At 52.5% G+C, this 114,926-nt stretch carries 112 protein-coding genes, 3 pseudogenes, 2 riboswitches and 1 other annotated feature (1 of these 118 running past the window's edge); of the genes and pseudogenes, 90 read left to right on the top strand and 25 right to left on the bottom strand.

The genetic code is table 11. The features are described from left to right. The 14 genes from pgsA to WBG83_RS11275 all read left to right on the top strand — a co-directional run. Nucleotides 1–17 carry the end of a CDP-diacylglycerol--glycerol-3-phosphate 3-phosphatidyltransferase gene (pgsA, locus tag WBG83_RS11340; protein WP_336745129.1) on the top strand. It extends 562 nt beyond the left edge of the window, so only the last 17 of its 579 coding nucleotides appear in the window; its start codon lies beyond the left edge, outside the window; it ends in the stop codon at nucleotides 15–17. Between the two features lie 40 nt (nucleotides 18–57). Next, the gene (locus WBG83_RS11335) at nucleotides 58–1,302 is read left to right on the top strand and encodes a competence/damage-inducible protein A (RefSeq protein ID WP_336745128.1); all 1,245 of its coding nucleotides are present in this window, start codon (nucleotides 58–60) and stop codon (nucleotides 1,300–1,302) included. Between the two features lie 269 nt (nucleotides 1,303–1,571). Further along, nucleotides 1,572–2,624 carry a recombinase RecA gene (gene recA / locus WBG83_RS11330; RefSeq protein WP_336745127.1) on the top strand — a complete coding sequence of 351 codons (1,053 nt, stop codon included), beginning with the start codon at nucleotides 1,572–1,574 and terminating at the stop codon, nucleotides 2,622–2,624. A 215-nt stretch (nucleotides 2,625–2,839) separates the two neighbouring features. After that, on the top strand, nucleotides 2,840–3,577 hold the full coding sequence (locus tag WBG83_RS11325) for a RecX family transcriptional regulator (protein WP_336745126.1): 738 nt from the start codon (nucleotides 2,840–2,842) through the stop codon (nucleotides 3,575–3,577). A 435-nt stretch (nucleotides 3,578–4,012) separates the two neighbouring features. After that, complete coding sequence (locus WBG83_RS11320; protein WP_336745125.1) at nucleotides 4,013–4,555, top strand: chromate transporter; 543 nt, start codon at nucleotides 4,013–4,015, stop codon at nucleotides 4,553–4,555. Further along, the gene (locus WBG83_RS11315) at nucleotides 4,548–5,759 is read left to right on the top strand and encodes an ROK family protein (RefSeq protein WP_336745124.1); all 1,212 of its coding nucleotides are present in this window, start codon (nucleotides 4,548–4,550) and stop codon (nucleotides 5,757–5,759) included. The genes WBG83_RS11320 and WBG83_RS11315 overlap by 8 nt, the downstream gene beginning before the upstream one ends. Nucleotides 5,760–5,910: 151 nt before the next feature. After that, nucleotides 5,911–7,452, top strand: coding sequence for a ribonuclease Y (rny, locus tag WBG83_RS11310; protein WP_336745123.1), 1,542 nt, complete (start codon nucleotides 5,911–5,913; stop codon nucleotides 7,450–7,452). A gap of 160 nt (nucleotides 7,453–7,612) precedes the next feature. Further along, the gene (locus WBG83_RS11305) at nucleotides 7,613–8,407 is read left to right on the top strand and encodes a TIGR00282 family metallophosphoesterase (protein ID WP_336745165.1); all 795 of its coding nucleotides are present in this window, start codon (nucleotides 7,613–7,615) and stop codon (nucleotides 8,405–8,407) included. A gap of 132 nt (nucleotides 8,408–8,539) precedes the next feature. Then, nucleotides 8,540–8,800: a stage V sporulation protein S gene (locus WBG83_RS11300; protein ID WP_006286829.1), complete on the top strand. Its 261-nt coding sequence runs from the start codon at nucleotides 8,540–8,542 to the stop codon at nucleotides 8,798–8,800. Nucleotides 8,801–9,360: 560 nt separating this feature from the next. Further along, a complete protein-coding gene (locus WBG83_RS11295; RefSeq protein WP_336745122.1) occupies nucleotides 9,361–11,109 on the top strand; it encodes a 2-oxoacid:acceptor oxidoreductase subunit alpha in 1,749 nt (582 codons plus the stop codon). Next, nucleotides 11,097–11,966: a 2-oxoacid:ferredoxin oxidoreductase subunit beta gene (locus WBG83_RS11290; RefSeq protein ID WP_336745121.1), complete on the top strand. Its 870-nt coding sequence runs from the start codon at nucleotides 11,097–11,099 to the stop codon at nucleotides 11,964–11,966. The genes WBG83_RS11295 and WBG83_RS11290 overlap by 13 nt, the downstream gene beginning before the upstream one ends. Nucleotides 11,967–12,091: 125 nt before the next feature. Next, nucleotides 12,092–12,664 (top strand): phosphate propanoyltransferase, encoded by a 573-nt coding sequence (gene pduL, locus WBG83_RS11285; protein WP_336745120.1) that lies wholly within the window; start codon nucleotides 12,092–12,094, stop codon nucleotides 12,662–12,664. An 85-nt stretch (nucleotides 12,665–12,749) separates the two neighbouring features. Then, nucleotides 12,750–14,237 carry a tRNA (N6-isopentenyl adenosine(37)-C2)-methylthiotransferase MiaB gene (gene miaB / locus WBG83_RS11280; protein WP_336745119.1) on the top strand — a complete coding sequence of 496 codons (1,488 nt, stop codon included), beginning with the start codon at nucleotides 12,750–12,752 and terminating at the stop codon, nucleotides 14,235–14,237. Between the two features lie 32 nt (nucleotides 14,238–14,269). Next, the gene (locus tag WBG83_RS11275) at nucleotides 14,270–14,749 is read left to right on the top strand and encodes a YlbF family regulator (protein WP_336745118.1); all 480 of its coding nucleotides are present in this window, start codon (nucleotides 14,270–14,272) and stop codon (nucleotides 14,747–14,749) included. An 88-nt stretch (nucleotides 14,750–14,837) separates the two neighbouring features. Here WBG83_RS11275 and WBG83_RS11270 read toward each other — a convergent pair whose 3' ends face one another. Then, nucleotides 14,838–15,707 (bottom strand): metallophosphoesterase, encoded by an 870-nt coding sequence (locus WBG83_RS11270; RefSeq protein WP_336745117.1) that lies wholly within the window; start codon nucleotides 15,705–15,707, stop codon nucleotides 14,838–14,840. Nucleotides 15,708–15,858: 151 nt separating this feature from the next. On the opposite strand from WBG83_RS11270, the gene WBG83_RS11265 reads away from it, so the two are divergent. From WBG83_RS11265 to WBG83_RS11240, 6 genes are all read left to right on the top strand, one after another. Then, on the top strand, nucleotides 15,859–16,380 hold the full coding sequence (locus WBG83_RS11265; RefSeq protein ID WP_336745116.1) for an ADP-heptose synthase: 522 nt from the start codon (nucleotides 15,859–15,861) through the stop codon (nucleotides 16,378–16,380). A 95-nt stretch (nucleotides 16,381–16,475) separates the two neighbouring features. Further along, nucleotides 16,476–18,074: a glycoside hydrolase family 28 protein gene (locus tag WBG83_RS11260; protein WP_336745115.1), complete on the top strand. Its 1,599-nt coding sequence runs from the start codon at nucleotides 16,476–16,478 to the stop codon at nucleotides 18,072–18,074. 117 nt (nucleotides 18,075–18,191) lie between these two features. Beyond that, complete coding sequence (locus WBG83_RS11255) at nucleotides 18,192–19,367, top strand: sn-glycerol-1-phosphate dehydrogenase (RefSeq protein WP_336745114.1); 1,176 nt, start codon at nucleotides 18,192–18,194, stop codon at nucleotides 19,365–19,367. Nucleotides 19,368–19,441: 74 nt separating this feature from the next. Then, nucleotides 19,442–19,590: riboswitch (cyclic di-AMP (ydaO/yuaA leader) on the top strand. Between the two features lie 2 nt (nucleotides 19,591–19,592). Next, nucleotides 19,593–20,414: a stalk domain-containing protein gene (locus WBG83_RS11250; RefSeq protein WP_336745113.1), complete on the top strand. Its 822-nt coding sequence runs from the start codon at nucleotides 19,593–19,595 to the stop codon at nucleotides 20,412–20,414. Between the two features lie 204 nt (nucleotides 20,415–20,618). Continuing rightward, nucleotides 20,619–21,332: a polysaccharide deacetylase family protein gene (locus WBG83_RS11245; RefSeq protein ID WP_336745112.1), complete on the top strand. Its 714-nt coding sequence runs from the start codon at nucleotides 20,619–20,621 to the stop codon at nucleotides 21,330–21,332. 117 nt (nucleotides 21,333–21,449) lie between these two features. Next, nucleotides 21,450–21,665, top strand: coding sequence for a hypothetical protein (locus WBG83_RS11240; protein WP_336745111.1), 216 nt, complete (start codon nucleotides 21,450–21,452; stop codon nucleotides 21,663–21,665). Between the two features lie 193 nt (nucleotides 21,666–21,858). Here WBG83_RS11240 and WBG83_RS11235 read toward each other — a convergent pair whose 3' ends face one another. Then, complete coding sequence (locus WBG83_RS11235) at nucleotides 21,859–23,388, bottom strand: glycoside hydrolase family 26 protein (RefSeq protein ID WP_336745110.1); 1,530 nt, start codon at nucleotides 23,386–23,388, stop codon at nucleotides 21,859–21,861. Further along, nucleotides 23,388–24,473 (bottom strand): tyrosine recombinase XerS, encoded by a 1,086-nt coding sequence (gene xerS, locus WBG83_RS11230; RefSeq protein ID WP_336745109.1) that lies wholly within the window; start codon nucleotides 24,471–24,473, stop codon nucleotides 23,388–23,390. Before xerS ends, WBG83_RS11235 begins: the two co-directional genes overlap by 1 nt. A gap of 185 nt (nucleotides 24,474–24,658) precedes the next feature. Here xerS and WBG83_RS11225 point away from each other — a divergent pair, with 185 nt between their 5' ends. The 9 genes from WBG83_RS11225 (at nucleotide 24,659) to WBG83_RS11185 (ending at nucleotide 30,038) form a co-directional block, all read left to right on the top strand. Next, complete coding sequence (locus WBG83_RS11225) at nucleotides 24,659–25,654, top strand: RluA family pseudouridine synthase (protein WP_336745108.1); 996 nt, start codon at nucleotides 24,659–24,661, stop codon at nucleotides 25,652–25,654. Between the two features lie 46 nt (nucleotides 25,655–25,700). After that, on the top strand, nucleotides 25,701–26,510 hold the full coding sequence (gene thiM / locus WBG83_RS11220; RefSeq protein WP_336745107.1) for a hydroxyethylthiazole kinase: 810 nt from the start codon (nucleotides 25,701–25,703) through the stop codon (nucleotides 26,508–26,510). A gap of 416 nt (nucleotides 26,511–26,926) precedes the next feature. Continuing rightward, nucleotides 26,927–27,160, top strand: coding sequence for a hypothetical protein (locus tag WBG83_RS11215; RefSeq protein WP_336745106.1), 234 nt, complete (start codon nucleotides 26,927–26,929; stop codon nucleotides 27,158–27,160). 104 nt (nucleotides 27,161–27,264) lie between these two features. After that, nucleotides 27,265–27,714 carry a DUF441 domain-containing protein gene (locus WBG83_RS11210; RefSeq protein WP_336745105.1) on the top strand — a complete coding sequence of 150 codons (450 nt, stop codon included), beginning with the start codon at nucleotides 27,265–27,267 and terminating at the stop codon, nucleotides 27,712–27,714. 107 nt (nucleotides 27,715–27,821) lie between these two features. Next, nucleotides 27,822–27,989: a hypothetical protein gene (locus WBG83_RS11205; protein ID WP_336745104.1), complete on the top strand. Its 168-nt coding sequence runs from the start codon at nucleotides 27,822–27,824 to the stop codon at nucleotides 27,987–27,989. Beyond that, the gene (locus tag WBG83_RS11200) at nucleotides 27,946–28,248 is read left to right on the top strand and encodes a hypothetical protein (protein ID WP_336745103.1); all 303 of its coding nucleotides are present in this window, start codon (nucleotides 27,946–27,948) and stop codon (nucleotides 28,246–28,248) included. Before WBG83_RS11205 ends, WBG83_RS11200 begins: the two co-directional genes overlap by 44 nt. A 40-nt stretch (nucleotides 28,249–28,288) precedes the next feature. Then, entirely contained in the window at nucleotides 28,289–28,948 is a 660-nt protein-coding gene (locus tag WBG83_RS11195; RefSeq protein ID WP_336745102.1) for an NUDIX hydrolase, read from the top strand. A 149-nt stretch (nucleotides 28,949–29,097) separates the two neighbouring features. Continuing rightward, nucleotides 29,098–29,295 carry a hypothetical protein gene (locus WBG83_RS11190; RefSeq protein WP_336745101.1) on the top strand — a complete coding sequence of 66 codons (198 nt, stop codon included), beginning with the start codon at nucleotides 29,098–29,100 and terminating at the stop codon, nucleotides 29,293–29,295. 254 nt (nucleotides 29,296–29,549) lie between these two features. After that, a complete protein-coding gene (locus WBG83_RS11185; protein WP_336745100.1) occupies nucleotides 29,550–30,038 on the top strand; it encodes a MerR family transcriptional regulator in 489 nt (162 codons plus the stop codon). A 68-nt stretch (nucleotides 30,039–30,106) separates the two neighbouring features. Here WBG83_RS11185 and WBG83_RS11180 read toward each other — a convergent pair whose 3' ends face one another. The 4 genes from WBG83_RS11180 to WBG83_RS11165 form a co-directional block, all read right to left on the bottom strand. After that, complete coding sequence (locus WBG83_RS11180) at nucleotides 30,107–30,448, bottom strand: hypothetical protein (RefSeq protein WP_336745099.1); 342 nt, start codon at nucleotides 30,446–30,448, stop codon at nucleotides 30,107–30,109. A gap of 70 nt (nucleotides 30,449–30,518) precedes the next feature. Then, nucleotides 30,519–32,123, bottom strand: coding sequence for an alkaline phosphatase family protein (locus WBG83_RS11175; protein ID WP_336745098.1), 1,605 nt, complete (start codon nucleotides 32,121–32,123; stop codon nucleotides 30,519–30,521). Between the two features lie 305 nt (nucleotides 32,124–32,428). After that, nucleotides 32,429–33,454, bottom strand: a complete 1,026-nt coding sequence (locus WBG83_RS11170; RefSeq protein ID WP_336745097.1) for a ParB/RepB/Spo0J family partition protein — start codon at nucleotides 33,452–33,454, stop codon at nucleotides 32,429–32,431. A gap of 176 nt (nucleotides 33,455–33,630) precedes the next feature. Then, on the bottom strand, nucleotides 33,631–35,202 hold the full coding sequence (locus WBG83_RS11165) for a helix-turn-helix domain-containing protein (protein WP_336745096.1): 1,572 nt from the start codon (nucleotides 35,200–35,202) through the stop codon (nucleotides 33,631–33,633). Between the two features lie 241 nt (nucleotides 35,203–35,443). On the opposite strand from WBG83_RS11165, the gene WBG83_RS11160 reads away from it, so the two are divergent. The 13 genes from WBG83_RS11160 (at nucleotide 35,444) to WBG83_RS11100 (ending at nucleotide 49,780) form a co-directional block, all read left to right on the top strand. Beyond that, nucleotides 35,444–36,439, top strand: coding sequence for an ABC transporter substrate-binding protein (locus WBG83_RS11160; protein WP_336745095.1), 996 nt, complete (start codon nucleotides 35,444–35,446; stop codon nucleotides 36,437–36,439). Between the two features lie 16 nt (nucleotides 36,440–36,455). Continuing rightward, the gene (locus WBG83_RS11155; RefSeq protein WP_336745094.1) at nucleotides 36,456–37,439 is read left to right on the top strand and encodes a FecCD family ABC transporter permease; all 984 of its coding nucleotides are present in this window, start codon (nucleotides 36,456–36,458) and stop codon (nucleotides 37,437–37,439) included. Between the two features lie 3 nt (nucleotides 37,440–37,442). Next, nucleotides 37,443–38,459 carry a FecCD family ABC transporter permease gene (locus tag WBG83_RS11150; RefSeq protein ID WP_336745093.1) on the top strand — a complete coding sequence of 339 codons (1,017 nt, stop codon included), beginning with the start codon at nucleotides 37,443–37,445 and terminating at the stop codon, nucleotides 38,457–38,459. An 18-nt stretch (nucleotides 38,460–38,477) separates the two neighbouring features. After that, complete coding sequence (locus WBG83_RS11145; protein ID WP_336745092.1) at nucleotides 38,478–39,044, top strand: nitroreductase family protein; 567 nt, start codon at nucleotides 38,478–38,480, stop codon at nucleotides 39,042–39,044. 455 nt (nucleotides 39,045–39,499) lie between these two features. Beyond that, nucleotides 39,500–40,525 (top strand): phosphotransferase enzyme family protein, encoded by a 1,026-nt coding sequence (locus WBG83_RS11140; RefSeq protein WP_336745091.1) that lies wholly within the window; start codon nucleotides 39,500–39,502, stop codon nucleotides 40,523–40,525. Continuing rightward, nucleotides 40,522–41,421, top strand: a complete 900-nt coding sequence (locus WBG83_RS11135) for a hypothetical protein (protein WP_336745090.1) — start codon at nucleotides 40,522–40,524, stop codon at nucleotides 41,419–41,421. The genes WBG83_RS11140 and WBG83_RS11135 overlap by 4 nt, the downstream gene beginning before the upstream one ends. Nucleotides 41,422–41,435: 14 nt before the next feature. Continuing rightward, nucleotides 41,436–43,436, top strand: coding sequence for a non-ribosomal peptide synthetase (locus WBG83_RS11130; protein ID WP_336745089.1), 2,001 nt, complete (start codon nucleotides 41,436–41,438; stop codon nucleotides 43,434–43,436). A 270-nt stretch (nucleotides 43,437–43,706) separates the two neighbouring features. Further along, nucleotides 43,707–44,636: a BclA C-terminal domain-containing protein gene (locus WBG83_RS11125; RefSeq protein ID WP_336745088.1), complete on the top strand. Its 930-nt coding sequence runs from the start codon at nucleotides 43,707–43,709 to the stop codon at nucleotides 44,634–44,636. Between the two features lie 89 nt (nucleotides 44,637–44,725). Beyond that, complete coding sequence (locus WBG83_RS11120) at nucleotides 44,726–45,742, top strand: NAD-dependent 4,6-dehydratase LegB (protein ID WP_336745087.1); 1,017 nt, start codon at nucleotides 44,726–44,728, stop codon at nucleotides 45,740–45,742. After that, nucleotides 45,739–46,920 carry a LegC family aminotransferase gene (locus tag WBG83_RS11115; protein WP_336745086.1) on the top strand — a complete coding sequence of 394 codons (1,182 nt, stop codon included), beginning with the start codon at nucleotides 45,739–45,741 and terminating at the stop codon, nucleotides 46,918–46,920. The genes WBG83_RS11120 and WBG83_RS11115 overlap by 4 nt, the downstream gene beginning before the upstream one ends. Next, nucleotides 46,913–48,073 (top strand): UDP-N-acetylglucosamine 2-epimerase, encoded by a 1,161-nt coding sequence (neuC, locus tag WBG83_RS11110; RefSeq protein WP_336745085.1) that lies wholly within the window; start codon nucleotides 46,913–46,915, stop codon nucleotides 48,071–48,073. The genes WBG83_RS11115 and neuC overlap by 8 nt, the downstream gene beginning before the upstream one ends. A 1-nt stretch (nucleotide 48,074) precedes the next feature. Further along, nucleotides 48,075–49,157, top strand: coding sequence for an N-acetylneuraminate synthase (gene neuB, locus WBG83_RS11105; protein ID WP_336745084.1), 1,083 nt, complete (start codon nucleotides 48,075–48,077; stop codon nucleotides 49,155–49,157). Further along, nucleotides 49,154–49,780, top strand: a complete 627-nt coding sequence (locus WBG83_RS11100) for a NeuD/PglB/VioB family sugar acetyltransferase (protein WP_336745083.1) — start codon at nucleotides 49,154–49,156, stop codon at nucleotides 49,778–49,780. The genes neuB and WBG83_RS11100 overlap by 4 nt, the downstream gene beginning before the upstream one ends. A 33-nt stretch (nucleotides 49,781–49,813) precedes the next feature. Here the strand turns inward: WBG83_RS11100 and WBG83_RS11095 are convergent, their stop codons facing one another. The 9 genes from WBG83_RS11095 to WBG83_RS11055 all read right to left on the bottom strand — a co-directional run bounded on the left by WBG83_RS11095 (nucleotide 49,814) and on the right by WBG83_RS11055 (nucleotide 56,816). Then, nucleotides 49,814–50,650: an SDR family oxidoreductase gene (locus WBG83_RS11095; RefSeq protein ID WP_336745082.1), complete on the bottom strand. Its 837-nt coding sequence runs from the start codon at nucleotides 50,648–50,650 to the stop codon at nucleotides 49,814–49,816. Then, complete coding sequence (locus WBG83_RS11090; protein WP_336745081.1) at nucleotides 50,647–51,351, bottom strand: acylneuraminate cytidylyltransferase family protein; 705 nt, start codon at nucleotides 51,349–51,351, stop codon at nucleotides 50,647–50,649. The genes WBG83_RS11095 and WBG83_RS11090 overlap by 4 nt, the downstream gene beginning before the upstream one ends. Further along, entirely contained in the window at nucleotides 51,348–52,253 is a 906-nt protein-coding gene (locus tag WBG83_RS11085) for a Gfo/Idh/MocA family protein (RefSeq protein ID WP_336745080.1), read from the bottom strand. Before WBG83_RS11085 ends, WBG83_RS11090 begins: the two co-directional genes overlap by 4 nt. Continuing rightward, a complete protein-coding gene (locus WBG83_RS11080) occupies nucleotides 52,250–53,299 on the bottom strand; it encodes a nucleotidyltransferase family protein (protein WP_336745079.1) in 1,050 nt (349 codons plus the stop codon). The genes WBG83_RS11085 and WBG83_RS11080 overlap by 4 nt, the downstream gene beginning before the upstream one ends. 114 nt (nucleotides 53,300–53,413) lie before the next feature. Beyond that, nucleotides 53,414–53,764 carry an S-Ena type endospore appendage gene (locus tag WBG83_RS22620; RefSeq protein ID WP_442955826.1) on the bottom strand — a complete coding sequence of 117 codons (351 nt, stop codon included), beginning with the start codon at nucleotides 53,762–53,764 and terminating at the stop codon, nucleotides 53,414–53,416. 108 nt (nucleotides 53,765–53,872) lie between these two features. Then, entirely contained in the window at nucleotides 53,873–55,783 is a 1,911-nt protein-coding gene (locus WBG83_RS11070; protein ID WP_336745077.1) for a motility associated factor glycosyltransferase family protein, read from the bottom strand. Nucleotides 55,784–55,805: 22 nt separating this feature from the next. Then, complete coding sequence (locus WBG83_RS11065; RefSeq protein WP_336745076.1) at nucleotides 55,806–56,093, bottom strand: hypothetical protein; 288 nt, start codon at nucleotides 56,091–56,093, stop codon at nucleotides 55,806–55,808. Beyond that, nucleotides 56,083–56,346, bottom strand: a complete 264-nt coding sequence (locus tag WBG83_RS11060) for a hypothetical protein (RefSeq protein WP_336745075.1) — start codon at nucleotides 56,344–56,346, stop codon at nucleotides 56,083–56,085. The genes WBG83_RS11065 and WBG83_RS11060 overlap by 11 nt, the downstream gene beginning before the upstream one ends. Next, nucleotides 56,343–56,816, bottom strand: a complete 474-nt coding sequence (locus WBG83_RS11055; protein ID WP_336745074.1) for an S-Ena type endospore appendage — start codon at nucleotides 56,814–56,816, stop codon at nucleotides 56,343–56,345. The genes WBG83_RS11060 and WBG83_RS11055 overlap by 4 nt, the downstream gene beginning before the upstream one ends. Before the next feature lie 298 nt (nucleotides 56,817–57,114). Between WBG83_RS11055 and WBG83_RS11050 the strand changes: the two genes are divergently transcribed. From WBG83_RS11050 to WBG83_RS10975, 16 genes and pseudogenes are all read left to right on the top strand, one after another. Next, entirely contained in the window at nucleotides 57,115–57,456 is a 342-nt protein-coding gene (locus WBG83_RS11050) for an S-Ena type endospore appendage (protein WP_336745073.1), read from the top strand. 154 nt (nucleotides 57,457–57,610) lie between these two features. Continuing rightward, entirely contained in the window at nucleotides 57,611–58,159 is a 549-nt protein-coding gene (locus WBG83_RS11045; RefSeq protein WP_336745072.1) for a GNAT family N-acetyltransferase, read from the top strand. 116 nt (nucleotides 58,160–58,275) lie between these two features. Next, nucleotides 58,276–59,343 (top strand): FUSC family protein, encoded by a 1,068-nt coding sequence (locus WBG83_RS11040; RefSeq protein WP_336745071.1) that lies wholly within the window; start codon nucleotides 58,276–58,278, stop codon nucleotides 59,341–59,343. 446 nt (nucleotides 59,344–59,789) lie between these two features. Next, nucleotides 59,790–60,176, top strand: a complete 387-nt coding sequence (locus WBG83_RS11035) for a hypothetical protein (RefSeq protein WP_336745070.1) — start codon at nucleotides 59,790–59,792, stop codon at nucleotides 60,174–60,176. A 19-nt stretch (nucleotides 60,177–60,195) separates the two neighbouring features. Next, nucleotides 60,196–60,801, top strand: coding sequence for a pentapeptide repeat-containing protein (locus WBG83_RS11030; RefSeq protein ID WP_336745069.1), 606 nt, complete (start codon nucleotides 60,196–60,198; stop codon nucleotides 60,799–60,801). 448 nt (nucleotides 60,802–61,249) lie between these two features. Next, nucleotides 61,250–62,176, top strand: coding sequence for a hypothetical protein (locus WBG83_RS11025; RefSeq protein ID WP_336745068.1), 927 nt, complete (start codon nucleotides 61,250–61,252; stop codon nucleotides 62,174–62,176). A 106-nt stretch (nucleotides 62,177–62,282) separates the two neighbouring features. Further along, the gene (locus WBG83_RS11020; protein WP_336745067.1) at nucleotides 62,283–63,017 is read left to right on the top strand and encodes an ABC transporter ATP-binding protein; all 735 of its coding nucleotides are present in this window, start codon (nucleotides 62,283–62,285) and stop codon (nucleotides 63,015–63,017) included. A gap of 1 nt (nucleotide 63,018) precedes the next feature. After that, on the top strand, nucleotides 63,019–63,765 hold the full coding sequence (locus tag WBG83_RS11015) for an ABC transporter permease (protein ID WP_336745066.1): 747 nt from the start codon (nucleotides 63,019–63,021) through the stop codon (nucleotides 63,763–63,765). Between the two features lie 112 nt (nucleotides 63,766–63,877). Then, nucleotides 63,878–65,356, top strand: a complete 1,479-nt coding sequence (locus WBG83_RS11010; RefSeq protein WP_336745065.1) for a sensor histidine kinase — start codon at nucleotides 63,878–63,880, stop codon at nucleotides 65,354–65,356. After that, nucleotides 65,356–66,042 (top strand): response regulator transcription factor, encoded by a 687-nt coding sequence (locus tag WBG83_RS11005; RefSeq protein WP_336745164.1) that lies wholly within the window; start codon nucleotides 65,356–65,358, stop codon nucleotides 66,040–66,042. The genes WBG83_RS11010 and WBG83_RS11005 overlap by 1 nt, the downstream gene beginning before the upstream one ends. A 163-nt stretch (nucleotides 66,043–66,205) precedes the next feature. After that, nucleotides 66,206–67,330 carry an MGDG synthase family glycosyltransferase gene (locus WBG83_RS11000; RefSeq protein ID WP_336745064.1) on the top strand — a complete coding sequence of 375 codons (1,125 nt, stop codon included), beginning with the start codon at nucleotides 66,206–66,208 and terminating at the stop codon, nucleotides 67,328–67,330. A gap of 131 nt (nucleotides 67,331–67,461) precedes the next feature. After that, complete coding sequence (locus tag WBG83_RS10995; protein WP_336745063.1) at nucleotides 67,462–68,064, top strand: TetR/AcrR family transcriptional regulator; 603 nt, start codon at nucleotides 67,462–67,464, stop codon at nucleotides 68,062–68,064. A 32-nt stretch (nucleotides 68,065–68,096) separates the two neighbouring features. Then, nucleotides 68,097–68,276, top strand: a pseudogene (locus tag WBG83_RS10990) (type I methionyl aminopeptidase); the annotation flags it as partial. A gap of 448 nt (nucleotides 68,277–68,724) precedes the next feature. Then, nucleotides 68,725–68,981 (top strand) — a binding site (T-box leader). Nucleotides 68,982–69,065: 84 nt separating this feature from the next. Continuing rightward, entirely contained in the window at nucleotides 69,066–72,146 is a 3,081-nt protein-coding gene (gene ileS / locus WBG83_RS10985) for an isoleucine--tRNA ligase (protein ID WP_336745062.1), read from the top strand. A 42-nt stretch (nucleotides 72,147–72,188) separates the two neighbouring features. Beyond that, nucleotides 72,189–72,626: an N-acetyltransferase gene (locus tag WBG83_RS10980; RefSeq protein ID WP_336745061.1), complete on the top strand. Its 438-nt coding sequence runs from the start codon at nucleotides 72,189–72,191 to the stop codon at nucleotides 72,624–72,626. Between the two features lie 139 nt (nucleotides 72,627–72,765). After that, nucleotides 72,766–73,221 carry a GNAT family N-acetyltransferase gene (locus WBG83_RS10975; RefSeq protein WP_336745163.1) on the top strand — a complete coding sequence of 152 codons (456 nt, stop codon included), beginning with the start codon at nucleotides 72,766–72,768 and terminating at the stop codon, nucleotides 73,219–73,221. Between the two features lie 50 nt (nucleotides 73,222–73,271). Here WBG83_RS10975 and WBG83_RS10970 read toward each other — a convergent pair whose 3' ends face one another. After that, nucleotides 73,272–73,583 carry a hypothetical protein gene (locus WBG83_RS10970; RefSeq protein WP_336745060.1) on the bottom strand — a complete coding sequence of 104 codons (312 nt, stop codon included), beginning with the start codon at nucleotides 73,581–73,583 and terminating at the stop codon, nucleotides 73,272–73,274. 177 nt (nucleotides 73,584–73,760) lie between these two features. Between WBG83_RS10970 and WBG83_RS10965 the strand changes: the two genes are divergently transcribed. Further along, a complete protein-coding gene (locus tag WBG83_RS10965; protein ID WP_336745059.1) occupies nucleotides 73,761–74,837 on the top strand; it encodes a lactonase family protein in 1,077 nt (358 codons plus the stop codon). 142 nt (nucleotides 74,838–74,979) lie between these two features. Here WBG83_RS10965 and WBG83_RS10960 read toward each other — a convergent pair whose 3' ends face one another. Next, nucleotides 74,980–75,153, bottom strand: coding sequence for a hypothetical protein (locus tag WBG83_RS10960; protein WP_336745058.1), 174 nt, complete (start codon nucleotides 75,151–75,153; stop codon nucleotides 74,980–74,982). 498 nt (nucleotides 75,154–75,651) lie between these two features. Between WBG83_RS10960 and cyoE the strand changes: the two genes are divergently transcribed. The 14 genes and pseudogenes from cyoE to WBG83_RS10895 all read left to right on the top strand — a co-directional run bounded on the left by cyoE (nucleotide 75,652) and on the right by WBG83_RS10895 (nucleotide 92,986). Further along, nucleotides 75,652–76,575 (top strand): heme o synthase, encoded by a 924-nt coding sequence (cyoE, locus tag WBG83_RS10955; protein WP_336745162.1) that lies wholly within the window; start codon nucleotides 75,652–75,654, stop codon nucleotides 76,573–76,575. Nucleotides 76,576–76,767: 192 nt separating this feature from the next. Then, complete coding sequence (locus WBG83_RS10950; RefSeq protein WP_336745057.1) at nucleotides 76,768–77,439, top strand: DUF1361 domain-containing protein; 672 nt, start codon at nucleotides 76,768–76,770, stop codon at nucleotides 77,437–77,439. A gap of 39 nt (nucleotides 77,440–77,478) precedes the next feature. Next, nucleotides 77,479–78,069 (top strand): hypothetical protein, encoded by a 591-nt coding sequence (locus WBG83_RS10945; protein ID WP_336745056.1) that lies wholly within the window; start codon nucleotides 77,479–77,481, stop codon nucleotides 78,067–78,069. Nucleotides 78,070–78,682: 613 nt separating this feature from the next. Next, complete coding sequence (locus WBG83_RS10940) at nucleotides 78,683–82,768, top strand: NEAT domain-containing protein (RefSeq protein ID WP_336745055.1); 4,086 nt, start codon at nucleotides 78,683–78,685, stop codon at nucleotides 82,766–82,768. 184 nt (nucleotides 82,769–82,952) lie between these two features. Further along, nucleotides 82,953–83,321 carry a DUF423 domain-containing protein gene (locus WBG83_RS10935; protein WP_336745054.1) on the top strand — a complete coding sequence of 123 codons (369 nt, stop codon included), beginning with the start codon at nucleotides 82,953–82,955 and terminating at the stop codon, nucleotides 83,319–83,321. Nucleotides 83,322–83,564: 243 nt separating this feature from the next. Further along, nucleotides 83,565–83,915, top strand: coding sequence for an Asp23/Gls24 family envelope stress response protein (locus WBG83_RS10930; RefSeq protein WP_336745053.1), 351 nt, complete (start codon nucleotides 83,565–83,567; stop codon nucleotides 83,913–83,915). A 61-nt stretch (nucleotides 83,916–83,976) separates the two neighbouring features. Then, nucleotides 83,977–84,684 carry a response regulator transcription factor gene (locus WBG83_RS10925; RefSeq protein WP_336745052.1) on the top strand — a complete coding sequence of 236 codons (708 nt, stop codon included), beginning with the start codon at nucleotides 83,977–83,979 and terminating at the stop codon, nucleotides 84,682–84,684. Further along, entirely contained in the window at nucleotides 84,662–86,113 is a 1,452-nt protein-coding gene (locus tag WBG83_RS10920; RefSeq protein ID WP_336745051.1) for a sensor histidine kinase, read from the top strand. Before WBG83_RS10925 ends, WBG83_RS10920 begins: the two co-directional genes overlap by 23 nt. A 548-nt stretch (nucleotides 86,114–86,661) precedes the next feature. Further along, nucleotides 86,662–87,726, top strand: coding sequence for a YheC/YheD family protein (locus WBG83_RS10915; protein ID WP_336745050.1), 1,065 nt, complete (start codon nucleotides 86,662–86,664; stop codon nucleotides 87,724–87,726). A gap of 151 nt (nucleotides 87,727–87,877) precedes the next feature. Then, nucleotides 87,878–88,026: riboswitch (FMN riboswitch) on the top strand. A gap of 128 nt (nucleotides 88,027–88,154) precedes the next feature. Then, nucleotides 88,155–89,090, top strand: a complete 936-nt coding sequence (locus WBG83_RS10910) for a DMT family transporter (protein WP_336745049.1) — start codon at nucleotides 88,155–88,157, stop codon at nucleotides 89,088–89,090. Between the two features lie 372 nt (nucleotides 89,091–89,462). Continuing rightward, a pseudogene (locus tag WBG83_RS22615) lies at nucleotides 89,463–89,633 on the top strand (monooxygenase family protein); the annotation flags it as partial. Between the two features lie 366 nt (nucleotides 89,634–89,999). Further along, nucleotides 90,000–90,332 carry a phasin family protein gene (locus WBG83_RS10905; RefSeq protein WP_336745048.1) on the top strand — a complete coding sequence of 111 codons (333 nt, stop codon included), beginning with the start codon at nucleotides 90,000–90,002 and terminating at the stop codon, nucleotides 90,330–90,332. 39 nt (nucleotides 90,333–90,371) lie between these two features. Further along, the gene (locus WBG83_RS10900; RefSeq protein ID WP_336745047.1) at nucleotides 90,372–92,045 is read left to right on the top strand and encodes an ABC1 kinase family protein; all 1,674 of its coding nucleotides are present in this window, start codon (nucleotides 90,372–90,374) and stop codon (nucleotides 92,043–92,045) included. 158 nt (nucleotides 92,046–92,203) lie between these two features. Continuing rightward, complete coding sequence (locus WBG83_RS10895) at nucleotides 92,204–92,986, top strand: phytoene/squalene synthase family protein (RefSeq protein WP_336745161.1); 783 nt, start codon at nucleotides 92,204–92,206, stop codon at nucleotides 92,984–92,986. A gap of 199 nt (nucleotides 92,987–93,185) precedes the next feature. Here the strand turns inward: WBG83_RS10895 and WBG83_RS10890 are convergent, their stop codons facing one another. Both WBG83_RS10890 and WBG83_RS10885 read right to left on the bottom strand, forming a co-directional pair. After that, nucleotides 93,186–93,836, bottom strand: a complete 651-nt coding sequence (locus tag WBG83_RS10890; protein WP_336745046.1) for an NAD(P)H-dependent flavin oxidoreductase — start codon at nucleotides 93,834–93,836, stop codon at nucleotides 93,186–93,188. Continuing rightward, a pseudogene (locus WBG83_RS10885) lies at nucleotides 93,788–94,292 on the bottom strand (LysR substrate-binding domain-containing protein); the annotation flags it as partial. The gene WBG83_RS10890 and the pseudogene WBG83_RS10885, both read right to left, overlap by 49 nt. 18 nt (nucleotides 94,293–94,310) lie before the next feature. Between WBG83_RS10885 and WBG83_RS10880 the strand changes: the two are divergent. Continuing rightward, the gene (locus tag WBG83_RS10880; RefSeq protein ID WP_336745160.1) at nucleotides 94,311–94,631 is read left to right on the top strand and encodes a DMT family transporter; all 321 of its coding nucleotides are present in this window, start codon (nucleotides 94,311–94,313) and stop codon (nucleotides 94,629–94,631) included. A 236-nt stretch (nucleotides 94,632–94,867) separates the two neighbouring features. After that, nucleotides 94,868–95,977: an MBL fold metallo-hydrolase gene (locus tag WBG83_RS10875; RefSeq protein WP_336745045.1), complete on the top strand. Its 1,110-nt coding sequence runs from the start codon at nucleotides 94,868–94,870 to the stop codon at nucleotides 95,975–95,977. Nucleotides 95,978–96,321: 344 nt separating this feature from the next. Here WBG83_RS10875 and fur read toward each other — a convergent pair whose 3' ends face one another. Continuing rightward, nucleotides 96,322–96,798 carry a ferric iron uptake transcriptional regulator gene (gene fur / locus WBG83_RS10870; RefSeq protein ID WP_336745044.1) on the bottom strand — a complete coding sequence of 159 codons (477 nt, stop codon included), beginning with the start codon at nucleotides 96,796–96,798 and terminating at the stop codon, nucleotides 96,322–96,324. A 487-nt stretch (nucleotides 96,799–97,285) separates the two neighbouring features. Beyond that, a complete protein-coding gene (gene larE / locus WBG83_RS10865; protein ID WP_336745043.1) occupies nucleotides 97,286–98,131 on the bottom strand; it encodes an ATP-dependent sacrificial sulfur transferase LarE in 846 nt (281 codons plus the stop codon). Between the two features lie 211 nt (nucleotides 98,132–98,342). Here larE and WBG83_RS10860 point away from each other — a divergent pair, with 211 nt between their 5' ends. Next, nucleotides 98,343–99,041 carry a GntR family transcriptional regulator gene (locus tag WBG83_RS10860; RefSeq protein WP_336745042.1) on the top strand — a complete coding sequence of 233 codons (699 nt, stop codon included), beginning with the start codon at nucleotides 98,343–98,345 and terminating at the stop codon, nucleotides 99,039–99,041. Nucleotides 99,042–99,364: 323 nt separating this feature from the next. On the opposite strand, the gene coaA is transcribed toward WBG83_RS10860, so the two are convergent. Next, on the bottom strand, nucleotides 99,365–100,291 hold the full coding sequence (gene coaA, locus WBG83_RS10855) for a type I pantothenate kinase (RefSeq protein ID WP_336745041.1): 927 nt from the start codon (nucleotides 100,289–100,291) through the stop codon (nucleotides 99,365–99,367). Nucleotides 100,292–100,704: 413 nt separating this feature from the next. On the opposite strand from coaA, the gene WBG83_RS10850 reads away from it, so the two are divergent. The 14 genes from WBG83_RS10850 to WBG83_RS10785 all read left to right on the top strand — a co-directional run bounded on the left by WBG83_RS10850 (nucleotide 100,705) and on the right by WBG83_RS10785 (nucleotide 114,104). After that, nucleotides 100,705–101,256 carry an NUDIX hydrolase gene (locus WBG83_RS10850; protein WP_336745040.1) on the top strand — a complete coding sequence of 184 codons (552 nt, stop codon included), beginning with the start codon at nucleotides 100,705–100,707 and terminating at the stop codon, nucleotides 101,254–101,256. A 115-nt stretch (nucleotides 101,257–101,371) separates the two neighbouring features. Then, nucleotides 101,372–101,587, top strand: a complete 216-nt coding sequence (locus WBG83_RS10845) for a hypothetical protein (RefSeq protein ID WP_336745039.1) — start codon at nucleotides 101,372–101,374, stop codon at nucleotides 101,585–101,587. Nucleotides 101,588–101,609: 22 nt separating this feature from the next. Further along, a complete protein-coding gene (locus tag WBG83_RS10840; RefSeq protein ID WP_336745038.1) occupies nucleotides 101,610–102,272 on the top strand; it encodes a DUF2306 domain-containing protein in 663 nt (220 codons plus the stop codon). A gap of 808 nt (nucleotides 102,273–103,080) precedes the next feature. After that, nucleotides 103,081–104,787, top strand: a complete 1,707-nt coding sequence (locus WBG83_RS10835) for a sensor histidine kinase (RefSeq protein WP_336745037.1) — start codon at nucleotides 103,081–103,083, stop codon at nucleotides 104,785–104,787. Nucleotides 104,788–105,353: 566 nt separating this feature from the next. Further along, a complete protein-coding gene (locus WBG83_RS10830) occupies nucleotides 105,354–108,305 on the top strand; it encodes a Na+/H+ antiporter subunit A (protein WP_336745036.1) in 2,952 nt (983 codons plus the stop codon). A gap of 2 nt (nucleotides 108,306–108,307) precedes the next feature. Next, nucleotides 108,308–108,646 (top strand): Na(+)/H(+) antiporter subunit C, encoded by a 339-nt coding sequence (locus WBG83_RS10825; RefSeq protein WP_336745035.1) that lies wholly within the window; start codon nucleotides 108,308–108,310, stop codon nucleotides 108,644–108,646. After that, the gene (locus WBG83_RS10820; RefSeq protein WP_336745034.1) at nucleotides 108,639–110,117 is read left to right on the top strand and encodes a Na+/H+ antiporter subunit D; all 1,479 of its coding nucleotides are present in this window, start codon (nucleotides 108,639–108,641) and stop codon (nucleotides 110,115–110,117) included. The genes WBG83_RS10825 and WBG83_RS10820 overlap by 8 nt, the downstream gene beginning before the upstream one ends. Nucleotides 110,118–110,123: 6 nt before the next feature. Then, complete coding sequence (locus WBG83_RS10815) at nucleotides 110,124–110,600, top strand: Na+/H+ antiporter subunit E (protein WP_336745033.1); 477 nt, start codon at nucleotides 110,124–110,126, stop codon at nucleotides 110,598–110,600. Further along, entirely contained in the window at nucleotides 110,600–110,893 is a 294-nt protein-coding gene (locus WBG83_RS10810; protein WP_336745032.1) for a Na(+)/H(+) antiporter subunit F1, read from the top strand. Before WBG83_RS10815 ends, WBG83_RS10810 begins: the two co-directional genes overlap by 1 nt. Then, nucleotides 110,868–111,263: a monovalent cation/H(+) antiporter subunit G gene (gene mnhG, locus WBG83_RS10805; protein ID WP_336745031.1), complete on the top strand. Its 396-nt coding sequence runs from the start codon at nucleotides 110,868–110,870 to the stop codon at nucleotides 111,261–111,263. The genes WBG83_RS10810 and mnhG overlap by 26 nt, the downstream gene beginning before the upstream one ends. Nucleotides 111,264–111,283: 20 nt before the next feature. Continuing rightward, nucleotides 111,284–111,562, top strand: coding sequence for a hypothetical protein (locus WBG83_RS10800; protein ID WP_336745030.1), 279 nt, complete (start codon nucleotides 111,284–111,286; stop codon nucleotides 111,560–111,562). 253 nt (nucleotides 111,563–111,815) lie between these two features. Beyond that, nucleotides 111,816–112,238, top strand: a complete 423-nt coding sequence (locus WBG83_RS10795) for a MarR family winged helix-turn-helix transcriptional regulator (protein ID WP_336745029.1) — start codon at nucleotides 111,816–111,818, stop codon at nucleotides 112,236–112,238. Between the two features lie 224 nt (nucleotides 112,239–112,462). Beyond that, nucleotides 112,463–113,728 carry an MFS transporter gene (locus tag WBG83_RS10790; RefSeq protein ID WP_336745028.1) on the top strand — a complete coding sequence of 422 codons (1,266 nt, stop codon included), beginning with the start codon at nucleotides 112,463–112,465 and terminating at the stop codon, nucleotides 113,726–113,728. A gap of 61 nt (nucleotides 113,729–113,789) precedes the next feature. Next, nucleotides 113,790–114,104 (top strand): hypothetical protein, encoded by a 315-nt coding sequence (locus WBG83_RS10785; RefSeq protein WP_336745027.1) that lies wholly within the window; start codon nucleotides 113,790–113,792, stop codon nucleotides 114,102–114,104. A gap of 28 nt (nucleotides 114,105–114,132) precedes the next feature. On the opposite strand, the gene WBG83_RS10780 is transcribed toward WBG83_RS10785, so the two are convergent. Continuing rightward, on the bottom strand, nucleotides 114,133–114,333 hold the full coding sequence (locus tag WBG83_RS10780) for a DUF6199 family natural product biosynthesis protein (RefSeq protein ID WP_336745026.1): 201 nt from the start codon (nucleotides 114,331–114,333) through the stop codon (nucleotides 114,133–114,135). Nucleotides 114,334–114,746: 413 nt separating this feature from the next. Further along, the coding region (locus WBG83_RS10775) for a transposase domain-containing protein (RefSeq protein WP_336744726.1) at nucleotides 114,747–114,926 on the bottom strand (180 nt) is incomplete at its 5' end.

Genomic DNA, 114,926 nt, shown 5'->3' with positions numbered 1-114,926 from the left:
TTCAATACTCGGCTTAAATCATAAGGGCTTAACTTGTATGTCGGGAGGACAGAAGCCATGAGAGCGGAAATTATTGCGGTTGGTACAGAGCTGCTGCTCGGACAAATTGTGAACAGCAACGCCCAGTTTTTATCCCAGGAGCTGGCGTCCCTTGGCGTGGACGTATACTTTCAAACGGTTGTCGGGGACAACGAGGCCAGAATTACAGCGGCACTTGAAGCGGCCCGGTCCCGGGCGGAGCTGATTATTTGCACGGGCGGACTTGGCCCGACGCAGGATGATTTGACCAAGGATGTGCTGGCTCGCTTCTTGTCGCAAACACTCGTTCTCCATCAGCCGACGCTCGATAACATCGTAAACCAGTTCCGCAGCCGCGGCATTACGATGGTGGAGAGCAACAAGCGGATGGCGTACATACTGGAGCAGAGCGAGGCTTTGCCGAACGATACAGGACAGGCTGCGGGCGTGGCGCTGACGCAGGACGGCACACATTATATTTTGCTGCCGGGGCCGCCGAAGGAAATGAAGCCTATGTTCCAATCCTATGCTGCCCCATGGATACAGAAGGTTATGGGGGATGAGCGGCCGCTGTTCTCCAAAATGCTCAAATTCGCCGGAATCGGGGAATCGTCTCTGGAGGATCGGCTGCTGGATTTGATTACCGGGCAGCAGGACCCGACGATTGCACCGTATGCTAAGGAAGGCGAGGTTGCTCTGCGCCTGTCGACCAAAGCGTCTAACGAAGCGGAGGCACAGCTCAAAATGGCTGCTACCGAGACGGAGATACGAAGCCGTGTCGGCCAGCATTTATTTGCCGAAGAGGATATTCCTCTAGAGGCGGCTCTGGTGCGTCAACTTGCACAGAATAACGCTACATTGTCTGTGGCTGAAAGCTGCAGCGGCGGACTGCTCGGGGACATGGTGACGTCAGTGCCGGGCTGCTCAAGGGTTTTCCGGGGCGGGGTGATTTGCTACTCCAATCAGATGAAAGAGACGCTGCTGTCGATTCCGTCCGCTCTGCTGGAGGGGGAAGGGGCGCCTGGAGCTGTCAGCAGGGAATGCGCGGTGATGATGGCCGACCGGATTCGCCAAATTACCGGTACGGATTATGCTATCTCTATTACGGGAGAAGCGGGCCCGGCGGCAGCGGAAAACAAGCCGGTTGGTCTGGTTTATATCGGCTTGGCCGGCCCCGGCTTTGAGACGTATGCGACAGAGTTTCAATTCGGCGGGGGCCGGGATGCAATCAAGCTTCGCTCGGCCCGGCAGGCGCTTTATTTATTGTGGGGAAAAACGAGGTAAGCGCCTGCCCGCAGCATCAAGGAGACAGGGATAGGCGAACGAAAGAAACGCTTGCGCATCATGATGGGCATAAGCTATACTTAATACAGTTAACGGAAGCACCGTAACAGAGTCAGAATACTTTGTTACGGTTTTTTTATTGTCACGAGTCAAAAAAAGCGAATGTATGTTCGAAATAACTCTTGGCAAAACAGGTAAAACGCGTTATGATATACCTATAAGAAACCGAAAGAGTGTTCCTATTACTATAAACGAGGGAAGTGAATGTCTTGGTAGCTGATCGTCGTGCGGCACTGGAAACGGCATTGCGGAGTATCGAGAAACAATTTGGTAAGGGTTCGATTATGAAGCTGGGCGAATCCACTCACATGCAGGTGGAGACCGTTTCAAGCGGCTCCCTGGCACTGGATTTGGCTCTTGGTATCGGCGGATTCCCGCGCGGTAGAATTATCGAGGTTTACGGGCCTGAGTCATCGGGTAAAACGACTGTAGCGCTGCATGCCATTGCGGAAGTACAAAAAATCGGTGGACAAGCTGCATTTATCGATGCTGAGCATGCGCTTGACCCTTCATATGCAGCAAAGCTCGGCATTAACATAGATGAGCTGCTGCTGTCTCAGCCGGATACAGGCGAGCAGGCACTGGAAATTGCAGAAGCTCTCGTGCGCAGCGGCGCGGTCGATATCATCGTTATAGACTCCGTAGCGGCTTTAGTGCCTAAGGCGGAGATTGAAGGGGATATGGGAGACTCTCACGTCGGCTTGCAGGCTCGACTGATGTCTCAAGCGCTGCGTAAGCTGTCCGGTGCGATTAATAAATCAAAGGTTATTGCCATCTTTATTAACCAGCTTCGTGAGAAGGTTGGCGTCATGTTCGGCAATCCGGAGACTACACCGGGCGGACGCGCCCTGAAGTTTTATTCCTCCGTCCGTCTGGATGTCCGCCGTATTGAGACGATCAAACAAGGAAACGACATGATCGGGAACCGTACGCGTATTAAAGTTGTGAAGAACAAAGTGGCGCCGCCATTCAAGCAAGCGGAAATCGACATTATGTACGGCGAAGGAATTTCCAGAGAAGGAAGCATTATCGATATTGGTTCCGAGATGGATATTATCGCCAAAAGCGGAGCCTGGTACTCCTTTGAAAGTGAGCGTCTTGGTCAAGGACGTGAGAATGCGAAGCAATTCCTGAAAGAAAATGGGCAAATCGCTCAGGTCATTGAGAACAAGATCCGCGAAGCAAGCAATGTAGCTGGTGCAACAGCTGCTGCTTTGAGCAATCAGGATGACGATGATGATTTCGATCCGGATGCTGAATAAGAAGCCCTCATTCACGGCCGTACCTTTCACTAGGGTACGGCTATTTTATCTGATTTGAATGCGGCTGACTACCGTCCTGCTTCGACACGCTGTGCGCGGGGAGCAGCGCGAGTGCAAGCAATGAAAACAAGCAATGAAAACAAGCAATGAAAACAAGCAATGAAAACAAGCAATGAAAACAAGCAATGAAACAACAGATGGAAGGAGGGACTCAGATGACGCAGCAGGAAGACGACAGGGATCAGGACAAGAAATTTCGAGAACAGCCGGGGACAACAGGATCGTATGTAATTACCCGAGTCGAGCGGCTGCATAAGCCAAAAGGAAAATATTTGCTGTCACTCGACGGCGAGCCGGTACTAGAGGTGGATGAAGAGGTATGCATTCAATTCCGGCTGATGCAGGGAACTGTACTGGACCAAGAACAGCTTCGCGCTATACGGCGTGAGGATACCCTGCAGACGGCTTACAAGGAAGCCATAAGGTATATTGGCAGACGGCCGCGCAGCGCCGCTGAGGTATACCAGCAGCTGCTGCGCAAGCAGGTAGAGCCGGAGGCGGCTGAAGAGATTGTCGAGCGGCTGCGGGGCCGACAGTACATTAATGATGCCGATTTCGCTGTCCAATGGACACAGCACCGAATTTACAGCCAAAAAAAAGGGCGGCTGTGGATTAGGCAGGAGCTGAAACAAAAAGGAGTTTCCGGACAGCATATTCATGCGGCGCTGGAGGAGGTTGACGAAGAGCGGGAGATGGAGATCGCCTTCGAGCTGGCCGTTAAAAAATGGCGTGTCATGAAGGACGAGGCCCGGGTGCGCAGGCAGAAGGTGGGAGCATTCCTGATGCGAAAGGGTTTTCCCTCCCAGATAGTATCCCGAGTATTGCGTAAGGTCGTATCGGAATACCCGGTAGAAGGCGAAGCGGATGGCGAAACGAGCTTTTTTGAGGAGTAAGGCCTGTTTCCATGTAGAGTGGGAGCAGGTTTTTTTATGCTTCACAAAGCAGCGGCTCTCCCGCTCAAAACGGACGGCTTCGTTCATGTTTTCATCGCATTTGACTCAAGGCAAAGCCTCGAATGGATGATAAAATCCTGCTGCCACGGCGCTTCTCGGCTCTTAGTTGCCTCATACGATCCGCCAGATTCCGGTTTCTCCAGACTGAAAAAAGAATCAAGAGGAAATAACAAGTTCCATTGCAACTTAAATCCGTTGTGGTTGTAAGTTATCGAAAAAGAATGAGAAAATGCCCTGTAATGGCGACCAAATCCCTTCTATTCCGCTTGGAATTACCGAATGGAACAAACGTTTATTCCGAAATGAGAAAAAGTAAGGTATAATAAACCACAACAACAACTTCGTTCGGAGACGGGACAGCAGGGGGAACCAAGTATGCTATGGCAATTATTTATCACATTCTTTAAAATAGGTCTTGTATCCTTTGGCGGCGGCTATGCAATGATTCCGATGGTTCAGCATGAGGTGATCAACCATGGCTGGATGAATGAGCAGCAATTCGCCGATGCCATCGCAGTGGCGGGGATGTCCCCTGGCCCGGTTGCGACCAACAGCGCGATTTTTGTCGGTTATCATACTGCAGGCACCTTAGGCGCCATTATATCTACCATCGGGATTATACTTCCATCGCTGCTTATCGTCGTGCTTGCGGCAGCGTTTTTTTATAAGGTGCATCATCACAAATTGGTCAAGTCCGCCTTTTACGGGCTGCGTCCGATTATAACGGGCATGATTGTTTACGCGGCCATCCGGTTTGCCATGTCCAACAATATGATTACTTTTGAAGCATTAACGGGGCGCACGGTGCTCATGCTTCTCATTTTTGCGGCTTCACTTGTGGCGATGCTCCGGTTCCGGACACATCCGCTGCAGGTGATACTCATTTCAGGATTAATAGGGGCGGCTGTTTATGGATAAACTGGATCTGCATATTCCCGGCGGCAAGGCCAAGCAAATTTATGCTTTTATCCGCAAGGGGGGCATTGTATCCAAAATCGAGCTGATTGAGCTAAGCGGATTAACAGTCAGTACTTTGACCCGTATATTGGACGAGCTGCAGGCGAACCGTTTGATTGAAGAATGCGGTTATGGCGAGTCGACCGGCGGAAGAAGGCCCATACTATACCGGACCAACGCACAGTACGGCTATGCGCTCGGTCTGGATATTTCACGTTCTCGCTCCCGGCTAATCGTATGCGACATGCATATGAACACGCTGGATGCCGTTGAATGGATGATGGATGAACAGATGAGCCCGCAAGTGTTTTTTAAAAGTGTGACGGAAAAAATTCATGCGCTTTTGGATAAACTGTCTATACCGGCGGCCTCTTTAATCGGGATGGGCGTCGGTGCTGTCGGCCCGCTTGATCGTAAAAACGGGATGATTCTGGAGCCCCTTTATTTCTCGGCATCGGGCTGGAGGAACGTGCCCATTTGTGATTTTTTCCGGCAGCAATTGCAGATTCCGGTCCTCCTCGATAATGGAGCCAATACGGCGCTTCTGGCGGAATGCTGGGCCCAGTCGCTGCAGGATGTCCAGAACCTGCTGTACGTGCGCGCCGGTGTAGGACTTCGTTCCTCCATTATGTTCGGGGGCAAAATCGTGTACGGTGCGGTGGACACGGAGGGGGCCATCGGTCAAATGATTGTTCAGGCCACAGGAGTGGCTCATCGCGGCCGCCAAAACAGCTTCGGCTGTCTCGAATCCTACGTCTCGATATATGCAATGGAGCAGCAGGCTCAAAGCGCGCTCAAGCTCGGGAGGAAAAGTATACTTCTTGAATTGGCCGGGGGGCCGGAGGAGGTCCGCTTCTCGCATCTGCTGGAGGCGCTTCGGCTGGATGATCCGCTGGCGACGCATATTTTTACCGAGGCCGGCTTATATTTCGGCATTGGGCTGGCCAATTTGCTCAATACACTGCACCCCGAGCAGGTTATTGTCGGCGGCCCGCTCGTGTCCAGCAATGAGCTGTTTTATGATACGGCGATTCAGACAGCCCTTGAGCATACGTACTACTACCCGAGCTACAAAGTCGTCTTCAACCGCGGCCTGCTGTCGGAGGGGGCTCAGGCTTTAGGGGCCGCCGCGATGGTGCTGGAAGCGCTCAGCGGCATGCAATAATTGCGTTTCGCTTGACAATTTTCTTTTCTTACAGATAAAATAATCATGTATATTTCTATATACTTTTCATTCGCCAATTGAAAATGAAATGGGTTAAAACCGCATTGTCCCAAGAGATTTCCCTTGGAGTACTGACAGGGAGGTGAATTCGATGCCGTTCATCTGGATTACACTTTCTCTTGTTGGTGGTCTTCTTGCAGGCTTTGGGATTGGTTATTTTATTCGCAAATCTCTTGCAGAGGCGAAAATTTCCAGTGCCGAACAAGCTGCCCAGCAAATTGTGGATCATGCCCGCAAAGAGGCAGAGGCGCTGAAAAAAGAAACGGTTGTGGAAGCTAAAGACGAAGTCCATAAGCTGCGAACCGAAGCTGAAAAAGACATTCGTGAGCGTCGAAATGAAATCGGACGACAAGAGAGACGATTGTTGCAAAAAGAGGAAACGCTGGATAAAAAATTAGAATCTCTAGAGCGAAAAGAGGAACAGATCGCCAACAAAGAGAAACGGATTGAAGAAACGCAAGAGCAAATTGACCAGCTGTATCGGGCGCAAGTGACCGAGCTGGAACGCATTTCCGGATTGACGATGGATGAGGCCAAGAACATCATCCTGACCAATGTGGAGCAGGAAGTGCGTCATGAAACCGCGCAGATGATTAAGGAAATCGAGCACCAGGCCAAGGAAGAAGCAGACAAGCGTGCAAGAGAGGTTATTACCCTCGCGATTCAGCGCTGTGCTGCCGACCATGTTGCAGAAACGACGGTTTCTGTAGTTTCGCTGCCGAACGAAGAGATGAAGGGCCGGATTATCGGGCGCGAGGGGCGTAACATCCGCGCTCTGGAAACACTGACGGGTATCGACCTGATTATCGACGATACGCCGGAAGCTGTTATTCTCTCAGGCTTTGATCCGATTCGCCGTGAGATTGCCCGTACCTCGCTGGAGAAGCTGGTGGCGGACGGACGTATCCACCCGGCGCGGATTGAAGAGATGGTTGAGAAATCCCGCAAAGAAGTCGATGAGCGCATCCGTGAATACGGGGAGCAGGCTACCTTTGAGACAGGCGTGCATGGCTTGCATCCGGATTTGATTAAGATTTTGGGGCGTTTGAAATTCCGTACAAGCTATGGGCAAAACGTGCTGAAGCATTCCATGGAGGTCGCTTACTTGACAGGGCTTATGGCCGGTGAACTGGGTGAAGACGTCACGTTGGCGAAGCGTGCCGGATTACTGCATGACATTGGCAAAGCTCTTGACCATGAAGTGGAAGGCTCGCATGTGGAGATCGGCGTAGAAATTGCCAAAAAGTACAAAGAACATCCAGTGGTGATTAACAGTATCGCTTCTCACCATGGCGACTGTGAAGCGACTTCGGTCATCGCAATGCTCGTTGGCGCTGCAGATGCGTTATCCGCCGCCAGACCTGGAGCCAGACGTGAAACACTTGAGACGTACATCAAGCGTCTGGAGAAGCTGGAGGAGATTACGGAATCGTTCGACGGAGTTGAGAAATCGTACGCGATTCAAGCCGGACGCGAGGTTCGTGTCATGGTTCAACCGGAAAAAATCGATGATACCGAAGCATTCCGACTGGCTCGTGACATCACGAAGAAAATCGAGAGTGAGCTGGATTATCCGGGGCATATCAAAGTCACGGTCATCCGCGAAACACGGGCTGTGGAATACGCGAAATAGTTACGGAAGCGAAAAAGTGGCCGCCTTTGGCCACTTTTTTGCATCTGTGGCACGCAGGCAGCGGTTAGCTGTTGTCCTGCAAGGTTAGATGAAGCATAAACAATGGCAAGAACCAGAGTGCATTACATAATTTAACAGGGAAGAAAAGGCGGTGAACGGTATTCGTATTTTATTTATTGGGGATGTTGTTGGTTCGGTAGGGCGAAAAGCGCTAAAGTATTGCTTGCCGATACTAAAAGACAAATATAAGCCGACTGTCATTATCGTAAACGGGGAAAATGCAGCCGGAGGAAAAGGGATTACACCCGCGATTGTAAAAGAAATGCTGGCCCAGGGTGTTCATGGCATTACACTTGGCAACCATACGTGGGACAATAAGGAAGTATTTGATATTATCGACGATGAGCCGCGGCTTATTCGTCCGGCCAATTTCCCGGAGGGCACGCCGGGCCTCGGGTATACGGTGATAAAGGCGGGATCGGCGGAGGTGGCGCTCATTAATTTGCAGGGCCGCACGTTCCTGCCTCCGCTGGATTGCCCGTTCCGCAAGGTGGATGATATTCTGGATGAGCTGAACAAAAAGTATAAATATATATTTGTCGATATGCATGCTGAGGCCACATCGGAGAAAATCGCGATGGGCTGGTATTTGGACGGGCGGGTTTCCGCCGTAGTCGGCACGCATACACACGTTCAGACTCATGATGAGCAGGTGCTCCCCAGAGGTACGGCTTATGTCACGGATGTCGGCATGGTCGGCTCCCGGGAAGGCGTGCTCGGAATGGAGCGGGCTGCGGTATTGAAGCGGTTTTTGACAGGGCTTCCGTCCCGCTTTATTGCTGATGAAGGGAAATGGATGCTTCACGGCGTTTGCATCGATTTGAATCCGCAATCCGGACGTGCGCAAAATATTTCCCTCGTGCGCATGTACGAGAACGATGTGATTTTTGATTAAGCCTGCAGCTGTGTTATACCATGTTGTCTAAATTTTTTGAAAGTTCTATACAAGGAAGAAGGAATTTTCCTCGGGCTACTAGAATAAGATGTAGTGTTGGAATCAATCCACCATACCCGAGGAGGTTCTATTATGGAGGTATTAAAAGTTTCAGCAAAGTCCAATCCAAACTCCGTCGCAGGTGCGCTGGCCGGTGTATTGCGCGAGCGGGGCGCTGCTGAGCTCCAGGCCATTGGCGCCGGTGCATTGAACCAAGCAATCAAGGCGGTAGCCATCGCAAGAGGATTCGTAGCGCCTAGCGGGGTGGATTTGATATGTATTCCGGCCTTTACCGACATTGTCATTGATGGGGAAGACCGTACGGCCATCAAATTAATCGTGGAGCCGCGCTAACCGTGCTGCGGAATCGGATAGACTTGTTTTGAAACGCCTGTTTACAACGTAGACAGGTTTTTTTATTTGCCCGAAAACGGATACAATGAAACCGATTTTCAGAATCGAATCGCAAAGTGAAAAAATTTTTTTATTACTAAACGGTTTTACTAATCTCGGTTTCGACCCGGTGGGGGCATGCATCCGGCGCAACATGATTGCCGTCTCAGGCATTGTCATGCTTATCCGGCTGAAATGGTAGAAGAATGCGATGATTTGGGTATACTGTATGATGCAGACTTGTCGTCGATTCCGGCTATATCCAGGCAGTACAAGCCCTCGCCAAGGCTGATAAAACCGGGTAAGGCTGCATCACACGGCCTCCTTCCGGAATGAAACGGTTTCTTAAGAACGCTTCCGTTCAGATTCATCGAATTGGCGTATGAATTCAATCTAAAAGTTCTATCTTTCATTTTAGGAAAAAACTATTGCAATTTGCGACCCGAAGTCATAAAATTTGTGTGACGAGTGAAAGAATTTTTTTATTGTGCTCTTGACCAGCAAATAAGGAGTGGACGTTCGTGATCAGTCAATTGTCATGGAAGATCGGTGGACAGCAAGGGGAAGGTGTAGAGAGTGTTGACCGGATTTTCTCCACAGCACTAACGCGTCTCGGCTACTATCTGTACGGGTACCGTCATTTCTCTTCCCGTATTAAAGGCGGACATACTAACAACAAAATTCGCATCAGCACGAAGCCAATCCGGGCTATTTCGGATGATTTGGATATTCTGGTTTGCTTTGACCAGGAAAGTATTGACGTGAACGTGCACGAGCTTCGCAAAGGCGGCGTTGTTGTGGCTGACGCCAAATGCAATCCGGTTCTGCCTGAAGGCGTGGATGCCCGTCTGTTCCCTGTTCCGATTACAGGAATTGCGGAAGAGCTCGGTACCTCCCTCATGAAAAACATGGTTGCTACCGGCGCTTCCTGGGCGCTTCTGGGATTGCCGCAGGAGCTGCTGAATAAAGCTGTTGAAGAAGAGTTCAGCCGCAAGGGTCAAGCGGTTGTTGATAAAAATATCGAAGCGACTATCCGCGGCGCACAGTTCATTCTGGAGCTTGCTGGCGGACCGCTGAAAGAATTCGAAATGGAACCGGCTGACGGCAAACAAAAGCTGTTCATGATCGGTAACGACGCTATCGGCTTGGGCGCGCTTGCTGCGGGCTGTAGATTCATGCCTGCCTACCCGATTACACCTGCTTCCGAGGTCATGGAGTATCTGATTAAGCGTCTGCCGAAATTCGGCGGTGCGGTTATTCAGACGGAAGACGAAATCGCAGCGGTAACTATGGCCATCGGCGGCAACTATGGCGGCGTGCGTACCATGACCGCTTCCGCAGGCCCTGGTCTTGCATTGATGATGGAAGCCATCGGCTTGTCGGGTATGACAGAAACTCCGGTCGTTATCGTAGATACACAGCGGGGCGGACCAAGTACAGGTCTTCCGACGAAGCAAGAGCAAAGTGACTTGAACGCGCTGATTTACGGTACACACGGTGAAATTCCGAAAATCGTTATCGCGCCATCCACAGTCGAAGAATGCTTCTACGACATGATTGAAGCCTTCAACCTTGCCGAGCAATATCAGGTTCCGGTTATCGTGGCGACTGACCTGCAGCTTTCCCTCGGTAAGCAAACGGCTGAGATGCTCGATTACAACCGAATCCAGATTGACCGCGGTGCTCTGGTTACGGGAGAGCTGCCGGAACTGACGGATAACGCGATGTTCAAGCGCTATGAGCTGAATGAATCCGGTATCTCGCCTCGTGTCATCCCGGGCATGAAGCACGGCTTGCACCACGTAACCGGCGTTGAGCACGGTGAAGACGGACGCCCATCGGAGAGCCCGGTAAACCGGAAGAAAATGATGGACAAACGTTTGGGCAAATTGAAAAATCTGCGTATTACCGATGCGATTCATGTGGATGCTCCGAACGAGAACCCGGATATCCTCGTTATCGGTATGAGCTCCACCGGCGGTACAATTGACGAAGCGCGTGCACGTCTGGCTGCCGAAGGCATCAAAACAAACCATATTACGGTTCGTCAAATTTTCCCGCTGCCGGTTGAAGATTTGCAGCCGCACTTGGAAAAAGCTAAAAAAGTAGTTGTTGTCGAGAACAACGCTACAGCACAACTGGCATCACTGATTAAACTGTATGCAGGCTATGCCGATAAAGTTGAAAGCATGCTGAAATATGACGGAACGCCGTTCTTGCCGGCTGAAATCACTACACATTGCAGGGGGTTATTTGCATGGCAACATTAAAAGATTTCCGTAATAACGTAAAGCCGAACTGGTGCCCCGGCTGTGGAGACTTTGCTGTTCAGGCTGCAATTCAGCGCTCCGCGGCAAACGTAGGCCTAGAGCCTCACGATCTTGCAATTGTTTCTGGTATCGGCTGCTCCGGACGTATTTCCGGTTATATTAACTGCTACGGGTTCCACGGCATTCACGGCCGTTCGCTGCCAATCGCGCAAGGCCTCAAGATGGCTAACCGCGAGCTGACGGTTATCGCTTCCGGCGGTGACGGCGACGGATTCGCAATCGGGATGGGACATACTGTCCATGCGATTCGCCGTAACATTGATGTGACCTACATCGTTATGGATAACCAAATCTACGGCTTGACCAAAGGTCAAAACTCCCCGCGCAGTGCGCAGGGCTTCATCAATAACAAATATTCTCCGCAAGGCTCGATTGAATCGGCGATTGCTCCTCTGGAGATGGCGCTTGCGGTTGGAGCAACCTTCGTTGCCCAAACGTTCTCGTCCAACCTGAAGCAAATGACGACAATTATCGAAGAAGGCATGAAGCACAAAGGCTTCTCGCTGATTAACGTGTTCAGCCCATGTGTAACCTTCAACAAAACGAACACCTACGAGTGGTTCAAAGAAAACATCGTAGATTTGGATGAAATCGAAGGCTATGATCCGTCCGACAAAGTAATGGCGATGACCAAGCTGATGGAGCATAACAGCATGCTTACCGGTATCATCTATCAAAATAAAGAAAAGCAATCGTACGAGTCCATGGTACCCGGCTTCAAAGAAGAAGGCCTGGCGAAACAAAGCCTCGAGCTGTCGCAGGCTGACTTCGAAAAGCTGGTTGCTGAATTTAAATAATCGTTCCGTTTAAGAAAAAGACGTGTGAGGAAGCTCACATGTCTTTTTTTGCGCTTACGCTACATTAACGAGTATACTAGACTTGTAATTCCTATCAGACAGAACATACATATGGAGGGTTTGCGATGAAAACTGTACCAGTTGGTGTATCAGCACGTCATATTCACTTATCTCCTGAACATATTGAAGTATTGTTTGGACCGGGCTATGAGCTCAAAGTAATGAAGGAGCTGTCACAGCCGGGGCAGTTCGCCGCGGAAGAGACGGTAGCTGTAATCGGTACAAAAGGGAAGTTTGACAAGGTCCGCATTTTGGGTCCGGCCAGAGGCAGTACGCAGCTGGAAATTTCGCGGACCGATGCTTTTTCCGTGGGTGTGAATGCTCCGGTTCGTGAATCCGGACAAATCGCCGGGACACCGGGAATTGTGATTGAAGGGCCAAAAGGCCGTGTTGAGCTGACGGAGGGTGTAATTGTGGCAGCCCGCCATATCCATTTCCACACCAGCGATGCGCAAAAGTGGGGAATTCAAGACAAGCAGCTGCTGCGGGTGAAGGTAGGCGGCGAGCGCGGTCTTATTTTTGATCAGGTGCTGGCACGGGTTTCGGATCAGTATGCGCTGGATATGCATATCGACACTGATGAAGCAAATGCGGCCGGCATCAAAAACGGCGATACGGCGGAGATTCTGGAAGTTTAACACATTTTGTTTTGTCACAGCGGGTGAAAGAATGGTATAATAAGATGATCCATGTACTGTTTTACACAGAAAGGACATCAAAACCATGATCAAAACATCCGACAAGAAAGAAAAGGATTACTCGATATATTTCCAGCCTCCATCTTTGGTCGATGCCAAGAAACGCGGCAAGGCTGAGGTGGAGGTTCGTTATGAGTCTGCGATTCCGCCGGAGCTGCGAACCTTTGGCGAGGGGAAATTTTACATGATTCGCACCTACGGCTGTCAAATGAACGAGCACGATACCGAGGTTATGAAGGGCTTGCTCGAGGAGATGGGCTACCAGTCCACGGAAGATAAGCAGCAGGCCGATGTGATCTTGCTCAACACCTGTGCCATCCGTGAAAATGCGGAGGATAAGGTATTCGGAGAGCTGGGGCATTTGAAGCACCTGAAGCTGGAGAAGCCTTCCCTGGTGCTCGGAGTTTGCGGCTGTATGTCGCAGGAAGAGTCCGTCGTAAACCGGATTATGCAGAAGCATGCGTTCGTTGATATGATTTTTGGTACGCATAACATTCACCGGCTGCCGGAGCTCCTGCGCGAATCGTTCTTCAGCAAGGAAATGGTTGTCGAGGTATGGTCCAAGGAAGGCGATATCATTGAGAATTTGCCTAAGAAGCGGGAAGGCATCAAGGCATGGGTGAACATTATGTACGGCTGTGACAAGTTCTGTACGTACTGTATTGTACCGTATACGCGCGGTAAAGAACGCAGCCGGATGCCACAGGACGTGATTGCCGAGGTTCGCGAGCTGGCGCGTCAAGGCTTCAAGGAGATTACGCTGCTGGGCCAAAACGTAAATGCATACGGCAAAGACCTGGACGGGCTGGATTATCGCTTCGGGGACTTGATGGACGACCTGAACAAGATTGATATCCCGAGACTGCGATTTACGACCTCCCACCCGCGTGATTTCGACGATCACTTGATTGAAGTGCTGGCCAAACGGGGCAACCTGGTAGAGCACATCCATCTTCCGGTGCAGTCCGGCAGCACGGAGGTGCTCAAACGAATGAGCCGCAAATATAACCGGGAGCAGTACCTGGAGCTGGTCGGCAAAATTAAAGCTGCTATTCCGGATGTCGTGCTGACAACGGATATTATTGTCGGCTTCCCTGGGGAAACGGACGAACAGTTCGAAGACACGATGAGCCTTGTACAGGCGGTTGAATTCGATTCGGCGTATACCTTCATTTATTCTCCGCGCGAAGGCACACCTGCTGCGGGGATGGAGGATAACGTGCCGCCAGAGGTGAAGAAAGCGCGCCTGCACCGCTTGAATGAAGCGCTTAATGAGATTAGCTTCAAGCGCAACAGAGAGCTTCAGGGCCAAGTTATCGAGCTGCTGGTTGAAGGCGAAAGCAAGAACAACCCCGAGATGCTGTCCGGCCGCAGCCGGACGAACAAGCTTGTTCACTTCGAGGGGGGACAGCACTTGATTGGCCAGTTTGTTCAGGTTAAAATTGTGGATACGCTGACCTGGTATTTAAAAGGGGAGCTCATTGAAGAGTCCGCCCAGGTTCAAGCAGGATAAGCATGGCCTTATAAGGCACAAGGAGAGATTATATGTCAGAGCATCATCATGATCATGATCATCACGATCATGACAGCAAATGTGCGATTCCCCAGTTCCACATCAGCGAGCTGGTCATTCGTGAAGATATCATGGACAAAACCAAAGAACTGGCGAATTTGATTTCTACATCGGCAGAGGTAGAATTTTATAAAAAGGCGGAAAGCCTGGTAACGAAGCATCAGGATGTCCAGGAGCTGATTAAGGAAATCAAGAAGAAGCAAAAGGAAATCGTTGCTTTCGAGACTACATTCAAAAATCCGCAAATGGTTGCCAAAATCGAAGCGGAGCTTGAGCAGCTGCAGGATCAGCTGGACAGCTTTCCTGTCGTGAACCAGTTCAAGCAGGCTCAGGACGATGTGAATTATTTATTGCAGTTAATCATTAACGTCATCAAGGAAAATGTATCAGAAAAAATCAATGTATCCACAGATGCGGTGGAGGCTCCCGGAGCTTCCGGATACGGAGAATAAAGAGCAGGCCAAGCAAAAAAGACGGATTCGCACCGGTTGTCCCGGCTCGTGAATCCGTCTTTTTTAGAACACCATCATCGGTTTCGCTTCATGATGGTGCGGAGCGCAGCGTGATTAACGTCAGCTCCGGGCGGCAAAACAGGCGGATGGGCAAATTGGAGCAGCCGATTCCGCGATTGGTATACACTTGGAGCCGGTTATTGTTGAGCTTGTAAAGTCCCATGACATATTTGCGGCCGAAATCCGGGGTTACTACGGCTCCCAAACCGGGCAGCCGGACCTGTCCGCCGTGGCTGTGGCCGGATAATTGCACATCTACATAGGACTCGGCAGCGATATCGGCAAAATCCGGGGCATGGGACAGCAATAACGTAAAGGCATCCGGGTTCAAGGCATCCAGGGCTTTAGCCAAATTCGGCTTGCCGCTCCACATGTCATCTACGCCGGCCACCTGCATCATATGGTCCTGATACTCTACCCGGGTGCTGCTGTTCTTCAGCAGAGTAAAGTCCCCTGCTTGAAAAATAGCTGCGATCTTGCGGTAGTCCTTGTAATAATCATGGTTTCCGAAAACCGCGAACTTGCCGAGAGGCGCCTGAATCGCGGATAAATGCTGCCCGCATTCCTCGTTGCTGCTGAGGGCATAATCGTATAGATCGCCGGTAAAGCAGACGAGATCCGGCTTCAGGGAGTTTATTTGGCCGACGACGGACTGCAGATCCTTCATGTCAAAATGGAAGCCGATATGCAGGTCGCTAAAGTGGAGGAGGCGGACGCCGTTGAACGCCTCGGGAAGGCGGGGACAAGCCAGCTCCATGCGGGCAATTTCGATCCACCCGGGCTCAATAAAGCGGGAGTAGGCGTAGGTGCTTCCTCCTGTGGCAAAAAGGCCGGCTGCCAGTCCGAAGCCGTGTTTGAGAAATGAACGGCGGGTCATTGAGCGGGACAGATTGGACAATCAGAGCACCTCATTTGCAATGCAATTGGTAATTTTTATTTTATCATACTCCGGTAGTGAGGTCGAATGACCTTCCCCTTTCTTATTTGCGGGGGCTGGCTTATAATGCAAATAGGATCAAGTATAAGGTGGAATGGGGAGGGATTGCATCATGAGCCGGCGATTTGTCATTGAAGCCGTCATGCTGGCCATCTACGGGCAGCTGTTAGCTCCGAACCGCCCGGTAGAATATGTTATTCCGTATTCTACCATCCTGGAGCTCTATGAAATGCTGGAAGGCGGAGAGCCGGTGATGCCGGATTCACACGAGGATGTTCACGTGAAACAAAAAATCGGTGAACTGATTCAGTATTTTACAGACCCGTTTAATAAGAAAAAGCTGGAGCGGGCCTTGGTCGGCCCTTGGCAAAAAAGCGCCCCGTTTCCAATCAACAATGACGTTTCACTGCTGATTGTCAATGTGGTGGAAAATGCGCAGTACGGGGAGCAGTTCGACCCGATTGAAACGGAACAGCTGCTGCTGGCGCTGCATCAAAAAACACCGCTGCTCACGGATCAAACGGAGTTGATGGAGAAAATTATTCAGGCCGAGGTGCCTGTCCAGGTGTTCGATATTGAAGACTATGAATTTGCGCTGGAGGAGGGCTCTATGCCTGAGGGCTGGCTGCTATAGTCCCGCCAAAAGTCATGATGTAATGATTATTGCCCGGGAGGCTTGTTGCTGGTATAGTGGCGAGTGGAGCCAATAAGGGAGGAAGAGAGAATAGAATGAACATCACTACGCCGAGTACTACACAGGATTGGGCATGGAATATTCCATTTGAAATGCCGGTTGTTGAAACACCGCGCATCCCTGATTATAAAGTAAGCATTGTTGATTATGGCGCTGTTCCGGACGGGGAAACGTTGAATACGGCAGCAATTCATGCAGCAATTGAGGCCTGCGCCGGTCAAGGCGGAGGAACGGTCGTTATTCCTGCCGGCTTGTGGCTGACAGGTCCTATTCTGATGCAAAGCCGGATTCGTCTGCATACCGAAGCGGGAGCACTCATTGTATTCAGCCGTAATTTCGAGGATTATCCGCTGCTGCATACGAACTGGGAAGGTTTGGAAGCAGTGCGCTGCATCGCACAAATTTATGGAGAGAACCTGGAAGATGTTGCGATTACGGGACAGGGCATTTTTGACGGGTCCGGGGAAGCTTGGCGGCCGGTCAAGCAGTTCAAGATGACGGACATGCAGTGGAAGGCGCTTACGGAAGCTGGAGGCGTTCTCAATGAATCCCGGAACATGTGGTGGCCGTCTGAAGGCGCACTACTCGGTACGAAGCATGTGAACGCTTTGCAGCAATCCGGAAATTATAACCCGGACGATTATGCGCCATACCGTGATTTCCTGCGTCCGGTGCTGCTTAATTTACGCGGCTGCCGCCGTGTGCTGCTTGAGGGTCCTACGTTCCAAAATTCGCCAAGCTGGTGCCTGCATCCGTGGGTATGCGAGCATGTCACGGTACGGGACATTACCGTCCGCAACCCATGGTTCTCGCAAAACGGAGACGGTATTGATCTGGAGTCCTGCAAGTATGTTCTTGTTGAACGCTCGACCTTTGACGTGGGCGACGATGCGATCTGCATGAAATCCGGCAAGGATCAAGACGGCCGCCGGCTCGGCAAGCCTTGCGAATATGTTACGATTCGCGATTGCATCGTGTATCATGGTCATGGAGGCTTCGTTATCGGCAGCGAAATGTCGGGCGGAGTCCGCAATATTATAGTTGAGGAGTGTACCTTCATCGGTACGGATGTAGGTCTGCGCTTCAAGAGCACGCGGGGCCGCGGCGGCCTTGTCGAGCACATCTATATCCGGGGCATCCGGATGAAGGATATTGCCAAGGAAGCAATTACGTTCGATATGTTTTATGAAAAGGCTAACGATCCGGAGATGGAATTGCCGGTATCGGAGGAGACGCCGCGTTTTGAGCACATTTACATTCAGGATACGGTTTGCTCCGGTGCGGAGCAGGCGGTTCATCTGAAGGGGTTGCCGGAAATGCCGATTCAGCAAATTCATCTCAAGCGCGTGCAGCTGTTCGCCAAACGCGGCATCGGCTGCACCGATGGCCTGCAGGTCACTCTGGAGGATGTGAAGGTGATTGCGTCCGGCGGACCGGCGGTGTTCGTTCATAACAGCCGTGATATCGATGTTCGAGGCATCGAATTCGCTGCGGCGAGCGACGCGGTGCTGAAGGTGAGCGGCGCCAAGTCTGCTCGAATCCGCTTTGAAGGCACACAGCCGCTGCGCAGCGGGCAGGCAGTGATTGCAAGCGAAGTCGGCCCGGAAGCCGTTGCGCTTCAAGCACACAGCTAATCCAATTTCAGATGCGCCGGGATACGCGAAGCCATTTGCGGTATCCGGCGCTTTTTTCACGATTGCGGAGTGAAGACGAAAATGAGGGCTTCAACTTTTTCAAGAGGGGGAGAGCGAATGGATATCAATAGGTTTATTGCGCACCTCAATGAACAGGCGGCAGCGGATCAAAGCGGTCAGAACCGGAAGCTGGATCTGTATTGTGACATTGGTGATGGCGCCTTGGAGCGTGCGGCCCGCTATATGCAGGCGCAGGGGCTGGAGCGGGTGGTCGTGACGGCGGACAAGAACACGCTTCAGGCGGCGGGAGAAGAGCTTTGCGCGGCTCTGGAGCAAGCAGGCGTAGCCTATGAGGTATGCCTTATCTCCGAGGACCGGAACGGCGATGTTATTGCAGATGAGGCGGCTGTTGTTCAAGCTATGCTTGCTGTATCGGAAGCGACACAGGCTATCATTGCTGTAGGCTCCGGCACCATTCACGATATTGTCCGATTCGTCTGCTATAAGACGGGCAAACGGTTTGTTTCGATCCCGACAGCGGCTTCTGTGGACGGCTACGCCTCTACGGGTGCGCCGATGATTGTGAGACGCTTCAAGCAAACGGTGCCGTGTATGGCGCCGGAAGCGATTTTTGCGGATCTCGACATTTTGGTCCAGGCACCGAGGCGGCTAACTGCCGCCGGTTTCGGCGATATGCTTGGCAAATATACCTCACTTGCGGACTGGCAGCTGTCCCGGCTGCTGGGTGCAGAGCCGTTCAGTCAGCTGGCCTATGAAGTAACGGAGCAGGCATTGAATGCCTGTGTTGAGAAGGTGGACGAAATTGCCCGCGGCGGTAAACAAGGGATTGCGATATTGTTCGATGCGCTGCTTCGCTCCGGACTGTCGATGATGCTTATCGGCCATTCGCGCCCGGCTTCCGGCGGAGAGCACCATTTGTCGCATATGTGGGAGATGGAATGCCTGAAGGAGGAGCGGCCGCAGCTTCTGCATGGCGCCAAGGTCGGGGTTGCTTCTGTACTGCTGGCGCAGGTGTATCGCAGGCTGGCCCTCCGAGCCGAGGAGACGCCCGCGCTGAGCGTTTATGCTCGGCTGCCTGAGCCGGAACAGCTTGCCAGCATGCTGAAGCTTTGCGGCGGCCCGTCCACGATCGCGGAGCTGGGCATCTCGGAGAGCCTGGCCGGACAAGCGCTGCGGGAGGCGCATCAGCTTCGCGACAGGTATACAGGACTTCGTTATATTCATGAAGCCATCGGGCCGTCTGCCTCTGAATTCGAGGGGCTGTTCGGCTGACGGCAGGCGAATTTCCACATTTTGCGGGTTGCTGTATTCAAAAACCGTATGGTACCTTATTTGAAGCCGAGTCCGGTTCGCATATACCCAAATTCAGCAGCTGCGAACTGGTACGGGGGACGATTCACACGGGGTGAATGATCAGGTTGACACACAAGCCTGGACTAGGGAGACCTTCTACCGAACCCGTCAGCTAACCTCGGAGGCCTTGAAGGAGGAACAGCATTGAATAAGTCTGTAAAACGGCTCGGGAGCCTTGTTGTGTCCTGCGCCATGCTTGGCACTGCACTGCTGCTGCCGCAAGCGGCGAGCGCAGCTGCACTGACAGAGGATGTGAAGGTGCAAGTTAACACCCGGCTCGTGGATTTTCCGGACGCACAGCCCTTTATTGATGACGCTCATCGGCTGCAGGTGCCGGTTCGCTTCGTATCCGAGCAGCTGGGCTTTCAAGTGTCTGCGGAGCCTGTCGGGAATGCCATGCATGTCCTGCTGACAAGCAAGGATCAGAGAATCGAGCTGAAAACCGGAAGTGAAGCAGTAACCGTTAACGGAAAAGAAACAGCATTGGATACGGAACCGGTGCTTGAAAAGGGGCGTGTTTATTTGCCGCTCCGGCTCCTGTCGGATTTGTCCGGCATCCGGATTCAATGGGACCCCTCCAATTTCATTGCCATTCTGAATGAAGACGGAAATTATCATGCTCCAGCCTGGTATGCCCCGCGGTACGACAAAGTCGAAGAGTTTACGGCTTCGGCCTATTCCGCCGCCCCAGAGGAAAATGGAGGCTACGGGGCCCGAGATTATATGGGCAACAGCTTGAAGCTGGGAACAGTCGCGGTTGATCCGTCCGTTATTCCGCTCGGCAGCCGCCTTTATATTGAAGGGTACTCCTATAACGGCCTTCCGGCCGAAGGCATGTTTGCTACAGCAACGGACACGGGCGGTTCCATAAAAGGAAACCGGATTGATATTTTTGTGCCGGATTCTCCCGTGAAGCTGAAAGCATTCGGCCTTCAAAAGGTTAAGGTTTACCGGCTTACGCCATAGCATAGGCTGCATGGCGAATTACTCCGCACTGTGTTTGCCACGCGAGACGGGTCTGTTGACTGTTTTACTTCATAAGGTTTCTCATGGGCCGCCTCCCAATTCCACATTTGTGGATTTGGGAGGCTTTTTCCATTTGGATCGGTTTTCTCCGAATGGGGCAGGTCCGGTTATGAAACACTACAGGTATACAAAGGAGGGAGTGCGATGATTCGCTTGCTTGGTTATTTGGGGCTGCTGCTGTTGTGCTTCACGGTAACAGCTTCACCGACCGCCGCGGCTAAGCCTGATTCGGAAGTGGTATGGAAGGTGGATACGGATCAGAAGCTGGTTGCCCTGACCTTTGACGACGGGCCGAACCCGGTGTACACCCCGGCTATTCTGGACGTTCTGCGGCAGTATGATGCAAAAGCGACCTTTTTCGTGCTGGGAAAGCGGGTGCTGCTGTACCCGGAGATCGCAATCCGGGAAATTAATGAAGGCCATGAAATCGCGAACCACACCTTTGATCATCATTTCCTCAAAAATGTCAGCCCCGAAATTTTGAAGCAGGAAATTGAGCAAACCAGAGAAATAATATTCGAGGTTACCGAACAGCTTCCTCAGGTATTTCGTCCGCCGGGGGGCTTTTATGATAAAGCGCTGTTGGATTTGGCCCGGGAAGAGAAATTTACTGTGGTCATGTGGTCCTGGTATCAGGATACGCGGGACTGGAAAAAGCCCGGTGTCGATAAAATCGTGAATACCGTAAGATCAAACCTGCATAACGGGGACATCATTTTATTCCATGATATGGAAGGGGATTGCAGTCAAACGGTTGAGGCGCTAAAGAAGCTTCTGCCCGATCTGAAGCAGCAGGGGTACCAGTTTGTGACCGTGACGGATCTCATCTCCAAGGTGAAAAAACAGCCTGCTTCCTAACGATTGCATTGCGCTTCGTCACAAACCTGTCATCATCGAAGGCGTACACGCGGGTCCATCCTGACGTATAATCAAAAGTGACATCCAATGTAATCAAGAAATGAGGAGGGGGTCTACTTGCAAAATAGTTTGCTGCTCATGTTTCTGCTTATTTTGCTGGTGGCTGTGGTTGCCGTGATCATGACATTCCGGGTAGGGATGTCGCGTGAAAATAAGGAAGGCAATCCGACTTACGACTACAAGACCCGCGGCAATTTCGTGCGGCTTACCTGGCTCTATGTGATCGGCAGCATCGTCTGTATCGGGATCCTGCTTTGGGTTATTTATAGGTAACCACGCATGAGAAGAGGGCAAGGCAGAAGAGGGCAAGGCAGGGGAAGGGTTCAAAAAAAAGCATCTGCCAGGACGCTTCCGGCAGGCAAAAACGAAAAAGCCTTGAAAACCGGCGACCAATGGCGCCCCGGTTCGTTCGAATCTAACGACCGGGGCGCCATTCATATCTTCCGCCGGAGCTTCAGGGCTTTTTTCATTGGATAGGACTGATGGAAACCGGCTCCATGCGTTCATTGTATGCCACGACGTACCAGGGCTGTTCCGATGCGGAAGCAGAAGGCCGGACTTGTATGAGCCAGGGCATTTCAAAGCTCAGCCCCATCAGACGGGTGCCCTGCACGATACCGACAGCGAACGGCCATGTCCCGTCCGGCAGCGTCGGCATATAGACAAGAAGCTCCTGATCGGACTGGGGGAGGGACCCGGCTTGAATCGGTACATACTCGTAAGTCGATGCGTCCTGCTGCTGACCGATACGGCTGACGTAGGTGTCAGATTGTATGAGCCGTTTATACAAGGCATCTGTATACGGATTCTCGCCCAAATCGTACACATATTCCATTCCTGACCGCTGGGCCTGTGCCCGGCTGAAGTTAAAATAGGTCATTGCCTTCACCTGGGGAAACAGGCGCGGCAGAAGCCCGTACATATAGGCGAGCTGCCCTTCCGCCCATTTCCAGTACGTCTGATTCGTCGCCAGCACAGTATGCGCAACGGCGCCTTCCGAAATCATGATCGGCTTATGGCTGTAGCGGGCATAGAACGGCGTCAGGTATTCAATGACATTATGCCCCAAATCGGGCTTGCCGTCCGTCATCGGGGTTGCATACAAGGACAAGCCGATCCAGTCTACATAGTCGTCTCCGGGATAATAGTCATGGATATTGTCAAAGGGCAAAAAATTCGGCGACCAAACCATCGCCACGTTCGGCGCTTCCTGCTCCATGATGTCATGAATGAGCCTGAATTTCTCGATATAGAGCTGCGGGCTGCCGTGCCAAGGGACCCAGGCGCCGTTCATCTCTGAGGCGTACCGTAAAAAGACGGGCAGTCCGGCTGCCTTCGCCTCCCTTGCAAAGCCGCGTACATACTCGTCATCCACGACAGCTTCCAGGCCGTAGCGGGGCTCCCAGCCGATCTGTATCGCGCCGCCCAGCCCTTTAATCCGTTCCGCATTGCGGAGCGGGAAATAGGAGTTCGTATCGACTTGAACCTTGCCCCAGCCGACATAGGACAAATACAGGGTATGCCGTTTCCCGTACACGCCTTCAATCTTAGTGACGTCGTAGCCTACACGCTTGTCGGCCCCCAGCATGCCCAGGTAAACGCCTGACACGGGTTCATGCTTGGCCGGGGGCATACCGGATGCAGGCTGGTCGCCTGCGGGAAGCAAGCGGCGTTCATACAGGCTGGCCGGGACAGACGGCACGTGTCCCATATCGGCCGGCGGGAAGGCGTCCGCCTGCGCGAGCAGCTTCATTGCTTTCTCGTACCCTGCCACGCGGGCATGATAATCCTCGGCTACGTCCTGGAGCCCGGCTTGCTCCGCGGCCTGAGCCTGTGTTGACCACCATCCGGCCGGGCCGGCGGTCTCGTGCGCCTCCTGAGGCTCAGGCTGGACCTGCCGGATTTCCTTCCCGTTCAGCAGGTAGGCAATGAGAAGGCTAGGCACAAGCACTCCCAGCAGAAGGGTCCACCGGAGTCGGAAAAACGGGCGCGTCATCAGTCATTCTCCAATCGCCGATCAATGGCCTCAGCCATCGTCTTGTCCGTCAGATGGGCATAAATTTGTGTAGTGTCCGGGGAAGCATGGCCTAGCTGCTCTTGTGTTTTGTACAGATCGTTCTGCAAATAGTAATCGGTGGCAAAGGAATGCCGCAGCTTGTGCACGGATAAGAACGGCTTGCCGAACCGCTTGGCGTATTTCATTACCATTTCCTGAATGGCGCGCTTGGTCATGCGGGCCCCTTCCTTTTTGCCGTTGGCAATCGCCAGAAATAACGCCTTTTCCCGCTTGGGGGGGCAATATCGGAGTGATCGCAGCTCCAAGTAACAGGTAATATCCTCAATCGCTTCCTGACGGAAATAGACGGGGGTTTTGAAGGTTTCGTCATTTTTTCCTTTGCGGTACACATAGAGCAGCTTTTTTTTCAAATCCAGGTCCTCGATATTCATGTTCACAATTTCGGACACCCGCAGCCCGGAGTTGAGTATGAGGCTGATAATGCAGGTATCCCGCACCCGGTTCAGCTCGTAGGAATACATCGCCTGCTTGTTGGCGGCTACATCCACCGGATAACCGTCCTTGATGTAGGCAATGAATTCGGTAATTTCGGCTTCCTGCAGCAGCTTTCCCTCGAGCTTGGCCGCCGTGTCCTTCGGCTTGTGGGTCCGTTTGATTTCCACCTTGGCCATGACATTGCGCTTGAGCAGAGGATAAAAGTTCTCATCCTCGGCGATTTGACTCAGGTAATGAAATAAGGACCGCAGAGAAGAAAGCTTGCGGGAAATGGTCGTTTTCGTGTTGGCCTGCTCTTTTTTGGAGGCAAGGAACATTTTGTAATGGTCGATCGTGTCCATGTGCAGCTTCTCCAGCACGTCTATCGGAATTTCCTTCATGGAGGGAGCTGTACTGATCCCCTCGGCCAGCAGGAACGAGAAGAACGCCTCATAGTCCCGCACGTATTCAAGCAGGGAGGAGGGCGATAAATCGGGCAGCTTGTAGTTAATAAACTTGTCCACATACCAAGGCATGGACGGAAGCCGTTTGTCGAGCTCTTGGCGGTCTTTGATTTTGATAATATTCATCCCTTGGAGCTTCACCTCGGCTTGCAGCAAATTTTGGCTTTTCCCGGCTCGCTTCTAGTATACCAAATCCGGCAGGCGCGCGTGAAATCGGGAGATTCAGCAATAAAAATTGTCATGGTGCCGCTTTTTGTATAGAATGGTCCTCAGAGCAGGTATAATACGAGCCAGCAGGGAGTGCACGATGTATGATTACACGGACCGTCACCGCCTCGGAGGGCGGCAAACGGCTTCACCGGTATTTGCGCAATTTATTGCCGAATCATCCGCTTGGGCAAATTTATAAAATGATCGATCAGGGCAAGGTCCGGGTGAACGGAAAACGGAAAAAGCAGGATTACGAGCTTGCCGCCGGCGATGAGCTGGCAATCTTTCTGGATGAAGAAACGTATAAACAGGCCAGCCGGCCGGACGATACGGACAAAAAGGTCAAATTCGCCGGCGTGAAGGCGGATATCGATGTTGTGTATGAGGATGAGGAGCTGCTGGTGGTCAACAAGCCGGCCGGTATGCTTACTCACCCGGACCAGTCCGAGCACAAGGACACTTTGATTACTAGGGTTCATGCCTACTTATACCGCAAAGGGCAGCTGGACAGCCAGTTGTTCCTGCCTGCTACGGCGAACCGTCTGGACCGGAATACAAGCGGCCTTGTCCTCATCGGCAAAACAGCCGGTATGCTGCATCAGCTGAACCAGTGGGTCAAGAACCGCGATATCGACAAGTATTACATCACCCTGGTGGAAGGCAGGCTGAGCGGCAGCGGCACGATATCCGGGGCGCTGATTCGGGATGAGAAGCAAAACCGGACCTTCGTGGCGGGAAGCACCAGCCAAGCGGCGAAAAAAGCCGACCTGTCGGCAGCGGAAAAGGAAGCGACGACAAAGTATAATGTTCTGCATACCGGGACTGTTTACTCGCTTGTGGAGGTTGAGCTAATCAGCGGACGGACTCACCAAATCCGGACTCATTTTCAAAGCATCGGCCATCCGCTAATCGGAGATATCAAGTATGGCGGACGGAGGTATCAGGAGCTCAATTACCAGCTCTTGCACGCATGGCGCATTGTGCTGCCGGAGGAGCGGGAGTTCCGGGCGCCGCTGCCGGACATATTCCGAAAAATATTGAAGCAGGTCGGCATCCAGCTTCCTGCTGCTTCACATCAGGCGAACGATTTCAAGTGACAGAGCAGCAGTGCATGGAATTCAAAGCGAAAGGGCGTTTCAACGGATGGAAATTCAAATTCAAGATGTGCTTCGAACGCTGGCCAAGGTGCGGGAAGCCAGTCCTCTGGTCCATAATATAACCAACGAGGTTGTAACGAACTATACTGCAAACGGCTTGCTGGCGCTGGGGGCCTCTCCCGTGATGGCTTATGCAAAGCAGGAAGTGGCGGATATGGCCCGCATCGCGGGCGCTCTGGTGCTGAACATCGGCACCTTAACGGAGGTTAAGGTGGAGGCCATGCTGCTGGCCGGACGTTCGGCGAATCAGCACGGAGTTCCTATCGTTCTCGACCCGGTAGGAGCGGGAGCAACCGCATACCGCACTGAGACGGTCCGGGCGCTTTTGCAGGAGCTTCGCGTATCCGTGCTGCGGGGCAATGCGGCGGAAATCGCCAATGTGATTGGAGAAGCGTGGGCGATTAAAGGCGTCGATGCCGGAGAAGGCTCCGGGGATGTGGTGGCTCTGGCTCAGTCGGCTGCCGCCAAGCTGGACTGTCTGGTTGTCATTAGCGGACAAACGGATGTCGTGGCCAACAAGACGCTCACATTCACCGCCGCCAACGGCCATCCGATTCAGACGAGAATTACAGGCGCAGGCTGCCTGCTCAGTTCCGTAATCGGGGCGTTTCATGCGGTTGAGCCGAACGGTGTGCTTGCAGCGCTGTCCGCAGTAACCTGCTACGGTATCGCCGCTGAGCTGGCGCAGGCCCAAGCTCCGCTGCCGGGCAGCTTCCAATTGGAGTTTTTGAATCAGCTTCATACAGTGAGCGCAGCGGAGGTTCAGGAGCGCATCCGTTTTGAACGGGTGGTTTGAGAAGAGGCCTGATACCAATCGGCTGCTTTCGGAACCTTCCCACAGGTAAACAAAAAGGCTTTTGTCATGCGTTCAGCCGTGACATAAGCCTTTTTTTAAATGCGCGGTAAGACCTTGCAGCGAACAAAATTATGATTCATCTGCGATTGCATCCGTTCAATTTATTTTTTAATTTTCCAATACAGGATTGAATCATCAGTGCCCGTAAAGTTTGATCTATGTAGTGAAAAGGTTAGGTGAGGAGCAAACGGCTCCCTTGCTTGACCTTTTTGTTTTCAATTGGCAAAGGCATGCTTCTCCATTGAACGATTATTTTTACATGAGCAAATGTAACATTATACATCTTATTTTCCGAAAAATAGAGGTATCTCTATTAATCTGGAAAGGCGAAATAGTAAACAAAGCAGGTGTCATTCATGGATATTCTTGACTATCTTGAAACAATGCAGCGCCAGCTGACGTCCGGAGACTTGGCTGAATTGGAGCGGGTTTATTTTGATTTGTGTGTACAATTATCGGGCTTACGTGAGGCCCGGCGCATTCAGCACGTGAATCTGGCTGCCTTTGCTGTGGTGTGCAGGGAGCATCACGGCGGTGTTCCTATTTGTATCGCGTTTCATGACCAAGATCCGATGATGCGGGTAGGGTGAGGTCAAATAGCAAGAGAAACAGCGGCAGGGTGGAGGATGAGGCATTATGCCTTGATTTGGTGTACAATAAATGTACGCTGGATGTAAAAAAGGAGAACGACAGCATGCCGCAACTAGATATGTCTTCGATTTTACTTTTGTTTTTTGCTCTGCTTGGAATATTGAGCAGCAACAATTCCATTACGATTGCCGCTGTGTTTCTGCTTTTGCTCCGGGTGGTGCAATTGCAGCAGGCGTTTCCATGGATTGAAAAGCACGGGCTTTCGTTAGGGATTATTGTGCTGACGATCGGTATTTTGGCGCCGCTGGCGAGCGGTACGATTCGCTTAGAAGAGCTTTATAGCTCGCTTCTGCATTGGAAATCGATCGCCGCGATTCTCGTAGGAATCGGAGTTGCATATTTAGGCGGCCGAGGGGTTCATCTGATGTCGAGCCAGCCTACTATCGTAACCGGGTTAATTATCGGAACGATTATCGGGGTGGGCTTTTTCAAGGGTGTCCCTGTCGGTCCCCTTATTGCTGCGGGGCTTTTATCATTACTGCTTGGGAAATAGCAGGTTCCAGCCAGAGCAGGTCGCCCGCGTACATGGCGGCCTTTTGGCATTTCATGGGGGCTCGGAATGTAGAACCGAATGGATAACTAAGAGAAGGGGAAACCGCAATGAAAATTTTGTACCGTCCGGTCGGACGATATGAAATGAAGCTGATCCTCGATTTGGAGTGGAAAGGGTTTCCGCCCAGACTGCCGGAGCAGCCGATTTTCTATCCGGTTTTTAATCAGCCGTATGCCGGGCAAATCGCGCGGGCTGTTCACCGGATGGATTCCTGACGAGCAGCGTCTTGGCCGAAAATCTGCGCCGGAGCAGCTGTTGGATTTGCATTCCTTGCTGAAAGAAGAGAAGGAAACGTTCAAAGCTGTGATTCAAGAGAATAAGAAGGCCATTTATTTGCACTATCATTACTGGCAGAGGACAGATGCCGCAAGTATCGGCATGGAGCCGGCAGGCAAACAATCTTTGCTGGCCGCCATCAAGCAGTGCTGGCAGGAAGCTGTCCCGGAGATTGCTCTGCTTGACAGCCAGGGTTAACCAGTTGATTTATACAACAAATGAATCGGGGGAAACGGGCATGTCCCATGCAGAACAGTTTGATGTACTCGATGCGCAAATGAATAAGATTGGTACCGCATCCCGGCAGCAGGTGCATGCACAGGGTCTGTGGCACCAAACGTTTCACTGCTGGATATTGCAGCAGGCGGGCGGCGGACAGGGAAAACTGCTGCTGCAGCTGCGCCACCCCGATAAAGAAACCTTTCCGAACCGGTTCGATATTTCCTGCGCGGGGCATTTGACGTCAGGCGAAACGGTAGAGGACGGTGTCCGGGAGCTGGAGGAGGAGCTCGGCTTATCCGTACCGGCACAGGCGTTAACGTATTGTGGCGTGGTCGCCGAGGAGACGGTAATTTCGAAGGACTTCGTGGATCGGGAGTTCAGCCATGTTTTTTTATACATGTGCACTCAGCCGCTGCAAGCATACCGATTTCAATTAAGTGAAGTGTCCGGGCTGTTCCTGGTTGATTTGGAGGCGTTTGAGCAGCTGTTGTTTGAACAGCGGCAAGCGATACCAGCCGAGGGCATCCAATATCACGAACAAGAGCAGCGGTATGTAGAGATTCGGCGGGAAATCGGCAAAGCGGACATTGCTTTGAACTCTATGGCGTATTACGAGCTCCTGTTTCGGAAGATTCGGGAGTATATGGGGAATCGTCCGTCCATTCAGCCTGAATAGGCGCAAAGCATGTCTAGGGTGGGTAGAAGCCTTATGAATGACGGTGGTTCCCGTATTCGGAGCGACCTCAAGGGAGCTTCAGGGATAACCGCCCCGGTTCCAGCACATAATGATAAGGTACATTTCAGCAGAAAAGGTGAGTTGACCTTATGATTTACTGGATTAGCCGGATTAATTTGCTTGTCGTGCTCGTGGTGCTGCTTGCTTTTCATGGGGTTCTGTATTATTCCTTGGGAACACCGCAGTGGTCTGTTGTGGCCTTTACGGCAACGCTTGTCGATACGTTTATTGTCGCGGCGGTTCAGCTCGTCATCGCGGCGGCGGCCAGACGCAAGGGAAAATGGTAGGCAAGAAGCGATCGCAACCTATCGCCCGGAATGGAGCAGGAGCTGCAATCAGCGGGATGCTGATGCGGCTCTTTTTGATGTTTATATTTAATGCTCATGCAGGCGGATTTGAGTCAGGGGCCAGGTACCCTCCGACTGCTGATTTACTTCTGCAAATGTGATGGAAAAAATGAGGTGTTGTGTCTTCTCTTGCCCTTCACGTTACGGAAAGGTTTATACTGGAATGAATCAGCCAGGATAGGGGAGGCTTTTTCATGAAGGGGATGCTAATTAAAGAACTGGCCGGGCTGCTCAATATATCCACGCGGGCCATTCGTTTCTATGAGGAAAAAGGAATCATTCAGCCGCAGAAGCATCCGGACAATCAGTACCGGTTGTTCAGCGATAGCGATGCACGGCGTCTGCAGACCGTGATTTCTTTAAGGGAGATCGGCATCCCGATCGAGGAAATTAAGCTCATTTTGCTGGAGCTGGACAAAGGAAAGCGGGATGACGCTTTGTACGCCCTTGAATTGCAGCGGGCGATGATGTTCGCCCAGCTTGCCGAACTAAAAAATAATATTGAAATGACCGACAGCATCATCGGGCAGCTGAAGGCGAATCAAGCTTTGGATTGGCAGCACATATTCGATTTGACCAAAGGGCTGAAAAAGCTGCGGGACTGGTTCTGGCGGAATGGGTACAAGACCGTTTGTAAGCGAATCGGTGACCTGCTTCAAGTGGTGTATGCGGAGCCGATTTAAAAAGAAGAGCCCGTTTGGAGGGAAATTCCAAAGGGGCTCTCTTTCTTGTGTTTTTTAATGAAAAGCGTTTATTGGTACGAGCGGGAGGAATATCCATATCCGGGTGCTTGCTGCTGAGCGTATCCGCTATAAATAGCGGATTGGGCTTGCTCCTGCTGCTTCAGCTGATTGCAAATTTGAGTCGCCTGGTGCAGCTGCTGTACGGCTGTTTGATGCCCTTGCAGCGCTGTCTGGATAATTTGGGAAGCCTGCTGCTCGCGTTGGGAAAGCTCCTGCAAGCGGGCTGCATTCTGCTGCTCCATCTGAAGAAGCTGTTGATATTGCTGAGAAGCTTGCTGCGTCTGCTGAATCAGCTGTTGAATAATTTGCTCGCATTGATTGATTTGCTGCGTCATGTTTGAATTGAACATTTCGATTTTGGCCTCCCGGGATATTAGAATGGGGTTGGTACCGCATTAGAATGTTCATACGGCCGGGATGTTATTCACCATCCGCCAGCTTTAAAATCCACTCCTTCATGTCAACCAACCGCAGCGTCTTGGGCCGGGATGCTGTTCCCGCAATTAACAAGGGGACGAAGGAATCCTGCTCATGCAAAGAGCCATGAGCTCCGCCGCTATGCAGAGGCGAGCTTTCACTGTGCAGCTCATAGCCGGGTTTGACTGTGACCACGATAAACCGCCCTTCCTGGCAATGCATGGCCCCGTTTAACCTTGCCAAAATATCCGGGTATCTCCCATAAGAGACTTGCTGCCCCGTTAAGGTAATATCCGCCACACCCGGATCACCGGAAATCGTCCATGCTTGCCCGTATTCATCCTGGTACGGTCCGATAGGGTGATAGGAAAATTCGGTTGTTCCCAGGCCAGCCTTCAAATGAATATTCCAATTGTCCTTGTCCTTTACAGCAATGAGATCGAGCTTTTCCTCCTGCTGCAATCGTCCCGCTACATCGGATAACGACACACGGGGATCCGTCACGTAGATATAAGCCATCCGTTCGTTCACGGCCAGCACAATTTGATCGGTGTCTTCCATCGCCCGGGTCAGCTTTGCGATACGATAGGGGGCCAACAGCGAAGTCAAATCTACCGGAGCTGCCCGCCGATCGTCCTGAACCTGCGTTTGTCCGCTGTCTCCCATGACAATCCATGTAGCGCTGCTTAACGCTTCTTCCCAGGAGCCGAACGTATTCAGAATGCTTTGCAGGGCGAGGTCCGCGTTAGCGATGCCATCAAGGGTAGACGGACCCTTCTTATGAGTAGGGCTGTCGTTCCCCGGAAAATAAACAAAGGTGACGTCGGGAAGCTTATGCTCCCGGATCAAATATGCAGCGTCATGCGCAGAGAACAGATCGTTCATTCCATATTTATCCCACAGCCGGGCATTCATTTTATTTGCGGGGTCAAGCTGTGCCAATGCGGCATAGGAGAGCAGAGCGGGGCCTGAAACGGTAAGCTGTTCAGGAAGCTGCTTGCCGACCCATGCAACAAGCGGGGGAAGCTTCAGTACATGATTGGTGCGGCCCCGGTAGATGATCCCGTTAATCGACGCGGAGGATTTCCCTTTGTCGGCCAGCTCTTCATGCAGCGTACGGATGTTCTTGCCCAGATGCTGCTGATTTAACCGGTACACAGCATCCAGAAATACCTGCTCCTGATTCAGCTTCAAAGCTTCTTTGGGCCCATTTCCATAAAAAATCATCCGCTTTTCCGGGCTGCTGTACCAGATTAAACCGGGTATCCGGTGCTGATCCGCATACGATCCCGTCATTAACGAGCTGTCGATGGTTACAGACATCGTTGGAAAAGAACTGACAACCCGGGGAAAGTATTGCCCGCGGGTGTACACATACTCCAGGGCAGGGGCACGGCCTGCTTGTATAGCTCCAATCAGAGGCTCGTCCATTAACGAATCGATAAGAACGATAATGACAGGCTTGGCCTGCGGGTTCGATAGGCTGTAAGACTTCATTTCCGGCTGCGGTTGGGGCGGAGATCCTGCGGTGGAGCGGCAGCCTAGAAGCAGCAGCAAGCTGCTCAGGATCAGCATCCTTTTTTTGATTGTTTTATTGTTCCGTCGCATGGCTCTAACCTTCCTTGTGCCGAAGGCGGCTCGGCAGGATATCTAGCTGCTGCTACTAGTATGCTATGTCCGAATAGAATCCATGCACTCCAGCGTCTAAGCCTATGAACCGAATAATAGCCATATCTGCAGCTGCGTGGTAAATGTAAATGGAAGGCGCCCTGATTTCATAGAAAAAGAAAAAGCCCGCTGCTTCTGCAAATCACAGAGCTTAACGGGCACTCTATATCGGCTGCGTTTCAAAGTTTATATCGGAATCGGAAGCTGCGCAAAAGAAGGCGGCCGCCAGCAGGAAGCGGCATCAATCAAGCCTCCACCAGCTCTTTGACCCTTCTCCACTGCGCCATGTGCTTCTCCAGACTGTTCAGGAGCACATCGATATCGGTCAGCAGCTGCGCTTTGTCCGCCGCTTGCATTTGCAGAGCTTCAGCGTCAAGAGGCTGAGGGGCGGGGAGAGATGCCAGCAGCTGGTGAAGCTGGCCTTCAATAGAAGCACCGGCGGCTGCAACGGGCTTTGATTCGGATGGCTTCGCCGGCTCCTGAGCAGTAGACGGGCTTGTTGTGTCGGCTTTGGCCTTTTTTACGGCAGTCGCCTTCTCAGGCACTGGCTTGGCCCGTTCCGCTTTGTTTTGTTCAAACACCGACCAGGTTTCGAGCAGCTCATACCCCGATTTGTACAGCAGCTTGCTTTTGGTCGAATCGGAGAGAGACTTGTCTTTAAACAAACGGGCGATTTTTTTTACATCGCTCACCGGAAGCTCGTCTCTGGCGATAATTAAAGCGAGCGAATCGCGGTGCTCCATCGGCAAATCCTTAATCGGGATTAACTGATCCTCGGTAAGCTTGTCCTTGCGGATGTCTGTACCTGCTGTGATCAGCAGCTTTACTTTTTTACTGAAATTTAAGAGACTGCATTTATTTTTGATGTAGCTTTCCGGCTTGCCCAGCTTGCTGGACAAATATTTAGTCGACATGCTGAACTTCGGATCCGTCAACAGCTTGTGGAAGGCCTCAGCCTCTTCGATCGGCGAAAATCCGGAGCGCGTCAAATTTTCCGCAATTTGCTCCAAATAAATTTCAGTTTCATCTGTCGCTGTCGATACGATACAGGGAATTGTCGGCCGGTTCAAGGCTTTGCACGCCTTATACCGCCGGTTTCCGTAAATTATTTTATATCGGCCATCGCCGGTAGTGCGCACCTTAATCGGAGACAGCAGCCCGAGCTCCTCTATACTATTCATTAATTCCTGCAGCGCTTCTTCGTCAAATTGATAGCGGGGCTGGTCCTTATCTTCATCAATGAATTCCGTACGAATCTCAATTATGTCCATCTGATTACTCCTATCTATGAATTAGATCTCCCGGTCAACCGCGGTGGGCATACACTCGTAATTATAACTTACGTTCTTCGCTGTGGAAATGTTTGCAAGCGAATCCGGTCATCCGGGACGGCATGGAACTCGGGTCGCGAGGGAAACGGATTGATTCATTCACGCGAGAAGCTTGGTCAAGGCCTCGCGCCGGCAGCCTGCAGAAGCTCGTCCATAATCCGGATTCTTCCGGCCGGGGTCCAGCTTAACGCAGCCCAATTGGATGTATGGTAGATCTGATTGCTGCTTACCGCCTTCATCGCGCGCCATTTTGGTGTTTCTTGAATGGCTTGAAATACAGCCTCATCCTCTGCGTAAAAAGGCGGATATTGAACGAACAGGTAATCTGTACCGAGATCCGGATATTTGTCTGGAGAATATTCGATGTTCATCAGGCTGGAATGCACACAATAGCCCGGATTTAAACCGATATCTCTATAAATGAGTTCGTTCAAGGGATGATTGCGCTGGCCTTGAATCCGAATCAGCTTGTCAATAACGCGCATGACTGTAACGGTATCGCTGCCGAAGTGAGCTTGCAGCGTTTTTTTGGCATCGCTCAGCTTCTTGTCCAGCAGCTTGATGGTGTATGCGGCTTCTTTCTCCCGGCCAAGGGCTTCGGCTAACTGCTGGTGCTGCAGACGCCAGTCCATACCATGCTCCACGATAAGGGTCGGGGCTATCTGTCTGAGCTGATCCTGATAGGCCAAGTGCTGATGATCGCAGAGGATGAGCTCGGGTGCGGCATCGCGCAGCTGATCCAGACGCTGTGCAAGCAGCACGTGATGCTCTTGCTGGCTCATTGCCCGATTTTTGTGGCAGTTTGTGGAGAGAACCGGCTTGACCCCGAGTGACAGCAGTGTATCCTCAAACCGGAAGCAGGAAGCAACGGCAATCCGTATTTCCTTCCTTTTCATATACAGCGTCGGGGCGATTCCCGTTTCTTTGCGAAACATTCTGCTGAAATAAAATTCGCTGCCAAATCCGGTATGCAGCGCCACCTCTTTCACGGAACGGCGTTTATCCAGCAGCATTTGCTTGGCTTGAGAAATCCGATAGCTGTTCAAATATTCAATCGGGGAAACTCCGATTGTTTTTTTGAATTCGCGTGAGTAGGAGGTCGGAGTGAAGCCGGCAAGCTCCGCCAGTGTGTCGAGCTTGATTTTGGAAGGGTAGTTTAGGTGCATGTACTCCATGCTCTGCTCGATTCCATTCTCCGGCCCGGCCTGCTCTTGAGCAGGCAGAATGTTACTGATGATGAGCTGAATCAGCTCCTGGAAGCGTGTATTTAAGACAAACCGGCTTTCCTTCCGGCGGTACGCTTCATTCAGCTCTTTGAGGCGAGGCTGGATTTGCGCAGCAGGAGCCAGCGGGATTCTTCCTGGCTTCAAGGGCAGAAACGCCTCTTGCGGCTGTTGCAGTACAGTGAACGTGGCGGTACTTGTATTCATAAGAACACCATCGACAAAAATCAGATAATACGCCGCTTGACTGGAATCAGAAACAGCTGTCAGCCGCATACCAGGTGTGAGAAGGTACAACTGCAGAGGCTTCAGCGAATAAATAGCTTCATTTATATATAATCGGCCTTCGCCCTGTGTAATGTAGCAGAGCACGCTTCTGGTCAGAGATGGATATCGAGCCGGTTGATGTGCGGCAGCGCGGCGCTGATGAATGGATTGAAACAGCAATAACGGCGTGATCGTCATTCAGATTTCCCCCGCTGTGTATAGTAAAACCAAGTATTGAAAAATATTCTCAATGATACTTCATATCATCAGCTTTTTCAATGCGCGAGGCAGGCAGCCATGCAAATTTGTTCAAGCAATCCGGATATAATTATGCATGTACAACCCTCTGCGTTTCATCCTATAATTGAAAATGTTTCTCAATTGAAAGAAGGATTACTACTTGAGAACGTATAGAGTTCATTTTCAGGAGGGTTTGTTCATGACAGGACTTAATTCGAGGTATCGCAGCTTGAAGGCGGCAGCAGGACTGCTGCTAATGGTTATGCTGCTTGTTTCCGCATGCGGAGGTCAAGTGAATCAATCAGCAGCGGGAACAGCTACAAGCTCGACGGACGGCATCGGGGCAGAAGCTGCAGCCATGCGGACCATTCAGGATGCGTATGGGGAAACGTCAATTCCTGCTAGTCCCAAGCGCATTATTGTACTGAGTACGCTTGCTCTGGAAAGTATGCTGTCCCTTGGTATAAAACCGGTTGGCGCACCTTATAGTATCCCGGATAATGCCAAATTTTTCGCCCATTTGGAGAAACAGACCGAAGGCGTTCAAAATATCGGCACGGTGGATCAGCCTAATCTGGAAACGATCGCAAGGCTGAATCCGGATTTAATTATTGCTCAGAAAGAAGAAAACGAGGCGATATATCAGGATTTGAAGCGAATTGCCCCGGTATATATGGCTTCCGGAAAGCCGAATGAATGGAAAAAGCTGTTCCTGGGTCATGCGGAGGCGTTAGGCAAGCAGGAAGAAGGAACACGCCTTGTTACGGCATATGAACAGAAGGTTGCCAAATTTCAAGCGGATATGGGCAGCCGATTGAATGAGAAAACCGTCATGCTTATTCGCCCCAGAGCAGATCATGTCCGCCTTCAGATGCAGGGGTCCTTCTCCGGCTCCGTGGTCGCAGAGGCAGGCCTAAAGCGCCCCGGCGCTTACAATGCCAGCAAAGAACATAACATTAAAATTACAGAGGAACAAATCGCTGAAATGGACAGTGACTTCATTATTTCGTTCGGACGGGAGCATGAAGCGGATTTTTTTAATACTAAAATTAAGACAAACCCGGTTTGGAAAACACTGACTGCCGTGAAAAACGGGGAAGTGTACTATACGAACTGGGAAGTATGGCTCAGCGGCCAAGGGATACAGTCGGCCAATCTGATTATCGATGATTTGAATCGAATATTCATCAAGTAGTTTTGGAGGGCTTCTATTGTATATTCGATTAACCGGTCTGCTGCTTGGCGTCATAGCTATTGTTTTATGCATGGCAGCCAGCATTGCTTTTGGAAAGAGCCCCATCCCTTTGCAGGTTGTTGCGGAGGCGATTGTCGCCTTCGATGAAAGCTCGCGTGAGCATCTCATTGTTCACTCCGTACGGATTCCGCGGGCCTGGATTGCTATGATGGTGGGAGCGTGCCTGGCTATGGCCGGAGGCGTGATGCAGGCGGTTACACGCAATGCGCTGGCGGGACCGGAACTGTTCGGGGTGAATCAGGGCGCTGCACTGATGATCGTCATTCAAATCTTCCTTCTGGGCAATCTGTCGCTGAACGGGCATATGGGCGCGTCCTTCATTGGCGCCGGGGCGGCCGGGGTCCTGGTCTATTTCATTGGATCGCTCGGAGGCCGGGGGCTTACGCCGGTAAAGCTGATTCTGGCTGGCTCGACTATCAATCTGCTGCTTGCTTCCATGACACAGGGAATTCTGATTTTCGACGAAGAGTCCCTGGATACGATGCGGTTTTGGATGGCAGGGTCGCTTACTGGACGAAGCATGGATTTGTTTGTGCAGGTGCTGCCATTTATGATAGCCGGTCTTATTGTCACTATCCTGTTAAGCAGATATATCAATCTGATAAGTCTTGGGGATGAGGCTGCACAAGGGCTTGGTGTACGGACAGGCCGGGTCAAGGCCGGGGCGCTAGCCGCCGTGGTTCTTCTGGCTGGCGCATCTGTAGCCATTGCCGGTCCGATCAGCTTCGTAGGCCTTGCGGTTCCGCACATCGCCCGGTTCATCGTCGGCTCCGACTATCGCTGGATTCTGCCCTATTCCGCTGTATTCGGGGCGGTGCTGCTGCTTGCCGCCGACATTGCCGCCAGATTTGTTGTTCCGACCCAGGAGGTGTCGGCGGGCATTATTACAGCCCTGCTGGGCGGGCCTTTTCTGATTTATTTGGCTCAAAGGAGGGTATAGCGGATGCACATACGAACTCTTTTGAAGTCCAAGCTGCTGCTGCTTGTTCTCCTGGCGCTGCTGGGAATCAATCTTGCTGTGCTGTGTCTGCAAATGATAAGCGGAGATTTCCCGATGACGGTTGGGGATGCAATCAAAACGGTATTTGGAATAGGGGAAGGCAACTCCCGCTATGAGCTTGTTATTCACCGATTCAGGCTGCCCCGCGCGCTGGTTGCATTTCTGGTTGGAGCAGGTCTTGCGGTTTCCGGAGTCATCCTGCAAGGGATTACGCGCAACCCGCTGGCAGCCCCCGGGGTAATTGGTCTGAATGCAGGCGCTGCATTGATGGCCGTGCTTGCGATCGTGCTTGTACCTGATTTGCCCGTCGTATGGCTTCCATTTGTTGCTTTCGGCGGAGCCCTTCTGTCTGCGGCGGTTTCGTACGTGCTGGCTTGGCGGCAAGGGTTGTCTCCTGTTCGGCTTGTTCTGGTAGGCGTCTCGATTTCAGCCTGCGCGGGGGCCTTTGTGTCTTTCTTACTCACCTTCAGCAGCATTCGCGACGCGAAAAAAGCCATGCTGTGGATGAGCGGCAGCGTATATGGGCGGAGCTGGGAGCATGTTTGGGCGCTGCTGCCGTGGCTTGCTGTGCTTTTCCCGCTTTGTATGCTGCTTGCCAAGCAGCTCGATGTCATCCGGTTGGGGGATGAGCTGGCCAAGGGACTAGGCAGCAGGCTGGAGCGCACCCGGTTTATTCTGCTGCTGATCAGTGTGAGTCTGGCAGGTGCTTCAGTTGCAGTGGCTGGCACAATCGGCTTCGTTGGTCTGATGGCTCCGCATATGTCAAGATATTTGGTCGGTCCCAGCTCCCGGAGACTGCTGCCGGCGGCAGCCTTGCTTGGCGGCTTGCTGGTGATGCTGGCGGATTTGCTGGGCAGAACGCTGCTCAAGCCTTCGGAAATTCCATGCGGCATTATGATTGCATTTATTGGAGCGCCGTACATGCTCTATTTGCTGTATACGAAGCGCAATTTGTCATAACAAGGAGGTGCTGGTGCATTGGATCTTGATCGTTCTGCATTCCATACGGCAAGCGTAATCCGGGAGAGACGGACAATTCGGCAGTTTAAAAGCGATCCGGTCGATCAGGAGCTGCTGCTGGAGCTGATGAATATTGCCAATTGGGCGCCGAATCACGGGCTGCGGGAGCCGTGGCGGTTTATACAATACAAGCTGGAAGGGCGCAAGCAGCTGGCCGAGGCTGTGCTTGGCGCGATGTCGGCGGAGGAGAAGGAGAAATACGCGGACCAGCGGATGAAGGATTTCGCAACAATTCCCGTTCATCTGATCGTGGTTATGAAAGAGGATTCCCAGCAAAAGCAGTGGGATGACGATTTCGGGGCTGTAAGCAGCTGGATTCAAAGCTTTCAGCTGGCTGCATGGGAGCGGGGGATCGGCGTAGTCTGGAAAACGAATACCTACATCTACGCACCCGCTTTTCGAGAGGCTGTCGGCGTACGGCCGGGAGAGAAAATTATTGGCCTCCTGTACATCGGTTATCCGGCCGTTATCCCGCCGCCCCGACCCCGGACATCGGCCGAAAGCCGGTTAATTGTTCACGGGTAAGAAAAGAATACAATGTCAGGCTGGGCCTCTATTTCCATGTTCGATGGAAGCAGGGGCTTTTGGCATAGCGCCTGGACATGCAATAAATTCATATTTTCGCAAAAAAGTACTACGGTTTGATCGTATGAAAGCAAGAAAATGGGTTTGTAGGAAAGTGAAGGTGCCGCTATAGTGAAGCTAGAGGAGAGCGAGCAGCCTGCTATACATTTCGGCAAAAGCTGGGGGCGGAAAAAGGCAAAGAGCGCGATCTTACAGGAGGCTTCATCTCCGTTACAGCGCTGTTTCCTCGCTTTCTGGAAGCTAGCGGCTTCGTTACATATTTCCTGCCTGCGTGCATAGTTTGAACTATTGTAGCGGATGCTGCTTGCTATTCTTGTTTTATTGGCGTTGTTAGACCGTGGCAGTGATAACGATGAATCCTTTGTTCGCAAAATGGAGGGTGAGGGTGGTAAACGATGGATTCCGCAGGTTTTCATATCGAAGCAGAGGCTGTGCAGAAAGCAGGCGCTTATTTCGCAGAGGAGGAGACGGCGTTTATTCCGTTAGTCAGCTTTGAAAGCGGTGTCTATGCCTGGATGCAGCGAGGACAGCGGTATGTCCTCAAATTAACGTCACGGCAGCGGAGGACGGAAGCTGAAATTTTGGGAGAAATCGATTTTGTCCGCTTTGCAGCAGAACAGGGCATACCGGTGGCTGGAGCGGTGCTGTCCCGCCATGGACGCTATGTTGAGGCTGTGGGGGATGAAGGGCCGGAGGGATATTGGGCGTATGCATTTGAATGGGCGGAAGGGGAGGAAATTAAGGCACAGGACTGGGGGCCGGAGCTGTACCGGATATGGGGGCGCACCACGGGGGAGCTGCACCGTGTAACGTGTCTGTACAGGCCCTCCAGCCCGGAATGGACGCGATGCCGCTGGGATGAAGAGGAGCTGTACCTTGCCGGCTTGTCCGCCATCTCCGAAATACCGGATGTGCAGATGGCAGCCGAGCCGGTTCTGCGGCGGCTGCGGCAGGCACCCGAGCATGCGCAGCAGTTCGGCTTGATTCATCATGACCTGCACCATCGTAATTTTCATTTGCATCAGGGCAAGCTGGTTGTTTTTGATTTCGATGGACTGGTGCATCATCATTTTGCAAGTGATATCGCGATTGCCTTATATTATGCCTTGGCCTGGCATTCCTCGGAAAAGGATAAAACCTTGTTTGCCGAGCGGTTTTTACAGCATTTTTTGGAAGGGTATGCCGAAGCCCGTACAGTATCCGGGGAGCTGCTGCAGGGCTTGCCGGACTGGATGCTGCTCCGCCATATGCTGCTGTATGCTTCTCATCTGCGGAATTGGGAGGGGAGCAGCTTGAATACGATGCAGCGCTGGACCTTGAACCGCTACCGGACGGATCTTGCAAAAGGCACTCTTTTCGGTGGAATCGATTTCGGCAGGCTGGGCTTTCAAAGCCAGGAAGGGGGGCTTCAACGCCAATGAATATTCAATGGGTGGACTGCTATATTGATAAGCTGCTGACCATGTACCCGGAGGTGAAGCCGTATGCCGCCATGATTGACCGGTGGGCGTTCGTCCCGGAATGGACGGAAGCGGGAGTAAGCTTCGATTTGACCCGGGTTCTGCAAACCGAACAGCAGCTGATTGAGCTGTACGGAATACAACGTTATTTTACGAGAGGCTGGATTGATGAGGCGCTGCAGGAAGGGCAGCAGGTGCTGCTGCCCTGTGATTTGTTTTTTATGCCGCATGCGGCCGTCTTTTATGGAAAAGAGCATGCCGGCCATTATATTTTGGTGCAGCGCCGCTTGGAGGATGGACGTTACCTCATCTTTGACGATCATCCCGGATTTAGCGGAGAGATGAGCCGGAGCGTGCTGGAGCTTGCTCATCAAGCGATGGACTTGCCCTTCCAGGCGTTCAAGCCGGGCTGTAAGGCGGTTACGGATGAGACGGCGGTGAGCTATGTAATCAGGCAGCTTCGTTCGGACTCGTTCAACCTGGGGGACTTCGCGAAGCGCTTGCTTGCCGCCAAGCTGCCTCCTGCCAGGATATGCGGCATTGTGAAGGAAACCCGCCATATGCAGCACCGGCTGCAGGGGCTGGTCAGGATGCTTGAGACGGCACCGGTTCCAGCAAGCAGCAGGGCTGCTATTGATGAGATGCAGCAGGCAGTGATCGGCTATATGGATGCTTGGCGCGCCACAGTTAATCTGGCGGTGAAGGGGCTGCTGCTTCCGGCGGAAGCCTTATGGAGCCGGCTGGAACAACGTCTAATGAAGCATGCCGAGGGGGATGACCTTCTGAGAAAAGCGGTGGCTCAGCTGCGGGATGCTTTGATCCGGGAGCAGTCTATACACCAATCAAAGCCTGTATAAGCGAGGGATATGGAATGGAGCTTGCCAGGGACGACCGCGCCGGACGCAATCGCCGGGTGATTACGCTGTTACATGCGGCTTGGGGAATTGTGTTCATGAAGTACCACCAGCCGGACAATCTGTTATTATGCTTTGATTCGAACAGCACGCTTCCTGTCTGGACCTGCAAATATGAGACGCTTCCCTCGGAAGCGGCCATGTGTCTGGAAATGACAGCCTGTCCGGAGGATACGCTGGCGCAGTGGTGCGCGAAGCTGGCCGGCAAAATGGAGCCTTATTGGAATGAAGCGATATGGCTGCAGGCTGGGAATGATCCGCTTGAGGATGCGGACAGTCCGGAGCTGCAGGCTCTGCTGGAGCAAATGATGAAGGCTGACCGCAAGCTGAATCAGCACCTTCATGCTGCTGTTCCGCCGATGCAGCTTGAAGCCCACTTGAAGCGTGTGTACCGGGCCTTGCGGCAGCAGGCCGAGCTGCGTATTTGCGATGTGGAGCTGCTGCACGAGCAGGAACGCAGCCGCCTTCTGCATGATTTCAATCGGACAGAGGCGGCCTATTCAAGGCGGCAAACCATTCACGGACGGTTCATGGAGCAGGCGGCCCAAACGCCGGACAATCGGGCGGTCGTATGCAATAACGTAAGCCTCAGCTATAAGGAGCTGGACCGGAAATCGGGACAGCTTGCCGCTGCGCTGCGCTGCAGGGGTGTCCGGCCGGGGCAGTTCGTTGCCATTACGGCGGACCGGACACCGGAGATGGTGATCGGCCTGCTGGCGATTCTGAAGGCCGGCGCGGCATATTTGCCCGTTGATCCCCGTGCGCCTGAAGAGCATACCCGCGCCATATTGGAGGATAGCGGTGTTCGTGTGGCGGTTACTCAGGCTTTTTCCAGCCGGATGGGGGTTGAATGTATCAATCCGTATGACCCTCTCATGTACGAGGATGTCACCCTTGACGACACGCCGTGGCCCGGGAGTCCGGCAGATCTTGCTTATGTCATCTATACCTCAGGAACGACCGGCACGCCCAAAGGAGTTTTGGTCCGCCATCAAGGGGTTGTTAACTTCGCAGCCTGGTTCGAGGATCGCTACCGGATTTCGCGGCACCCGCATGTGCTGCAAACCGCAAATCTGACGTTTGACGCGTCGGTGGAATCGATTTTCTGTACGCTGCTGAACGGCGGCACAGTCTTTTTGATCCGCACGGAAATGCTGCTGCACAAGGGTGCCTTCCGCAAATTTATCGATACGCATCAGGTGCATGTGGTACCTCTCGTTCCTTCGTTGTTGTCCCTGGTATCGGAGGATGCGAAGCTGGAAAGTGTACATATCATTATTTCTGGCGGGGAGGTTCTGGAGCAGCAGGTCAAGGACCGGATTATTGAAAAGGGGTACCGGCTGTATAATCATTACGGGCCGACGGAGACAACGGTGGTCGCTCTGGCCTCCGATGTGCGAGAGCAAGCAAAGGTGACGCTCGGAAGGCCGATTGCGAACACGCGTATTTATATTGTGAACCCGCAGCTTGAATTATGCCCTATCGGTATACTTGGAGAAATCTGTATTGCGGGCGACGGCCTGGCGGCGGGGTATTTGAACCGGGAAACACTGACGTCAGAACGGTTTGTGCCGAACCCGTATGAGCCGGATCAACTGATGTACCGCACAGGCGATATCGGACGATGGCTTGCGGATGGAACGGTAGAATATGCGGGGAGAGCGGACGATCAGCTCAAAATCAATGGGGTTCTCATTCACCCGGAAACGATTCGGAAGCAGCTGCTCACACATCCGGCCATACACGAGGCATTTGTTATGGGGGTAGAAGTAAACGGCATGATGAGGCTGCACGCCTACTATACGACGAAAAGGCCTGCTGCAACGGCAGAGCTGCGAGAGTTTCTGCTGCAGAAAATATCACCAACCGTCATGCCGGGCAGGTTTGTTGAGGTTCCCTATTTTCCTGTTAATCTAAGCGGCAAAATTAATAAGAAGGCGCTGCTTGCCATGAGCTGAATTTAATAGTGTAGCTGCGGGAAGCATCCGGCTCTTAGGAGCGGGATGCTTCCTTTTTTGCGCTTTATGATGCCGCAGATACAGGGAAATGGCTGAATTGTAAAGTGCTTTTGACGGCCTGCCCTTTCCATATCGGATAAGGTTAATGTACAGTCAAAGCTGCATTTTTTACATTTACTATAGCAGGAGAACCTATGAATCGTGATCGGGCGAAGTAGAAGAACGTAGAGGCCTGTTATATGATGTTTCAGGAAAGGAGAACCCCTGCAGATGACTATTATTTATCATCATTGCCATAATAAGTGCAGCTCCGGAGTCATCTACTCTTGCAGCTCGACGCCGGCCGCCTGTAACGAAGGGAAAATTGGAGCGACCGGGGCGACGGGAGCGGCAGGGGCGACCGGGCCGACGGGGCCGACGGGAACGACCGGGCCGACCGGGGCGACGGGAGCGGCGGGGGCGACCGGGGCGACGGGGCCGACGGGAGCGGCGGGGGCGACGGGGCCGACGGGAGCGGCGGGGGCGACCGGGGCGACGGGAGCGGCAGGGGCGACCGGGCCGACCGGGGCGACAGGGCCGATCGGAGCGGCGGGGGCGACGGGGCCGACGGGAACGACCGGGCCGACCGGGGCGACGGGGCCGACCGGGGCGACGGGAGCGGCAGGGGCGACCGGGCCGACGGGGCCGACGGGAGCGACCGGGGCGACGGGAGCGGCAGGGGCGACCGGGCCGACGGGAGCGGCGGGGGCGACCGGGCCGACCGGGGCGACGGGACCACTCGGGCCGGTTACCTCTGGCTCGGCGGCAAACAATACCGGAGCAACAATTGTATTAACTTTATTGAACCCCACAGGCAATTTACCGTTCCCCAATGCACAAAACTTATCCTCAGACATTACGGTCAATAATCCGACAGCAGACACGTTTACAATTAATACAGCCGGAAGGTATTTAATCACCTATGCAGTATATCCGACGCTGACTCTGCTGACTTCATTTCAACTGACTAGAAACGGGGCTGCCGTGAACGGGACCCTAGTTTCGGCCGCGGTCGGCACCTCGCTTGTATATAACCAAATCATTATTACTATTTCCGCAGGGGATGCCATTCGCGTGACGGTCACAACGACATTGGCGGCGACCGTAACATTATCGGGCACATCGACGTCGGCAACATTGACCATGGTTAGGGTGGGATAAGCTTCCAAGCCTCGAGGCACTTCTCTGCATAAGCGCAGCCGCTGCGGAATACTATACAGTACCCAATTTGTCGATTGGAGGCTGTATAGGTGAAGCTAACGGGAAGTAAAGCACTTGTGACGGGAGCAGACGGCTTTATCGGATCGCACCTGGTGGAGCAGCTTGTCCGCCAAGGCTGCAGCGTGCGGGCCTTTGTGTTTTATAATTCCTTTGGCGCTACCGGCTGGCTGGCGGGGCTGCAGGACGAAATTATGAGCCAGGTCGAAATCGTTACGGGAGATATAAGGGATCCGTATGCGGTCAAGCAAGCGCTGCGCGGATGCAGCACGGTGTTTCATTTAGCTGCGCTAGTCGGCATTCCTTACTCTTACCAGGCGCCTGAAAGCTATATCGATACCAATATTAAAGGAACACTCCATGTGCTGCAGGCAGCCAGGGAGCTTCAGCTGGACAAAGTCATTCATACCTCGACCAGCGAGGTTTACGGAACGGCGCGGTTTGTCCCGATTACCGAGGACCACCCCCTGCAGGGACAGTCCCCTTACGCCGCGTCCAAAATCGGAGCGGACCAGCTGGCGCTGTCTTTTTACCAATCGTTCGGCACCCCCGTATGTATCGTACGTCCGTTCAATACGTATGGCCCCCGGCAGTCGCTTCGAGCTGTAATCCCGACAGTCATTGCCCAAATCGCAAGCGGGATCGATCGGCTTAAATTGGGGGCGGTTCACCCCACCCGGGATTTCATGTATGTACGGGATACGGTACGCGGATTTGCGGCTGCGGCCGGGTCCGAACGTTCGGTTGGCGAAGTGATTCATTTGGGCAGCGGCTTTGAAATCCGGATCGGAGCCTTGGTCCAGCTCATCGCCCAGTTGATGGGCCGTGATGTGGAGCTTGAGCTGGATTCGGTCCGGCTGCGGCCCAAGGACAGCGAAGTGGAGCGGCTTTGGGCAGACCCTGCCAAGGCGCGGGAGCGGATGGGCTGGAGTCCCGAATATCAAGGGCTGGACGGATTAAAGCGGGGCTTGACTGAAACGATCGCCTGGTTTACCGAGCGCGATAATCTGAAGCGCTACGAGGCCCAATCACAAGGGTACAGCATATGAAGCCGGAGCAGCTTGTGGACGATATTATAGGCCGGCTTGAACAGGTGCTTCCAGCCTCCAGCTGTTCCATTCCTCTTCATGAACCAAGCTTGAAAGGAAATGAATGGGCCTATGTCAAGCAGTCCCTCGATACCGGCTGGGTATCGTCGGCCGGAGGCTTTGTGGAGCAATTTGAAGCACAGCTTGCAGCTTACACGGGGGCCGGTTATGCCGTGGCGGTTGTGAATGGCACCGCTGCCTTGCACCTCTGCTTGCGGCTGGCCGGCGTAGAGCCGGGGGATGAGGTCATCGTGCCGGCGCTGACCTTTGTAGCCACTGCCAATGCAGTGTCCTATTGCGGGGCGGTTCCCCATTTGGCGGACAGCTCCGAGCTGACGCTGGGGATAGACCCGTTCAAGCTGGAAGCTTATTTGGATGAGGTCGCAGTGCTGCGGGACAATTGCTGCCGGAACCGGGTTACAGGCCGACGGATGAAGGCGCTGGTTGCGGTGCATACGTTAGGCCACCCGGCGGAGCCAGAGCGACTCCAGCAGCTATGCAGGCGCTATAGGCTTGAGTTTGTTGAAGATGCGGCGGAGTCGCTCGGCTCCTATTACAAAGGGCAGCATACCGGAACCTGGGGCACCTTGTCGGCGCTGAGCTTTAACGGGAATAAAATTATAACCGCCGGCGGAGGGGGCGCGGTGTTGACGAATGACGAATCGCTTGCACGGGAGTGCAAGCATTTGACGACAACCGCCAAGCTTGCGCATCGCTGGGCGTTTCAGCATGATCGGATCGGGCATAATTACCGGATGCCCGGCATCAATGCGGCGTTAGGGACCGCCCAATTGGAACAGCTAGCGGAGCTGCGCCGGCGCAAACGCGTCCTGGCTGCGGCATATGCATCAGTATTTGCCGGTTGTGAGGGGCTTCGCTTCTTTCTGGAGCCTCCGGATGCGGAAAGCAACTATTGGCTGAATGCGCTTGTACTTGCTGAGGAAAACGAAGCCGGGCTGGAGCCTTTGCTGGAGCAGACACACAGCAAGGGCTGGAATACCCGGCCGTTATGGACACCGCTGCATCTTCAACCGATGTATGCAGGCTGCCCCCGGATGGATGTATCCACGGCGGAAAGCCTGGCACGGCGAATCTTGACAATTCCGAGCAGCGCTGATTTGGGAGGAGAGCATGATTAAGACGAGGATCGGCGTTGTAACGGGAAGCCGGGCGGAATACGGCTTGCTGTACGGGATTATGCGGGAGCTTCAAGCCGCGCCGGAAATGGAATTGCAGGTCATTGTGACAGGCATGCACCTGTGTGGCGAATTTGGCTTGACCTATCGGACCATTGTGGAGGACGGCTTCGAGATAGCCGAGAAGGTAGAGATGCTGCTGGCCAGTGATACGCCTGTAGGCGCGGTGAAATCCGTCGGACTCGGTATGATTGGGTTCGCGGATACGCTGCAGAGGCTGAGGCCGGATTGTATCGTTGTGCTGGGTGACCGGTTCGAAATATGGGCGGCTGCTGCTGCCGCCTATATGGCCCAAATCCCGATTATCCACATCGGCGGTGGAGATGTAACGGAGGGCGCCTTTGACGAAGGGATACGGCATGGAATCACGAAGATGGCCCGGCTGCATTTTGTCACGAATGAGCTTTCGCGTGAGCGGGTGTGCCAGCTAGGTGAGAATCCCGCGCATGTAGTCAATGTAGGGCACCCCGGAATCGAGAGAATACTGCACATGCCTCTTTTGAATCGTGAGGAAGTGCAAAGGAAGCTGGGCTTCCGGCTCCGGGCCAGAAATGTGCTGGTGACGTATCATCCGGAGACACTCGGCGGGAAGGAAGCGGAGGCCGATATGGAGCAATTGCTCGAAGCCCTTGACCGGCTGGGGGACGGGACCGGAATTTTAATGACAAGGCCGAATGCGGACCCGGGCGGAAGACAGCTTGCCCGGCTGCTGGAGGCATTTGCCCACCGGCGGGAGCATGTCGGTCTCTACACTACATTGGGACAGCTTCTTTATTTCAGCACAGCCCGGTATATGGATGCGGTTGTCGGGAATTCCTCCAGCGGCATTTGCGAGATTCCCGCCCTGCATATACCGACGGTTGACATTGGGGACCGGCAAAAGGGGAGGCTGCGCGGAAATACGGTTATTCATTGCGAGGCCCGGGCCGATGCGATTGTAGCGGCTATCCGGCAGGCCTATGCAATGGACTGCACCCAGGTCGTAAATCCGTACGGCGCTGGGATCAGCAGCAAGCGGATGATGACCGAATTAACGAACTATGCCGCGAACAGGTCGAAGGATCGGCCTAAAACTTTTTTCAGGGTGGGGAACTAGAATGCCAAACGCAAGCACCTTTATCGTTGCTGAGATCGGCGTCAACCACAACGGCTCCGTGGCGCTGGCGAAGCAGCTTATTGATGCCGCCGTATATGCCGGGGCCGATGCCGTGAAGTTCCAATCGTTTCAGGCGGACAGCATGGTAAGCGAGCATGCGTCCAAAGCGGAGTATCAGCGGAAAACAACGGCTGCCGGAGAATCTCAGCGTATGATGCTGCGGAAGCTCCAGCTTTCCGGTGAAGCGCATCACGAGCTGCTTGCATATTGCCGGCAGCGGCATGTTCAATTTTTGTCCACGCCGTTTGATGCGGAAAGTGTGGACTTACTCGTTACGGAGCTGGGCATTCCGATGCTGAAGGTGGCTTCAGGAGAAATTACAAACGCCCCGCTGCTTGTTAAAATGGCCCAGTCCGGCAAGCCCCTCCTGGTTTCGACCGGCATGAGCACACTCGGTGACATCGAGCAGGCGTTGGCCGCCCTTGCCTGGGGATTCACGCAGCCTTCCGGCACGACACCAAGCTGGCCCGGTATGCGGGACGCTTACATATCGGATCGCGGCCAGGAGGCGCTTGCCCGGCATGTGACGCTGCTGCATGCAACCTCCGAGTATCCGGCTCCGGCTCGGCACGCCAACCTGCGCTGTCTGGACACACTGGCAGCGGCCTTCCAGCTGCCTGTAGGGCTGTCCGACCATACGGAAGGAATCGCGGTGTCTATCGGCGCTGCCGCTCGGGGAGCTGCTGTAATCGAGAAGCATTTGACCCTGGATCGCGCTCTGGCAGGGCCGGATCACCGGGCTTCGCTTACACCGGAGGAGTTTCGCCAGTTAGTATCCGGCATCAGACAAATTGAGGAGGCCTTGGGCCGACACGCCAAGCTTCCTACACCCGAGGAGCGGGGCAATGCGCAGCTTGTACGGAAAAGCCTTGTCGCGGCACGCAACATAGAAGCTGGCGAGAACTTCACAGCCGGCAATGTGGCGGTGAAGCGGCCCGGATTGGGGCGCTCCCCTTTTTTATACTGGGATACTTTAAATACTTCAGCCAATCGGCCGTATCGGAAGGATGAGCTGCTCGAATGAACATTGCGATTTTTGGAGCGTCGGGTCTGGCGGTAGAGGTTGCCGATATTTGCGAGCGTCTCGGATATCAGGACGTTGTGCTGCTGGAAAAGGAAGGTGTGCAGAATCGTCCCCAGGAGTATCCGGTACTGGCCGAATCCAGCGCCGAAGCTTTATCGGCAGCGGGCTTTAAGTTCATCATTGCCGTTGGACGGCCTGATGTCCGAAAGCGAATTTATGAAGCGTTCCCGGAGCTGGCTTATGTGAATATCGTTCATCCGGGCGCGGCTCTCGGATCGAGGCAGAAGGCGGGCTTGCTCGGCCGAAAAGGCAATATTGTGTTTGCCGGGGCGCAGATGACCACGGGTATCCGGTGCGGGAGCTTCGGCATATACAATCAGAACTGCACGGTCGCCCATGACTGTATTATCGAAAATTATGTAACCATCGGACCCGGTGCGAGCATTTCAGGCAATGTTCACTTGAAGGAGGGGGCTTATGTCGGAACGGGGGCGGTTATTTTGCAGGGCCGATCCCTGGAAAATAAGCTGGAAATCGGACGCTGCGCGACTATCGGCGCGGGCGCAGTAGTAACTAAGCCGGTACCCGATAACCAGACCGTCAAGGGGGTGCCGGCCAGATAAGCATTCCGCATAAGGGTACAAAAAGGCGGAGCGCTACCAGGCGTGCAGCCCTCCGTCCACATACAGGTTGTGCCCGGTCACGTAGCTTGAAGCGTCAGAAGCCAGAAAAAGCATGGCGCCGACCAGCTCATCGGGGTGTCCCATTCGGCCCATGGGGACCCGGTTGGCATAGCTGCGGACGAAGGTGTCGTTTTGCCCGCTTTCGACTCCGCCTGGAGTCAGCGTATTGACACGGATGCCGTACTTGGCCCAGCGTGCCGCCAAATGTGCAGTCAGTCCGACCACCGCCGCCTTGGAGGCGGAATACACCGCAGGGGTGTTGATGGCCATGCCTAAATAGCAGGAGCCTTCATAAATTCGCTCATCCGGGCCGAACAAGCCATAAATAGAAGACGTCTGTATGATAGAGCCGCCCTGGTTTTGCTTCAGCATATGCTTGCCCACTGCTTGGGCCGCCAGGAACATGCCGTCGACATTGACAGACATTACCTTGCGCCATTGCTCCAGGGAGTATGCTTCAAACGGTGCGAAAAATTGAGCCAAATCTTCGGATTTACTGGCTGCATTATTCAGCAAAATGTCGATGCTTCCAAATTGTGCGGCAGCCTGATCCACCATCCGGTTGACGAAGGCGGGCTGCGTCACATCACACCGGATACCGATGCAGGCTGTCCCGTAGCGGGCTTCCAGCTCCTGTGCAAAGCGGGACACACCATCGCCATCTAAATCCGCGACAACAACCCGGGCCCCGAATTCGGCCAGACCCGCGCAAAACCGCCGCCCCAGCAGGCCGAGGCCTCCGGTTACAATGGCGGTTTTCCCCGCCAGCTGAAACCGTTCTCCATAGCTTTCCTTCCCTTTGCTGCTCATGTACATTCCTTCCTCTTCTGAAGTAAAAAATCAACCATTTGAAAATCCAGCTCGGAGTCGATGTCCATCGATCGTTGCGCAGGCATGATATAAATCCGGGTCGACGTGTGAAACAAACGTTCACACGTAAACAGCCAATCCCTTTCCCACACATAAACCGAAGCGTTGAGATCGTAGGTTAGAGGTGTGTCCTGCCTTCGAATCAGGGGAGGGTCCACAGGCTTGACCAGCCGGACGCTTCCGTCCCCGTTTTGCTCTACCATGTTGAAATAAGGGGAACGGCGGGAAGGATGGCCCGATACGACGTTTCGTGCCACTGAGTTTTCCAGGAGCAGCACGGCTCCCGCAATATCCTCTATCGTTCGCAGAGGAGCGGTGACATCCAAATCGGCAACGGTATCGAAGCTGCAGCCGAGGCGAGACTCGATTTCCGCCGCACAATGCCGGATAGCCGGAATTTTGGGCGCTTCATCGCCTGACAGCTCCGCCGGGCGCATTACAAGCTGCTTTACTCCATATGCTGCCGCAATGTCAAGAATGTCCTCAGAGTCGCTGCTCACTGCAATATGATCGAACAGCCCGGAGCCCTGAGCTTGCAGGATGGAATGGGCCAGGAGCGGCATTCCGCATAAGCTGCGGATATTTTTGTTCGTCACCCCTTTGGACCCGGCCCGGGCACATAGAGTACACAGCCGCATCATCCGATTATCCACCTCCCTAGACGGGCAGACCGCTCCGCCTGCTCTATGAGCTGCAAGGTTTGAAGCGCCTCCCGGCCCGAGCAGAGCTGCTCATGCCGGCCAAGCAGCATGGCCTGATGCTGCGAGCGGTACGTTGTGTCGGCATCACAGAGAAAGGCCTCCGTGTGCCGGCCGATCTGCAGCGTGTGCCGAATAAGGTCTGCGAGGTAGGTTTGATCGGCCGTGTTGACAATGACATGTCTTTGCCGGATACGATCCAGATAGTTCATCTGGACGCTGACAACCGGGCAGCCGCTCGTGCGCAGCAAAAGTGCAAACACGTCCTCGCTTTCAATCTCCAGCGGACTGTGCCGTCCGCCGATGGCGCAGACGCCGGTCCAGGGGCCGAACAGCCATTGAATGTAGTCCAGCTCATGGCTGAGATCGCGAAGCACGCCGCCGCCCTGGCTGCGGTAGGCGGAATAGGAGGTGCGGTAATCACTGTCCCGCCAATCCGGCAAATATTGCCCTGCATACACTTGAACGGAAATAACAGGAGGCTTGAGCAGCCGCTTCAGGCGCTGCAGGACCGGATGAAACCGTAGGTTATAGGCGGTGAATACAGATTGCAAATAAGACGGCTGCAGCAGAAGCGCAGAGTCAAACAGCGGCTTCTCCATTAAAATGGCGCCTTGATAGCCAAGCGTCCGCAGATGCGCCAGGGTCGGGTAATGCTCGTGCGTACGATTGGCCACGACGACGTAGTCCGGCTCAGCAAAGCGAAGCGCCTCCTCTAAGGAAGCATAACAGGGGAAGGGAACGTCTTCCTGGCGGCTGACAACGGCAACCGTGCATCCCAGTTCCTGCAGCAGCCGGCAGTGGCGCCGCCCGATTGATCCGTAGCCCACCACAAGCACATTCACGGGAACACCTCATCATAATCCCGGTTCGCCCGTTCGTAGTCTTCCGGTTGGCCGATATCCAGCCAATATTCTTGAACGGGGAATACCGAAACCGGAAGCTTCAGGTCGGTAAGCCGCTGAAAGAGCTGCGGCATATCTGTTCGGGTATTGGCCGGCAGACGGGAAAGGACGTGCGGATTCATGACATAAATCCCTGCATTCACATAGCTCTTCTGAATCGGCTTCTCCTGCATGCCCAGAAAACGATGCTGGTCGGTTCGGACGAGGCCGTAAGGAATGGAGTACGTGTATTCGCGGATACACATGGTGGCGGCGCTGCCGGTCTCCAGGTGAAATTGGAGGAGCTGCGGGAAATTAAGACTGGTCAGCAAATCCCCGTTAATGACAATCAAAGGCTTGTCGGGAACAGAGGGAAGCAAGGTGAGGGCGCCTGCGGTTCCGAGCTGCTGCTGCTCGCGGAGATATTGAATGCGGACGCCCCATTTGCTGCCGTCGCCGAAGTAATTCTCGATCATCTCGGCTTTATAATGTACAGAGAAGAAGAAATTCGTAAAGGAATAGGCCGCCAGCGACTGCAGAATCGTTTCCAGAATCGGCTTGTTCCCCACGGTCAGCAAAGGCTTGGGACAATCATTCGTTAGCGGAGCGAGTCTGCTGCCGAGGCCTCCGGCCATAATGACGACCCAATTGTCCTGCCGGGGCACCTGAAGCAAATCCTCCAGCGCCTCAATCCCGACGACCCGCCCGTCATCATCCAGAACGGGAATCCGGCGCAAGCCGTGCCGGATCATAAGCTGCAGTACGGCTTCCCGCGATGCGCCTTGGGGAATGGAGGTTGGGTTTGTATTCATGATTTGCTGCACCGGCTCATGCAGCTTGACGCCCTTCAGAATGGCCCGGCGAACATCGCCATCAGTCACCGTCCCCAGCAGGCGCTGGGAAGGAGCAGTAACGATTGCGATTTGGGCTGCGTCTTGTTCGATGATTTGCATCGCTTGTTGAATCGTCGTATGCGGATGAACCGTCATGCTTCCGCAAGCTCTCATAATCATGCCTCCAGATCCGTAAACTGAGCAGGTGATATGTAGCTCCGCCCATATCGAAGGAATAAGGGCGGAAAGCGAAGTTGAGGAGGATTCTTTTGTTGCTTTAAACGGGCATTAGACCGATGCTCTGAAAAATTCTGTCATGCACAAATCAGCAATTGCGCTGGTAACGGTAGCAGTAGCGCTAATGGTGGTGAAGCCCGCAACGGCAAAGGCTCTGGATTGCCCCGAAGCGACACTGGTCATGGTAGCGACAATTCTTGTGCCTCTCCGGAAGGTGAATGTAATCGCAGCGGAGTTGGTAGAGACGTTGGACAGGACACCGGATGCGGCAATCGGCGTAGGGCTTGGTCCGAAGATCAGGCTCGCTAAGGTCGTCCCTGCGCCGACGGGATAGGCTTGATTCGCTAAGCAGACGCTGACGACGGGCTGCTGACAACAAGATGTCGAGCTGGAGCAACTCATGGATGTATTCCTCCTCGTGTAGATTCAGATGCAAGATATCATATGGAGTCGGGAGGAGTTCGGTATAGGTACATGACTTCATTTTGAAATTAGAATGTACATCCCGTGTCATTGAACCAGGGTATGCTTAAAGCGCATTCGCAAGCGGGCTTCCACTTCTTCAAAATGCTCCGCCACCGTCCGGGCGGTGTCCCTCAGGTGTTGAAGCATTTGGTGCTGCAGGCTTGTCATGGCCCGCAATCGTTCGACAGAATGGATTTCACCCAAATCATTTATTTTTTTCTGATAGGCAAAAATGAGATGCTGAACAAAGGTCGTCAGGTTAACCGACGTATATTTGTGATACACGCTGCTGTTATTATGCACCAGCGCTTCAATAAAGGCGGGGATTTCCGTCTCCGGATATTTCTCCCGGAGCAGGCATGCCTTCTCCACAAGCCGGCAGCTTCGTATGTCCTCGGAAGCCATATCGGCCATGTGAAGGAAGCTTTGACGGATCTCGCCCGACCGCTTCAGGAGGAGCTCCACCTTCTCCGAGAGCCGGATTTCCTCCGGGGATGGCATTATTTGCTGGACAAAGTGATATAGTGGAGTCTCCAGAGGCTCCCGGCAAAAGGCTTGAACTGCTTCCTGCAGGGGCATCAGCTCGGTGCCTTCAATGTAAGCTCCGCCTTCGGTAGCATCGATGAAGCGGGTGTCCGGGTATTGGCTGATTTGCTGCTCAAACCACAGCTTGAAGCCCATCCACAGCTTATTCGTGGTGACAGGCTTTCCGTCAACACCCGGCACCTCCCAGGTTTGCTGATTTTGCAGCGCATGGACCTGACTGGCCATATAATCCTCCGTGTAGATGGACTGCGAGCTGTGAGTATGCATATCCCGGCCAAAGGCCAAATCCTGGCCGACAAAAATGATCGGATTTGCCCTGACCCACAGCGCAAATTCAAAGGCCAGGTGAGCCGAGGACGACCCGCCCTGCAGACCGGACCGGTCATCGGTGAGAGCTTCTTGAATCCATTTTCCCGAATGCTCCAGGCTTCGGAAAACCGGAATCCACGGGCCCCGTACAGTCTGAGGAATTCTCGGATCGATCAGAGTCAGACCGAGCAGGGTCAGTTCGGGCGGCAGAGCATCCTTGGCAAAATGAAAATGATACACATTCGGAGAACGCTCTGTCACACTGACAGCATCGGGATAAATATTCCGCTTCAGACATGGGCGCAAAGCCGATTCCGCCGTAAGGAGAAGAGCCTTGCCGCACGCCTGGGCCAGATGGTGAATGTTGCGATCCAAGGAAGGGCCGCTGGAGATAATAAACGCGGGCTTGCCTGCAAAAGCGCCGCGCAGGCCGGATAGTTGAGGGCCACGGACAATGGCCTCCGCATTGTCGAGAATGTTGTATAAGCCAACCAGGGTGTCATGAATGGAATTTCCCACACTGGAGGTCATTAACTCCAAACGGCCTAGCAGCCACTGATGCAGGGCGAAATAGTGCTGCTTCAGGTTACGGTGAGCCAGCCAGGTGAAGTGCGCGCTCAGTCTTGTCGAACGCAGCAGGAAATCCCCGTTCATCATCGCATCGAACTGCTGCTTCATTTGCGGCATGGGGCCGACGATAAAATGAAAGAACGGATCCTTTAATAGAGGGCGAAGGTCCACATGGCACAGCATGGTGTAAAACAGCTCCGGGCTTTGCTCAAAAACAAACGTTTCCGTATACGGCTTTTTGCGTTTGGCATATTCAAGCAGCGGATAGCCGAAGCCGCAGCTGTAAATAAAGCTGACCCTCGTATCGCTGTAATTCAATGTTTGGGCCCAGCGTTCAGCTTCCTCCCGCGGATTTACAAGACTGTTGGTCTGAACCCGCTGCTTCCCGGTGTGTACAATCGCAACGGGCGATCCCTCTTGCGAGGACATCATCTCAATCGTGGTCGCGATGCGTCCGGCGGTATACGGCTCCAGCAAGTTTTTCAGATGTACGGGAAGGAGAACCAGATTCTCTTCCAGAATCGTGCACATGTCCATTGGCCCCCTTCGAGGTTCATTCTGGAGAACTCAGCAGCGGGATCAATTCCATTTCAATGACATCGGTGGCCCGGATGATATCCGACCCGTTCAATGCTTGCAGCACCTGCTCAAGCTTCTCGGCCAGCAGTGTGCAGAGGCTTTCGGACGGTCCCGATCCGTCTGGCTCAGCTTGCTCCAGATAGTCAAGCCATTCAAGACAAGCCTGCTGAAACCAGCCGATCCCTTCATGGTCATCCCCGGCACGCCAGGCATTGCATCCCTGCTGGAGCAGCATTTGAAATATTTCATCCTCAGGATTCATAGGCATCATAGTCTCCTTCCTTCAGGCGCTGCAGAATTAACGGCGATCCTTTCGATAGGAACCACTCCGTGTTGGCTACCGCACTCTGGCTCAGCCATGCTGCCGACTGGTCAAACTGCAGGACAGGCTCCTGCATTTGGGCCGTATCGCCAGGGTGAAACAGGACCTCCGGATTGGAAACAAGCCATACATACCAGGCTTCAATCAGTGATATCAATCGCTGCCGGGAGGGGAAGCTTTCCTGAGTGCTCATCTGCCGTTCCTCCTTTGCTGTACCGATTTTGCCAAGGCGGAGTGACGCCTTACCGGAAAATACCGCTGAATCTTAATCAGATAGGTGCCCTTGCAAATCCCGCCTTCACCGGTGCATTCAATGGTTAAGGAGCGGATGGAGGGTATGTCAAAGGTGACCTGCTGGCCCTGCTCAACGGTGCCGGTCACGACCCGCCCGTAATTCAATCCGATGGTAGCCGTCATTGTTCCTTTGGTATAATTGTGGATTCGTACCAGCCCGGAGGAATGGGCGTGAAACGATTTAAAATACGTTCTCGGCATGCCGTCGCATAATTGAAAAATCGATCCGCATACCTTCTCGCAGGACGCGCGTCTGCGTTTATAGCAGCGTTTTCTATAGGTATGCCGTTTTCCGGCGCTGCCGCAGTTCATTTTGACCACGGTCACTTGCTTGTTGGACTGCGTGATATTGGAGCTTGCGATGGCCATGACAGTAGCCTCCTGTATAATCGCCTGTTCTTATCCAAGTATATTGTGCGGAGGGGATGAACGCCCTAGACATTCGCTCATTCTGGCCGGAAATGGGTAGATGACTCTCCGGCAGCCGCCCAGTATTACGGAGGAGGGAGGCTAGTGCCCGTGCCGGAGGTCCGCCGCATAACAGAGATTTCGGGGGATAGCGATTTATGCTGCTGTACGGGCCGCCTAATTCGTAAATAGGCCATGGACCACGTACTTTTACAGAATGGACCGATATAATAAACAAGAACGGGTAAGGAGGGAGAACATGGATTCCGAGTCGGCATTGATGCCGGGCTGCTTGCAATATGAATCCTCCAACCACTGTTTGCAATGTGAGTGGTTTGTTAATGATGAGGAAACGATTGTATTGTATACGACCAATGAAGTCATCCGGGCATCGGGAACCATTTCCTCTAACCCGGGTTCAACGAGAAAAATTGAGATTCAATTTTTATATGGGGGCGTAGTCGTAGAATCCTTATTTTTGCTTGCAGGCCAGACCACGGCCTTTACGATATCCGGTATGGACCAAATCCGGGTTATCGGTGTACAGGGAGCCAGCGCTATGGGGAAGTTATCTTTAATCCCCTGGTTTATGAGCTCATGAGCCATGGAGTTGCGTGCGGGGGACTGGGAACCGGCTCCGGCTCGTGGTAAACTGGGTTTTATCAGGGCGCGCCGGCGTGGCTTCTGAGTGTACATTTCAGCTGAATCTGAAGCAAAATCAAGGCGGTGCTTCTAAATGATGGGGAGGCTGTACGATGTATGTATTCCAGCATGGAGAGCTGGCTGTTCGTCACGTGAAGCAGGAGGATGAAGGCTATCTCCACAAATGGATGAACGATCCTCAGATTCTGGAGTTTTATGAAGGAAGAGACAGGCCCCACGATATGGCATTAATCCGGGAGCATTTTTACACGGAGGATGAAACGATTCGCTGTATGATTGAGCTGAACCGGGCGCCTATCGGCTATATGCAATTTTATGAGGTGAACCGGCTTACGCTGGCGTCCTACGGGTATTGCGCCGACGGTAAACGCAGCTTCGGGCTGGATCAGTTTATCGGAGAGGCTTCCTGCTGGAACCGGGGCATCGGCCAAGCCGTAATCCGGGCCATGGTGGCGGAGCTGGTGACGAATAAGCAGGCTGAACGCATTATGATGGACCCCCAGGCGTGGAATCTTCGGGCAATCGCCTGCTATGAGCGCTGCGGCTTTAAGAAGGTCAAGCTGCTGGAGGCCCATGAGCGGCATGAAGGAGAGTGGAGAGATTGCTGGCTGATGGAATATAAGCCGGAGCGATGTACATAAGCGTATATATCAGGCCATTCTCATGAAGTATGCGGGAATGGTTTTCTTTTGCATCCGGCTCTCCGGGCGTGTAAGATAGGGACATATTACATCTTAGAGAAAAAGGAGGGGGCGTTGTGGTTTTTGGAGCCCGCGTGTGGAAAACCGGCATAGCGGTTACATTAGCGTTATACATCAGCACTTTGTTAAGCTTCACCCCTCCCGTGATTGCGGCGGTCGCCGCGATTTTTGCCATGCAGCCTTCGATTTACCGGTCCTGGCGCTACTTTCTGGACCAGCTGAAGACGAACATCCTGGGGGCGGTGCTGGCACTTCTGGCCGGCAGCTATTTGTCGAACAATCTGATTGCAATCGGAATGGTATGTATTATTGTCATTATCCTTTGCCTGCGTATGGGGATGGAAGAAACGATAGGTCTTACCTTAGTGACTGTCGTAGCGGTTATGGAGGCCTCGGGGCATTGGACATTTGCAGTCAACCGGTTTTTGCTCTGCTTAATCGGTATCGGGTGTGCGTTTCTGATCAATATTTTGTTCTTTCCCCCGAAGCCGAAGGATCAATTCGAGGCTCAAATCCAGACGGTATTCAATAAAATTTCCTTGCTCCTCCGCACGGTAATCTCGGATGAGATGAAGGAAACTGTATTTCGCGCCGAAAAAGACGCGCTGTTCATTGCACTGCAAGGCTTGGCGGATAAATACAAGCTGATGGAAGAAGAGGTCAAGAAGCTGAAGCGGGCCGCGTTCGGCCGCAAGCGCCAGTTAGTCATCTACAAGCAAATGCTGCGGACATTGTACAAAGGCTATGAAGTGCTGGATGCGGTTGAGGAGCATTTTTTCCAGGCCGCCCGCACGGCTGAAACAAACGTCTTTTTTGACCATCACTTAGAAAAGCTGATCAAGTTCCATGAGCACGCCTTGCTGAAGTTTGAGGACAAGCTGAAGGCCGACAGCCCCATGAGTCAGGAAATGGAAGCGGAGAATGAACGGTTTATGGTTGAGCTTATAGGGCGCTATCAGGAGCGGCCCGCGGGCGCGCTGCGGCTGTCGGTTGTGGCTGCAGCTATTTATGATTACGGCTATCAGGTGGCTCGCTTGGACAGAATCGTGGATCATGACCAAAGCGGCGACCCGGAGGACAAGGATGCCGGGGAAGCGATTTTGAAGAAGCTCGGATTCAAATAAGCTGCGGACAACCATCAAGATTGGAGAAATCAGCAGCAAGCCTTCGAACCCGTTGTAAACCGGAGCGAAGGCTTGCTGCTTTTCGCTGCATGCTTTGATCGGGGGAGGCGGGCTTCACCCGCGATTCGGTCGATCTGCCTTGAATAAATATCACTGAAGGCTCATTGTATCATCGAATAAAATGGATTAATATGGGTGAAGGCGGGGCTTGCCGAGGGAGCTTGACAATGAATAAAATCTGGTTACGTATCGTCTGGATCATTCCCAATGCAGCCATGTATATCAAGTCCATTGGTTGATGGCGCTTTATTGTGATTCATTACGAGGAGCTGCAGGCTGTACGTAGACTGGCGATTTGGCAGCTTATGACGGCAGCGCTAATTGTTGTAGCTGTATATGGCAGCGGCTGTAATACCGATGGATGAAGGAAGGGAAGATTTGAGAACTTGTCTGAACAATACGCTCGCCGCAGCCGCAGAAAAATTGTAGCGGCTTTGACTTTGCTTAATGCGCTAGTGGTGTCCGTCTTGTACTTTATGGCGCCGGAAGGCCTGATGAAATTTATACTTGTCTTCGTCGTATTTTATTGGCTAAGCTATGGCATGTTTTTCGCCGTCGTGAGAAGGCAAATCCGTCATTCCGGCACACGCCGGAAGGCCGGCTTTTTCGACCTGTATACGATGCTGACCATTGTATGCTGCTCTGCAGGCTGTACGATGGCCTTGTATTTGTTTGTGACGACGCTGGAAATATTTTTTCTGGGCGGCTTGTCCTTATTCGCAGGACTTATTGCAAGCGCGATGCAGATTCGGATGAAATATGTAACGAAGTAAGCGCAGGAAGGAGTGCCATATGCTTCACTATCAGGACGAGCTGTTTCAGGATAACCATTTCAACCATCACAATTTCCGGGATCGGGAGCTGATTCGCTGCACGTTTGAACGCTGCAGCTTCATTGACGCATCGCTGGAGGAGGTGACCACCCTGGCTTGCCGGTTTGTGGCGTGCAATTTCGAGGGAGCCGCTCTCAGCGGGTCGATCCACACGGAATCGGCCTTCGTAAACTGCTCCTTTCAAAACGCCAAATTGTTCGCAGCCAAATTCAGTGAATGCAAAATGACAGGATCGGATTTCACCAAGGCGAACCTGAGCGGCGTGACGCTGGCCGGGGGCGACTGGTCTTACACCAACCTGCGGCATGTGCATTTTGCCAAGCAGGATCTGCGCGGAGTCCGGCTTGTTGAGGCCGACCTGATGGGGGCGAATCTGGAAAAAGCGGATCTGCGCCAAGCTGATTTATCCCGTGCCCAGCTGGCCCAGGCTGCGTTGAAGGGGGCGGATTTGCGAGGGGCCGCCATGGAGGGCGTCGATTTTTCCGTTGTCAATGTCAAAGGTGCGAAGATGGATCACCGGCAGGCCATCCTGTTTTTGCAGGCATATGGAGCCAAGGTGGAGTAGTACGGGGACCCAGGCCGCGGGATTCCTGATCCATGTCGCAGATCGCGCTGTAGCGGGCGGGCAGTTTATACAGATTTCCGAGGATTTACTTCAGCTTTATCGGCAATCGATATGCATCGGCGCGTGAAGCAGTAGAGCGGGTGCTCCAGATTGGCCGTTAAAGCACAAGGAAACAGGCTTCAACGGACTTGAGCCCGGAGCCTTGGCTGTAAAAACAGATATATGAAGAAGAACCTCCGTTTCCTGGCGTGCCGGGAAATCGGAGGTTCTTTTGCCTGAATCAGCCCGGTCAAGTCCGTTTGCAACTGAGGGCGGCTTTGGCAATACATTTGTAGAAAAATAAACGTGCATGACACTTTTAATAAAGTTTTAATAAATGGTTTATGGGGGATTCATTTTTGAAGGCTATGATGACGTTGTAACATCAATTCGCCTACAGGAGGAACCTATGAAGAAAAAGTGGGTTATGTTGGGAAGTGTCGTTGGGATAAGCAGTGTAGTCATGGCCGCGACCGGCTTCAGCGCGCTGGCCAGCACATCGGGCTATGAAGCGTACAAATCGGCATTGAAGCAGACAAAGGCCGTCCAAAACGTAACCGTTCAAGCGGGTGCATCGCTGCAGGATAACGGCCTGGAGCTGGTGCGTGCAAGCGGAAATGTCCGGATTGCGGCGGACAACCAAGCGGCAAGCGGGACGGCCGAGATATCGGCAAACGGCGCCTCGCAGTCCGTCAGCTTCTTCAAGCAGGCGGATCAAACTGTGGTCAAGCCCGGCGCAGAGGAGACTTATTACGTGAAGCAATGGGACAAGGCGAAGCAGGGGATGAATAGCGCCCATAAGGATGATCCCGAGGTTTCCGCCCAAGTGGAGACGGTTATTGATGCGCTTCTTGGGAATTTGAAGGATTATGTGGCTGTGGAGGACAACGCGGACGGAACCAAACAAATTTCGCTTCAGCTTGACAATACCCAGCTCCCGGCCGTCGTTAATGCCATTGCCCCCATCGCCATCAAGCACGCGACGAGGGAGCGTCCGATGAAGCAGCAGGGCAGCGGCGCAGAGGAGCTTCCTTTCCAGAAAAACTGGATTCAGGCCGCTGCGCCGGAGCTGACCCAGGATATCAAAATCGAGAACGTCCATTTGAAGGCTACTGTGAATGCCGCGAATTATATCGAGCATCAGGAGGCCGAGGTTACAGTCTCCGGTAAGGATGACAGCGGGGAAGCCCATCAGCTGACGCTGCATGTGGCGGCTGACTTGTCTGAATTTAACAGCACGACGCCGGAAACGATCGATTTGACGGGGAAAAACGTGCAAGAAATTAAAAAAGAGCGCCGCGGGCTCCGTCATACCGCTGAAGCGGGAGCGGAATAAGCAAGGTCTGCTTTTTAACGAGATCATCATTCATAGCTATGCCGCCGGACGGGCCTGTGCCGCGCAGGCTTGTCCGGCGGTGTACTAGATCAAGGGGGAAATGCTCTTGCAGCCAATTCTGGAAACGCATCGTTTGACCAAGACGTATGCCAATCAGCGCGGAATCAGGGACGTGAATCTCCAACTGCATGAAGGCGATATTTATGGGCTGCTCGGCCCGAACGGAGCCGGCAAGACAACGCTGCTGAAGCTGATTACCGGTCTCGTCCGGCCGGACCAAGGAACGGTGGTCTTGTTTCAAGGCGCATACGGCAATCCTTCGGAGCAAGGGCTCCATCACGTCGGCTGCATGATTGAAGCTGCAGACTTTTATGATTTTGTGACCGGTCAGCAGTACTTGGAGCTGGTTGCCCGTTATCATTCGAGCACAGGTCCGGGCGACATTGAAGCTGCTCTGGACGAAGTGGGCTTGAACCATGCGAAGAAGGACAAAATCCGGGGGTACTCGACCGGGATGAAGCAGAAGCTGGCGCTGGCAGCGGCCATCTTGCCGAAGCCCAGGCTGGTCATATTGGATGAACCGACCAATGGCCTCGACGTTGAAGGGATCGTCATGTTCCGGAAGCTCATCACCCGGCTATCCCGGGAGAGAAGCACCACATTTCTCATTTCAAGCCACATGATCCATGAGCTGGAGCAGCTTTGCAACCGGGTCGGCCTGATGACGGACGGGCGGCTCCGCCAGGAAGGGCATGTCTCTGAGCTATTGCAGAATCAATCCCTGGAGCAATACTACATCAGCCAACTGGAGCTGCTTAAGGAAAGGAAGGCGGGTGCATAGCATGAAGGCAGGATTTATCAATGAACTGATGTTGTTGTATTACAGGAAAAAAATAGTGGCATTCGGCGTAATCTCGATCTTGCTGCCGGTTGCAATGAGTCTGGTTCTTACGTCTGTTCAGCCGCTTCTGGGCCTGATTGGCATGACTCAGGGCTTTCCCGTACAGATGCTGACGTTGTATACTGGCATTTGGCTGCCTTTATTTATTATGCTGGTCACAGCCGATTTGTTTCCGGCGGAAATTGCCGGACGGACCTTGAAGCTGGCGCTGCTGCGCCCCAGTTCCCGTCTTCAGGTATTTGCGTCCAAAGCGGCTGCACTCGGAGCGGTCACGGGCGCGCTGCTCGTCCTGCTGGGCCTTGTAACGTTCCTCTGCACCTGGCTGGCAGGAGCTTCCGGGAGCTTGCCGGACGGGCTGAATATGATAGGGGCATACGCGGCGGCTCTGGTGTCTATGCTTGCGTTATCCGCTCTGTTTATTGCTGTGGGGCAATTTTTTAAAAGCGCCGGCGGTTTTATGATCTCCGCCCTGATTTTATACGGCGCCGCCAAGCTGGCTCCTTTTTGGGCCCCGGCGTTTGCCGCTTTCTCGCCGACCGCCTACACCTCATGGCATGAGCTGTGGCTGAGCCCGATCGTAGGAGCCGGGAAGCTGTGGACATCCGGCTTGTTTCTGATTTCCAGCACCCTGTTGTTTTTGGCCGTCGGTTACTATAAATTTGATCGTATAAGCGGCAAGCTCAACTAGAGCGGGTTTGCAAATGACTCCTTTCATAAGTTCATAAGTTCAAGTTCATAAGTTCATAAGTTCATAAGTTCATAAGTTCATAAGCAAATTGAACATAAACGGGGAATTAGAGATGTCCATTCGTCTGAGGCTGTTAATTTCTTATGCGGCCATGCTGCTTATTCCGCTGGTGATGCTGATCATAACAGCCATCCTCCTGGTGATCTTGTTCCGGGGTGATTTTCAGAGCATACAAGAGCAGTACGGCCCGGACAAAGCAGCATTCGAGAATCATGGCGTCATGCGTATGACCAAGGAGCTGTGGCGGACGGCGAATAAAAATCCGTCCTTGCTTGAGGACGCGGATTATTTGTCCGATATCGCCCGGGAGTTCGAGACGAACAAATCGGGGCTGCTCGTACGCAAGGAAGACCGTTTTACGTATATTTCACCCGCTTGGGCGGAAAAGAGCGATTTCTTAGCCCTGCTGCCTGCTTTTCACAGTCCCGGACATATGGAGAAAAAGGAGGATGTCCGCTATAATAACCAAATATTGGATGTAACTCAATACGATTATGTGGATGCCGCTAATCAGCGCAGCAGCATCTCCATCGTGACTGTCGTGAACCCGTTTGCCAGGTTTGCGCAGAAATTTTTCCCGGCGTTGTTTAATACTGCGGTCATTATATTAATCTTAACCCATACGTTGTTGACGTATTTTGTTTCTAGAAGTATCATTAGGCCTCTACAGAAATTGAAAAATGCCATGAAGCGGATGCAGGCGGGCGATCTGGAGTATCCCGTGCAAATCACAAGCAGGGATGAGATTGGACAGCTGGGCCTGGCCTTTGAGCAGATGCGCCGGCAGCTGCAGGAGTCGATTCAGACCCAACTGCAGTATGAAGAAAACCGGAAAGAGCTCATTTCCAATATTTCGCACGATTTGCGGACACCGCTGACCGCGATCCGGGGCTATATTGCCGGACTCGGCGACGGGATAGCGGATACGCCGGAGAAGCGGCGGAAATATATCGATATTATTTCATCCAAAGCTGACGAGATGGATCGTTTAATCGATGAATTGTTTCTATATTCCAAGCTGGATCTGAAGCAGCTCCCCTTCAATTTTGAAGCGGTAGGCTTCCGTGAATTTTTGTCGGGGTGGGCGGGTGACCTCGAATTTGAACTGGGCAAACAAAGCATCCATTTTGACATGGAAATGACACTGGATGATGAGATCACGGTGATGATCGATCGGGATAAAATCCGGCGCGTATTTTCGAACATTGTGGACAACTGCTTAAAATATATGAATAAACCGGAGAAGCAAGTCCGGCTGAAGGTGTTCCGTAACGGGGAGCGGGTAGTCATTGAAATTTATGATAACGGCATGGGCATCGACGAAGAAGCGCTGCCGCACATATTTGACCGGTTCTATCGCGCCGACCCGTCCAGAAACAGCCATACCGGAGGCAGCGGCCTCGGCCTCGCCATATCCAAGCAAATGGTCGAGGGCCATGGGGGCTCGATTCAGGCCCGGAGTGTGAAAGGGGAGGGCACGTGGATTACAATGCGCTTCCCCCTCAGAACGGACAAAGAGGGAGACAAGTGATGAAGCGAATCCTCATCGTAGAAGACGAGCGGCTGATCGCGGAGCTGGAGCGGGATTATTTGGAAGTCAGCGGGTATGAGGTGGATATGGCGTCAGACGGCGAGGAAGGCTTGCGCTTGGGGCTCAGCGGGGCGTATGATTTGATTTTGCTGGACCTGATGCTCCCCATCCTGAGCGGCTTCGAGGTTTGCAAGCAAATCCGGGAAGCGCATGATATTCCGATCCTGATGGTCACTGCCAAAAAAGAAGATATTGACGTCATTCGCGGCCTTGGGCTCGGAGCGGATGATTATATTACGAAGCCGTTCAAGCCGGGAGAGCTTGTCGCCCGGGTCAAGGCGCATCTGGCCAGATATGAGCGGCTGATTGGGCAAAAAGAGACGAGGGATATCATCCAGATACGCGGCTTGCGCATTGATTTTGCGTCCAGGCGTGTGTTTCTGCATGATCAGGAAATTGTACTGACGACCAAGGAGTTTGATTTGCTCTACTTCCTGGCAACCAATCCGAATCGGGTGTTCAGCAAGGATCATCTGTTCGAGAAAATCTGGGGCCTCGATTCGAACGGGGACACACAGACGGTAACGGTTCATATCCGGAAGCTGAGAGAGAAAATCGAGATAGATTCGTCCAAATATGAATATATTGAAACGATTTGGGGCGCCGGGTACCGCTTCCGAATCTGATTCTGTCTTTTTCGGAGCGAAGCAGCCGTCACAGCATGTGATAAACTCGGGCCTAGCTGCAACCGGCCTTATGCTTCATTCGTTCAACTAATATAACTTCTGTAGTTCCAATCATCGGGACGGCGTGTTATGCTAGCATCGATAATAGGAGGAGCGCGTGAACATGAATGTAACTCCACGTATATTACTTTTAACCGCTGGCTTTGGTAATGGACACGTGCAGGCCTCACGGGCTATACAGGAACAATTCCAGAAGCAGGGCGTGCAACAGGTGATAACGCTGGATTTGATGAAAGAGTCACATCCATTATTGAATACCATTATGATATCTTTATATAACAAAAGCACGCAAATCTCCCGGATGGGGATCGACTATTACGGGTGGACATATTATTTAACCCGCGAGTCGGAGTATGATGCGCTCATTAACCGTACGATGAATCAGCTGGGTCGGAAGAAATTAGTCCAAATCATCGAGCAGGAGCGGCCGGATGCGGTAGTCAGCACGTTTCCGTTCGGGTCTGCACCTGAGATTTGCCGATCCATGGGCATACATAATGTGACGGTGCTGACCGATTATGCGCTTCATTCGCGGTGGATTCACCCCAAGGTCGACAAATATTATGTGGCTACGGAGGAATTGCGGCAGCAGCTGGCGGACAAGGGCTTCAGCCGGGAGCAGATTACGGTCAGCGGCATTCCGATCCGCCAGCAGTTCTGCGATATGGAGGCCGCTCCCTTCCCCGAGCATGCTTCGGGCCGGACGATTTTGGTTATGGCGGGAGACGCCGGCATTTCTGCTTATATGGGGGACATGATTAGCGCTCTGCTGACGGTAGGAGAGGCGGAGCATGTAACCGTTATTTGCGGCCGCAACGATCGGCTGAAGCAGCGGCTTGCCGCCCAGTTTCCTTCTCATCCGCGGCTTTCCGTCATCGGCTATGTGAACAACATTCATGAGTTTATGGCGAGCGCGGCCTGCATCGTTACCAAGGCGGGGGGCTTAACCTTAACCGAGGCGATTTCGATGCGCCTACCGATTTTTATATTCAAGCCGTACGCCGGTCAGGAACGGGAAAATGCCGTATATTTATCCGAACGAGGCGCTGCATTTATTTCGAACCATGTGGAGGAGCTTGCAGCACAAATTGAGTGGCTGTTGGGCAGCAAAGCACGTTATGAAGAGACGAAGAAGTGTATGGCGGCGTTCAAAACGCGAAGAGCCGCGGCAGCCATTGTAGATGATATTATCCAAACGATTGCGCAGCCTGTCTCGCTGACCGTATGAGCTGCAGCTGGAAGAAGGCAGAGCCGAGTGCACCGCTGCACGCGGCTCTGTTTGTGTTATATCAGGCTTGCATCGGATAATGATTTCATTTATGATTGACATTACAGTAGGTCAAAAAAAGGAGTGTCATTATGTCCCCCCGTACCAAGGAGCAAAACGAGGAGATACGACTTCAGCGTGTCCGGGAAATTATGAAGGCTGCGGTTGATGTGTATTTGGAGCAGGGCATTACGATGGAAATGCGGGACATTGCCGCGAAGGCCGGCCTGGGCTATGGAACTGTGTACCATTATTACAAGAACAAGCTTATGCTGCTGGAGGATTTGCTATGGCTGGCATTTGAAGAGGCGAGGCTCTTGACAAATAAGGCCATTGCTGCTGACGGGGACTCCCGGCAGCGGCTGCGACGGTATACCTCTATGCTGCTGGGGCATTGGTTTTATGACCGTTCAACGTACATTTTGTATAAAATGATTTGGGAAAATTTCCACCAGGTGCCGGGCGGCCGGTTTCAAATGCTGTATGATCGGTTCCAAACCGATTTGCACGAGCCGCTTGTGCGTGTAGTCCAGGAAGCGCTTGGAGGCATGGAGCCTGAGAGTAAGGCCAACCTGCTGCTCGGCTCGATGATTGGCTGCGCCGGTTTATGGATTCATCACGGCCATGACGAGCCGGATACGGACCAGATGGCTGCTTCATTGTTGGCGGGCGTGCTGGGAAAGGAGCTGCTGTAGGATGATTATTTTGAAATCCAAGGATGAGATAAAAGGAGGGAATGGTGTTTACGATAGAGCCGATGCTGAATTGCGGCTCACCTCAGATGTTTATCGAAGCGGACGGCTGGACAGCAAGAACTATCGATGGCAGGCTGTCGGCGCAATATGAGCATACAGTGGCGATTACAGAAGACGGGCCGCTCCTCCTTACGGATCAATTCCTTTATTAAGGATTAGGAGGAACGAGATTAGCCTGTCTGAACAATCCGGCTGCCCGTTGAATCCGGCTGCCGCTTCTTAAGCTGGGCAAGGCTGTGCGACTACAATAGCGGCGCCAGCAAGGCACAGTGCTCCCGTCTGCAGGCCGGATAAGCCGCGCCCGAGAAACACAACATCCATGGCGGCCACCTCAAGCAGCAGCAGGTTATGAATCAGACTGCGCTTGTAAGCGCGCAGCTGCTTTTGCGTCCTGAAAGCAAGGCGCCCCGCGCATGTGGTCGACCGACCGCGCGGGGCGGATAGAATGGAAGCCGGGACGTGGCTGGGGGGGGGGGACCGCTCGCCGAATCAGTGAATATGGCTGCTTCGATTTCAGGATCTGGCCCTGAAGCCGGTGATCATGACGGAGTTGACATTTTACAACAGTTGGTGTAAAAATAAGATCATTCACATGATGACTCAAATTCACAGACGAGAACGAGTACGCTATTATCCTTGTTCCCCAGAGAGTTGGCCCTGTGCTGAAAGCCAATGAACGAGACATAGCCGAACATCCTCTCCGAGAAGGAAAGCTGAAGCTGATTAGTAAGCTGCCCCGGGCTCCCGCCGTTACAAGGGACACGTATGATTCGTACGTAGCAGAGGTGTCGTCGGTCCGGTTCAACGGGGCTTGACGGAACAAGGGTGGCAGCGCGAGATAAGATCTCGTCCCTTAGGGGACGGGATTTTTTTGTTTTTCAGAGGTCCGCTAAAAAAGAAGACCTAAAGCAACATTTGATGATGAGGAGAGTTATGACAGGATGAGAAAAATTGATGTCAAAGAAAAAGCGAGAGTCCGCGAGCTGCGGGTGCTGGAGCAGTGGAAGCAGCAGGATACGTTCCGCAAATCCATCGAGCACCGGAAAGGGAGACCGAATTTCGTCTTTTATGAAGGGCCGCCGACAGCAAATGGCAAGCCGCATATCGGGCATATGCTGGGCCGGGTCATTAAAGATTTTATCGGCCGCTACAAAACGATGTCCGGCTACCATGTTGTGCGCAAAGCCGGGTGGGACACCCACGGGCTTCCGGTAGAGCTCGGCGTAGAGAAACAGCTTGGCATTTCGGGCAAGCAGGAAATCGAGAATTACGGTGTAGCGCGGTTCGTGGAGAAGTGCAAGGACAGCGTGTTTGAATACGAGAAGCAGTGGCGCGAGCTGACTGAGGCCATCGCGTACTGGACGGACATGGACCATCCATACGTCACGCTGACCAACGATTATATCGAGAGCGTCTGGCACATTTTATCGGAGATTCATAAGAAAGAGCTGCTCTACAAGGGCCACCGCGTCAGCCCGTACTGTCCGGACTGTCAGACGACGCTCAGCTCGCATGAGGTCGCGCAGGGCTATGAGGATGTTAAGGATTTGAGCGCCACGGTCAAATTCAGAAGCAAGGCCGGCGGCGAGATTTTCCTGGCCTGGACGACGACTCCATGGACGCTGCCCGCGAACGTGGCGCTGGCGCTGAATAAAGACCTGGATTACGTCAAGGTGAAAAAGCAGGGCGAAGTCTATATTGTAGCCAGCAATTTGGCGGAAAAGGTCATGAAAGAGGATTACGAGATTTTATCCTCCCACAAAGGCTCCGAATTCGTCGGTACGGCTTATGAGCCTCCGTTTGGGTATATTAGCGCGGGCAAGGGGCATCTGGTTGTGGATGCCGACTATGTCAGTGACACAAGCGGTACGGGGATTGTTCATATCGCTCCGGCACACGGGGAAGACGATTACCGGACGACCCGCCAGCACGGCATTGATTTCGTCAATGTGGTGAAGGCGGATGGCACTTATGCAGACGAGATTACTGAATTTGCCGGGCGTTTTGTCAAGGACTGTGATGTGGATATCGTCAAGGCGCTCTCCGAACGCGGCCTGCTGTTCTCCAAAGAGCGCTATGAGCACAGCTACCCGTTCTGCTGGCGCTGTAAATCCCCGCTGCTGTACTACGCGATGGAAAGCTGGTTTATCCGCACGACGGCTGTGAAGGAGCAGCTTATCGCAAACAACAGCCAGATCCAGTGGTATCCGTCGCATATCAGGGAAGGCCGTTTCGGCAAGTTCCTGGAAGACCTCGTCGATTGGAATATTAGCCGGAACCGGTATTGGGGGACGCCGCTGAACGTATGGGTTTGCCAGGACTGCGGGACGGAGCATGCGCCGGGCAGCATCCAGGAGCTGAAGGAGAGATCCGTGCAGCCGCTTGGCGATGATCTTGATTTGCATAAGCCGTATGTGGATGATATTAAACTGCGCTGTTCGTGCGGCGGTACGATGGAACGGACCTCCGAGGTGATCGACGTGTGGTTCGACAGCGGTTCGATGCCGTTTGCCCAGTATCATTATCCGTTCGGGGATAAGCAGCTGTTCCAGGAGCAGTACCCGGCCGATATGATTTGCGAAGGAATTGACCAGACCCGCGGCTGGTTCTTCAGCCTGCTGGCGGTATCCACCTTGTATAACGGCAAGGCCCCGTACAAGGCCGTCATTTCGACCGGTCACGTGCTGGATGAGAACGGGCAAAAAATGTCCAAGAGCAAAGGGAACGTCATCGACCCTTGGGAAATTATTGAAGAGTTCGGCACCGACGCTTTCCGGTGGGCCTTATTGTCCGACAGCGCGCCATGGAACAGCAAACGGTTCTCGAAGCAAATTGTCGCGGAGGCCAAATCGAAGGTTATCGATACGATTAACAATACTCATGCGTTCTATGCTCTCTACGCAACGATCGACCGCTATCAGCCGGAGGATTACACGGAGCAGGCGCTTGCAAACGAGCTGGACCGCTGGGTCATCTCCAGACTGAACAGCACGCTGCAGCAGGTGGTAAAGGGACTTGATGCGAACGATTTCCTGAACCCGGCGAAACAAATCGAAGCGTTTGTCGATGAGCTGAGCAACTGGTACATCCGCCGCTCGCGCGACCGGTTCTGGGGAAGCGAGATGAACGGGGACAAAATCGCCGCCTATCAGGTGCTGCGCCGCGTCCTGATGACTCTCGCCCGGATCATTGCCCCTTACGCGCCGCTGATTGCGGAGGATATGTACGGCAATTTGGGCGGACAAGGAAGCGTTCATTTGGCGGATTATCCGCAGGTTGACGAAGCCGCCATTGACCAGGCTCTGGAGAGCGACATGGAGACGGCAAGGCAAATTGTCGAGCTGGCGCGAAGTGTACGGAACGAGACGGGCATCAAGACCCGCCAGCCGTTGTCCGAGCTTATTGTGTCGCTGGATCGTGATTTTAACCTGAGCCGGTTCAGCGAAATTATCCGGGACGAAATCAATGTGAAGCACCTTCGCGTCGAGCAGAGCGACAGCGGGTTCGTCGATTTTACATTGAAATTGAACCTGAAGGCGGCAGGCAAAAAGTACGGCAAGCTCGTCGGACCGGTTCAACAGCAGCTCAAGCAGCTTGACGCGGCAGGAGCCAAGCAGGCGGTGGAACAGGCATATATCGATATGACGGTGGACGGTGAGACGCTGCATATTACGCTGGACGAGCTGCTGGTGGAGAAGGTGGCGAAGGAAGGCTTTGCTTCCGCGTCCGGCTACCAAATGACAGTGGCTCTGAATACAGCCATCACGGAGGAGCTGGAGCAGGAAGGCCATGTGCGCGAGGTTATCCGCGCTATCCAAGACTACCGCAAGAAGCTGGATTTGCCGATTGAAAAGAGAGTAAATCTTGTCGTCGATGCGGATGCGAAGCTGAAGCAGGCGCTGGAGCGGTTCGATTGGCTCTTACAGGAAAATGTCCTGCTGTCGGGTATTCGCTTTGCCCAGGAAGCGGAGATGGAATCCGTTCCGATGGGGGACGGCACGGTTCGCTTGCGTATCGAATAAGCATAAGGCATCCATTAAAATAAACAAACCGTGGAGGAAGCTATGGCTCACATTAGAGAAGCGGCGGCAAGCGATATGGATCTCATGATCGGGATTTGGCTTCGTGGCTCAATTCAGGCCCACAGCTTCATCGACCGGGAGTATTGGATGTCCAAGGCCGATGCCATGAAGAACACCTATTTGCCGATGGCTGTAACCTATGTTTTGGATGAAGGGGAAGGCCCGGTAGGCTTTATTTCCATGGTGGATCATTATTTGGCTGCGCTGTTTATCGACCCGGTGCATTGCCGGAAAGGATACGGCCGGAGGCTGCTGGATGATGTGAAGCGGCGGAAGGATCGGATCGAACTAAAGGTGTACCGGGAAAATGAAGGGGCGCTTGGCTTCTATCTCAAAAACGGGTTTACGATCCGGGAAGAACTGGTGGATGAGCAGACGTCCGCTGCAGAATATGTTATGGTCTGGACCAGGGCACAGTAACAGCGGATTGTGCTGTCCGAGTCAAGAGGACAGTCCCCGGCTTGTATACCAGAAAAAAGCGTGAAGAGCATACCGCTCTTCACGCTTTTCTAACGCGATGCTTGATCTGGGGTGAAAAAGGGGGATAATCTTGAGCAGCTTGAACATCAGGGAGATTAAGCCGCAGGAAGCACCGATGGCGTTACTGCTGCTGGCTGACCCGGAAGAGCATGTCATTGCATCGTATCTTCCCCGCAGCCGATGCTTTGTACTAGAGCATGAAGGGCGAGTAGCAGGCGTGTATGTTTTATTGCCGACGAGGCCATACACGAGCGAAATCGTCAATATTGCCGTAGCCGAGCATCTGCAGGGGAACGGCTTCGGAAAAGCTATGCTTGCTCATGCGATTCAGCAGGCCCGCGCAATAGGCTCTCATACCATTGAAATCGGGACAGGCAATTCAAGCATCGGCCAGCTGTACCTGTATCAGAAATGCGGATTTCGTATTACCGGTGTCGAGCTTGATTTTTTTACCAGACATTATCAGAATCCCATTTATGAGAACGGCATACTGTGCAGGGATATGCTTCGCTTGCAGCAGCACATTGCGCCATAAGATACAAAGAAGAAACGGCCGAGGCAAGGGATTGCTGCAGTCTTTAAAGCCTAATCGTACTTGTCTTCTTCAATCCGCAGCTGATTGTCCAGAATAAGCTCCGCTTCCGTCTCGAAATTCAAATGCAGCGGCGCGGGCAGCTGCTCGACGATGGTTTGAATCTCAGGCAGCTCCAGCAGTTCATCCAGTGTTTGCGGCTTATGCTCCAGCGCTGAGAGCCACTCCCGAAGCTCATCGATAAAAGCATAAAACGAAGACTGGAATTCATCCGCCGTCGGCTCGGCATCATCATGATCCGCCCCCGACATGGCGTTCCAGTTTCTTAGCATCGTATCCATTGCCTGCTGAATCGTTGTATTCACAGGGATTCCTCCTAATGAAGCATGGTGCATATCAATGGTATTGCTTTTATTATAGCAGGATTGTAAAGGTCTGCGTTCTTGGGGATGCTGCAGGGCAGGGACGAAACATTTGCCAACCGGAAGCAGATTTGCGATAATTGCGCATAGAACATCAATGGAAACAGGAGGTGCTTGGTCATGGAGCAACAAATTCTAGCATTCATCGGCTCCTATGCCGATTCAAAGGAACCGGGTCTTTACTCCTGCAAATACGATAGCGCGTCAGGCCGGCTGACGCTGCTGGATCAAGCCCGCGGCTTGCAAAATCCGACATTCGTAGCCGTAAATCGTCAAGGCTTGAAGCTCTACGCGCTGACAGAAGGGTTGAATGCGGATAACGAACGCTGCGGGGCTGCCGCTGCCTATCATATTGATCCAGCTACCGGGAAGCTGTCCTTGCTGAATCAGGAGCATACGGTGCCGGCGCCGACGTGTCATATTGTGCTTGATCAGACGAACCGATATGTGATGGTATCCAGCTACCACGGCGGTATGATTGGCTTGTCCCCGCTGGAGGAGGACGGGCGGCTGGGAGCGGCTTCGGATATTCAGCGCCACAACGGGGCAAGCGTTCTTCCTGTACAGGATCGGCCGCGCGCTCATTCCGTGTTTGTCGACCGCGCAAACCGGTATGCAGGCGCCTGTGATCTGGGGCTGGACCGGATTATCATGTATCAACTCGATTTGGCCAACCGCCGCTTCATTCCCCATGGGGAGGTTCAGGTAACGCCGGGTTCGGGCCCGCGCCATTTTGCGTTTCACCCGTCTTACCGGTACGGCTACGTCATTAATGAGCTGAATTCGACCGTGACCGCTTTCTCATACGATGAGGAGCAGGGCGTGCTGCGCGAGATCCAGACCATCTCCACCTTGCCGGACGATTACCAGGGCGAAAATGCCTGCGCCGACATACATGTATCTCCTGACGGCAAATTTCTTTACGGCTCAAACCGGGGGCATGACAGCATGGTAGTTTACGCCATCGATCAATCCAGCGGCCAGCTTGCTGTCGTGGAATACGCTTCCACACTTGGCGGACACCCGCGCAATTTCGCAGTTTCTCCCGACGGACGCTTCGTGCTGGTGGCGAACCGGGACGGCAACAACGTGGTTTCATTTGCCAGAGATGCCGAAACAGGGAAGCTGACGCCGACCGGTGATGTGCTGTCGATTTCAAAGCCGGTTTGCGTCAAATTTGCGGTGCTGGAATCTTAGGCTTTTGAAAGCTTTCTCTACGGAAGCTCTGCCATCAAATAGGACGGGCAGGCTGCGGAGGAGCTATGCTGCTTAACAAAAAAGCTGCTGGAGCCATAACGGAAATGGTGCTCTCAGCAGCTTCTTTTGAAAATAGAGCGGTCTACTCCAGCCGGTAATCGTCGACCTTCTCGCCATCTTCCCAGATTTCTACGAACAGGGCGTCACAATTATCGAAATCTTCGGGCTTGAAGGCCAGCGCTTTTTCCTCATCTGTTCCTACGTACACATTATCCATTCCAGCTTCGTTAAATGAAAGAATGACATATATTTTCACGTGATTCAGTCTCCTATCTGGTTGGTTTCATTCGCCAAGGCCCATGGCGTGAAGGCTTCCGCTGCGCCGGATCGTTCTCGCTTGCCAAGCAGAGCCGTTATCCGGTATGTAACCCGTGCTTAATGTAAGTATGCCAAGGTTTACCGCTTTATTCAAGCGGATATCCGTCAGTTGCAGCGTGATATGAACACAAGCTGTGCATCAAGTCGCTTTTGAAGCAGGCTGCCGGTAGCCCGGTAATGCTGCCGGTTTAAAATAAAATCATGAATTCTCCAATGATTGGGCAACCTGTTGGAGTATATTCCGAACGACGGGAAGAACCGGAGCCGGGCAATGCGGAGTATCGGGAAGGAAGCCCTGCGAGCCTGAAGCTTAACCAAATGTTCACAGAATCATGACAGATTTGTGTTTGTTCTGACGGGAGGGTGGATTTGTACATGGGATATGATAGCATATAGTTAAATCAGTTGAAGACAGGGAGGACGAACACCCGTGAGTATGGCAAAAAAAAATTCGCTGGAAGCGGCGCCGATTTTCTCCGGTCGGCAAATGCAAAAAATTGTATTTGAAACCATTAAAATAGGAATTATAAAATCCAATCTGATTGCTATGTTTGCCGGACTGAGCATGGCGCTTTTGATCAATAACATTCCCATGCTGGATAAAATCGGTGAAATCACACTGGCGATTATCGGCTCTGCGTTTGTCATCGGGGCGGCTGGAACCTTCAATAACCTGTATGACCGGGATATCGACTTTATCATGGAGCGAACCAAAAACCGGCCGACAGTAACCGGCCAAATGAGTTCCCGGCTTGCGCTGTCCCTCGGGAGCGGGATGTCGCTGCTCGGTGTTGTTCTGCTTTATATGGCATCGCCGCTGTCAGCGTTGTTCGGCTTCTTGGGACTCTTCTTGTACGTCGTGCCTTATACGATTTGGACTAAACGCCGTACCATTTATAATACGGAGGTCGGCAGCTTCTCCGGCGCCGTTCCGCCGCTGATTGGCTGGTCCGCCGTGTCCTCGGATTTGCTTGAGCCGGGCGCGATTGCACTCTTTGTGGTGATGCTGCTGTGGCAGATGCCGCATTTTTACGCGATTGCCATTCGCAGGCATGATGAATATAAAGCGGCCAACGTGCCGATGCTGCCGGTTGTAAAAGGATTTCAAAGAACGTACATTCAAACCAATGTGTACCTTGCAGCGCTGGTGCTGGCCAGCTTCCTGTTCTGGTCGTTAAGCCCGATTATAGTTGCCGTTGCGTTCATTTTAAGTGCCGGGTGGCTCATCATGAGTATTATGGGCTACAAGAAAATGACCTCGGAGAAATGGGCCAAAATGATGTTCATTTATTCGTTGAATCATTTGACCCTGCTGCTGGCTGTTGTTATCGGCTATTCTCTAATTAGACCGTTGTTTTAACTTTTAAGCATGACATGCCGGACCACAGCTATGTGGTCTTTTTTTTGCAGCTATGCTTGCAGGGAAGCTTATTTATTGTGCAACCCGGACCAAGGGAGTTACGTCTACAGTATGAGAAGCTGTAAACCAGACTTTCGCGTGGTTATGTTGGATACAAAATACGATCATCGTTAAAAAAACAAGGAGAAGCTGATGAAGGCACTTCATGAGAAAAAGGTGTATCTCGTTTCAGGCGCTCTGACCTTGCTCACCTGCGCTCTTTATGTCGGGCTGAGAAACAAAACCCATTACGATTTCTTAGTGTGGAACTTGTTTCTGGCCTGGATTCCAATGGCTGCAGCCGGGCTGATCGCCCCTGTACAGAGCTGGCTGAAGGGGAAGCTGAGGCTGCTGCTGCTTGCATCTCTCGGGGGCATATGGCTGCTGTTTTACCCCAATTCCCCCTACATCGTTACGGATCTCGTTCACTTGACGCTGTTAAAAACACGATATAGCGCTGACGGGCAGCTTATCTTTTATTACTGGTATGATTTTATCGTGATTATGTTGTTTGCATGGACGGGCCTGCTGCTCGGCTTCTTCTCCACTTATCGCCTTCAGGAATGGATCGGCGGCATGTATGGCCGCTTCGTTTCGTGGTGCTTTGTGCTTGCCGTGTCTTTGCTGGCCGGCTATGGCATTTTGCTGGGCAGAAAATACAGGCTGAACAGCTGGGAGGTGTTTACCGACAGGCAGGCCGTTCTGGATACAATCCGGCAAACCGTCACGATGGAGTCGGTGCTGTTCTGCCTCCTGTTCGGGCTGTTCATCGCCGTAGTACATGTCACGTTCTATGTATTCCTGCATGGCCTGCGCAAGGTATAGCCATGATGACCTATTTTTAGAACAAAGGAAGGTGCAGCAATGAACGGAAAGCAGCTGGCAGAACGATTTTTGGCGGACAACCTGCTTAACCAGGCTGCTGCTGACTACAATAGCGCAGTGAATCGGCTGGAACGCGCGTTTGGCCGTTTCGTAAGGGGCATCTTAAATGAAGATTTGTTTGCAGTTATGCCGCGGACGCCACAGGAGAAATTCGAAGCGATTGAGCTTGTTCATGAAATGTATAACGAGCTGCAGGAGCGGTTGAAGGATGCTGAAAAAGAGAGATTGCGTATCCGAACATTAACGGAGGAGCTTCGAGCCCGAAAGCTGAAGGGCTTATGCGTGCTGAAGCGCAGGTGGGAGGAGAAGTGGGCGCAGTTTTCCAGCTCAGAAAATGTACGGACAGCGGAGGATTTGATTACGCTGCTGAACGAGAAGCTGGAAGAGGTCGAATTTACCTTCGAGCTGGAGCTTTTGGCATATGAAGTCCGTACGATTACAAGAGGGGATTATCTGATTTCGGGCGAGGTCCGGGCTGAGCTGAGGAGGCTTTTGAGGACGTATGGAGAAGCGTATGGTCAACAGGAGCTGCTAGGGAAGGTGCGCGGGCTCGACTTGTACACGTTTTGAATTTTCGGAGGCGGTGAATCCGGCAATGTGGAATCGCAGTTTTTACTGGATTTCAGCAGGGGGAAGCCGCCTTGCAAAATATTCACAAAGCTTAAAAAAATAAATAATATGCTAAGAAAGGAGTTGACAATTTTCAGGTGCGTAAGATACTATCAACACGTAGTTCATGTTTTGTGTCATTTTTACCAAAGGACAGCAAGGAGGAATGCAATGGATGTAAATGCAGCAAGAGTTGGAAAAAAAGAGCCGGGTGGGCTTCATTTTTTTGACTCAAATTGAGAATGATTATCGTTATTGTGTCAGGTTCGAAGCGGGATTGGGCCTATTTTTTTGGATTATAATTGAGAATGATTATTGATATCATTAACCTTGATTTGGTTATTTATGACATCCGATAGTAGGCAAACCCAAAATCAGGGTTGAACAAATCTTGTCATCTTCGAACCAGAGAACGTTACGCTTGCTGAACAAAATCATTCATTCTCAGGCTTGGGCAGGGCCATTTATACCCTTGCGTCTGCTTGACAGGCAAGAGACATAAGGAAATCCAGGTGTCCTTGCTTCAAAAAAAGGTTCGTTTGTAGAGAGACAAATGAGAGGGAGAGAAGCTATTTTGAACAGGCAATTCAAGAAAATCATGTCGAGCTTGCTTATTGCGCTGGTGCTGCTGGCAGGCATTCCGTTTCAGGCTGCACTTGCAGTAAGTGATGCAGAAACTGCTTTAACAACGTTGACACCTTCCATTCTAGGAGGGAATAAGGTAACGGTCCGCCAATCCATTGCGAATGTCACAGATACCGTTTACCAACAGGTTTACGCATATGAAGCCCTATTTACATTTGATACGGATGAATATAACTACTCTGCTGTTACCAGCGGTAAGACCACGCTTAATAATCCTCAGGCTGCCATGATCGCTCCAGGAAAGTATAAAGTAACGACTGAGGTTTCCAATACAAGCTCGCCGGAAAGTCTGGCTGGAAGCTCAACAAACTTCATTAACTTTGCCCTGGAGTCCAAGACGACTGTGCAAACAATTAATACTACCATTACTGCATCGGACATTTATATTACAAATCAACAGGGCGACAAATTAAAACTGGAGGATGCATCCGTCGTAGTAACGGTCGGTCCTGCTGGCGATAAGACACAGCTTCGGGCCTTACTTGATCAGATAGAAACGGCTAAGCCAAGAGAAGGTATCTGGAATGGCCAGTATCCGGCCGGCACAATGTCTTCGTTCATGAGCACGTTAATTTCAGCAAAGTCAATGGTAAACAGTGGTGCATTTACACAAGCTGCAATTGATACTCAATATACGGCATTATATAATGCGTATCAGGCCTTGCTGCCGTCGGTCATTACGAACAATTCGGTTCCGACACTTCCGGATGGGGAGTACAATATTGATTTTTCAATCTATAAGTATGGAACGAATGATGTTTCGATCATGCAGAGCTACCTGGATCCAACCAGCGGAATATTGCATGTGGAAGGTAACAAGCAGTATTTCTCTTTTACCTTGAATCAGCACAAAGAAATCCTGAGCTTGAAGTCCAAGCAAAACGGCGCGCTGGTTGAAACGGATATTCCGAGTATTGACGTTGCAAACAACAAGCGTATTGTAAAATTCGAAGTTCCGGACATTGCCAAGCATCTGGACGGCTGGGTAAAAATTTATTGGCAATTAACGCCTGATTTCCTCTATGACAGCGAGTATGATATTGAGTACGGCTTCGGCGCGATCGGTATTGCGAATAAAGCGGAGTTGAATGCAGGGATCTCCTCGGCGAAAGCCAACTATGACGCGGCTGTCGTAGGCACGGATGCAGGGCAGTATTCTGAAAGTGCAAAAGCAGCGCTTCTCACAGCTATCACAACGGCGCAAGGCGTAGCTGTCAATGCGGCGGCAGCTCAGCAGGAGACGGATGATGCTGTAGCAGCGCTGGAAGCTGCGGTCCAGGCCTTTAAAAGCTCTGTTGTGCTTGGCGAAGGCACCTATCCGATTAGCTTCATGATGTACAAAGCAGGCACAGATGAGAAATCTGTGATGTATGATTATGTTAACCAAGCAAGCGGAAAGCTCTCCATCCGCGATGGAAAAAAATATGTATCGTTCACATTGAATCAAAGTAAAGAAATTTTGAGCTTCAAAACGAAATTGAATAGCAACGAGCCGCTTGCGGAAACGGCGATTATCGCTTCCGATGAAACCGCGAATACAAGAACCGTTGAATTTGAAGTGGAAGATTTGAGCAGCAAAATCGATGCCTGGGTTAAAATTTACTGGGTTATCACCGAGGGCTTTATTTATGATCACGAGTACGATGTTCAAGTCGCTGTCACGGGCGTAACGATTCCGAGTGCCGGCGATGCTGCCGCATTAGTCGCTCTGATTGCCGATGCGCAAGCCAAGCATGACGCAGCAGTAGAAGGGACCGCAACCGGCGAATATCCCGCAGGCGCCAAGGCAGCTCTGCTGACGGCGATTGCGGCGGCACAGTCGGTTGCAGACGATACGAACGCTACACAAGAGCAGATGGATCAGGCGGCAGCAGCCCTGCAAGCCGCAATAACCTCCCTTACCGGCTCTGTGATTGGTGCTGTATCGAAGGCGACACTCACAACTTCACCGGCAACTGTTTATGGCGGCAACCGGGTTTCGATTCAGAATCGGATTATTTCAGTAAGCGACAGCGCGTTCCAGCAAGTTCACGGATACGAGGCGACATTTACGTTTGATCCGGAGCTTCTAACAATGTCCACCATCAATCGAAATACGAAATATAATATTCCAGTAGCAACCGAGCTTTCACCAGGTGTTGTCAAGATGACCACTGGGGTTCTGGATTCGGAGAATCCGATTGACCTGACGGTTGATTATGCGGACGTGCTTCCGTTCTACATGAGTACGAAGACGACAACAACCGAGAAGAGCACGAGCATCAAGGTTTCCGATATGTGGGTCATCAATAAAGAGGGAAACAGGCACCAGATCGATGGCGAGCTTTCGGCTGCCGTAAAAATCATTCCTGGCGGCGATAAGACGCAGCTCAAAGCGCTGATTACCCGGATTGATGAAGAGCAGATGAGAGAAGGCGTGTGGAACGGCCAATACCCGGCAGGAGCTTTGACCGCAATGAACAGAGCGCTAAACCAGGCCAAAACCACTGCTAACGGCTCCGAAACGGCGCAAGCAACCATCGACCTGAGATATTCAGCGCTGCTGGCAGCCTATGATGCCGCGAAGCTGACTATCATCACGAACAATCCGCTGCCTACGCTGGCGGACGGCCAATATCCAATCGACTTTACCGTATTCAAGGATGGTACGAACGAAGTATCGTTTATGCATCAATTTGTCGATGAGGAGAGTGCCAAGCTGCATGTAGAAGGCGATAAAACGTTTGTTACGTTCACCCTGAAGCAGCATACGGAGAACCTGTCGCTGAAAACCTTGCAAAACGGAACTTTGGTAGAAACCGAGATTCTAAGTGTCGATACAGTCCACAACACCCGCGTGGTGAAATTTGAAGTTGCCGATCTGTCCAAGCGTTTGAATGCGTGGATTAAGGTTTACTGGGACCTCGGTCCTCCGCTCGGCATCTATGATTATGAGTACGATATTGAATTCGGCTTTGGAGCCATTACAACAGCCGGCGGCAGCACGGACAGCAGCGGGGGGAAGAAGAACAGAAGCAAAAGCAGCGGTTCCGCAAGCAGCACTGCGTCTGCACCGGCAGTAACGCTGGCAGACGGTAAATATAACGTGACCTACACGCTGTTGAGCACCGGCACTGGCGAGCAGTCCGCGCTGCAACAGCATATTGACGGCGCAGCATTGCTGGCCGTTGATGGGGATAAGAATTATGTCACTCTTCGCTTGAAGGACAGCAGTGAGATCAGCTCCCTCAAGGTCGTACAAAACGGCGTTGAGACAGAGGTGAAGGTTGTTAGCGAGAATCAGGCAGAGGGCACGCGTGAAATTCAATTTGAGGTTGCAAGCCTTGCATCCAAGGTGAAGATTACAGCGAATATCGGCGGTGAGGAAGTCGTCGCAGAGCTCTTGCTTGCAGCAGCAGACGCGCAAGAAGTGATCGACGATGAACAGCCGACGGACGAGACTCCGGCAGAGCCTGCCGATACGACCGAATCGCCAAGCATTCAACCGGTGAAGGACGTACAACGTCACTGGGCTAAGGAATATGTTGAACGCGCAGTTTCGCTCGGCATCGTTAACGGCTATGAGGATGGAACATTCCGTCCGGACGATGAAATCAGCCGTGCCGAATTTACCGTATTGATTTCACGTGTTCTTCAGCTGGAAGACACAGGATCTGCTTTGAACTATTCGGATCTTAGCCTTGTTCCGGATTGGGCGAAATCTGATCTTGCGAAAGTGGCGGCTGCAGGAATGATCAGCAGCTACGAAGATAACACCTTCCGGGCGGACCGCAGCATTACCCGTTCGGAAATTGCAGTTATCGTCGCCAGAGCCTTGAATCTGCAGCTTGATGATGCGGATAGCTTGAATTTTGCGGATGAGCAGGCGGTTCCACCATGGGCTTATGCTCATGTGGCAGCGGCATACAGCAAAGGCATCATGAATGGCAGAGACAATAATCAGTTTGCTCCGGCTGCAAATGCAACAAGAGCAGAAGCAATCAAATTAATTTTGGCGCTATTGGATGCAAAGTAATTGAAAGAATGGACTGCAGTGGATATGAAATGACTGCGGTCCGGACAGGAGGATACCAGAAAACCGGTATCCTCTTTCTTTTATCGTTATAGATTCGGAATCGGACTTAGCTGTGCACAGGCTAGGTTGTTCTCGTCCGCCGTGGTACAATGAGAGAGACTATAGATTCAGGAGGAGTTTGAATATGCAGGTGTTATTGCTGCTGGGCAGCATCAATATGTTTCTTTCTGTCGTTCTGGGAGCGTTCGGGGCCCATGCGCTGAAGAAGCGGCTGTCTCCCGAGATGGCGGCTATTTATCAAACTGCGGTTCAGTACCAAATTGCGCACGCTTTGGGTTTGATTTTGATGGCTATCCTGGCGCATACGGCTATCCCGAGCGCGCTTGTCATTACAGCCGGGTGGTTTCTGTTTGCAGGTATTCTTCTGTTCTGCGGAAGCTTGTACGTGCTCAGCCTGACGGGCATGAAGAAGCTGGGGGCGATTACGCCAATCGGCGGACTTTGTTTTCTAATCGGCTGGGCGCTGCTTACGGCAGCTGCTGTGCAGGTCTAAGCCCGCAAACCATGAAATAGACTGTAATACAATAACGAGGCTGCTGCCAATTGTACCGATAAAGTCTATACGACGTTTCGGTACTTTTTTATGCCGTCTGATCTCCGGTTCACACCTTATGCCTGATTCGTTTAGGTAATCTTAAGGTTTTGCTTAACCTGGGCTTATATTAGCCGGGTATAATGAAACTGCTCATTGAACGAGGCAGGGCGAGATTTGGATACGAGCGGAGGAGGGTGAACGATGCCGGAAGATGCATACAACGGTTCGATTCGGATTTCGGAGAAGGTCATAGCCATAATGGCAGGCGCTGCAGCTTTGAGTACCCCGGGCATTGCCGGGATGTCCACAGGCAAGGCCGACGGACTAGTAAAAAGACTGAGCGGTAAAAATATGCAGACAGGTGTTGCCGTTGTAATGGGGCAAGGGGAAGTTGCACTTGAGCTTCACGCGTCTGTACACTATGGACATCCAATTCATAAGGTTTGCCGCCAGCTCCAGCGCCATGTTTGCGAATCGGTGGAAACGATGACTGGCTTGACCGTTACGGCGGTCCATGTGAAGGTAGATAACATCGTTATTTCCGCGCTTTGAGCGGATGCGGAACAAGGCTGCCGCAGCCGGATGAAGAAGATTGATATCAGCAGGAGGCCCTATGACGTACAACCTTTTAATTGCGGATGACGAATCCGAGATTATAGAGCTGCTTCAATTGTATTTGGAGAAGGATTATACGATTTTTCAAGCCCGGAATGGCCTCGAGGCGGTGGCTGTCCTGCAAAGGCATCACATTGATCTGGCGATTCTGGATATTATGATGCCGGAGATGGACGGACTGAAGCTGATTAAGAAAATCCGGGAAGCACATCATTTCCCGGTTCTTTTTTTATCGGCCAAAAGCCAGCATCATGATACAATCCTGGGTCTGTCGCTAGGAGCGGACGATTATATCGCCAAGCCATTTAATCCCTTGGAGATTGTGGCGCGCGTGCAGGCGCTGCTTCGCAGAGTGCATCATTTTGACGCGGGGGGCGCTCCCCAGAAGACGGAAGATAAAATTGTCGTCGGGGACCTGGTGCTGGATCGCATTCAATGCAGGCTGTTCCGCGGCGGTGAGCCGGTGGCCCTTACCTCTACTGAATACAAAATTTTGGAGCTGCTGCTGGAGCAGCCCGGACGCGTCTTTACCCGGAAAAAAATTTATGAAGCGGTGTGGCAGGATTACTACGCTCATGAGGACGGGGCGATTATGGTGCATATCAGCAACATCCGTGAAAAAATCGAACGTGATCCGAAGCAGCCGGATTACCTGAAAACGATACGAGGGTTGGGATACAAAATTGAAGCTCCTGAGGAAATATAGAGCCCGGCGGCAGCTGCAAACGTCGCTGACCTGGGATTTCTTTTTGTTTAATCTGATTCTGCTGATCGTAATGGCAGGAAGCACGTTTATGGCCCTGCAGGATGTGAAGTGGAGAATGCAGACCACTCGTATTGTTGACCCCGAGCTGAAGCTGGAAGCCGGAATGTACGTGAACGGCAGCCAGACCCGGACGGAAATTGACCGTCTGCTTCAAGGCAGCGGCTGGCTGGAGGAGCTGGATGCGGACCGCCGCGTCATCCGCGTTCAAGGCCGGAAGCAGGACGAGGTGCAGCAGTATTCCGAAAAGGAGCTGTATGAGCTGCTCTCCAACCGGAACGGACAAGCGTATTATTATTCTGTGGCGGCCCTGGAGAATCGGGGAGACTCGCAGTATTTGCTTCTGAAGCTGCCCCGGAATTATGTCAACATTAATGTGAATGATTCCTTGCGGGAGCCGGGCTTTTACGTGCCGGTATTTTATTACTTGGCCTTCTGGATCATACTTATGCTGCTGCTTATTTTTTTCTACAGCGCCTGGGTCGCCCGGCGTATCCGAAGGCCGCTGCACCAAATATCCCAAGGGCTCAAACGTATGGTCGACGGCAACTATAGCACCCGGATATCACTTGATGCGGAGCAGGAGTTCGTTCAAATTCGCGAGGCCTTCAATTATATGGGGGATGTGATTGAGAACACCTTGGCCGAGAAGCGGCATGCCGAGGAGAGCAAGCAGCGTCTCATTGTGGATCTGTCCCACGACCTGAAAACACCGATTACGAGCATTCAGGGTTATGCTCAAGCGTTGCTGGAAGGACGGGTAGAGGAGCGGGAGCGACAGGTGAAATACATGAGCTACATTTACCGGAAGTCCGCCCAAGTGACCAGGCTTATTCACAACATGCTGGATTTCCTCAAAATTGATTCGCCCGACTATGTCATACGGCTGGAACAGAGCGAAATCGGCGACTTCCTGCGGGAGGTCGTCGCTGATGTGTACGGGGACATCGAGCAAAAAAAGTTCGTGCTGCAGCTTTATATCCCCGATCAGCCGATCTATGCTGTTTACGATGCCGAGCTGCTATCCAGTGTCATCCAAAACCTGATTGGCAACGCGCTAACCTACAATCCGCCGGAAACACGCTTACGGGTGCAGCTTATCCCGGCCGAGACGGAGGTTATTATCGAAATCGCCGATACCGGTATCGGAATTCCAAAGCCGCTATGGAATACCATCTTCGATCCGTTCGTGCGCAAGGATGAAGCCCGGACCGGAGAAGTCGGAACCGGGCTCGGACTATCTATTGCCAAAAAAAACACAGAGAAAATGGGAGGCACGCTGGAGCTTCGCGATCAAGGACAGGAAGTAACTGTGTTCACGATTCGGCTGAGGAGGAAGCTGGACGAGCAGCCACGCTTAAACAGGCGATAGGCGGCGGGTTGAAGTGAATACTCTCCTTAATTACGAGAAATTGCAAGTCCCTGCCGGCTTGGGGCTTGTTTTTATTGTCAATGAGGCATGAGGAAGGACAGGCGCGCTGGAAGCTTTATTTTATCGTAGAAAGTCCGGCGCCGGGGAGCAGTCGGCATAGTAGCTCTATCTTTATATCAACCCAACCGGAAGCGGCAGCTGCGGCAAAACTATTTTTCTGCCCGGCTTTTGAAGCCATATCGGTCGCTGCTTGCAAGTGTCCAAGCGGGTTTGCTCTTGCCCACATATACTAATCTATCTGCGACAGGAAACAGCCGAGAGAGGGCGAATGCAATACATTCTCCAAGGGCGCGTAGGCATCTTCTTGGCAAAAGAAGAGTACGGCCTGACCAGAAGCCAGTTCTTCTGATCGGGGAGCGGGCCGCTGCAGCTTTTATTGCTGAATTCAGTTTTGGCATCCGGGATCGCTTAGTGAGCGGTTCCCCATATAACTTCATATTTACGATCAAATTGTCATGATTTCAAGCAAACAAGCCGGAGGTAGAGCGATGAAGAGAGCGGTTGGGATTTTACTTGACGCTTCGATGTATCACGGTATTCCCCGCAAGAAAACCGGTTATGAACGTATTTCATTGTATAACCGGGCGGCCAAACAGCTGGGCCTGAAGCCGTACTATATGACGCTTGCCCAAATAAATCATACCTCGGCACAAAGCTTTACGTACAGCGGCGGCCGGTATGCCAAGGTCAAGCACCAAATCCCTCCGGTGATTCATAATCGGGCATTCACGGCAACGGCTCAATTACGACAACGGCTTACGTCCCTGGCTAAAAAAAGCGTTGTATTCAACCGGAAAAACCGGTTTAGCAAATACGAGATTAACCGGCTGCTTTCCGGAAATGACCGTCTTCGCAGCTATGTTCCGGCTACCTGGAAGTATTCAAGAGGCAAGCTGGCTCAGGTGCTGAAAAATCGTACGCCGCTTTTTATCAAGCCCGCCAGCGGCAGTGTAGGGGACGGTATTTTCAAGATCGAGAACGCTCCCGGAGGGAAATACTTGATTCGGGGAAAACAAGGAAAGCCTCTGCACAAAACGCTTCAGCAAACGCTTGCCTGTATGGACCGAATGATTAGAGGCAGAAGCTATATTATTCAGGAGGCAATTCCCTTAGCCACGCATCAAGGAAGGCCGTATGATCTGCGTGTCTCCGTGCAGCGCGGCCCCCTGGGATCGTGGCAGGTTACAGGAATGGTCGGCAAGGTGGCTGCAGCCGGGAAGCATGTCACGAATGTGGCCAAAGGCGGAAAAGTTAAACCCTGCGCCAAGCTGTTTCAGGGCAGCGGATTTTCGGAGAAGGCTGTAACGAGGGAAGTGAAGCAAGCGTCCTTGAAAATAGCGGCTTTTCTCGGCAAGAAGCTTCCCCATTTGGCGGATATCGGTCTCGATATGGGGGTCGAGAAGGGCGGGGCTGTCAAATTTATTGAAATGAACGGCCGGGATCAGCGGATTACGTTTCAGAAAGCGGGGCTGGAAAAAGCATTTTATCAGACGTATTTAACCCCGCTGCGGTATGCCCATTTTCTAATGAGCGGGAAGAAGCGCAGAGGTTGACGAAGATGCCTGCAGCAGCGGAATAAATCCGATGAACTTGATATGAAAAAGAGTATTGATTTTTTTCGCGTGACGTTTTATGATAAACTGTAAAGAACGTTGCAACAGTTCGAACCAATTCCATGTAAACAAGTTGTTAAAAACAAAATATATCGATCTTCGGGGTAGGGTGAAATTCCCAACCGGCGGTGATGTTTCTTCACAGAAACAAGCCCGCGACTCCTCGGCCTGTACTTGGCCAAGGACTGACTTGGTGAGATTCCAAGGCCGACGGTAAAGTCCGGATGGTAGAAGATCACAGTAAATTTATCAGGTGCTGCTGACAGCGGCACAGGTAGATTTATTTGATTTGCCCCGTTTTGCGCAGCTTGCGCGAAACGGGGCTTTTTTTACCGAACGCTCCCTGGACTCAGAAGGGGTTAATGAACATGAACAACGCTTCTACATTGACAGCGGTGCATTACAGACGCCGCATTAAACCGGAATTTTGGCTCGTCGTTCTAGGGGCGGCTCTGTGGGGGGTTGACCCGTTATTCCGTATCATTCTCCTGAACTCGCTCACATCCACCCAAATTGTGCTGCTGGAGCACCTGATATTGTTTCTTGTGGCTGCACCGGTGCTGTGGCGGCACCGAGCGGAGCTGCGGGGACTGAAGGCAGCACATTTGGGCGCACTTCTATTCATATCCTGGGGCGGCTCGGCGCTGGCTACGATTTTGTTTACACAGGGGCTTGCTCATGGCGACCTGAACGTCGTTCTGCTGCTGCAGAAGCTGCAGCCGCTGTTTGCGATTATTTTGGCCAGATACCTGCTGAAAGAAAAGCTGCCCCGCCTGTTCGGCAATCTCGTCGTGCTCGCGCTGGCTGGTACGTATCTGCTTACCTTCGGCTGGACGCTGCCGGTTGGCGGACTGAGTGATTTTGTGCAGATGGGCAGCGTGTTGTCCATCGGAGCGGCGCTGCTATGGGGCGGCTCTACGGTGATGGGCCGTTATATGCTGGGAAAAATGTCGTATGAGACCGTGACGGCGCTGCGGTTCATTCTCGCATTGCCGCTGCTGATCGTCATTACAAGCCTGGAGGGGCAAGGCTGGAGCTTCCCGGCCGAGATGTCCCGGAAGGGGCTTGTGCTCCTGAATCTGGTGCTGCAGGCGCTGCTGCCCGGACTGCTCAGCCTGCTTGTCTACTACAAAGGGCTTAGCGGGATCAAAGCTTCTTATGCGACACTCGCGGAATTAAGCTTCCCGATGGTCGGAGTGCTCATAAACTGGGTTGTGTTCCACCAAATGATTACCATGCCCCAGGCAATCGGATTTATCCTCATTTGGCTTACTTTGTATCTGATTTCCAGGCAAAGAGAATAGAAGAACGGCTTCGTTTCCATGATCGGGAACGAAGCTTTTTTTTGCAGTTTCCTGCGGAAAACAGGGCAGGGTTCTCTTTTTATGTTTTATTCTGATAATGCTGGTACAATGAAGGTGATGGAAGATTGTGCAAGTTACTCGTTTGATAAATAGGGGAAGAGAGATGATGTTTACATCGTTCAAGACATGATGATCCTATAATCCAAATGAGGAGCGATTTATGTGGCAAGGATTCCAGTAATAAAAGCAATGGGACCAATGCTTAAAGAACTGTACCAGAATCCTGAAACGGGATGTATAAGTACAGAGTAAATTTTTTGAGCTGGAGAGGGATCACTTTAGTACAATACTGGAGAACTTACGAAACAGCTTGAGAACTATGCCCGGGGTGGCACTTATCTTGAACAATGGAAAAAATTTAATAAATCGGCTGGAACGGATGGAACAGTAGGGATTTATCGTGAAACGTACATGATTGAACCCGGACAATATGAATGTATTTATGGAAATATGCCTAAATTCGGTATGAGTGGATTCAGATAAGTAATGTAAAGCTAGCCAAGGTCATTAGAGAAAATGCAAGGAAGAATCTGGAGAGAACATAAAGTAGAAAGTCCACCCATAAATCATTTAAGTGCAGGTGACCACACATCAAAATACTGTTTATATGCAGCCGCAATAAGTGGCGCAGTTTAACAGCAGAGAAGATTTTTGACGGATTCAATGGGTAGGAATTAATTGAAATTTTGAAATCAAGAGTATCTGAATATATAGAAGTGCCCGAATAAGAAGCTCTTGTAGCGGCTTAACGGGCTTGATGCATCAATTTTTGGATTTTTGTGTAAATTACTGTACAATAAACGTATAACGGACAGCTTCGCATTTTATAAAATCCAGGGAGGGACCCTCATGAGAGAATTGATTGGCAGAGCGGTCGCATTAGGGCTCGGATTGGCAGTTACAAGTAAGGAACAGGTGGAAAAGACAGTGGAGGAGCTTGTAAAAAAAGGGGAGGTCAGCCGTCAGGAGTCCTCCTCGTTTGTTGACGAGCTGCTGCGTAAAGGAGAGGAAGCACGGGCCCGCATGGATGCGACTGTACAGGAGCGGGTGCAGTCCTTCCTGGAGGAGCAGCACATTGCAACGAAGCGGGACGTGGAACGTCTGGAGCAGCGGATTGCTCTGCTGGAGCAGCAGCTGAAGCGGCAAGAGGATGCGGAAGGCCGGGACCGGACAGAGGAATAGTCCACGGAGAGCGGGTCCCGATGGGCAGGAGGCAGCTTGATGATAGGAAGCAAAAAAATTCGGCAACTGCACCGGTTTAGAAAAATAGGGATGGTGCTTGCCCGTAACGGCTTCGGCTTCATCGCCAGTGAGCTTGGCTTTACGGAGAAGTTTGCTGTCGTGCGGGGGAAGGGTCAGCAGGATATCCATAAGAAGACGCTCGGAGAGCGGATTCGCCTTTTGCTGGAGGATTTGGGGCCTACTTATGTCAAGTTAGGGCAAATTGCCAGCACCCGGCCCGATTTGGTCCCGGCATCGATTATCTCGGAGCTGGAGCGGCTTCAGGATCATGTATCCCCCTTTTCTTATGAAGAGGTGGCTGCTATTATCGAAGCCGAGCTGATGGCGCCGGTGGAGGAGGTATTCGCCGATTTCTGCAAAGCGCCGATCGCCTCCGCCTCCATCGGCCAGGTTCACCGGGCCGTCCTGCATGATGGAACACAGGTCGCTGTGAAGGTGCAGCGGCCTCACATCCGTTCTGTCATTGAGACAGACCTGGACATAATTACCCAGTTCGCCAAGCTGGCGGAGAGCAGGCTGGAATGGGCCCGGCGCTACCGGCTGAGCGATATGATGGAAGAGATAGCCAAGGCGCTGCTGACCGAGCTGGATTACGGAGCGGAAGTGCGGAATGCGGATAAATTCGCCTCCCGAAACCAGATGAAGGACCAAATCGTCATTCCCGGCGTATATGTCGAGTACTCTACCCGAAAAGTGCTGACGATGGAGTTTGTTGAAGGGATTCGGCTGAACGACAGGAGCCGATTGGAAGAAGCCGGGCATGATCGATCCCGGCTGGCGGAGCGCTTCGCGAAGGTCATTTTGCACCAGGTGCTGATAGACGGTTTTTTCCATGGCGATCCGCATCCTGGCAATGTGCTGGTGCTCTCCGACGGCAGGCTGGCGCTGCTGGATTTCGGCATGGTAGGTCGGTTGTCCCCGGAGATGAAGAAGCAGATGGCTGCTTTTGTCATTGCGCTGCGCAATCAGAAATCAAGCGGGGTTATCCGGGCCATATCCAAGATGGGCATCGTGCCGGAGGATGTGGACCGGGCGCAGCTTCGCATGGATGTGGAGGAGCTGCGGGAGAAGTACTACCAGGTTCCGTTCAGCCAAATCCGGCTCGGAGAGGCGGTCAACGAATTGTTCTCGCTGGCGCTTCAGCACCGTATCGTCATTCCGACCGAGATGACGCTGCTCGGCAAGACGCTGCTGACGATGGAAGGGGTCGTCACGGCGCTGGACCCGGAATTCAGCGTTTTCGACGTGGCCGAGCCGTTCGGCCGCCGTCTGATGCGGGATCAGCTGGACCCGCGGGAAATGATGAGCCAGTGGATGGACGGCATCCCGGAATATATGGACCTGGTCATGGAAGCGCCGCATATTCTCAAGGATATGGCCTCGGTGGTCAAAAAAGGCAAAGTCGGGGTAGAGCTGTCTACTCCAGAGATGAACACATTCTTCCGCAAGCTCGATCAGATCAGCAATAAGATGTCGTTCAGCATCGTGCTGCTTTCTCTGAGCATTGTGATGGCCGGGCTGATCATCGGCTCGTCGATGAACCATCAAAGCACGATGCTCTGGAGAATTCCGGTCATCGAAATCGGCTTTGTTATCGCCTCGGTTTTGTTTTTGTGGCTTATTTATGCGATTCTCCGATCCGGCCGGTTTTAGCTCCTTTGAATCCGACATGATAAGCTGGCTTTCGACAAGAAATGTTCACATTTTAAACGAAATGCATTGCTAGTCAACGTATGGTATCATTAGAGAAAACGTAGAAGCTATTTTTGGAGGGAGCACTCATTACTACTAACGTTGTTCTGAATGATGCAATGACCATGCTGCAACAAACAAGCCGGACTTTTTATATTCCGATTAGCCGTTTAACGCCGGGTTTGAAGGAGGCTGTATCCTCCGCCTATTTATGTATGCGGGCCATTGATGAGATCGAGGATGATGCGGACCTCGCAGGGACGATCAAAGCCGAGCTGCTGCAGGGTGTGCACGATGCCATACAAGCCCCCGATATGGCTGAGGCGGTCCAGAAGGTGCTGTCCCCTTATAAGGATGTGCTGCCTGAAGTAACACTGCGGCTTCATGAATGGGCGCTGTTGTGTCCGCCGACCGTGGCGCCGACAATTTACGGTTACATTGCCCGCATGTCCAAGCAGATGGCCGAATGGGTGAATGTCGGCTGGAATATTAAAACGGAAGAAGAGCTGGACGGCTACACGTACAGTGTAGCGGGCATGGTCGGGGAGATGTTATCGGAGATTTGGCTTTGGTATGACGGCACAACCTCCGATATGACGAAGGCGGTTGCCTTTGGCCGCGGCTTGCAGGCGGTCAATATTTTGCGGAACCGGACGGAGGACTTGGAACGCGGTGTCGATTTTTATCCGGATGGCTGGGGCTCCAAGGAAATGCTCCACTATACCCGCCGCAACCTGAAGCTGGCCGACGAATACATTGCTGAGCTGAAGGAAGGACCGGCAATGGAATTTTGCAAAATTCCGCTGGCGCTGGCTCATGCGACTGTGAAGCTGATTTCCGCGGGCGGCAACAAGCTAACGAGAGACACGGTTTTAAAAATTGTGAACCGGATCACCGGATAATTCCGGCAGCCGGTTCATGGAACGAGAAGAAGGGGCCGCTCCGGCAAAGCTGGGGCGGCTTTTTTGACTGTGAACAGCTTCCCGCGAGGAATAGCCGTGTATTTAACAAATAACAGCATGTTCGCCCCCCCAAAAAAATTCCATTCACTACCACCTGCCAGGGGTGCGGAATGTGAGGTGTATGACGGCGGGCAGCGGCTTAAGCCAGAATGGCTTCTGCGTCCTGAACGAGGGAAGCGACAATCTCACCGGCGGTTTGGCCTGTGGTCAACAGCCGGGTTCCCTGGCCGGCCCACAACGACATATAGTCGGGATTATTCTGCCGGGCGGCGGCGCTGCGGATGTCGCGGGTGGCCGTATTTTGTGTCGGGAAGGGCAGGGGCTCCGTCCGGCTGTCCTCCCACTGCTGCATGAAGGCATTACGGAGCCCCCGGGCTGGCCTGCCGGAGAACGCTGTCGTAATCCGGGTGCTTTCTTCGGTGCTCTCCAGCAGAGCCTGCTGATAGGCCGGATGGGCGCCAGATTCCCGGGCTGTCAAAAAACGCGTACCGAGCTGCACGCCCTGCGCGCCGAGAATAAGGGCGGCGGCCACTCCCCGGCCGTCCATGATACCGCCGGCTGCAATGACGGGTATACCGACGTGGTCCGTGATTTGCGGGACCGAGGCGCAGGAGCCGATGTTCGCGCCCATCGGCTCCTGCGAAGCATCGAACGTTCCCCGATGCCCGCCGGCTTCACTGCCTTGGGCCACGACGGCATCACTGCCGGCTTGCTCAGCCAGGAGCGCTTTCTTCACGGTGGTTACCATCGTAATAACGCGCATACCGGCAGCCTTGGCCTCATGCAGCATCTAATGAAGGCCTGCAGCGAGCTGGTCTTAAACGAATCCTTGCGTGTAATAAACTCGGTTTGCATGCAGCGCATGGAGCCAGGGAGTGTGTAGCGCGGAGGATGCCTTCCTCCACCTGCTTGCTGACGACGGTGCGGGGCAGCATAGAGATGCCCAGTCCCGCAGCGACTCCGCCGAGGATTGCTTCAAGTGTGCCAAATTCCATGATGACCGGCTGCGCAAGCCCGCTGGAACGCAGCCACCGCTCCAGAGCATCACGATAAGAGCAGCCGGGGCTGAACACCAGAATCGGCCGGGTGACAGCTTCCTCGATTGATCCGACGGATGCCGCGGCAGCGATGATCAGCTCCTCCTGAAAAGCCGGAACGGATTGAAGCTCCGGGTGATTGCACTCACAGCCGATAAAAGCTTGTCCATCAAAAATTGCGTATGCCCGGTCATCAAGGCCAGCTGTACGCCCCGCCATTTTGGTTGATGGGCATCCGTTATGTGCTGGCGGGCGGCTTACTGGCACTGCTGGCGGTAAGGAGGCCGCGGCCGCGCGGGAGCAAGCAGTGGCTGCAGGCAGGGATTATCGGCCTGTTTCAATCCGCGGGCGTTATGGGCTGCGTCTACTTCAGCATGCGCTGGATTACCTCCGGCGAATCCGCCATCATTACGTTTATAAACCCGATGCTGGTCATTGTACTGGGCACGCTGTTTACAGGCGCTGTGTACAGCAAGCTTCAATGGCTGGGCGTAGCCGTAGGGTTGTTGTTGCAAGAGAGAGTCCGCCGCGTTTGCCGACAGGCATGATGCCAGAAGCTGCCGATGAAGCACCGGGCATTGACTTTAACTGAACGATCATTTAATATACGGCTATAAATAGAATTGGCGACGGAGCTTCTTATCGTGGCAAGCGAGTCTGAAAAATGAAATGAACATTCATGCGAAGTCACGATGCGTAAGAGCTTCCAGCTTTTAATCAACTTATAAGTGAATATTCATTTATTTTAAATGACAATCCTTTAGAGAAGAAAGAGGTTAACCCGATGCTGCTTATTTCTCTCCTGTTATTTGCCGGACTTGTCCTATCCGGGTTCCTCGTGCTGCGCTTTAACCCCGTGTTCGGCCGGCAAGCGCCGCCGGAGAAACGAGCTGTTTTTGAGCAATCCCGCAATTACGCCGCCGGGAGGTTTATGAATCAGGTGGAGACGCTGATGGACACAAGTGCCGGCAGTATGTTCTCGATGCTGAAGGAATACTTCAAGGGCAATCCGAACAGACGCCCGAGGGAAGCTATTCCGATCAAGTCGCTTCCTGCTGTGGGCCGGAAGGAATCGGCATCGGCAGGACAGCCTCAAATTACCTGGCTGGGCCATTCGGCGCTGTTTCTGGAGCTGGACGGGAAAAAAATTTTGCTAGACCCCATGCTCGGTACGGCTCCGTCCCCTTTTCCCTGGTTCGGTAATCAGCGCTACAGCAAGAAGCTGCCGTTTGCAATCGAGCAGTTACCATGGATAGATGCGGTTATTTTGTCTCATGATCATTACGATCATCTGGATTATCCTTCCATTCAAAGGCTAAAGGATCAGGTCGGACATTTTTTCGTACCGCTCGGTGTAGGCAGCCACTTGGAACGGTGGGGTATAAAAAAGGAGCTTATTACAGAGCACGACTGGTGGGAGGAGTCTGACCTGGGCGGAATCCGCTTGACGGCCGCGCCTGCAAGACATTTCTCGGGAAGAAGCGTCAACGACCGCAACCGGACGCTGTGGTGCTCCTGGGTTATCCGCGGCCGGGAGGCCCATATTTTTTTCAGCGGAGATAGCGGGTATGGCCCGCATTTTCAAGAAATCGGCGAGAAGTATGGTCCTTTTGATTTGACGCTCATGGAGTGCGGGCAGTACGACGAACGATGGTCCACAATTCATATGATGCCGGAGGAAACCGTGCAGGCGCATGTAGATGTACAAGGAAGGCTGCTGCTGCCGATTCATTGGGGGGCGTTTACGCTTGGCTTTCATGACTGGACGGACCCTGTCGAACGGGTGACGAAAGCAGCCAAGCCGAGAGGCATCGCTGTGGCGACTCCGCAGATCGGCGAGCCGGTTCCCATCGGAACAGCCTCATATCCGGCATCTGCATGGTGGAGAGGATAATGATATAGAAAGGAAGCTTATGCCGCGGCGGCGCAGACGATGCTGTGCCGTCTTTTGCTTGTCTCCGCCTTCAGTTAGCGAGTCTCGATGCCATTCGTCATTTGCTGAACGACCCCGAGAGCCTGCAAGAACGGTTCCTGGCTGCCGAAATTTCTTGAATATGACCGTGCGCAGCCCAATCCGGGCTATTGCGGATTCTGATTGTGAAGGAGGTTGAGCGGCGGCTGACGCCATTCATCCGGACAGCAAAAAGAGCCTGCTTCAGGCTCTGACACAGCGGATGAAATGCTGTAAGCAGCAAGGGAACCCGTCGGTCTGCGATGCCGAATGTTTCCCGCTGCGTCTTAGGAAACCGCAGTTTTCTGTTTTTTGCAGTTGTCGGTGCTACAGGCTTTGAAGCTGCCCATGAAATCCAGCCGATGGTCCGTCACCTGGAAGCCGTATTCCTTCTTCAGGCGATCTTCCAGCTCAGACAGCCAGTCATCCTGAATTTCCTCCAAGGCGCCACAGGAGGTGCAGATCAAATGATGATGCATATGTTCATGGTCTTCATGACGCAGGTCATAACGGGCAAGGCCGTCGCCGAAGTTCATTTTTTCCACGATGCGAAGCTGCACCAACAGTTCTAGGGACCGGTAGACTGTGGCCAGTCCGATATGTGGAAACTTCTCCTTGACGCGCATGAACACTTCCTCTGCGCTTAGATGCTCCTTCTCGTTCTCTAACAATACAGTCAGCGTTATTTCACGTTGGCGGGTTAGCTTGTAGCCTTTGCTTGTTATTTGCCGATTAATTCTCTCAATTTCTTCTGCGATATTCATGCTGGTACGGCACCTCCTTCGATTTCAACGCCTTACGCCTTATCTGCGCTTAGGACTGGTTATCGCAATATAATCAATCATTCGTTTAGAATTATTGTTAATCTAATGTTAGTATAATTTCGGGTGAGATGCAACTGACACTTATTATCATGCTGTCACGCTCTGCGTCCGGCTGGACTGCATGAGTCGTCACTCTTCCCCTAGTAGCAGCCGGTTACAAAATGAAGTTATGCTGCATTCAGCAATGTACTGTCTTTGGCAGGCTGCGGCCGCCGCGCTTATCGAAGCGGGTACATTCGTACATCGTGCCGCATCGCCGTTCATAGCAAATAAATGACGCAGTATAGATAACCTGTAGATAAAAAAGCCTCCGATCGTATGGATTTAATATGCTCTTCCATGTAGTAGACAGCTGTTTATTTCATCTGTCCGCCACATGGGAGCATTTCAGTTTCCATAGCTCGAAGGCCTGCAGGGCGAAACGTATTTAGTTGGATGCGGCGTTTGCATGAACAGCCTGCTGATCGGCAGGCAGCACCTCGTTCAAGCTTCCGGAGCGGTAGCCCTTCAGGTCCATCGTGACGTAAGCATAGCCGATTTCCTTCAGCTTGGCATGAACCGTATCGGCTACGGCCAGAACCTCGCCCAAATCAGAAGCGGGAACTTCGATTCTTGCCAAATTCTCATGCTGTCTGACCCGGACCTGACGGAAGCCAAGCTGAATCAGGAAATCCTCGGCCTGATCAATCATAGAGAGCTTATGCGCTGTAATGGCTTCCCCGTAAGGAATCCGCGAAGATAAGCAGGCGAACGACGGCTTATCCCAGGTGCGCAGGCCGAATTGACGCGACAAATGGCGGATCTCGGATTTTTTGATGCCGGCTTCCAGCAGCGGGGCGCGAACCCCCTGCTCATGGGCGGCCTGAAGTCCGGGACGGTGTTCCCCCAGATCGTCGGCAATGGCCCCGAATACGACATGGTCATAGCCGCGTTCCTTGGCGATCGGGATTAAATGATCGAATAACGAATTTTTACAGAAATAGCAGCGGTTCGTCGGATTCTCGGCATAGCCAGGAATGGCAAGCTCGCTCGTATGAATAACGATATGGGGCGCATGCAGCTCTTTTGCCAGCGCGATGGCTTCTTCCTTCTCCCTTACAGGGTATGTCTCCGAATCGGCGGTTATAGCAAGGACACGATCAGGTCCGAGAAATTCCAGGGCGGCCTTGAGCAGAAAGGCACTATCGACTCCTCCGGAAAATGCGACGACGACCTTCCCCATAGAATCCAGGATCTCGCCAAGCTGTGCGTACTTTTGTTCGATGGGTTGCACTTTCGTTTCCCTCCAAGTCATCATTTATGTCCACCCGGGCCAAGCGGCGCCAGCGGAATGGTCAAATAGGGCGTTCTCCCGGACTAACACAGGCCAATCCCGTTTCGATCCTGTGGAAATCAGGAACAGGGTTCATCATTTGACGTGTATACAAGTATACACGTATACTTATAGAATAACTTTAGCATACCATATGGTGGTGAAAAAAGGAATGAATTTTGTCCCTTCCGGCTCCTCAGCCAGAAACTTAGGACAACAAGCGTACGAAACCCTTCGGGATTCGATTATAACACTGCAGCTTGAACCCGGACAAACGATTTATGAAAGCGAAGTAGCCGATCTGCTGCATATTAGCCGGACGCCTATCCGGGATGCGTTCCATCTGCTCATTTCCGAACGGCTTATTGAAGTGCTTCCGCAGCGTACCAAGCAGGTGGCATGCATATCGGAATGGAAGGTCAAAGAAAGCAGCTTTGTCCGTCTGAGTCTGGAGAGCAGCGCCTTCAAGCTTGCGGCCAGGCAGTGGGGCAGTACACCCGCCTGCATGAAGGCCGAGAGGCAAATCGGCGTCATACTGGAGGAGCAGAGCGAAGCTGCGGAGCAGCAGAATGTCATTGAGTTCCTCCGTCTGGATGAGGCGTTTCACCACTGCGTCCTTCAACTGGCGGGCAACGGCACGCTACTAGAAGTCGTATACCAGATGCGCGGCCATCTCAACCGCTTCCGCTTTCTCGCTATGAAAGAGCTGGTCCTGACCAAGCATTTGGTGCACGAGCACCATGAGCTGTTCCAATGCTTAAAGAGCAAGGATGAGAGCGGAGTCGCACAGCTCCTGGAGCTTCACCTGGGCAAGCTCGATTCAGAAATTCCGCCGCTGCGCGAGCGGTTCCCCACTTATTTTCGCGATTAATTGGCCTATTGTTGTACAAGAGCGGCCTCACAGAAGGTCTGAATTGAATCTGCAGCGCCTAAAAGCGCAAAAAAAGCTTGCTGCGGCAGGCTTTTTTTGACCCTTGTTGACCAAACCCGTCAAATCGTGATCCGTGTCGGCGGGGGGGCGGTGTGAAGCGGCGGGAGCCGAATCTTTTTCCGTGCTACTGCATAACCGTGTTCGGTCGATTATACGCGAGCTGTCTGTAGAAAGGATAAATTTTTAAGATAAATCTTAAAGACAAAATCGTCCGCTGCACACGTTCACCTGTTTAAAACAAAGCTCCAATTGCTGCCGGAAGGCTACAGCCTGCGCAAATGGACGCGCTGAATTTTGTGATCCGGCCCTTTTTGTAAAATAAGCTGGGCGCGCCTCTTGGTCGGTAAAATATTTTCGTGCAGGTTGCGGGCGTTAATTTCCTTCCAGATTTGAGCTGCGGATTCACGCGCCTCCTGCTCCGTCTGGTTGGCAAAGCGGGAATGAAAGTACGATTGAGTGTTCTTGAAGGCGGTTGCGCGAAGCCGCAAAAATCGGTCGATGTACCACCGTTCAATATCGCTTTCCTCGGCGTCTACATAAATAGAGAAATCGAAAAAATCGCTTACAAACAGCTTGGCATCCTTGCTCACCTGCAGCACGTTAATCCCTTCCAGAATTAATATATCCGGATTATGGACGACGGCCGCTTCATCCGGCAGGATGTCATAGGTCAGATGGGAATACAGAGGCGCCTTCACCTCCGGATAGCCTGATTTTACATCTCCGATGAATTTGAGCAATTTTTTGATATCGTAGCTTTCCGGGAAGCCTTTTTTGTTCATTAAGCCCCGCTTTTCCAGCACCCCGTTCGGATACAAGAAGCCGTCGGTTGTAATGAGATCGACCTTGCGGTGGTTATCCCAGCGGGATAATAGGGTTTGGAGCAGACGGGCGGTGGTGCTTTTTCCGACGGCGACGCTGCCGGCGATACCGATAATGAACGGGGATTTGGGGGCATGGTGCTGATGGAAACAGGTCGTGCTTTGGTGCAGCTGTTGCGCGGCCACGACATGCAGATGAATTAAACGCGTCAGCGGGAGGTAGATTTTCTCCACCTCTTGAATGGAAACCTGTTCATTAAAGCCTTTGAGCTGCTCCAGCTCCTCCTCGGTTAAAGAGAGCGGAGTATGATCCCGCAGGGCGGACCATTCATTGCGGTTAAATTCTAAGTATGGAGAATATGAAGTCATGTGAGCTCTCTTTCCGGGTGAAATACCTCTATCGATGTTTTTCTGATCTTTCTATATAGAAGGCTGAATAGAAGGCTGATGACCGCCACGTCCGACCTGCCGAAACAGATGGCTCGGGCTGGACGGGAATTCCGGGCCAGTCCTGTCACAGCAGTGCGCTGCCCCTTGAACGTTTCAATCCTATCGCATATTATATGCCTATCCTTGTTTCAGAAACAAGAAAAAACTCGAAATCCTGCACGCATTCCGCGCAGTGCTTGTATGGCGCCTTGAACGGCGCCAGTTGTTCAGGGCTGAACTGAATAAAAAGGTTGACGCTGCTGGAAGATTGCTGTAGATTATCATATCGTATCAAGCATGTCCTACGGAAATAAGTAAAAGCAGCACAACCTAGAAAAGGATGGATGCAGAAGATGGCGGTTAATTTTTGTGCTTCGTGCGGTCATCCAATGGAAGCCCGCGAAATGGATGGCGTGGAACGCAGAGTATGTACAGCGGCCGACTGCGGTTACGTGCACTGGGGCCATTATAGCATCGGCGTCGGAGCGCTGGTGATGAAGGAAGACAAGCTATTGCTTGTCCGGCGGGCCCAGGAGCCCGGCAAGGGCAATTGGACCAATCCGGGCGGATACATTGAGCAGCTGGAGCCGATTGAGGATACCATAGTCCGCGAGGTTTGGGAGGAGAGCGGCGTCCGGGCTCAGGTCAAAAGCATCGTCGCGCTTCGCGATCAGCCGCGCGGCATTCATAATGTGTATATCGCCTTTGAGATGGAGTACCTGGACGGTGATCCGGTACCGGATGGAGTCGAGGTGGACGCGGCCGGATTTTTTACACTGGAGGACATGCAGTCCATGAAGGTGGCCAGCTTCACCAAGTGGCTGGTGGATGTTGCCGTTCAGGGCAAGAGCAAAGGGCTTCTGCCTGACAAGGCTCCGGCGGCCAACGGATTTTTCCGGGTGTAGTGCAAAACCAAACATATTAGGACCCCAGCAAGATTTAAACGGCCCCCTTGTAGTAGACATAGGCCAAACACCCAGGTGTTTAGACCGAGTGACTATAGGGGGCAGGTGAAGCCGGATGCCTGCTAGGACAAAGCACTTCCGCCTGGAAAAGCCGATGTCCGTTCACCTGACGCTGGATTCCGCCCAGGATAGCCGGGAAGATATTCTCCGCAAGGCGGCCGGTATCCGGCAGCAGTTAAATACGGCGGGCTGCGCCTTCCGGACAGAAACGGTGAACGGGACTATTTTCGGAACTCAGTTTGTGGATAAACCGGCCAATCTAATATATTAGATGCGGGGGTAGGCTCTTTACGATGAGAGGAACGACAAGCAGGCGGCTGTATGGCCTTTTGCTCCTGTTTACCGCCGGATACATGGTTTACGTTGTGTATATGAACTTTATCCATGACCCGCAAGCGACGGCTTTTTTGAGTCAAAAAACGAACCTGACACGCACGCTTCACCTGCCGGTTTGGCTGAACGTCATGTATGCGCATGTGGTTTGTGCTTGTATCGCCATGCTGAGCGGGGCGGTTAATTTCTCGAAGCGGGTTCTGAAGCGGTATCCCCGGCTGCACCGGGTCAACGGATATGTATATGTTGCGGCGGTGTTTCTGGTATGCCTGACCTCAGGCTATATGGCTCCCTATTCGACAGGGGGCAAATTAAACAGCGTTGCCTTCAATATGGTCAATATTTTATGGCCGGGAATGACGGTTGTAGCCATTCTGAGAATCAGGCGCAAGCAGCTCGACAAGCACCGCAAATGGATGGTGCGGAGCTACGTTTTTTGCTTCACCAATTTGTTCATTCATCTGATAACGTTCGTTTTCCATGCCTGGACGGGCCTGGCGTATGACATCAGCTATACGTTCGGCGTTTACGGGGCGATTCTGGTCAATTTGCTTCTGGCGGAGCTTGTGATTCGTGTGTTATACAGGACGCCCGCACCCTTACCGCAAGCAGGACAGCTCTGAAGCCGCATGCGGCTTTTCTCACCTCGCCAGCGCACAGCTGGCGCTTTTTTGCGAAGCCGTTCGCTGAAAGCTTAATCCGCCGCCCTACGCAAAAAAGGAGCTGCGGGATGTACTCGGCTTTGATTTTTTCTGGATGCGCTTTGCGCATTGCCGCTCGGTGTTTCTGTTGTATTCCTGTTCTTCACGAATCGTTTGGCTGCTTGAAACGGTCCGGCCTTGGAGGGGATGACCGCGCGCTGCTGTATTCTCGCCCGAATCGGGCATGCTGCGCTCATCCTGCTAGTGCAGCCGTTCTTGGCATGACCAGTCCAGGCTTATTGTTCTTGACTGGTGAATCGGTTAGGAGCTGAAATCCGTGCGCGATGCACGGATTTTTTTGCATGTTCCGGAAGGGGAAGCGATACAAAGGGCAGGCGGATGACAGGGACATTTCTGTGTGCAACGACAATTTGTTTAAAAAATTAAAGAAATCGAGGTGTTTTTGCATCACCTGACACGCTTTCTGATATAATTGGACTAACTTACATCATCTTACAGTTCGGAATTGCCAGAAGCCCTTTAACAGAATACGAGCGACAATGACAAGTGGGTATATTGCTCCTCACGGATTGCAGCATCCTAGCTGTGACCAAAGCTGTTATAGGTTAATTTTTTCGCCAAATTTCACTAATTTTTTAAATGATTCTTGAAGAAAATGTCGAAATTCATCGAAAACATGATACAATTGTAATATTATAGTAGAAAGTAGTGGGTCTTATTGGGTAAGAGCTCGACGTTAATTATTTGTGTGGCCATTGCAGTTTTGCTAATGGCAGTAAATAATGGATTGAATTACAATTTCATCAAACAAACACTGGAGAGCAATCATCAGCGTGAAATTCAATCCATTGCCGAGCATATCCAGAACAGCATCGAGCAGTCCCGAGCGGGCGCCAAGCTGTATGAGGATATGATTGGCGAGATGCTGCGCACAGCCTCCATAGCCATTCAGCACTCTTTGCCGCCCAAGCTGGAGGACGTGACAACCGAGCAGCTGATTCAATTGAAAAATCAGATGAATCTTGAGGATTTATCTTTAATGGAAAAAACCGCCGATGACATTGTCGTCTCCAAATCGACCAATCCGAATCAGGTGGGTATGAGCACGAAGTCGTGGGGGTTGTGGTACAGAGCCTTCACGGAGCTGTTCGAACAGAAGAATGTAACCCTGGACTGGGGGCAAAAGCTGCCTCATTTTTGGTCCGGTCCTTACGAAGTCGCCACTTCAGATACCAAATCGATTTTGAAATGGGGATACTACTATGACGGGACAACGGATTATATTATCGACCCGTTTGTAGACAACTCGAAATACAGGGCGTACCAGAATACAACCGGGACAGATGCAATCATTAAGAATACGCTGGCGGCTTATCCATTTTTATTGGAAATTACAGGGATTAATCCGCAAACCTTCGGTCAGGAAATCAAATTTGACACGCCTAATGGGGAGCTGGAAACCCTGGTGCATCGTCCTTACTTTCTCGGCAGCTATGAGATGAAAAACGAAAGCAAGGATGCCCTTTACGTGCAGACAGCCATAAATTCGAATCAAACCGTCTCCTACCGGGACGTGCTGAACGACAAGCCGATCGAGAAAACGTTTATTCCTATCGCGACGGATGAGCTGCAGGAGGCGCTCGGAATTAATCCGGTCGGTGTGCATGAAACCCGGAATGTGTATGTTCTATGCCTTGTTTCGGATTACAAGCAGGTTGAATCCAGGATGAATCAGGACTTTTATTCGCTGTTGACTACCATATTCCTCATCTCAGCGGGCAGTATTGTTTTGCTGGTGCTGATTATGCGGATTATTGTGAGGTACAGAGACAAGGCTGTCCAGCAAACAGCCAAAACCTATGCCGAAGAAGTGAACCAGATGTTTCTCAACATCCGGGGCCAGCGGCACGATTTTCTTAACCATGTCACGGTCATTCATTCGTTCGTTCAGCTCCAGAAGTACGATGCCTTAAAAAATTATACGCAATCCCTTATCGGGGAGATTGTGACGCTAAACGATTTGATTCAAATCGGACAGCCGGAAATTGCGGCGATTATCCAAGCCAAAATGGTAGAGGCCATCAACAAAAAAATCGAGCTTGTTCATGAATTTGAAAGCATGAGCAAAATCGCATCCGGGGTAAAAGCCGTAGACATGGTACGGATTATCGGGAATCTGATCGATAATGCATTCGATGAGGTTCAGCAGCTCCCGCCGGATCGCCGGTGGATTCGCTGCCGGGGCTGGCTGGAGGGCAAGCAGTTTCATTTTGCCATCGTGAATCCCGTAACACGGCCTCTGACGCCGGAAGAAACGAAGCAGATGTTCAAGGACGGCTTCAGCACGAAGAATGGCGCCCATTCGGGCCTGGGGCTGCCCATTACCAAGCAATTGATTGTCAAGTATAAGGGCGAGATTCAGGTGAAGCCGGAAGCGGAGCAGATTCAATTTCACATTATGATTCCGATCTCCTAAATGTCGGATCAAGGACGAGATTGTCTCCGCCTTGATTCGAGAAAGGCCGGTGGATTTGCAGCAATTCAAACTGGAATAAGGAACTTCTAAGACTCAGGAGCTAAGCGGATGATCCGTACATATTCTCGCGGACGATAGGGGAATAAAGGATTCGGATCATACGTGGAAAACAAGGAGTAAGAGGATGTCCCCGAAAGCTGGGAGAGGGATGCATATCTCTCACGGACAAGCTCATGATGAAGCACGCCTCCGGCAACCAGGAGAAGGAGGAATACACTGGAGCAGATGACTATTTTTGCAATGGGCACTGGGATAGACTCCTTCCTTTTACTGCTTACTACCAAGTAGTGTCCATTCACGCGCCGCCTTATTCATTGCGAGTACCTGCTTTTTTTATTTTGACATCTCACAGGGCAGACGATATAATAATCTCAGAAATTTGCAATCATTCATTTGACAAACAAATCATTGATTTACCCGGAGGAGCCTGCCAACAGCGGGCTCTTTTTGCGTTTTTTTGGAAATGCTGTGGGTAGAGCACAGATGATGGGAGAGGAGAATGGGAGTTGTCTTTACTGCATGCCGCTATACTGCTTCCTTTTATTGCTTCGGCAAGCAGTCCGCTGCTGCATAAGCTGAGCCGTTTCCATACCGGCTGGTTGATGCTGCCTGTGCCGGTGCTGCTGTTTGTTTATTTTGCGTGCCAAATTCCCATTATTTCGCAAGGCGAGGTCCGGAAGGAGACCATTTCCTGGATTCCATCACTTGGAATCGATTTTACGGCCTATTTGGACGGACTGGGGATGTTGTTTGCCCTTTTGATTAGCGGGATTGGCTCTCTGGTGATTCTGTATTCCATTTTTTATTTGAAGCGGGGCCAGGAAGCGATTCATTTGTTTTATGTGTATTTGCTTCTGTTTATGGGCGCGATGCTGGGTGTTGTGCTGTCGGATCATATGATCGTGTTGTATGGATTTTGGGAGCTCACAAGTATTTCGTCCTTTCTGCTCATTGCCTTCTGGCATGGGCGAGAGAGATCGCGGTACGGTGCCTTGAAATCGATGCTAATTACGGTGTTCGGTGGGCTGGCGATGCTGGCCGGGTTCATCATGCTGTACGCCATGTCCGGGACGTTCAGCATCAGAGAGCTGATTGCGGGCAGCGGCGGCCTTTGGGACCATGAGCTGTTTCTCCCCGCGATGCTGCTGCTTTTGCTGGGAGCCTTTACGAAATCGGCTCAATTTCCGTTCCATATCTGGCTCCCGGATGCGATGGAGGCACCGACTCCGGTGAGCGCATATCTTCATTCCGCAACGATGGTGAAGGCGGGCTTATACCTTGTCGCCCGGTTCAGTCCTGTGTTTGCCGGTACCTCCGTATGGTTCTGGCTTGTTTCAGGCGCTGGTCTAGTGACTTTGATTTACGGCTCGTACCGGGCAATGAAACAAACGGATTTGAAGGCGATGCTGGCCTTCTCTACAATAAGCCAGCTCGGTCTAATCATGAGCCTGCTCGGGCTTGGATCAGCTGCAGGCAGCTATGCGGGTGCGGAGACTTCGCTGTTTTTTGCCAAAGCGACCACGGCGGCTCTATTTCATCTGGTCAACCATGCTGTGTTCAAGGGTACTCTGTTCATGGTCGTCGGTATTGTCGATCATGAAACGGGAACCCGGGATATCCGTAAGCTGGGCGGGTTAATGGCTGTCATGCCGATTACCTTCACAGCAGCGCTTATCGGGAGCTTCTCCATGGCGGGGCTTCCGCCGTTTAACGGCTTTTTAAGTAAAGAAATGTTCTTCACTGCAGTGCTCAATATTGCCCGTACAGATAGTCTTGACCTGCAGGCGTTACGAATGCTGCTTCCAGTCATCGCCTGGATGGCCAGTGTGTTTACGTTTGTGTACAGCATGATTCTGCTGTTTGCCACATTCACAGGTCGTGCGCAACCAGACCAATCAGAAAAGCAGCCGCACGAAGCGCCGCTCGGCATGCTGCTTCCGCCGGTTGTGCTGGCTTCACTGGCTGTGGTGCTCGGGCTGTTCCCGAATGTGCTTGCCTATTCTATTCTGGAGCCCGCAATGGCGGCGATTCATCCCGGCCTGCTGCAGCCACAGGAGCGGTTCCTTGTTTCGATTTCGCATTGGCATGGCTGGACGGCAGAGGTTTTTATGACAATAGGCGTTGTTCTGGGCGGTACGCTGCTGTTCAAGCTGCGCGGCAGACTAAGGGGAATTCGGGAGCCGCTTTTCCAGCGTGTGACTGTCAACCGGGTCTATGACGAAGGCTTGAGACTGCTGCATAAGGCAGGACACCGCTTGACCGGCACGTATATGACAGGCTCACTCCGGCATTACTTGAGCTATATTCTGGTGTTTCTGATTGTAGCCGCCGGATGGGCGCTGCTGGAATCCGGAGCCATTCTGCTAAAAGAAGGGCGCTTCGCGTCCGTGTCACTCTATGAGGCGACAATTAATGTCGCGCTCATTTTGTGCGCGCTTGCGGTTCCTTTTGCCCGTTCCCGGATGACGGCGATTATTTTGACCGGGGCGGCGGGCTATATGGTCACGTTGTTTTTTGTTATTTTCCGGGCTCCGGATCTCGCTCTGACTCAGGTGATCGTGGAGACGGTTTCCGTGGCGCTGTTCCTGCTTTGCTTCTATCATCTTCCTAAGCTGAAACAAGAAGCTGTCAAGCGGCGGGTCAAGGTGACCAATCTTATGATTGCCCTTGGTGTCGGTACGATCATGACCTTAATTGCGCTAAGCGTCAGCAGCAGCCGTTCGACTGACACGATATCGGAGTACTTCCTGAGGAACAGCTACAAGCTGGCCGGGGGCAAGAATGTTGTGAATGTCATCCTGGTGGATTTCCGCGGCTTCGATACCCTGCTCGAAATTGTTGTGCTCGGGATCGCGTCTTACGGCATTTACGCGCTGATTAAGCTGAGGCTGGAACCGGATAGAGAGCATCCGGCATTGCATGGTTCGGCGTATACGGGGCCGAGCATCGGTGATGGTCATCCTGGACCTGGCATTACAGATCATCCCGATCAGAGCAAGCCTGCAGGCCCTAACCGGCTCCTGGTACCGCATCGGGGAAGAAGTAATGATGTTATTCTGCAAGCCGTGACCAAGGTGACGATGTTCATCATTGTCGTGTTTTCCTGGTACTTGTTATTCGCAGGCCACCATCATCCCGGCGGCGGCTTTATCGGCGGATTGATGGCCTCCGCCGCATTGGTGCTGCTGGCTATGGCCATAGGGACAACCCCTTTTCACGCTGCTGTGCCGCTTGATTTCCGCAAATTCACGGCCACCGGTCTGCTTGTGGCTCTGGTCACGGGAATCGGCTCCTTCCTGTTCAAGGCTCCGTTTCTCAGCCATACGTTTGGCTATGTCACTTTGCCGCTGCTTGGCCGAACAGAGCTTGCAACCGCCATGCTGTTTGACCTTGGCGTTTATATGACTGTAGTTGGCATTACAATGACCATCATGCTGACGATAGGGAGGGATAAATAACGGTGGAGATCTATATGTCCTTATCCATCGGTGTACTGTTTACCGCCGGAGTGTATCTCATTTTGTCCAAAAGCCTTCTGCGCATCATTCTGGGCACGTCGCTTTTGACCCATGGCGTCCATCTGCTGCTGCTGACGATGGCCGGACTTAAGACCGGGGCGGCCCCCCTGCTGGGAGAGAAAGCGGACGCCTATACTGATCCGCTGCCCCAAGCGCTGATATTGACCTCTATTGTGATCAGCTTCGGGGTTACTTCCTTCCTTCTGGTCTTGGCCTACAAAGCGTATCAAAAGCTCGGTACGGACGATATGGAGCAGCTAAGGGGGAAAGAGGATGAATAATCTGCTTGTGCTCCCGCTGCTCATTCCGCTATGTACAGCCGTACTGCTGCTGTTCTTGCCCGGTCGCGTGCTGCTTCAGCGCTGGATAAGCGCTATCGGCGTTTTGCTGTATGCGGCTGCTGCCTGCGCCATCGTTTACCAGGTTCGGACCGAGGGCATCCAGGTGCTTCATATGGGGGGCTGGGCACCGCCCTATGGCATCGTGTTCGTAGCGGATATGCTCAGCGCGCTGATGGTTCTTGCGACAGCGGCGGTGGCTGCGTGCTGCTTGCCGTACGCATTCAGCACGATTGGCGCGGAGAGGGAGCGTCATTCCTTTTATGCTTTTTTTCAATTTCTGCTGGCTGGAGTAAGCGGTTCGTTTCTTACCGGCGATTTGTTTAATTTGTTTGTCTGCTTTGAAGTGACGTTAATTTCTTCTTATGCGCTGATTGTACTGGGAGGAACAAAGCGGCAGCTCCGGGAGTCCCTGAAGTATATCGTAATCAATATTTTGTCCTCCGCTTTGTTTGTTGCGGCCGTCGCTTACTTGTACGGGGCCGCCGGAACCCTGAATATGGCCGATTTGGCGCTGCGTATTGCCGAAACCGGACAAGATGGCGTGCTGAACGTGATTGCCATTTTGTTTCTGATTGTATTTGCTCTCAAAGCCGGGTTGTTTCTTTTTTTCTGGCTTCCCGGCTCCTACAGCGCACCGCCTGCTGCGGTGGCCGCGCTATTCGGCGCTTTGCTGACCAAGGTGGGCTTGTATGCCTTAATCCGCACATTTACTCTGCTTTTTTACCACCGGCCGGATATAACCCACAGCTGGATCGGCTGGATGGCGGCGGCGACCATGATGTTGGGGGCGATCGGAGCTATTGCGTATTCGGACATTCAGCGAATCCTGAATTACAATGTCGTGATCAGCGTGGGCCTTATTGCATTCGGATTGGCAGTGTCCACGGCGGATGCCTTGAATGGCGCAGTGTTTTATCTGCTGCATGACATGATCGCCAAGGCGCTGCTGTTTATGATTGGCGGATTTATTGTCCATGTATCCGGCACAAGCCGGCTGCAGGAGATGGGCGGCCTGATCAAGCGCTATCCCCTGATGGGCGGGATGTGCTTCATTTCCGCTTTGGCGGTTGCTGGAATTCCCCCGTTAAGCGGCTTTACCGGCAAGCTGCTGCTGCTCCGGGGCGGACTGCAGGAGCAGTATTATGGACTGACAGCCATCTCGCTGGCATCCAGTCTTATCGTGCTGTACTCCCTCATTCGCGTCTTCATGCACGCTTTCTGGGGAGAGGAAAAGCCGCGCGCTCTCGCAGCGCCGCTGCCGGGCGGCAGATCCAGTATTCCAGCCGCCGGGTTATGCTTGATGGTAGTCATGATGGGACTCGGCTCTGAGCAGGTATATCAGTTCGTTTCAGAGGCGGGCAATACACTGCTGCAGCCGGCTTTTTATATTAATGCTGTTTTGAAGGAGTAGATGAGAGTGGGCATGCAGATCGTGTTGAATAGTATCATCGCTGTCGTCTGGATATTTCTTCAGAACGAGTGGTCGCTCTCCCAGTTCTTGATCGGTTATGCCGCAGGAATCGGCTGTATCGTGCTGCTGCGCCGGTTTTGGCCGCAGGGGCTGTACCTGGGCAAAGCCTGGGCGTTCGCAAAGCTTCTTCTCCTGTTTAACAAAGAGCTGCTTCTGTCCAGTTGGGCGGTGCTCCGGCATATCGTTCGTCCGCAGCTGTCGATTCGTCCCGGTATTGTCGCCATACCGACCGAACTGGAAACCGATTGGGAAATTACGGCGCTTTCCTGCCTCATCTGCTTGACGCCGGGTACACTGACTCTGGACGTATCTCACGACCGCAGGACACTGTACGTTCATGCAATGGATATTGAAGACGCGGAGCTGTTGTCCCGCCAAATTAAGGACTCGTTCGAAAAAGCGATTATGGAGGTGACGCGCTGATGCTGTTCCATCTGCTTCTTGTGTCACTGGGCATTCTGGCGCTGTCCGCGCTTGGCTGCATGTACAGATTGCTTGCCGGTCCTTCCGTATCTGACCGTATTGCCGCTTTGGATACGATCGGTGTGATCATGCTCGCGATGATTGCCGTGATTGGCATCCTGCTGCGCACATCGGTATATTTCGATTTGATTTTAGTCATTGGCATTTTAACCTTTATCGGCACGACTGCCTTTGCGCGTTATATAGAGAGAGGGGAAGTGATGGAGCATGGAGACGATTCGTTTCATCGGTGAGCTTGGGATTGGCCTGATCGTCCTGATAGGCGCCGTCGTATGCGCATTGAGCGTATTCGGGCTCATCCGGCTGCCTGACGTGTACCTGCGCTCGCATGCGGCGACGAAGAGCGCCACGCTTGGCGTGCTGCTGGTGCTGGCGGGAGCATTCCTTTTTTTCGGATTTTACCTCGGAGAGTTTAACGGCAAGCTGCTGCTTGGCATCATCTTCGTCTTTTTGACCGCGCCGGTGGCGGGGCATTTGAATGGCCGGGCGGCTTATCGCTCCGGGGTTCCGCTATGGCATCAGAGCGTACAGGATGATTTAAAGCGGGAAGCCCGTGCCGGACAAACACAGTCCGCAGAGGATAAGCAGACAGAACCGAGATGAAAAAGGGGGCTTCATAAAGCATGCCGGACCGGATTGCCGAGCTGCCTTATTTTAAAGTGGAACGAAGGATTAGCGGGAAATCTCAACAAACGCTTGTACTGGAACGCCTCAAGGATAAAATTGTGACCTGCCGCCGGGAATTTCCGGTCCGGGATGTGCTGGATATCTCGTACCGGAAGCTGGGCGGTGAGGAAGGTATCGTGTACCTCCATACGCAGCAGGGCGTATTCCCGTACACCGTCAATAAGGAACCCCACAAGCTTATTGATGAATACAAGAAGCTTAGCAAGGGAAGCTAGCGGGAGCTGACCCAACAAATCGAATGAATCTGAAGCTGGAAAAAAGAATTTCGCAAGCATAGAAGGGGAATTCGCGGCTTAAACATCGCTGCCGGAGGCAGGGTTAAACCCTGGTGCCGCACCGTGCACAGCTTCCGGCGTGCGGTGTTTTGCTGTATAAACACGCTGCTTAACAGCGATGAAATAAACGATTGACATGTATAAGCCGCCGCATTATATTAGTTGTACATACAAAATAAGAAGGAGAGGGACCATGGACGACGGCTTTCTGCATAACTGTTTGTTTTTTACCGCGAACCGATTGAGCCGTGCGATTACGAAGATGGCGGAAGAAGAATTCGCCTCGACAGGCTTGACACCGATGTACGGTTATCTGATCCGGCTCGTCAACGGAACCCCGGGCATTACTCAGAAGCAGCTGGCGGAGAAGCTGTCCATCACGCCGTCTACGCTGACCCGCTTTGTCGATAAGCTGGAGGGCAAGCAGCTGGTTCAACGGAAGGTGCATGGCAAGACCGTGCTCGTTTATCCGACTGAGAGGGGCATCGAGCTTGAGCCGGCTATTCGTCAGGCTTCGCGAAGCTTGCGCCTGCGCTACGACGAGCTGCTCGGCAAAGAAGCCGCCGATGAGCTGTCCAGAACGATTGAGCGCACCATTGAACAGCTGGAGGGGTGATGGCGTTAGCCCTCAGTCCCAGCGTGCCAGTAGCAGTGCAGCCGAAGCAGTGCTGCTGTCCGTTCATGAAGGCGGATAACCGTTAGCTTAGCTGTAGGAGCCAATTCACAGACGGAGTGCTTTTTAAAGAATAAAGCATCTGTCGTCAAAGGAATACATAATGAATTATTATGCATTTATATTTGTATGTACAACTAAAATAGATGTTTACTGGAGTGAATGCTATGAATGCAAGCCTGAAAGCATCCCGGTTTTATTACGGCTGGATTATCGTACTGCTGACTTTTATTACATTGCTCGTTTCCGCCGGAATCCGGGCGATGCCGAGTATTCTTATGCTTCCTTTTGAAAAAGAGTTCGGCTGGAGCCGGGGGAGCATCTCCGGCGTCATCTCGGCCGGTATTTTTTTGTACGGTCTCGTTGGCCCGTTCTCTGCGGCGCTGCTGGCCAAGTTCGGGATTCGCAGAATGCTGGTCATTTCGCTGGCGATTGTAGCCCTTAGTCTCGTTATTACCCCGTATATGACGGCTTTGTGGCAGTTCCAGCTGCTGTGGGGCCTGGTGTCGGGGCTCGGGACCGGAATGATGGCGAACGTGCTCGGCGTTACGGTTACAAACCAGTGGTTCGTCAAGCGAAAAGGGCTTATTGTCGGCCTGCTGACCGCCAGCGCAGCGACGGGACAGCTGCTGTTTCTTCCGATGCTGGCGCAAATTACAGTCACCTCCGGGTGGAGAGCTGCGGTGTTTGCCGCTTCGGCTGCGGTTTGTCTTCTGCTCGTGGCGGTGGCCATCTGGATGCGCAATCATCCGTATGATGTCGGAGCGGCGCCGTATGGAACGGAGGAGGTCGTCAAGCCGGCTGAATTTCAGGGCAGCATTTTTATGACGCCGCTGCGTACGCTTCGTTCAGCCCTTGGCAGCAAAACCTTTTGGCTGCTGGGAGGCACCTTCTTCTTCTGCGGCTTCTCGACAAATGGGCTGATCGGTACACACCTCATCGCTGCATGCGGCGATTACGGAATTCCCGAAGTGATGGCGGCGGGGCTGCTGGCTATGATGGGGCTTTTTGATCTGATTGGCACGACGTTATCCGGCTGGTTATCCGACCGTTACGATAGCCGCTGGCTGTTGTTCTGGTATTACGGGCTGCGCGGGCTTTCCCTGCTATATTTGCCCCAGGCTCTCGAATCCAGCCCGATGGCGCTGACGGTGTTCTCGGTTTTTTACGGCCTGGACTGGATTGCTACTGTACCGCCGACAGTCAAGCTGGCTTCGCAGGAATTCGGCAAGGAGAATTCGGGTATGATTTTCGGCTGGGTCGTGGTCGCTCATCAAATCGGCGCTTCCACGGCCGCGTACGGGGCCGGACTGGTCAGAGAGTCACTGGGAAGCTACAGCATTGCTTTTCTCGGAGCAGGCTTCATCTGTCTCGTTGCAGCCATAATGGCGCTGCGTATTAACGGGGCGGGAACCAAGCTGCAGGCATCATAAAGCTTGAGGCTGCTTGGAGGCTTGGAATGGGGGCCGTTTGGAACGTGCGCCAGCCTAAGGCGTGCGTTACTTCCTCCACGAAGAAAGTCAAGACCCTTCGCCGGATTTATCCGCTGACAGGGTTTGCCAGCTTGGACGGGCCTGGGCGATAAATCCTGACGGCATGCTGCAGCGAAACGGGCTGCTCAGCAAAGCGCAGACAGACGAGCTGGAGACTTGGCTGGACATGATTTCGTATGCGGTGATGGTTCTTTTGGAAGGTGACGGCCAGCTGGAGGAGGCGCTATGGGGATACAGGGAGTATAGGAAGGAAAGGGAAGCGAAGCAGGACCAGGTCCTGCTTTTTTTGTTGTTTCGCAGGTTGGCTTTCATTTAAATGATGGGCTTTATCCGATTATAAACGCTTACCCGATAATAAAAGCAACCATGGCTCCGATACCGGCAAGTGTAAACAGGCCTCCACCAATCCGGGTGGATAGCTTATACAGGCCGGACGGCTCTGTGGCATCGCTAGATTTCCAGCTCTCGGTGATGACCCACATCGTTTGAGGGCGGATCAGCATGAATAGACCAATGATAATCAATAGAATTCCAAGAGAAATCACAGGCTCCCCTCCTGACGGAAGTTTGGGTTGGCTTATTATAGCATGAAGTCAGTTGCGATATACAATGATAGTTAGTTGGCGAATGGAATGCGTGTCATATTACGGAAGAGCTTACGTCCAGCCAATGTGTACTGACGAGCTTCTACAGACTGCTGGCCTGGATGCTCCGGCCGGGGAGAACGACGATGAAATTCATTCTTTCAGATCATCCCGTATTTTGCTAAAATCACCTGTAGTTAGAATTTATTAATAACGAATGACGGAGCTTGCAAACAGCAGAACGGGGGACATGATGATTAGAATGGATAGCGATGGTGAAGCATACTGGACGGAAACGGTTGATTGTAAGCGTCTAATAACCAGGTGTATTGAAAAAGAAAAACCCATGGCTCTGAGGATCCACAGGCTCTACGTTATGTACAATGTTGCCCGACTGCCGGACTCCATGGGAGGTACGCATCAAGCAACTCCGGCTGCTGACGAAATGCAATCGCTGGTAACTGCTGCAACAGATAGACTAGATATTTGTACGGGCTCAACCCATTTGCCTTTGCGGTCTCTACGATGCTGTAGATCGCTGCACTTGCGGTTGC

This window comes from Paenibacillus sp. y28 (genome assembly GCF_037137075.1).
GTDB lineage: Bacteria > Bacillota > Bacilli > Paenibacillales > NBRC-103111 > JBBBNV01.
The sequence above is the reverse complement of the archived record's forward strand: the minus strand, read 5'-3'. Positions and strand labels throughout refer to the sequence as shown.

What these genes read in the sequence shown, in the direction of transcription:
- WBG83_RS11135 (WP_336745090.1), top strand. Translation starts at nt 40,522, where the DNA reads ATGAATATTCAATGGGTGGACTGCTATATTGATAAGCTGCTGACCATG.
- WBG83_RS11325 (WP_336745126.1), top strand. Translation starts at nt 2,840, where the DNA reads ATGACGCAGCAGGAAGACGACAGGGATCAGGACAAGAAATTTCGAGAA.
- WBG83_RS11045 (WP_336745072.1), top strand. Translation starts at nt 57,611, where the DNA reads ATGTATGTATTCCAGCATGGAGAGCTGGCTGTTCGTCACGTGAAGCAG.
- WBG83_RS11290 (WP_336745121.1), top strand. Translation starts at nt 11,097, where the DNA reads ATGGCAACATTAAAAGATTTCCGTAATAACGTAAAGCCGAACTGGTGC.
- WBG83_RS11185 (WP_336745100.1), top strand. Translation starts at nt 29,550, where the DNA reads ATGAAGGGGATGCTAATTAAAGAACTGGCCGGGCTGCTCAATATATCC.
- WBG83_RS11265 (WP_336745116.1), top strand. Translation starts at nt 15,859, where the DNA reads ATGAGCCGGCGATTTGTCATTGAAGCCGTCATGCTGGCCATCTACGGG.
- WBG83_RS11260 (WP_336745115.1), top strand. Translation starts at nt 16,476, where the DNA reads ATGAACATCACTACGCCGAGTACTACACAGGATTGGGCATGGAATATT.
- WBG83_RS22620 (WP_442955826.1), bottom strand. Translation starts at nt 53,764, where the DNA reads ATGAGTTGCTCCAGCTCGACATCTTGTTGTCAGCAGCCCGTCGTCAGC.
- WBG83_RS10820 (WP_336745034.1), top strand. Translation starts at nt 108,639, where the DNA reads ATGAATAATCTGCTTGTGCTCCCGCTGCTCATTCCGCTATGTACAGCC.
- WBG83_RS10895 (WP_336745161.1), top strand. Translation starts at nt 92,204, where the DNA reads ATGACCATGCTGCAACAAACAAGCCGGACTTTTTATATTCCGATTAGC.
- WBG83_RS11055 (WP_336745074.1), bottom strand. Translation starts at nt 56,816, where the DNA reads ATGGCCATCGCAAGCTCCAATATCACGCAGTCCAACAAGCAAGTGACC.
- cyoE (WP_336745162.1), top strand. Translation starts at nt 75,652, where the DNA reads ATGGCAAAAAAAAATTCGCTGGAAGCGGCGCCGATTTTCTCCGGTCGG.
- WBG83_RS10925 (WP_336745052.1), top strand. Translation starts at nt 83,977, where the DNA reads ATGACGTACAACCTTTTAATTGCGGATGACGAATCCGAGATTATAGAG.
- WBG83_RS11100 (WP_336745083.1), top strand. Translation starts at nt 49,154, where the DNA reads ATGAACATTGCGATTTTTGGAGCGTCGGGTCTGGCGGTAGAGGTTGCC.
- WBG83_RS11095 (WP_336745082.1), bottom strand. Translation starts at nt 50,650, where the DNA reads ATGAGCAGCAAAGGGAAGGAAAGCTATGGAGAACGGTTTCAGCTGGCG.
- thiM (WP_336745107.1), top strand. Translation starts at nt 25,701, where the DNA reads ATGGAAATTCAAATTCAAGATGTGCTTCGAACGCTGGCCAAGGTGCGG.
- pduL (WP_336745120.1), top strand. Translation starts at nt 12,092, where the DNA reads ATGAAAACTGTACCAGTTGGTGTATCAGCACGTCATATTCACTTATCT.
- WBG83_RS10850 (WP_336745040.1), top strand. Translation starts at nt 100,705, where the DNA reads ATGGCGGTTAATTTTTGTGCTTCGTGCGGTCATCCAATGGAAGCCCGC.
- WBG83_RS10915 (WP_336745050.1), top strand. Translation starts at nt 86,662, where the DNA reads ATGAAGAGAGCGGTTGGGATTTTACTTGACGCTTCGATGTATCACGGT.
- WBG83_RS11060 (WP_336745075.1), bottom strand. Translation starts at nt 56,346, where the DNA reads ATGAGCACTCAGGAAAGCTTCCCCTCCCGGCAGCGATTGATATCACTG.
- miaB (WP_336745119.1), top strand. Translation starts at nt 12,750, where the DNA reads ATGATCAAAACATCCGACAAGAAAGAAAAGGATTACTCGATATATTTC.
- WBG83_RS11160 (WP_336745095.1), top strand. Translation starts at nt 35,444, where the DNA reads ATGACAGGACTTAATTCGAGGTATCGCAGCTTGAAGGCGGCAGCAGGA.
- ileS (WP_336745062.1), top strand. Translation starts at nt 69,066, where the DNA reads ATGAGAAAAATTGATGTCAAAGAAAAAGCGAGAGTCCGCGAGCTGCGG.
- WBG83_RS10965 (WP_336745059.1), top strand. Translation starts at nt 73,761, where the DNA reads ATGGAGCAACAAATTCTAGCATTCATCGGCTCCTATGCCGATTCAAAG.
- WBG83_RS10845 (WP_336745039.1), top strand. Translation starts at nt 101,372, where the DNA reads ATGCCTGCTAGGACAAAGCACTTCCGCCTGGAAAAGCCGATGTCCGTT.
- WBG83_RS11000 (WP_336745064.1), top strand. Translation starts at nt 66,206, where the DNA reads ATGAATGTAACTCCACGTATATTACTTTTAACCGCTGGCTTTGGTAAT.
- WBG83_RS10875 (WP_336745045.1), top strand. Translation starts at nt 94,868, where the DNA reads ATGCTGCTTATTTCTCTCCTGTTATTTGCCGGACTTGTCCTATCCGGG.
- WBG83_RS11275 (WP_336745118.1), top strand. Translation starts at nt 14,270, where the DNA reads ATGTCAGAGCATCATCATGATCATGATCATCACGATCATGACAGCAAA.
- WBG83_RS11005 (WP_336745164.1), top strand. Translation starts at nt 65,356, where the DNA reads ATGAAGCGAATCCTCATCGTAGAAGACGAGCGGCTGATCGCGGAGCTG.
- WBG83_RS11115 (WP_336745086.1), top strand. Translation starts at nt 45,739, where the DNA reads ATGAAGCCGGAGCAGCTTGTGGACGATATTATAGGCCGGCTTGAACAG.
- WBG83_RS11175 (WP_336745098.1), bottom strand. Translation starts at nt 32,123, where the DNA reads ATGCGACGGAACAATAAAACAATCAAAAAAAGGATGCTGATCCTGAGC.
- WBG83_RS10835 (WP_336745037.1), top strand. Translation starts at nt 103,081, where the DNA reads ATGGCAGTAAATAATGGATTGAATTACAATTTCATCAAACAAACACTG.
- WBG83_RS11335 (WP_336745128.1), top strand. Translation starts at nt 58, where the DNA reads ATGAGAGCGGAAATTATTGCGGTTGGTACAGAGCTGCTGCTCGGACAA.
- mnhG (WP_336745031.1), top strand. Translation starts at nt 110,868, where the DNA reads ATGGAGACGATTCGTTTCATCGGTGAGCTTGGGATTGGCCTGATCGTC.
- WBG83_RS11195 (WP_336745102.1), top strand. Translation starts at nt 28,289, where the DNA reads ATGTCCCATGCAGAACAGTTTGATGTACTCGATGCGCAAATGAATAAG.
- WBG83_RS11080 (WP_336745079.1), bottom strand. Translation starts at nt 53,299, where the DNA reads ATGAGAGCTTGCGGAAGCATGACGGTTCATCCGCATACGACGATTCAA.
- WBG83_RS10860 (WP_336745042.1), top strand. Translation starts at nt 98,343, where the DNA reads ATGAATTTTGTCCCTTCCGGCTCCTCAGCCAGAAACTTAGGACAACAA.
- WBG83_RS10935 (WP_336745054.1), top strand. Translation starts at nt 82,953, where the DNA reads ATGCAGGTGTTATTGCTGCTGGGCAGCATCAATATGTTTCTTTCTGTC.
- WBG83_RS11320 (WP_336745125.1), top strand. Translation starts at nt 4,013, where the DNA reads ATGCTATGGCAATTATTTATCACATTCTTTAAAATAGGTCTTGTATCC.
- rny (WP_336745123.1), top strand. Translation starts at nt 5,911, where the DNA reads ATGCCGTTCATCTGGATTACACTTTCTCTTGTTGGTGGTCTTCTTGCA.
- WBG83_RS11215 (WP_336745106.1), top strand. Translation starts at nt 26,927, where the DNA reads ATGGATATTCTTGACTATCTTGAAACAATGCAGCGCCAGCTGACGTCC.
- WBG83_RS10950 (WP_336745057.1), top strand. Translation starts at nt 76,768, where the DNA reads ATGAAGGCACTTCATGAGAAAAAGGTGTATCTCGTTTCAGGCGCTCTG.
- WBG83_RS11050 (WP_336745073.1), top strand. Translation starts at nt 57,115, where the DNA reads ATGGATTCCGAGTCGGCATTGATGCCGGGCTGCTTGCAATATGAATCC.
- WBG83_RS10930 (WP_336745053.1), top strand. Translation starts at nt 83,565, where the DNA reads ATGCCGGAAGATGCATACAACGGTTCGATTCGGATTTCGGAGAAGGTC.
- WBG83_RS11225 (WP_336745108.1), top strand. Translation starts at nt 24,659, where the DNA reads ATGATTACACGGACCGTCACCGCCTCGGAGGGCGGCAAACGGCTTCAC.
- WBG83_RS10900 (WP_336745047.1), top strand. Translation starts at nt 90,372, where the DNA reads ATGATAGGAAGCAAAAAAATTCGGCAACTGCACCGGTTTAGAAAAATA.
- WBG83_RS11130 (WP_336745089.1), top strand. Translation starts at nt 41,436, where the DNA reads ATGGAGCTTGCCAGGGACGACCGCGCCGGACGCAATCGCCGGGTGATT.
- WBG83_RS10995 (WP_336745063.1), top strand. Translation starts at nt 67,462, where the DNA reads ATGTCCCCCCGTACCAAGGAGCAAAACGAGGAGATACGACTTCAGCGT.
- xerS (WP_336745109.1), bottom strand. Translation starts at nt 24,473, where the DNA reads ATGAATATTATCAAAATCAAAGACCGCCAAGAGCTCGACAAACGGCTT.
- WBG83_RS11140 (WP_336745091.1), top strand. Translation starts at nt 39,500, where the DNA reads ATGGATTCCGCAGGTTTTCATATCGAAGCAGAGGCTGTGCAGAAAGCA.
- WBG83_RS11015 (WP_336745066.1), top strand. Translation starts at nt 63,019, where the DNA reads ATGAAGGCAGGATTTATCAATGAACTGATGTTGTTGTATTACAGGAAA.
- WBG83_RS10810 (WP_336745032.1), top strand. Translation starts at nt 110,600, where the DNA reads ATGCTGTTCCATCTGCTTCTTGTGTCACTGGGCATTCTGGCGCTGTCC.
- WBG83_RS10905 (WP_336745048.1), top strand. Translation starts at nt 90,000, where the DNA reads ATGAGAGAATTGATTGGCAGAGCGGTCGCATTAGGGCTCGGATTGGCA.
- WBG83_RS10800 (WP_336745030.1), top strand. Translation starts at nt 111,284, where the DNA reads ATGCCGGACCGGATTGCCGAGCTGCCTTATTTTAAAGTGGAACGAAGG.
- WBG83_RS11090 (WP_336745081.1), bottom strand. Translation starts at nt 51,351, where the DNA reads ATGATGCGGCTGTGTACTCTATGTGCCCGGGCCGGGTCCAAAGGGGTG.
- WBG83_RS10945 (WP_336745056.1), top strand. Translation starts at nt 77,479, where the DNA reads ATGAACGGAAAGCAGCTGGCAGAACGATTTTTGGCGGACAACCTGCTT.
- WBG83_RS11165 (WP_336745096.1), bottom strand. Translation starts at nt 35,202, where the DNA reads ATGACGATCACGCCGTTATTGCTGTTTCAATCCATTCATCAGCGCCGC.
- WBG83_RS11065 (WP_336745076.1), bottom strand. Translation starts at nt 56,093, where the DNA reads ATGAATCCTGAGGATGAAATATTTCAAATGCTGCTCCAGCAGGGATGC.
- WBG83_RS11125 (WP_336745088.1), top strand. Translation starts at nt 43,707, where the DNA reads ATGACTATTATTTATCATCATTGCCATAATAAGTGCAGCTCCGGAGTC.
- WBG83_RS11300 (WP_006286829.1), top strand. Translation starts at nt 8,540, where the DNA reads ATGGAGGTATTAAAAGTTTCAGCAAAGTCCAATCCAAACTCCGTCGCA.
- WBG83_RS11190 (WP_336745101.1), top strand. Translation starts at nt 29,098, where the DNA reads ATGATTTACTGGATTAGCCGGATTAATTTGCTTGTCGTGCTCGTGGTG.
- WBG83_RS11030 (WP_336745069.1), top strand. Translation starts at nt 60,196, where the DNA reads ATGCTTCACTATCAGGACGAGCTGTTTCAGGATAACCATTTCAACCAT.
- WBG83_RS11200 (WP_336745103.1), top strand. Translation starts at nt 27,946, where the DNA reads ATGCCGGGCAAATCGCGCGGGCTGTTCACCGGATGGATTCCTGACGAG.
- fur (WP_336745044.1), bottom strand. Translation starts at nt 96,798, where the DNA reads ATGAATATCGCAGAAGAAATTGAGAGAATTAATCGGCAAATAACAAGC.
- WBG83_RS11210 (WP_336745105.1), top strand. Translation starts at nt 27,265, where the DNA reads ATGCCGCAACTAGATATGTCTTCGATTTTACTTTTGTTTTTTGCTCTG.
- WBG83_RS11010 (WP_336745065.1), top strand. Translation starts at nt 63,878, where the DNA reads ATGTCCATTCGTCTGAGGCTGTTAATTTCTTATGCGGCCATGCTGCTT.
- WBG83_RS11070 (WP_336745077.1), bottom strand. Translation starts at nt 55,783, where the DNA reads ATGTGCACGATTCTGGAAGAGAATCTGGTTCTCCTTCCCGTACATCTG.
- WBG83_RS10890 (WP_336745046.1), bottom strand. Translation starts at nt 93,836, where the DNA reads ATGCTGCATGAGGCCAAGGCTGCCGGTATGCGCGTTATTACGATGGTA.
- WBG83_RS11025 (WP_336745068.1), top strand. Translation starts at nt 61,250, where the DNA reads ATGAAGAAAAAGTGGGTTATGTTGGGAAGTGTCGTTGGGATAAGCAGT.
- WBG83_RS10795 (WP_336745029.1), top strand. Translation starts at nt 111,816, where the DNA reads ATGGACGACGGCTTTCTGCATAACTGTTTGTTTTTTACCGCGAACCGA.
- WBG83_RS11315 (WP_336745124.1), top strand. Translation starts at nt 4,548, where the DNA reads ATGGATAAACTGGATCTGCATATTCCCGGCGGCAAGGCCAAGCAAATT.
- WBG83_RS10910 (WP_336745049.1), top strand. Translation starts at nt 88,155, where the DNA reads ATGAACAACGCTTCTACATTGACAGCGGTGCATTACAGACGCCGCATT.
- WBG83_RS10790 (WP_336745028.1), top strand. Translation starts at nt 112,463, where the DNA reads ATGAATGCAAGCCTGAAAGCATCCCGGTTTTATTACGGCTGGATTATC.
- coaA (WP_336745041.1), bottom strand. Translation starts at nt 100,291, where the DNA reads ATGACTTCATATTCTCCATACTTAGAATTTAACCGCAATGAATGGTCC.
- WBG83_RS11150 (WP_336745093.1), top strand. Translation starts at nt 37,443, where the DNA reads ATGCACATACGAACTCTTTTGAAGTCCAAGCTGCTGCTGCTTGTTCTC.
- WBG83_RS10880 (WP_336745160.1), top strand. Translation starts at nt 94,311, where the DNA reads ATGGGCATCCGTTATGTGCTGGCGGGCGGCTTACTGGCACTGCTGGCG.
- neuB (WP_336745084.1), top strand. Translation starts at nt 48,075, where the DNA reads ATGCCAAACGCAAGCACCTTTATCGTTGCTGAGATCGGCGTCAACCAC.
- WBG83_RS10840 (WP_336745038.1), top strand. Translation starts at nt 101,610, where the DNA reads ATGAGAGGAACGACAAGCAGGCGGCTGTATGGCCTTTTGCTCCTGTTT.
- WBG83_RS10980 (WP_336745061.1), top strand. Translation starts at nt 72,189, where the DNA reads ATGGCTCACATTAGAGAAGCGGCGGCAAGCGATATGGATCTCATGATC.
- WBG83_RS11255 (WP_336745114.1), top strand. Translation starts at nt 18,192, where the DNA reads ATGGATATCAATAGGTTTATTGCGCACCTCAATGAACAGGCGGCAGCG.
- WBG83_RS11170 (WP_336745097.1), bottom strand. Translation starts at nt 33,454, where the DNA reads ATGGACATAATTGAGATTCGTACGGAATTCATTGATGAAGATAAGGAC.
- WBG83_RS11235 (WP_336745110.1), bottom strand. Translation starts at nt 23,388, where the DNA reads ATGACGCGCCCGTTTTTCCGACTCCGGTGGACCCTTCTGCTGGGAGTG.
- WBG83_RS11180 (WP_336745099.1), bottom strand. Translation starts at nt 30,448, where the DNA reads ATGTTCAATTCAAACATGACGCAGCAAATCAATCAATGCGAGCAAATT.
- WBG83_RS11245 (WP_336745112.1), top strand. Translation starts at nt 20,619, where the DNA reads ATGATTCGCTTGCTTGGTTATTTGGGGCTGCTGCTGTTGTGCTTCACG.
- WBG83_RS11205 (WP_336745104.1), top strand. Translation starts at nt 27,822, where the DNA reads ATGAAAATTTTGTACCGTCCGGTCGGACGATATGAAATGAAGCTGATC.
- neuC (WP_336745085.1), top strand. Translation starts at nt 46,913, where the DNA reads ATGATTAAGACGAGGATCGGCGTTGTAACGGGAAGCCGGGCGGAATAC.